The organism is Algivirga pacifica, assembly GCF_039543525.1.
GTDB lineage: Bacteria > Bacteroidota > Bacteroidia > Cytophagales > Flammeovirgaceae > Algivirga > Algivirga pacifica.
On sequence record NZ_BAABJX010000004.1, the window covers coordinates 1 to 112405 of the forward strand.

Annotated in this window: 64 protein-coding genes; 29 read left to right on the plus strand and 35 right to left on the minus strand. The window is 40.1% G+C overall.

The genetic code is table 11. The features are described from left to right. Positions 1-289: 289 nt before the first annotated feature. From ABD985_RS00685 to ABD985_RS00730, 10 genes are all read right to left on the minus strand, one after another. On the minus strand, positions 290-1540 hold the full coding sequence (locus ABD985_RS00685; RefSeq protein ID WP_345368486.1) for a glycoside hydrolase family 117 protein: 1251 nt from the start codon (positions 1538-1540) through the stop codon (positions 290-292). Between the two features lie 226 nt (positions 1541-1766). After that, positions 1767-2768, minus strand: a complete 1002-nt coding sequence (locus tag ABD985_RS00690; RefSeq protein ID WP_345368487.1) for an L-rhamnose/proton symporter RhaT — start codon at positions 2766-2768, stop codon at positions 1767-1769. A gap of 134 nt (positions 2769-2902) precedes the next feature. Next, positions 2903-4024 carry a mandelate racemase/muconate lactonizing enzyme family protein gene (locus ABD985_RS00695; protein ID WP_345368488.1) on the minus strand — a complete coding sequence of 374 codons (1122 nt, stop codon included), beginning with the start codon at positions 4022-4024 and terminating at the stop codon, positions 2903-2905. A gap of 24 nt (positions 4025-4048) precedes the next feature. After that, a complete protein-coding gene (aldA, locus tag ABD985_RS00700) occupies positions 4049-5515 on the minus strand; it encodes an aldehyde dehydrogenase (protein WP_345368489.1) in 1467 nt (488 codons plus the stop codon). Between the two features lie 45 nt (positions 5516-5560). Further along, a complete protein-coding gene (locus tag ABD985_RS00705; protein WP_425550428.1) occupies positions 5561-6331 on the minus strand; it encodes an SDR family NAD(P)-dependent oxidoreductase in 771 nt (256 codons plus the stop codon). Positions 6332-6478: 147 nt separating this feature from the next. Continuing rightward, positions 6479-7495, minus strand: coding sequence for a zinc-dependent alcohol dehydrogenase (locus tag ABD985_RS00710; protein WP_345368490.1), 1017 nt, complete (start codon positions 7493-7495; stop codon positions 6479-6481). A 226-nt stretch (positions 7496-7721) separates the two neighbouring features. Next, the gene (locus ABD985_RS00715) at positions 7722-10310 is read right to left on the minus strand and encodes a glycoside hydrolase family 2 TIM barrel-domain containing protein (protein WP_345368491.1); all 2589 of its coding nucleotides are present in this window, start codon (positions 10308-10310) and stop codon (positions 7722-7724) included. Positions 10311-10495: 185 nt separating this feature from the next. Next, positions 10496-12085, minus strand: a complete 1590-nt coding sequence (locus ABD985_RS00720) for a carbohydrate binding domain-containing protein (protein ID WP_345368492.1) — start codon at positions 12083-12085, stop codon at positions 10496-10498. A 27-nt stretch (positions 12086-12112) separates the two neighbouring features. Continuing rightward, complete coding sequence (locus ABD985_RS00725) at positions 12113-13825, minus strand: RagB/SusD family nutrient uptake outer membrane protein (protein WP_345368493.1); 1713 nt, start codon at positions 13823-13825, stop codon at positions 12113-12115. 20 nt (positions 13826-13845) lie between these two features. Continuing rightward, entirely contained in the window at positions 13846-16941 is a 3096-nt protein-coding gene (locus ABD985_RS00730) for a SusC/RagA family TonB-linked outer membrane protein (RefSeq protein ID WP_345368494.1), read from the minus strand. Between the two features lie 481 nt (positions 16942-17422). Between ABD985_RS00730 and ABD985_RS00735 the strand changes: the two genes are divergently transcribed. Then, entirely contained in the window at positions 17423-18889 is a 1467-nt protein-coding gene (locus ABD985_RS00735) for a helix-turn-helix transcriptional regulator (protein WP_345368495.1), read from the plus strand. A gap of 318 nt (positions 18890-19207) precedes the next feature. On the opposite strand, the gene ABD985_RS00740 is transcribed toward ABD985_RS00735, so the two are convergent. Beyond that, the gene (locus tag ABD985_RS00740) at positions 19208-20968 is read right to left on the minus strand and encodes a carbohydrate-binding protein (protein WP_345368496.1); all 1761 of its coding nucleotides are present in this window, start codon (positions 20966-20968) and stop codon (positions 19208-19210) included. A 529-nt stretch (positions 20969-21497) separates the two neighbouring features. On the opposite strand from ABD985_RS00740, the gene ABD985_RS00745 reads away from it, so the two are divergent. After that, the gene (locus ABD985_RS00745; RefSeq protein WP_345368497.1) at positions 21498-22865 is read left to right on the plus strand and encodes a T9SS type A sorting domain-containing protein; all 1368 of its coding nucleotides are present in this window, start codon (positions 21498-21500) and stop codon (positions 22863-22865) included. Between the two features lie 42 nt (positions 22866-22907). Here ABD985_RS00745 and ABD985_RS00750 read toward each other — a convergent pair whose 3' ends face one another. Further along, on the minus strand, positions 22908-23465 hold the full coding sequence (locus ABD985_RS00750) for a 1-acyl-sn-glycerol-3-phosphate acyltransferase (protein ID WP_345368498.1): 558 nt from the start codon (positions 23463-23465) through the stop codon (positions 22908-22910). Positions 23466-24078: 613 nt separating this feature from the next. Between ABD985_RS00750 and ABD985_RS00755 the strand changes: the two genes are divergently transcribed. After that, positions 24079-24720: a leucine-rich repeat domain-containing protein gene (locus tag ABD985_RS00755; protein ID WP_345368499.1), complete on the plus strand. Its 642-nt coding sequence runs from the start codon at positions 24079-24081 to the stop codon at positions 24718-24720. Between the two features lie 206 nt (positions 24721-24926). Continuing rightward, on the plus strand, positions 24927-26135 hold the full coding sequence (locus ABD985_RS00760) for an NAD(P)-dependent oxidoreductase (RefSeq protein ID WP_345368500.1): 1209 nt from the start codon (positions 24927-24929) through the stop codon (positions 26133-26135). 157 nt (positions 26136-26292) lie between these two features. Here ABD985_RS00760 and ABD985_RS00765 read toward each other — a convergent pair whose 3' ends face one another. After that, positions 26293-26724, minus strand: coding sequence for a hypothetical protein (locus tag ABD985_RS00765; protein ID WP_345368501.1), 432 nt, complete (start codon positions 26722-26724; stop codon positions 26293-26295). 190 nt (positions 26725-26914) lie between these two features. Here ABD985_RS00765 and ABD985_RS00770 point away from each other — a divergent pair, with 190 nt between their 5' ends. After that, positions 26915-28138 (plus strand): YncE family protein, encoded by a 1224-nt coding sequence (locus tag ABD985_RS00770; protein ID WP_345368502.1) that lies wholly within the window; start codon positions 26915-26917, stop codon positions 28136-28138. Between the two features lie 136 nt (positions 28139-28274). On the opposite strand, the gene lon is transcribed toward ABD985_RS00770, so the two are convergent. Beyond that, on the minus strand, positions 28275-30728 hold the full coding sequence (gene lon, locus ABD985_RS00775; RefSeq protein ID WP_345368548.1) for an endopeptidase La: 2454 nt from the start codon (positions 30726-30728) through the stop codon (positions 28275-28277). Positions 30729-31173: 445 nt separating this feature from the next. Here lon and ABD985_RS00780 point away from each other — a divergent pair, with 445 nt between their 5' ends. Then, positions 31174-33288 (plus strand): OmpA family protein, encoded by a 2115-nt coding sequence (locus ABD985_RS00780; RefSeq protein ID WP_345368503.1) that lies wholly within the window; start codon positions 31174-31176, stop codon positions 33286-33288. A gap of 298 nt (positions 33289-33586) precedes the next feature. Here the strand turns inward: ABD985_RS00780 and ABD985_RS00785 are convergent, their stop codons facing one another. The 6 genes from ABD985_RS00785 to ABD985_RS00810 all read right to left on the minus strand — a co-directional run bounded on the left by ABD985_RS00785 (position 33587) and on the right by ABD985_RS00810 (position 45889). Then, positions 33587-34138, minus strand: coding sequence for a DNA-3-methyladenine glycosylase I (locus ABD985_RS00785; RefSeq protein WP_345368504.1), 552 nt, complete (start codon positions 34136-34138; stop codon positions 33587-33589). Between the two features lie 282 nt (positions 34139-34420). Then, positions 34421-35845: an alanine/glycine:cation symporter family protein gene (locus tag ABD985_RS00790; protein ID WP_345368505.1), complete on the minus strand. Its 1425-nt coding sequence runs from the start codon at positions 35843-35845 to the stop codon at positions 34421-34423. A 66-nt stretch (positions 35846-35911) separates the two neighbouring features. Next, positions 35912-37585, minus strand: coding sequence for an ABC1 kinase family protein (locus tag ABD985_RS00795; protein WP_345368506.1), 1674 nt, complete (start codon positions 37583-37585; stop codon positions 35912-35914). Positions 37586-37813: 228 nt separating this feature from the next. Beyond that, positions 37814-40171, minus strand: a complete 2358-nt coding sequence (gene tamL, locus ABD985_RS00800; protein ID WP_345368507.1) for a translocation and assembly module lipoprotein TamL — start codon at positions 40169-40171, stop codon at positions 37814-37816. Next, positions 40171-45330 (minus strand): translocation/assembly module TamB domain-containing protein, encoded by a 5160-nt coding sequence (locus tag ABD985_RS00805; protein WP_345368508.1) that lies wholly within the window; start codon positions 45328-45330, stop codon positions 40171-40173. The genes tamL and ABD985_RS00805 overlap by 1 nt, the downstream gene beginning before the upstream one ends. A gap of 100 nt (positions 45331-45430) precedes the next feature. After that, positions 45431-45889, minus strand: a complete 459-nt coding sequence (locus ABD985_RS00810; RefSeq protein WP_345368509.1) for a DUF7832 domain-containing protein — start codon at positions 45887-45889, stop codon at positions 45431-45433. 249 nt (positions 45890-46138) lie between these two features. On the opposite strand from ABD985_RS00810, the gene ABD985_RS00815 reads away from it, so the two are divergent. The 3 genes from ABD985_RS00815 (at position 46139) to ABD985_RS00825 (ending at position 51179) form a co-directional block, all read left to right on the plus strand. Beyond that, on the plus strand, positions 46139-48538 hold the full coding sequence (locus ABD985_RS00815; protein ID WP_345368510.1) for a TonB-dependent receptor: 2400 nt from the start codon (positions 46139-46141) through the stop codon (positions 48536-48538). 266 nt (positions 48539-48804) lie between these two features. Beyond that, a complete protein-coding gene (locus tag ABD985_RS00820; protein ID WP_345368511.1) occupies positions 48805-49938 on the plus strand; it encodes a hypothetical protein in 1134 nt (377 codons plus the stop codon). Positions 49939-50558: 620 nt separating this feature from the next. Beyond that, positions 50559-51179, plus strand: a complete 621-nt coding sequence (locus ABD985_RS00825) for a bifunctional nuclease family protein (RefSeq protein WP_345368512.1) — start codon at positions 50559-50561, stop codon at positions 51177-51179. A 48-nt stretch (positions 51180-51227) separates the two neighbouring features. Here the strand turns inward: ABD985_RS00825 and ABD985_RS00830 are convergent, their stop codons facing one another. Continuing rightward, complete coding sequence (locus tag ABD985_RS00830; protein ID WP_345368513.1) at positions 51228-51716, minus strand: Fur family transcriptional regulator; 489 nt, start codon at positions 51714-51716, stop codon at positions 51228-51230. 579 nt (positions 51717-52295) lie between these two features. On the opposite strand from ABD985_RS00830, the gene ABD985_RS00835 reads away from it, so the two are divergent. Together ABD985_RS00835 and ABD985_RS00840 are read left to right on the plus strand one after the other, a co-directional pair. Further along, the gene (locus tag ABD985_RS00835; RefSeq protein WP_345368514.1) at positions 52296-52793 is read left to right on the plus strand and encodes a low molecular weight protein-tyrosine-phosphatase; all 498 of its coding nucleotides are present in this window, start codon (positions 52296-52298) and stop codon (positions 52791-52793) included. Between the two features lie 230 nt (positions 52794-53023). Continuing rightward, complete coding sequence (locus ABD985_RS00840) at positions 53024-55834, plus strand: FlgD immunoglobulin-like domain containing protein (protein WP_345368515.1); 2811 nt, start codon at positions 53024-53026, stop codon at positions 55832-55834. 356 nt (positions 55835-56190) lie between these two features. Here the strand turns inward: ABD985_RS00840 and ABD985_RS00845 are convergent, their stop codons facing one another. Together ABD985_RS00845 and ABD985_RS00850 are read right to left on the minus strand one after the other, a co-directional pair. Then, positions 56191-60882 (minus strand): choice-of-anchor Q domain-containing protein, encoded by a 4692-nt coding sequence (locus ABD985_RS00845; protein ID WP_345368516.1) that lies wholly within the window; start codon positions 60880-60882, stop codon positions 56191-56193. 51 nt (positions 60883-60933) lie between these two features. Continuing rightward, the gene (locus ABD985_RS00850; protein WP_345368517.1) at positions 60934-65646 is read right to left on the minus strand and encodes a choice-of-anchor Q domain-containing protein; all 4713 of its coding nucleotides are present in this window, start codon (positions 65644-65646) and stop codon (positions 60934-60936) included. Between the two features lie 265 nt (positions 65647-65911). Here ABD985_RS00850 and ABD985_RS00855 point away from each other — a divergent pair, with 265 nt between their 5' ends. Next, positions 65912-67015 (plus strand): SO2930 family diheme c-type cytochrome, encoded by a 1104-nt coding sequence (locus tag ABD985_RS00855; protein WP_345368518.1) that lies wholly within the window; start codon positions 65912-65914, stop codon positions 67013-67015. 180 nt (positions 67016-67195) lie between these two features. On the opposite strand, the gene ABD985_RS00860 is transcribed toward ABD985_RS00855, so the two are convergent. The 4 genes from ABD985_RS00860 to ABD985_RS00875 all read right to left on the minus strand — a co-directional run bounded on the left by ABD985_RS00860 (position 67196) and on the right by ABD985_RS00875 (position 80913). Then, positions 67196-70444, minus strand: coding sequence for a T9SS type A sorting domain-containing protein (locus ABD985_RS00860; protein ID WP_345368519.1), 3249 nt, complete (start codon positions 70442-70444; stop codon positions 67196-67198). A 939-nt stretch (positions 70445-71383) separates the two neighbouring features. After that, complete coding sequence (sov, locus tag ABD985_RS00865; RefSeq protein WP_345368520.1) at positions 71384-78766, minus strand: T9SS outer membrane translocon Sov/SprA; 7383 nt, start codon at positions 78764-78766, stop codon at positions 71384-71386. Between the two features lie 124 nt (positions 78767-78890). Beyond that, complete coding sequence (gene ruvA, locus ABD985_RS00870; protein WP_345368521.1) at positions 78891-79502, minus strand: Holliday junction branch migration protein RuvA; 612 nt, start codon at positions 79500-79502, stop codon at positions 78891-78893. A gap of 310 nt (positions 79503-79812) precedes the next feature. Continuing rightward, the gene (locus tag ABD985_RS00875) at positions 79813-80913 is read right to left on the minus strand and encodes a DUF4837 family protein (RefSeq protein ID WP_345368522.1); all 1101 of its coding nucleotides are present in this window, start codon (positions 80911-80913) and stop codon (positions 79813-79815) included. Between the two features lie 226 nt (positions 80914-81139). Here ABD985_RS00875 and ABD985_RS00880 point away from each other — a divergent pair, with 226 nt between their 5' ends. Then, positions 81140-85249 (plus strand): DUF445 family protein, encoded by a 4110-nt coding sequence (locus tag ABD985_RS00880; protein ID WP_345368523.1) that lies wholly within the window; start codon positions 81140-81142, stop codon positions 85247-85249. 249 nt (positions 85250-85498) lie between these two features. Then, a complete protein-coding gene (locus ABD985_RS00885) occupies positions 85499-85960 on the plus strand; it encodes a hypothetical protein (protein WP_345368524.1) in 462 nt (153 codons plus the stop codon). Between the two features lie 623 nt (positions 85961-86583). Here ABD985_RS00885 and ABD985_RS00890 read toward each other — a convergent pair. Further along, the gene (locus ABD985_RS00890) at positions 86584-87588 is read right to left on the minus strand and encodes a hypothetical protein (RefSeq protein WP_345368525.1); all 1005 of its coding nucleotides are present in this window, start codon (positions 87586-87588) and stop codon (positions 86584-86586) included. Positions 87589-87720: 132 nt separating this feature from the next. Between ABD985_RS00890 and ABD985_RS00895 the strand changes: the two genes are divergently transcribed. From ABD985_RS00895 to ABD985_RS00910, 4 genes are all read left to right on the plus strand, one after another. After that, positions 87721-88779, plus strand: coding sequence for a flavin monoamine oxidase family protein (locus tag ABD985_RS00895; RefSeq protein WP_345368526.1), 1059 nt, complete (start codon positions 87721-87723; stop codon positions 88777-88779). Between the two features lie 112 nt (positions 88780-88891). After that, entirely contained in the window at positions 88892-89245 is a 354-nt protein-coding gene (locus ABD985_RS00900) for an SCP2 sterol-binding domain-containing protein (RefSeq protein WP_345368527.1), read from the plus strand. Positions 89246-89463: 218 nt separating this feature from the next. After that, positions 89464-90444, plus strand: coding sequence for a YpdA family putative bacillithiol disulfide reductase (locus ABD985_RS00905; protein ID WP_345368549.1), 981 nt, complete (start codon positions 89464-89466; stop codon positions 90442-90444). Positions 90445-90534: 90 nt separating this feature from the next. Continuing rightward, positions 90535-91128 carry a porin family protein gene (locus tag ABD985_RS00910; protein WP_345368528.1) on the plus strand — a complete coding sequence of 198 codons (594 nt, stop codon included), beginning with the start codon at positions 90535-90537 and terminating at the stop codon, positions 91126-91128. 168 nt (positions 91129-91296) lie between these two features. Here the strand turns inward: ABD985_RS00910 and ABD985_RS00915 are convergent, their stop codons facing one another. From ABD985_RS00915 to ABD985_RS00930, 4 genes are all read right to left on the minus strand, one after another. After that, positions 91297-92160: a DUF4249 domain-containing protein gene (locus ABD985_RS00915; protein WP_345368529.1), complete on the minus strand. Its 864-nt coding sequence runs from the start codon at positions 92158-92160 to the stop codon at positions 91297-91299. A gap of 107 nt (positions 92161-92267) precedes the next feature. Next, positions 92268-94619, minus strand: coding sequence for a TonB-dependent receptor (locus ABD985_RS00920; protein WP_345368530.1), 2352 nt, complete (start codon positions 94617-94619; stop codon positions 92268-92270). Between the two features lie 41 nt (positions 94620-94660). Further along, the gene (locus ABD985_RS00925) at positions 94661-95095 is read right to left on the minus strand and encodes a hypothetical protein (protein WP_345368531.1); all 435 of its coding nucleotides are present in this window, start codon (positions 95093-95095) and stop codon (positions 94661-94663) included. 136 nt (positions 95096-95231) lie between these two features. Continuing rightward, a complete protein-coding gene (locus tag ABD985_RS00930) occupies positions 95232-95777 on the minus strand; it encodes a ferritin (protein ID WP_345368532.1) in 546 nt (181 codons plus the stop codon). A 297-nt stretch (positions 95778-96074) separates the two neighbouring features. Between ABD985_RS00930 and ABD985_RS00935 the strand changes: the two genes are divergently transcribed. The 6 genes from ABD985_RS00935 (at position 96075) to deoD (ending at position 101844) form a co-directional block, all read left to right on the plus strand. Next, complete coding sequence (locus ABD985_RS00935) at positions 96075-96563, plus strand: hypothetical protein (protein ID WP_345368533.1); 489 nt, start codon at positions 96075-96077, stop codon at positions 96561-96563. A gap of 53 nt (positions 96564-96616) precedes the next feature. After that, positions 96617-97303: a nitroreductase family protein gene (locus ABD985_RS00940; protein WP_345368534.1), complete on the plus strand. Its 687-nt coding sequence runs from the start codon at positions 96617-96619 to the stop codon at positions 97301-97303. A gap of 260 nt (positions 97304-97563) precedes the next feature. Then, positions 97564-98871, plus strand: a complete 1308-nt coding sequence (locus tag ABD985_RS00945) for a thymidine phosphorylase (RefSeq protein ID WP_345368535.1) — start codon at positions 97564-97566, stop codon at positions 98869-98871. 220 nt (positions 98872-99091) lie between these two features. Continuing rightward, complete coding sequence (deoC, locus tag ABD985_RS00950; RefSeq protein ID WP_345368536.1) at positions 99092-99757, plus strand: deoxyribose-phosphate aldolase; 666 nt, start codon at positions 99092-99094, stop codon at positions 99755-99757. Positions 99758-99952: 195 nt separating this feature from the next. Continuing rightward, positions 99953-101122: a phosphopentomutase gene (locus ABD985_RS00955; RefSeq protein WP_345368537.1), complete on the plus strand. Its 1170-nt coding sequence runs from the start codon at positions 99953-99955 to the stop codon at positions 101120-101122. Between the two features lie 11 nt (positions 101123-101133). Beyond that, the gene (gene deoD, locus ABD985_RS00960) at positions 101134-101844 is read left to right on the plus strand and encodes a purine-nucleoside phosphorylase (protein WP_345368538.1); all 711 of its coding nucleotides are present in this window, start codon (positions 101134-101136) and stop codon (positions 101842-101844) included. A 30-nt stretch (positions 101845-101874) separates the two neighbouring features. On the opposite strand, the gene ABD985_RS00965 is transcribed toward deoD, so the two are convergent. Together ABD985_RS00965 and ABD985_RS00970 are read right to left on the minus strand one after the other, a co-directional pair. Beyond that, entirely contained in the window at positions 101875-102096 is a 222-nt protein-coding gene (locus tag ABD985_RS00965) for a hypothetical protein (RefSeq protein ID WP_345368539.1), read from the minus strand. A gap of 266 nt (positions 102097-102362) precedes the next feature. Further along, positions 102363-103574: an acyl-CoA dehydrogenase family protein gene (locus ABD985_RS00970; protein WP_345368540.1), complete on the minus strand. Its 1212-nt coding sequence runs from the start codon at positions 103572-103574 to the stop codon at positions 102363-102365. 289 nt (positions 103575-103863) lie between these two features. Between ABD985_RS00970 and ABD985_RS00975 the strand changes: the two genes are divergently transcribed. Further along, a complete protein-coding gene (locus ABD985_RS00975; RefSeq protein ID WP_345368541.1) occupies positions 103864-104493 on the plus strand; it encodes a hypothetical protein in 630 nt (209 codons plus the stop codon). 69 nt (positions 104494-104562) lie between these two features. On the opposite strand, the gene ABD985_RS00980 is transcribed toward ABD985_RS00975, so the two are convergent. Beyond that, on the minus strand, positions 104563-106722 hold the full coding sequence (locus ABD985_RS00980) for a M3 family metallopeptidase (RefSeq protein ID WP_345368542.1): 2160 nt from the start codon (positions 106720-106722) through the stop codon (positions 104563-104565). A gap of 209 nt (positions 106723-106931) precedes the next feature. Between ABD985_RS00980 and ABD985_RS00985 the strand changes: the two genes are divergently transcribed. The 4 genes from ABD985_RS00985 to ABD985_RS01000 all read left to right on the plus strand — a co-directional run bounded on the left by ABD985_RS00985 (position 106932) and on the right by ABD985_RS01000 (position 112143). Then, positions 106932-108986 (plus strand): SpoIIE family protein phosphatase, encoded by a 2055-nt coding sequence (locus ABD985_RS00985; RefSeq protein ID WP_345368543.1) that lies wholly within the window; start codon positions 106932-106934, stop codon positions 108984-108986. A gap of 107 nt (positions 108987-109093) precedes the next feature. Further along, complete coding sequence (locus ABD985_RS00990; RefSeq protein ID WP_345368544.1) at positions 109094-110635, plus strand: ATP-binding protein; 1542 nt, start codon at positions 109094-109096, stop codon at positions 110633-110635. A 45-nt stretch (positions 110636-110680) separates the two neighbouring features. Next, a complete protein-coding gene (locus tag ABD985_RS00995; protein ID WP_345368545.1) occupies positions 110681-110860 on the plus strand; it encodes a transposase in 180 nt (59 codons plus the stop codon). 383 nt (positions 110861-111243) lie between these two features. Further along, the gene (locus ABD985_RS01000) at positions 111244-112143 is read left to right on the plus strand and encodes an RHS repeat domain-containing protein (protein ID WP_345368546.1); all 900 of its coding nucleotides are present in this window, start codon (positions 111244-111246) and stop codon (positions 112141-112143) included. Positions 112144-112405 lie beyond the last annotated feature (262 nt).

Here is a 112405-nt window from a genome sequence, read left to right on the forward strand (position 1 = left end):
GGAACTACCATCCCCCACAGTGGACTTGCACCACCTAGCCAAATACCATGCACGGCACACTAAGGGAAGCCAGCCATAAAATGGCTGGCTTCCGCTACTTTTTCCTTTTCCTTACTAGGATTTGGAGAAACTTGGAAACAGACACCCTTTTCCACATTTCTCCTTGAACCAATAAAACACCATAAATTATTCTATTACATCATAACCTAACTGAATTCCTATACGGTAGCCTTTAGCCTCCTTGATAAAATCTCTCTAGGAGGTATCAGTATTCAGTCAATCTATATCTTTACTCTTTACGCTTTTTACTAACGGCATCGCTTGCTTCCTTGGCTCCTGCCTCCCCTTTGGCTTTGTGGGTGGTTTTACGTTTCCCTTGAAATCTTCTAATATATTGCCAATCATAGCTCTGGTACTTATGCGTTAGTCCCCAGTCAAAAGCCCCAAATGGTCTGGAAGTATCCAGTTCCCTGTTCAAGCCAATAGCATGTGGCGCACCTGGAATCACCGTCTTAATTTCAAAGTTAATTCCATCAGGAGCCCACTGAATGGTATTTTTCTCTGGACCATCTGTGGTGATCAAAGAACCAATACCTCCATCCTGTGGCCATACACAAATCTCATGTCCACTATTGGAAATTGGGTTGTATTTTGATTTAATATAAGGTCCCTTAGGGTTGTCCGCAATCGCCACTCCATGACGTATCTGTCTCCCTCCAAAAGTAATCTCCTCTCCCATTTGCTCTCCTTTGTAATACAGATAGAATTTTCCTTTGAAAGGGATAATACATGGATCGTGCACCTTGTGGCTATCGAAATCACCTTTCTTCTCTACTATAAATCGGTTATCCTCATCGCCTTTCCATACGCCATTATCTGCAGGGCTCAAGATCGGTTCTTTACTCTTTGTCCAAGGACCATCAGGAGAGTTTGACCACGCCAATCCTACCTGGTTCTTTACTCTAACATTATAAGGTGATTTTACGGTTTGATATACCAAGTAGTACATCCCCTCATGCTCCATTATCTCTGTCGTAAATACAGAACGATCATCATAAGCCCCTTTTTCTCCTCTTGCTACGGCGATACCTTCCTCTTTCCAAGTCCATCCATCTTCTGAAGTCGCATACCAGATATCACATCGATCCCATGGGAAAACCTTATCATTTTCGATATCTCCTGCAAAGCCATCTACCTTACCCACACTTTTGGAATACCATACATAGTATTTACCATTGTGTTGGATCATTGCCGATGGGTCTCTTCTTACAACTCCCTCTTCATAGGCTAAATCACCTTTCAAATCATGCACCGTAAATTCACCAAACCACTCATTATTCAAATCATCGGACCATGCCAAGGCTCTTTTGGAAGCTGCACTTAGGTATTCCTTATTGGTAATACCCAAAAAGTCCATTTTCTCATCCGTGATTTCTATTGCTTGCTCTTCTGATTGCTTGTTCATAGGCTGTGTAGCACATCCTGATAGAACGGCTAAAACTGCCATTCCTAACACTATATTTTTGATATATTTTCTCATTGGTTTGAATGATTTTATTCTTTTAAAAAATTTCACTAGCAGATGAATAGTTATATTTTCAAACATGCCGAACATACATTACATACCGTCAACTTAAGGACATAGTGCATGTAAAAAGCATAGTGCAAATCCGCTGCAGGTCCTAGCGTGGACGCTACGACCAGTTTCTAGAGGACGTGTCTCTACGGCGTTTTCAAATTATCTATTCTTCATTCTTCATTCTTCATTAAAGACTATTTCCCATCGCAACAATCACAATCCCCACAATCATACTTGCCAGCCCAAAATACAAAGAACCTTTCGCTTTAGTCGAGGCGCTTACCCATTCTTTAGTCACCAGTCCGCTGACAATGGCTACCGCTACAGAAACCGTATTAAAAATTGCATACCCCACTGTCCCACCAGTGTTTCCTAAACGATAGGCAGCATAAGCAAAAGTTGCAGAAGCCGCAAAGTTAAAAATACCCATGATGCTGGTTAAAAGTGTATTTCTACCAAAACTTGGGGTCTGGAACTTACTCCAAAGACCTTTAGCGCTTAATTGCCATCCAAAGTACAAAGCGATTGCAATACCTCCTGACATATAGATAACGTACATCACGGCTATAGCACTCATCCAAGCTGGATTATTATTCGCAACCACAGCATCTTTAATTACTGGAAGCCCTACCGTATTGGCATAGCTAAAGCCTGTTGCCAGTAATCCGCCAATTACAGCAATAAAAATACCGGTGGTCATAGAGCCTTTTTTTGTACCTTCTTCTCCTTCCTCTCTTTGTCTCAGAATACCGGCACGTCCATTAAACAACACCCCTACTAACACTACCGAAATTCCTGCAAGAATCATCATGAGTACAGATGACTCTGGCAATCCATCTACCACAAATGGAATCAATGAACCTACTAAGATAATGGTTCCGATAAATAGAGAGAAACCTAAAGAAAGTCCTATATGATTGATGGCTTTTCCCCACATCATTACACCTATTCCCCAAAGGAAACTAGAGATAAACATTCCCGTCAGAATCCCTGCCGGGATTGCTGAAAGTACATCATTAAAATTATCGATCAGGCCAAAGGCAGCTATGTTGGGGATCAAAAAGGTATTGATTGCAAAATACAATCCCCAGGTATTTTCAAATGCAAAGTCCTTGGTATATTTTTCTGGTAAAGCATAGAGTCCGAGCATCAGGCCGGCCATCAGTGCCCATATGATTCCTTCTATCATGATTGTTATTGGTTTTTGTGTGTGATGAATATTGTGAATTTGGTTTAACACTAGTCGTAGAGAGAGTAGTATAAGCCCGCTGCAGGTCGTAGCGTGGACGCTACGACCAGTGACCTATTACCAATGTCTAGCATTTAGGATACTGTCTGTGGATGGAAAAGCCCCACCTCATACGGGCTAAGTTTTCCCCAATCAAACACAACGCCTATTCCCGGCTCATTGGATGCCACAGCCCGATAGTTTTCTACCACCAACGGACGTGTGGTATACTCATCAATCGGAAAGCTATGTACTTCTAACCAACCGGAATTCTCTTGGGAAGAAACCAGGCTGACATGCAATTCCTGCATACCATGCGAACACACAGGAATATTATTTTCTTTTGCCAGTTGAGCCGCTTTTAACCAACCTGTCACACCACCACAATTAGAGGCGTCCGGCTGAACAAAAGAAAGTTTGGATTGCTCCATCGCATACTCAAACTCATGGATGGTATGCAGGTTCTCTCCCATCGCTACTGGCATTCCTGTCTTTTCTGTGATTTCTGCATAGCCTTTATAATTATCTGGGATAATTGGCTCCTCAAACCAGGTGATATTATAAGGCTTAAATAATTCTGCCGCACGAATTGCCTTTTCTACGGTCATGGAGTAATTGGCATCTACCATAAAGGTGATATCCTCTCCTACATACTCTCTTACTGCCTTGATTCTTTCGATATCTTCTTCCAGGTTTTCTCTACCAATCTTAATCTTCACCGCATTGAATCCTCTATCCATATACGATTTCATATTTCCCAATAACTTTTCCAATGGGAACATCAAATCGATTCCGCCACAATATGCCTTGCAGGTGTTGTTCGCTCCTCCTGCCATTTTCCAAAGAGGTTCTTCTGCTATTTTACATTTGATATCCCATAGGGCAATATCGATCGCAGAGATGGCGAAAGAAGCAATACCACCTCTCCCCACATAATGGATATGCCATTCCATAAAATCATACAGCTCATCAATGGCTGTACCATCTTTTCCCTCCAGAACCGGAATAAGGTCATAGTCCAGCATGGTTTTAATCGCTTTTCCTCCTTTTCCTCCGGTATAAGTATAACCGGTCCCTTCCATACCATTTTCCAACGTCACCGTTACGGTTACCAACTCAAAATGGGTATGGTCTCCATGCTTGGCATCCGAAAGCACCTCGGGAAGAGGTACTTCGAATAACCTTGATGTTATTTGCTTGATGTTTGTTTGTTTCATGATTGCGTAATTCAAATCCCTGGTTTAGTATTTTACATAGAAGGTCTTTTTCTCCAAATACTGCTCAAAGCCATATTTTCCATCTTCTCCTCCTGTACCACTTAACTTATAGCCGTTATGGAACCCCTGATGCTGCTCTCCGTGCCCTCTGTTCACATAGATTTCTCCAAACTCCAGCTCATCGTTACACTTCATAATGGTATTGATGTCTTTAGTGAAGATCATCGCTGCCAAACCAAACTCACAGTCATTCGCATAGTCTATGACCTCATCAAACTCTTTAAACTTCAAGACTGGAAGAATTGGACCGAATGATTCTTCATGTACAATGGTCATCTCCTGTGTCACATCAGTAATGATGGTTGGCTCAAACCAGAAACCTTTTTCAAACTCGGCTCCCTCAGGTTTACCTCCTCCATAAGCAATTGTTGCTCCTTCTTCAATACTCTTGGCTACCAAATGCTCCATATTACGAATCTCAGAAGCATTGACCTTTGGTCCCATCGTGATTGATGGATCCATTGGGTCTCCCACCTTGATATCCTTCACTTTTGCCATAAACTTCTCCATGAACGCCTCATAGATATCCTCATGCACATACATACGCTCATTACACGTACATACCTGTCCACAGTTATCAAAACGAGAATGGAAGGCGCTATCTACCGCTACATCCAAATCAGCATCTGCAAAAACAATCGCTGGTGCTTTTCCACCTAGTTCCAACTGTACATGCGCCAGATTTTCTGAAGCGGTACGGAAAATCTGCTGTCCTGCCGGTGTACTACCCGTCATCGTTACCATTCGGGTGATAGGGTTCGCGACCAAAGCATTTCCCAATACACGTCCTTTACCGGTCACGATATTAAGCAAGCCTTTTGGCAAACCTACTTTCTCTGCCAGATAGCCTAGTTCCAATGTCGCCAAAGGTGTCTCTTGTGTCGGCTTTACCACGATTGCATTCCCTGCCACCAAGGCAGGACCGATCTTTCTACCGGCCAATGCCAATGGAAAGTTCCAGGCTGTAATCGCTACGACAACTCCTCTTGGGATCTTGTTGATCCAAATCTGCTCTCCCGGATTTTGGGAAGGCATAATATCTCCTTCGATATGTCTTGCCCAATCACAAGCATACTCAATAAATGTTGCTGTCACTTCTACTTCCATCTCTGCCACAGAAAGCAATTTTCCTTGCTCACATGTCAATAGCTTGGATAGATAGGATTTATTTGCTCTGATTTCTGCAGCAAATTTTCTCATCAAATTGGCACGCTCTATGGAAGGTACTTTCTTCCATTCCTTCTGGGCTGCCTCTGCTGCCAATAAAGCTTGTTCAGCCTCAGCTTCTTCGCCCATTTGTACCAGTCCGACCACTTCTTCATTGATAGGGCTCAGTACTTCAGCCGTTTCTCCGGAAGATGCTTTCACCCACTCACCATTAATGAACAGGTCATAGGTTTTTACGTCCGGGGTAGTGATTGTTTCAGTCATCGTATTAATTGGTTTGATTTTGAAAAGAATTACGAATTACAAAAACTAACGTCCCATCCAGCCGCCATCTACCAGCATAATGCTTCCATGCATATAGGCTGCAGCTTCAGAAGACAAGAACACTACCGGACCGGCAAAGTCTCTTGCTTCTCCCCATCGACCTGCCGGAATTCTTGAAAGAATCGACTGGGCTCTTTCCGGATCATTACGAAGCGCTTCCGTATTATCTGTACTGATATAACCCGGTGCAATCGCATTCACATTCACACCCTTACCGGCCCACTCATTAGCAAAAGCCATCGTCAACTGACCTATAGCGCCTTTACTTGCTGCATATCCCGGTACGGTAATTCCACCCTGAAAAGTTAAAAGAGACGCTGTAAAAACGATCTTACCTTCACCTCTATCGACCATTTCTTTTCCGATTTCTCTCGTCAGGATAAACTGAGCATTCTGGTTTACTTCTACCACTTTGTCCCACATCTCGTCCGGATGCTCGACTGCTGGTGCTCTTAGAATTGTCCCTGCATTATTGATCAGAATATCAATCTGAGGATGGTTGGCTTTTACTGTATGAATAAAACTGTATAGGGATTTACGATCTGAAAAATCACACTGGTATGCTTTAAATGTTCTTCCTCTTGCCTCTACTTCTTTCTGTACATCACTTCCTTCCAATTCCAACGATGCAGATACACCAATGATATCAGATCCTGCCTCTGCCAAGCCAATGGCCATGGCTTTGCCGATACCTCTTTTACAGCCTGTTACCAAAGCTACTTTTCCATTTAACTGAAAGCTATTAATGATATTCATGTCTTTTATAATTTAGTTTGTTGTTGTTCTTTTAAAATGCGATAAAGATGGGTACTACAAACCCGCTGCAGGTCGTAGGCAGGAGCCTACGATCAGTATCTACCTTTCACCTCTTCTCTCCTACCTTTTACCTTTTACCTTCTTCAATCAATTACACTGAATCAGGTATTTCATTCCTTCCGAATTCTGATCAATCTCATCGAATACCTGCTGGATATTATCCAACACATCTACCTTTGTGATTAATTTCTCGAAAGGAATTGTACCGGAATCCGCAATACGGATCGCCTCTTCATAATCATCTTCTTCATAAAGGCGTGCGCCCAACAATTCAATCTCAGACCAGAAGAACTTGAATAAGTCTACGGGCTTCTGCTCTCCTCCATGAATGGCTACCATCACGATACGTCCTCTTACGTTCACCACTTCTGTCATGGCTTGTACACCTGGAGCTGAACCTGAGACTTCAAACACACAATCAATCATTGCCTCATTCGTCAATTCCGAAATGCGCTCGCTAAGGTTTTCCTTCACTGGGTTGATGGTTGTAAAGCCTAAATCTCCCAACATCTTCAAGCGTGTTTCATTCACTTCCGAAATCACTACTTCGGCACCTTTCTCTTTTAGCACATAAGCGATCAGTGTTCCGATTGGTCCTCCACCAATCACTAAGCAATGCTCTCCGGCTTTTACCCTGCCGATTTTCACATCGTGACAAGCCACTGCCAACGGTTCTATAAATGCCCCGTGCATCAGACTTAACCCTTCCGGCAACTTGTGCAAGGTATAGGATGGTACAGTCCAGCTGCTTTGGAACGCTCCCTGAGAATCAATTCCAATAAACTTCAGGTTCTTCCCCACATGTTTATGTCCCTTGTCAAAAGGATGTGCTTCCCCAAATCGCAGTGGACGTACCGCTACTTTATCTCCTACTTGTACATTCGTTACACCCTCTCCCAGCTCTGCCACTACTGCAGAAGCCTCATGACCAATGGTCTGCGGAGGGTTTACCCTTGCATCCATCACGCCATGAAAAATGTGTACATCCGTACCACATACCCCACAGTACGCAACCTCTAATCTTACTTCTCCTTTACCTGGTTTAACGATGTTTCCCTGATCCACCGTTATTGTTCCTTTCGAATTATAAAATGCAGCTTTCATATTTTGTTGATTTGTTGAGGCGGCTTGCGCCGCTGGTTGAGTTTAATTGCTTGAACAACAGATGCTGTTCTCTTTATACAGGGACTGTTCATAAAACAAGCCTTAATCCTACTCGAACACTATTGTTTCGTGGCCCCTTCCCTGAGGGAAGGGGCTACATTGATATTCTATTATGAGAGCAGGTAATGATTTTTATGGGACAGTCCTATCACTTTATACTATGAATTCAAAGTCCTTTTGCCTCGGCATATACTTGTCCTTCGGGCTTAGGATCTTGCAATTGAATAAATACTCTGTCTTCCAATAGTTTCTCTACCTTCGCTGTTACATCTACTTTACCTTTTACGCCTTTGGACTGCAATGCCAATAATGCCTTTCCATTGGAGGTCGTAATACTTGTCGCCAAATGAGGTTGTACATTATCCACTGCTCCATTATCAACACCCAATACTCTCAGGCCTTCCGGTACCTGAAACTGAATTCTTCTCTCCTGATTTTTGACAGGGATACCTTGTGCATCTACCAATTGTGCTACGACATGGGCTACATCATAGTGATTTGCCTCCAATACTTCTCGATCAATCGATAGTTTCACTGCTACGGGTTCTCCTGCCGTTTGCAATACTGTTTCTGTGCGCACGCCATCTTTTACCCCTATAGCAGTTAACTTACCCGCTTCAAATGGCATGGCCCATTTGTAGATATGATCTTCAAAATCTGCTAATTGCTTCTTACCTAAACTACGGCCATTCAACATCAACTCCACCTCTTCACAATTGGAATATAACTCTACACTAATCATCTCTCCGTCTATGTAATTCCAATGATTATTTACGTCATGCCATTCCCAAAGTGCCTGCTTCCACGCTTCAGGATTCTTTGCGACAACCTCTCCCGTTCTAGGATCAATCTTATTGAGAGACTTCTCCAATAATTGAGTGGCGATATAAGTATGAGGCTCATCATTCCATAAAGTTTTCATCATATGGTATGAGGGTTTTGTGAAACCTGCAAAATCCAATAATCCCGCATTATTCCCTTTCACAGGCCATTCTCCACGAATTTCCCCCAAATAATTAATACCTGTCCACAAAAATGTCCCTGCAATAAAAGGGCGTTCCATAATGGCTTTCCATTCATGGTATTGCGCCAGGTTTTCTGTTCCCATAATGACCTTTTCGGGATAATTTTCATGGCCGTAATCGTATAGTACTCTACGATAACTGTAGCCTACAATATCCAATGATTTACCGTAAGCTGTTTCATGACTTGCAGAAGGTAGAATACAATTAGCCACCACTGGTCGGCTCGTATCCATTTCCTTAGTCCACTTTACCAGTTTCTCTGCTGTTGTTCCTATATCATAAATTCCTTTTGGCAGTATCTCCAACTGCTTTTGAATTTCTTCCCTGGAGAAAGGAGGCTCCGACCAGAAGTAATTTCCTTTCCAGTTCATATTATTAAAGAAGCCTGTAGCGGCTGAGGTTCTTGGATACGTCCACTCAATCTCATTACCAATACTCCATTGTATAATAGAAGGATGGTTACGGTGTGCCAGCATCACGGATTTCAAATCCTGCTCTGCATACTCCTGAAAATAATTCCCATATCCTTCCGTCTCAGAATGTGCCGACTTTTGTTTTTGATTCCAACGTTTATCCTTAGGGTTATCCCATTCATCAAAGAACTCATCCTGTACCAGAAAACCCATTTCATCACATAAATCCAAGAATTCCGAAGAACCTGGGTTGTGTGCAATTCTAATAGCATTACACCCCCCTTCTTTCAATATCTGTAGTCTTCTCCGCCACACATCCTTAGGCACTGCTGTCCCTACCAACCCTGCATCGTGATGTAAACACACTCCTTTAATCTTTCTATTTTCTCCATTCAAATAGAAGCCTGAATCTGGATCAAAGCGGAAACTTCTCACCCCAAAATTACCGGAATCATCACTAACACTATTACCATTAACGACTAATGATATACGATATTTATAAAGATGAGGAGCTTCTATTCCCCATAACCTTGGATTCTCCAAAGACAACTTTTGTGTAAAGCTCTTTTCCTTTCCTGCTGCAATATTCAATTGGTCTACGGTAACTGCTACCTCTTTTCCGTTCTGATCAAACAGCTGTGTTTTCAACCCAAAGGTCTTTTCCTCCTTATAATCATTACGAACGGTTGTTGCTACGGCAACCTGAACAAGTTCATCCGTAACTTCAGGTGTCTGTACAAAAGCACCCCAGATTGGGATATGTAGTTTATCCGTCACTTTCAAGGAGACGTTTCTGTAGATCCCTGCTCCTGTATACCATCGACTATCTGCATAACTACTATGGTCCACCTTAACCATCAATAGGTTTTCTTCTCCCTTTAATAGGTAAGGTGTTAGGTCATAATAAAATGGGGAATACCCATAAGGATGAAATCCCAATCGGTGACCGTTAAGGTATACTTCTGAATTGTTATATACTCCATCAAAAAGTATCGTTGCCTTTTGATGGTCTTCCAGATTAAGCGTAAAGGTTTTACGATACCATCCTATCCCACCGCCATAGATATACCCTGTAGCAGGGGCAAACTCTTTATTTGCCAAGTCGTATTCCCCACCAATAACCCAGTCATGTGGGAGGCGCACTTCTTCCCAGCCATTTGCTTCTTGCATCATGGTCAATACACCTGTACTATCATGAATCTCTTTTAACTGAAACTCCCAGTCAAAGTTAAAATCTTTAGGCTCCATGACTGTATAAGGTGTAGCGGTACACCCTATCATCAGCATTACACCTATGATATAAAATAAATTTTTCATCAGCTTACTAAAACATTACGGAGTATAGAGTTCTTCTCTGATTCCCTAACCATGGATATGAACTCTTCAATGTGTTTTTTGAAGTTGGGGAAGGTCTGCTGCAGGTCGTATCACTACATGACGTGGTGGAGCCTACGACCAGTGTTTCCTTTCAGCTAAGTATTCAAAACCTTCCCCTCAATTAATTATGGACGCAAAGCGACTTCCGAAATCGTGAAGTTGTCCATATAGAAAGTGATATCACCACTATTGGATTTATTCACCCCTCTCAGCCACATTGTATACTCTCCATTTGCCGGAAACTCTTCAAACGTCAATCTTGCGTATACCCACTCTCCAACAGGTGTTTGACTGGTAAAATCAAAACGTCCAGCACCCCAATTTGTAGAAGGGTCAAAGAAGAATATCAAGTTAGGTAACTCTCCTGCTCCATCGTCAATCGTACCGGTACTTTCTAATTTTATCCAAACACCTATTTCATATTGTTTACCTGCCTCTGCAGTAAACTTGATCGGAGTACCAGAAGCGTCCTGATGGCCAATAATCATTCCCTGATCTTGCAGGATAGTAATTTTGGCACTTTTACTTCCTGTATACGATTCTGTATCTACCACATCCAAAGTATAACCATCCCAAGGAGCCCCCCACCATAGGTATGGCCAATTACTTGCCGTAGAGTTCTCAAAACCATAATCAAAAATACCATTGGACAAAATATTTTCCGAGGGCTTGAATATTAATGGCTCTTCCTTGATCGCATCTACTGTGACAAAGTCTGTCGATCTCATAGTACCTGGCGTATAACTTACCTTGATAAGGTCGTCATTATAAATCGTTTCTCCCTCCAACTCCAGTAACACTATATTTCCTTCCTGTACATCAATAGATGCTTTTGCAATTGTTGGAGCAAGTACATTATCTCCATTTTCGATTGTCACCACAAATGCTCCTTGGTCCACACTCAAAGGATCAATTTCTCTACTGAAATCCAAGGCTATTTTTCCTTCTTTAGCGTATACTCCTGTCAATACAACCGGCTCTGTAGAAGGTACCACTTCAATAAAATTACTCACTTGAATCGTATCCGTTCCAAATGGACGATCACGTTGTGCTACTATAGCCATAGAATAAACTCCTAGTTTTTTATACTGCACATCTGTCTCGTCAGCCACTCCATTCACCAACTGGGCAAGGTCATAAACCACTTCCTCATTACCCGCCCCTTTCAGGGTATACACTACCTCTGCAGGCTCACCCGTTGCTGTATAAAAGAAACGAATAGATTCTCCAGCCATCAATGGATTTTTAGCATTATCGGTAAGGACTAATTCCTCTCCTACTATCCCGTCACCATTAACATATTTAGCCGTCAACTCAATTTGAATAGGCTCCAGTACTGTCACCGTAAAAGAAGTATCCACATTAGCCCCTACTTGAACGTCTCCAATGTAAGCAGAGGAAGCAAATGTTTGGGAAAGCTTTACTTCCTGCACACCCACCTGATGAAATACAGCATGAATAACATCTGCTGTTGAGGTCTGTTTTTCTGTCCCCTCCATAACAGCTCCCTCTGGTAATGTCCAGGTTCTGGAAACTACTCCTCTGGAAATATCTCCAAAAGAAATCTTGCCTCCTACTTCGACACGATTATCATAATCTGCCTCCGAAGACATTACCAGGTGATGTGCTGGCTCTGCTGTCGGGGCCTCCCATTCATTACAAGCCCAAAACAAGGACAAAAGGGAAATCAATAATATATGATTAACTTTTTTCATTTTAAATACATCAGCTAGATTAAACCATTAGTTACTTAGAGCTGTATTGATCTGCTTCTCATTGGTTGGTATCGGATAATAATCATGGGTCTGAGCGTCATAATTATCGGTCGCTACCGCAAAATCAGGGCGAATTCTTTCCTTAATTCTCAAAGGAGGTATTTCCTGTATTGCTTCAAAATTATCAAAGCGCCATACCTCATCTGCTCTCAAATCTGTCAATACTTCTTTTACAATTCCCCAACGTACAAGATCTTTCCAGCGATGTCCTTCAAAACAAAGCTCCAATGGTCGCTCCACTTTTCTCAAATGTGTACGCACCGTTTCTACTGTCGGAGAAACCCATTGATGAGCTCCATGTACCTGCACACTTCGATGCAATGCAGGGAATTGCCCACCATTATTCTCCATATAAGATTGGAGCGTGATCACTCCTGCACGGCTTCTTACCTGATCAATATACTGGATCGCTGTATTAACATCTCCTTTTCCTTCCAAAACAGCTTCAGCGTACATTAGCAATACGTCGGCATAACGGATATGCCTCCAGTTAATCCCAGAACGGAGCTGTGCATCTTCCAGCTTCTTGTCATACCAATTCGTATGCTTCTTGACATAGGATGACTGTCCATATGCCCATCCTGTTTTTGAACCTGCCGGCTCCTGGTAATAGTCATTGTCATAATCTACAGGTACTATAGAAGCATGCATACGCTGGGAGTAAGTAAAACCAATATTCACTGGGTTGGCCGGATCCATCTCATCATAAACCATCAATTCATGGAGATAATATGACGGAAGAACCGTATTGAAGCCACCTGCACTCAAAGGACTCAACTGAGAGATCAGGGATGTCGCTTCTCCTGCCGTTTCATATTGATGATCATCCACCGTAGCCCCTGGAGCCCCTGGTTTTAGAGCATCCGAGAACGTTACCTCAAATATTGATTCCTCATTGAACTCATTCTCTGCAGAGAAATTATCCTGAATATCTACTGTCAATCGATAAATTCCACTATCAATAATCTCTTTAAAATACGCTTCTGCAACTGCCCACTGCTGCTCATACAATGCAATCTTTCCTAACATAGCTGTTGCAGCACCCCATGTGACTCTTCCTTTATCCTGCGTAGTACTCCATAGGGTCGGAAGGTGCTCTTTTGCAAAAGCCAAATCGACAAGAATTACTTCCTCTAGCACTTGTGCTTTGGATGCGAAAGGTTTATTAAACTCCTGAGGGTCTTCTACCATAGTCGTATGAATCACGGCTCCATTGTAGGCATAGACTAACTCAAAGTAGAAAAATGCTCTTAAAAACCTGGCTTGAGCCTCTACCTGCGACACTTCCTCTGCTGACAAAGAATGTGTGTCCGTATGTTTGAGCTTATCCAATACCTGATTAGCCCTAAAAATTCCTACATAAGCCTCGTTCCATTTATTTTGGACATGTTCAGTCGCATCCGTTACGGTAAACTCTGTAAATGGATAATGTGGATACCATACTTCTGTACCTGCCAAGTCTCCCCTTACCATTTCATAAGCAATAAACTCTCCACTAATGGAATTAAATTGCAATGCACCATAAACCGTATTCAGGGCTGCATCAAAATCCTCAAATGTTTTCCAGTAAGTTGCTGGAGTAATACTATTTGGGTTATTCTGAGATAAGAAAGCGTCTTCACTACATCCCCAAGTACATAAGGACATCCAAAAAGCAACTATAAGATTTCTCATTTTCATGTGTCGTTCGGTTTTAATCCTTAAAAACTAAATTTCAATCCTCCCAGAAGCCTTCTGGTCACCGGATAATTCCCCATGTCTACTCCTCTGGTAAAGAGTCCATCTCCTCCTACCTCTGGCGTATACCCTGAATATTTTGTTAAGGTGAATGGATTTTGAGCCGTTACATATAACCTTAGACTATTGATTTTTTCTGCAAAAAGTGTTTTCGGGAAAGTATACCCCAGCGTAATATTTCTTACTCTCATATACGTTCCATCCTCCAGGTAATAGTCTGAGCGAGCCCTAGTATTTTCATGTTCCTGATTACCCCTAACGGTAGGAATATCAGAGTCGGTATTCTGCGGCGTCCACATATAATATTGATCCAGATGTCTCCCTGCTCCATAAGCAAACAGCTTAGCTCCATTAAACACTTTGGCACCATGAGAGTAATATAATTGCGCAGAAAGATCAATTCCTTTATATTCTACATTCAAACTACTACCAATATTGAATTTCGCTTGTCCAGAACCTTTGTAAACACGATCGTTATCATCAATCTTACCATCTTCATTTTGGTCTTTGTACATCATATCACCCAGCATTGCACTTGGGTTCAGGATACGATAAGCTTCTAATTCTTCTTGTGTCTTGATTACTCCTTGATGCTCCAATAAGAAAAATGCACCTGCTTCATATCCTTTGATCAAGAAAGTCGTGTAATCTGTACGCTCTCCACGAGAAGTAATTGGGCGCCCACCACTTAGAGCAAACCCCTCTAAGCCATTCAGATCCGTTACTAAATTGATATTCTTGGCATAAGTAGCAGAAATACTCCACTTTAACCCACTTTCATACTTCTCTCTATATTGGGCAGAAAATTCCAACCCTTTATTAACCATATCCCCTGCATTAACAACAATATAATTAAACTGACTTGCTGCTCGCGTTGGCCAAGTTCCTGAAGATGGAGGAATACGCTGATTCAATAACATATCCTTCTTATCATTCTGATAAATATCCGCAGTAAAACTCAAGCGGTCTTCCCATAAGCCTAGATCCAAACCAATGTTTTTGGAAATAGTCGTTTCCCACTTAATACCTTCGTTAGCATATTGCCTTTGAATGGAGCCTACCCCTAGTTCTTCTTTTCCTTCCGCTCCAAAAGGATAGTCTACCCCTGCCTCAATTACCGGCATATAGCGATATGGACCTATGTTCTGATTTCCCACTTCCCCATAACTTGCTCTCAACTTAAGATTCGAAATACTACCCAAGGCTGCGCTCTCCTTAAAGAATACTTCTTCACTAATATTCCACCCCACTGATCCTCCAAAGAAGGTCCCGTATCTATTTTCTGGAGCAAAATTAGAAGAGCCATCATTACGGATACTAAAAGATGCCAGGTAACGATCATCATAATCATACTGTACACGCGCCATCTTACCAATCAGGGATTGAGTATTCTGAGAGCCTGTTGGCTTTAAGCCTGTTTCTCCTGCCCCTAATACTGGAGTTTCATTACTCAGCAACCCTACCACTCCTATACCAAACTGCTTGCTGTGATATTCTTCCCAAGAATAAACTGCTGTCACTCCTAACTGATGCTTTCCAAACCTGTGATTATATTTTAATATATTCTCCAATGTCTGGCTATTGTTAGAGATATAATTTTGATCCAACATGGCATCCATCGTGGAGCCTGTAGGGACAATACCATTGTCGTTATAAACAATAAACTGTGGCCTAAAAAATACTCTTTCGTAATCCCATGTATTTTTACCCAGATTTACCTGATACTTTAATCCCTCCAAAATCTCATATTCCATGGTCAAAGCTAAATTAGTCGAATTGACCTCTCTCACATCGGTATTTTGTAATTGCCTCGCCAACCAACCAAACTGAATAGGATTTTGAGAAGGTACAAAAACACTATTACCACCGACAGACTCCAAGTTACCCAAAGCCACATTCCATGGCTTTTGAATAATCGCATACTCATACAATGCCCAAGGTTCTTGTTCTGTTGTCTCTTGTGTAATACCTACTGAAGCAAATGCCCTAAACTTTCCTTTTCTATACTCCCCATTCATACGAGTAGACAAGCGTTCAAAACCTGAGTTAATCATCACTCCTGCCTGATCAAAGTAGTTAGCTGACAGATTGAATGTCAAATTTTGAGAACCCCCAGAAACACCAAGATTATAGCTCTGCATACGAGCATTATCATTTAGTACATCTCCCACATAATCGGAGTCATTGTAGAGTGCATTAGGATTGAATAAAAACATAATAGGTTTTTGTCCAATGGCTGCTAATTGCATTTGCTCTACATAAAGCTGTTGTGTAGTATTCATCAAGGATGTAGAGGAAACAATATTCTGTATACCTGAATAACCATTAAAATCTACATTAAATGTTCCTTCTGTTCCTTTCTTGGTTGTTATTAAAATAACTCCTCCAGCTGCCCTTGTCCCATAAATAGAGGCCGCAGCACCATCTTTCAAAACATCAACACTTTCGATTTGCTCGGGAGCAATATTAGGATTCTCCCTAAAAGGAATTCCATCAACTATATATAATGGGCTTCCTGCAGATGTAGCAGATACAACTCCTCGAATCTGCACATTAGCTGAAGCTCCCGGTCTTCCTGAAGAAGACTGCACATCCACCCCAGCAATCATTCCTTGTAAGGACTCTCCCAGATCAGAAGTAGGAATATTAGCAATATCCTCCGATTGTACAGAGGCTACAGAACCTGTAATCTCCTTTTTGGTCTGTATACCATAACCTACCACAATTACTTCATCTAAGGACTTTACATCGACCTGTAAAGCGATTTCAAAAGTAGATTGATTTCCTAATTCTATGACTTGTGTTTTATAACCAATATAGGACAGAGATATCTCTGTTACTCCTTCGTTAATTGACAAGGAAAACTCTCCTTCATAATCTGTTGTTGTCCCAGTAGAGACCTCCCCAACCACCATAATGGTTACTCCTGGGAGTGACTCTCCTGTCTCTGCATCAGTCACTTTACCGTTAATGATTCTTTCCTGTCCAAAAGCTGTGAAAGCCAGCAATGGAATCAGTAAGAATGTCCACAGTATTCTGGATACATATGTGATGTCCATTCTCATTCTTTTTATAATTTTCAATTATTAAAAAAAACTTCTATCTGTATTATTTCCATAAAAGAAGTAGATGGAAGTCAATTACAAGTGTCTGCTAAACATTTATAAATATCCCAAAAAATAATCTTATCATTACATTATGATCACTAGATGAAAACTAGACAAGGGTAAAAAATACACCTAATAAAACTGAAATTTCACTAGACATTAAAAACTTACTATACTAATTAACAGATAATTACAAATAACAAACATGAAAATACGCAATAATTTAACTAGACATCTCCATGTCAATACCCAAGTCTTTTTATACTGCTCCTTACTCTTTATTTTCATTAGTAATAAGGGTATTTGTAATTATGACACTGTAAATAAGGGTACTTTTTTTGAAAAAAATATAAAAAACAAACCTATAGACCTTATAGAAATAATCCAACTTGCAGATCAAGTTAAGTTCAGTTCTCCTGATAGTGCCCTAAACTTGTATACGCAAGCCTACCAACAGGCCTATATCAGTAAGGATAGTACCTCATTGGTGAGCGCATTAGTAGGTAGGGCACAACTTCAAGCACACCATGGGCAATTTGGGGATGCTTATGACGATTATTGGAATGCACTTTTTATCGCTGATGCTACTAATAATAATTCCCTAAGAGTATTAGTATATCATGGTCTAGGATGGTTATATAGTTTTTATGAGCGGGAAGAACTCTCTAAGAATTACTTTAATCAGGCGATACAATTATTAAAAGCAGATGAAAGTATTCAACGGTTGTTGTTAGTAGACAATTACTATGCGTTAGCGACTTTAGCCAGGAAAAAACAAAATACGGCACTGGCTCGCACCTACTTAGACAGTTGTCTTCAAGTGAAGAAAAAGTACCCTAATATACAAAATGACAACTCCTTTATTAATGCAGAATTCGGATATAATGCCTATATCGATGGACATTATCAGCAAGCCTTGACCACTCTCATTCCACTAGAACAGTTTTTCACAGAAACCTCTCCCAGTTATCTGGTGATCTACCATTATTTTATGGGGTTAATACACCGCAAACTTGGTCAATCAAAAAGTGCAGAGATTTCTCTAAAAAAGGCTTTAAAAGAAAGTAAGCTCTACAAATCTCACGCCGACCTTATCCCATTGATTTACGAAGAACTTTCTCAGCTTTTTCTGGCTTCGAACAAAAATAAAGAAGCCTATGCCATGCTTATCCAAGCCAAGCAATTCAATGAAAGCTTTTACGGAAGCCGTAACTCCAAAAACCAAAAAATACTAGAGATTAAAGACTTGTATCGAAAAGAAAAACAAAGACAAAAAGAACTGATACAACAGCAGGAGTTAGAGCGACTGACACAGGAGAATCATCTCAATTATTTACGTGCTCTGATCCTGTATGTTGCCCTGGCCGCTATTATTCTTGTCTCTTTCTTTATCTATCGCAATATCCGTAATAAGCACAAGGCGAAACAGATGCTATTGATACAGAAGCAGAAACTGGAAGAAGAAAAAATGCAGGAAGTATTGGAAGTCAAAAACAAAGAACTGACTGCCTCCGTATTACAGATCATACAACACGAAGAAACATTGGCAGACATCAAAAAAAGTCTGGCTGAGCAAATCAAGAAACCCGATAGCCAAAAGCTTAACAAGCTTTCCAAAAGAATTAACCTGAATACCGATCTTAACTGGAAAGAATTCGAAGCTCGTTTTATTGAGGTGAATGGCAATTTCTATAAAGAACTCAACCAACGTTTCCCTGATCTTACCCAAGGAGATCAAAAAATCTGTGCCCTCATTAAACTCAACTTTGACAGCAAAGGCATGGCAAGACTTTTGGGCATTTCTACGGAGAGTGTACACACCACCCGTTACCGTATCCGAAAAAAATTAGGGTTGTCCAGAACAGATAATTTGGAAGAGTTTATTTCACAGATAGGCTAGTTGTGAATGATGAGTTATGAGTTAGTCTTGGAAAAAATTAAAACTCATAACTCACTATTAGACTTTATCACGGTTAATTTAGTGTAAGCAGAAAACTCTGAGCTCTTAAAATAGGTCAGTGATACGCTATAGCTTTTATAATTTTGAATGATCAATGATTAATTTTCAATAATTAACACACTCTAGGACTAGTTCAGCAGCCTTTTTGAGTGATTCATTTTAATTAAAAATTGATCATTGAAAATTACCCCACTCTAGAAGCAGTTCAGAGGCTTTTTTACTCACAGACAATTAACCGTGATAAACTCTATTAAATTACTATTGAATCAGTAGCCGCTCTACTACTCGATCATGTCCTGAGTTTACTTCTACCCAATACATCCCTTCCTTTAGTCCTTTCAAATTCAAAACATTACCATTGACAGGAATATTTACTTTAGCACCTAAGGCATTATAAACTTGTACGTGGTCGATAATAGGAAGTCCTATAATTTGGCAATGATCAGAAGCTGGGTTGGGAACGATCTTCAGGGTTTTCAGATGCATCTCCTGAGCTTTTCGTGCACTCCCATTCGTACTATTCAGTACAACTTTATCCAGATTCCATTGCCAATCGTTACTGCCAGAAGCAAAGACCCGAAGTGTATGTTGTCCAACGGAAAGCGTTTTCTTTCCATAAGCCTGCAGTGTCGTATAGGCATTCCAGTCACCTGTATTGGGAACATTATCCTGGGAAACACCCTGCCCGTCAATTACCAATTCAATTTGGGCGTTGGCCATAGGGGTAGCGATGGTATAGGAAAAAGCATATTCACCTGCCTGCGTAACATAAAACGTATAATCTGCCCAATCTTCCCTATTTACCCAATTAATACCAAACCCTGTGCTATTGACACCATAGGGTACATGCCCATCGTTGAAAGTTCCACTACTCTCTATAAAGTCTTCCGCTTCAATGGTAATGCTACTAGAGGTGTTTTCTTCTTGCGCTACAGGCTTATACACCCTGATCCAATCCACCTTCATTGTATTCTTTGCTGGATTACTCAAATCAGCATCACTTGGTGTTCGGTCATCTGCCACATGCCAGTCTTGAGACTCTACATTAATGATAATATCCAACTCCTTCGTGAAGCCATTTCCCCCTTGGAAATTATATGGATCAATCACACTGACAGAGGAAGCATTACTGGCCGATTGAAGCATTTGAAAATTATAATTACTACTACTAGCGTGATTGACCACAGCCTGATACCCTCCATCAAATACTAAATTTCCATTAGCCATAGTCGGATAAGTATAGTACCACGTACTGCCTTTCTTGGTTGCAAAAGCCTTATCATATAAAACCCTGACCAACTCTCCATCAATATAGTACTCAAAATGGGTTGGACTAATCCAATTCACCCCTATACGTACATATTTGCGGCTTCCATTATTCCAGCAATATGTCCCCCAACTACTCACACCATCCTTAGCCCACCAACTATTATAATCTCGAGGCTGATAATCAGTAAACGGATTACGAATAAAGGAATGATGGCTTAAGTGAATGAACTGAGAAAAAAACTCATTTCCACTGCCAGCACCACCATAACATTCAATAATATCAATTTCCTGGGTATCATCCGGGCTAAGCAACCACACATCCGAAGCCAACGCAATATCCGCAACACTCACACTGGCCTCTACAAAAACAGGGTACTTCACCTTAGTATTTGACGTTATACAACCTGCATTCACTCCCGGAACTCCCATCTTTGCTGTGCTTGGATTTCGGGATGAACGTAATACAAGGTTATCCCCATCCACTGACACGTGGTTGTGTTGCCAGTAGGTCGTCCCTGGACCATCCCATTGGTTATGATAAAAGTTATACCATTTGTTGGAGCCAAAGTTAGTTCGCTGTGTTGTTTCATTGAAGGTATAATTGAAATCATCGGACGGTACCGTTTGCAACTCCCATTGCTTTCCATTTCCGGCATCAGGAGCTATCGGTATACCACTCCACTCTTGCGCAAATGCTGTAGTCAACCATCCTATACTATAAAAAAGGATTACTAATAATCTAGTTCTCATTTAGTAAGTATTTGTTTTGGTAAATAATCATTCAGATAAATATGCCATTGCTTTGGAAGGAGCAATGGCATTTATGTGTTTGTTCATCTGTTATCTATTCATAGGCATGAATGTTTATACGTATAACATCCGTTAAAAGCAGTAAACGTCACTTATCAAAGAAGTTGTTTGCAGACACTTTCATCATAAATTTAATCAGGATGATTTCGATAAGTGTACCCTTTACAATTCAAACTTGGTAAGAAGTCGATGATATCCCAAGATTACCTACTAGACAAAAACTGTATCCTCCCTCATTTATCCTTCGTTGAGTAATTGTTGAGTCAATACTCACCTCATCTTCTATCCCAGTAGAAACTCAACACATAAGCACTAAAAAAGCTTTTGAGGTGCTTTTTAACTGAACTTTAACTGAACATACCATTTAAATGACTATTCTCTCTAAGTATAATTCAATTCTATACCGCATATTTGAGTTATGAGTTGCCTTAACACAAACGAAATACATACAGATCAACTAACCATGAGAATGAAAAAGATTCTATTACCAATACTACTTGTCTTTACTGTACACTGTGGCTACGCTCAAGACTGGAAAGACATTCCTGTTCCTGCGCCTGCGGGCGAGCAAATGATGTGGGAATTACAAGAAAAACCATCCGACGATTTCAACTATACGTTTTCTGCAACCAATGAGAAGGTCAACTTTGGAGGTGATAAATGGTATAACTTTTACCACAACCAATGGAATGGACCAGGAACCACTTATTGGCAATATGACCATGTTACGGTCGATGGCAATGATCTTGTATTGAGAGCCTCACGAAACGACAATACCGCTAAAATGGGGGTTCCTGGAGTGAATGCAGGCTGTATAACGTCAAATACTAAAGTGAAGTACCCTGTATTTGTAGAAGCGCGTGTGAGCGTTGCGGATATTGCGTTGGCTTCGGATGTGTGGTTACTCAGTGCAGATGACACCCAAGAAATTGATATGATTGAATGTTATGGTGGTGCTAATAATGGCAATGAATTCTTCGCACAATTCATTCACTTAAGCCATCATTCCTTTATTCGTAATCCATTTACGGATTATCAACCAAGGGATCGTAATAGCTGGTGGCGAAAAGAAGGAGTTAATAGCTGGGGAGAATACTCTTGGAACAATGGTGAACGACAATATGTACGCATAGGAGTAAACTGGATTAGCCCATTCCACTTTGAGTACTATATCGATGGAGAATTGGTCAGGGTTTTATATCATAAGGCTTTTGCCAATAAAATCAATGGACAATGGGAATACAGCCACCCTTCCATGACCAATGGCCAACTAGATTTTGACGGAGGGTACCAAGCTGTCACGATTCATTCCAATAGTTCCACTTATGATTTTAAGCGACTCCAATCGGCTAGCGATGCTTCCAGTGTCAGTGTGATTGACCCTTTTCAGTATCAGGAAGGAAATGGATTCACCAAAGAACTGGATATTATCATCAATATGGAGTCTCAGGATTGGCATGTAGAGGCTGGGCGCACACCCACCGATGAAGACTTGGCAGACCCTGCGAAAAATAGTATGAAAGTGGATTGGTTAAGGGTTTACAAGCCAGTGGAAGACCCTAACTGGGTAGATTCTACCATCACTTCTATCAAAAAAATTCCAACAGCTACTATCAAGGTATATCCCAATCCATCCAGCGAATTGATTCATATACAATCTGATAAATCAATAATTCATATTTCGCTTTATACTTTAGAAGGGCAATTGATCCAGTATGAAGCAAAAAAAGGTTTTCAGACAAACTTTTCTCTAAATAGGGTCAATAAAGGGTTGTATTTACTTCAAATAGAATTAGAAAATGGACAGAAAGTTCATCGAAAAATCCATAAGAAATAAATGATGGTAGAGGCAGCCTAATTAGGCTGCCTCTACCATCATTTATTCCACACCTTTCTCCGGATGCTTTCCTTGCAATGGACGATAAAAATCTTTTAATACAGTCATATCTTGTTCCATATCTCCAGATGGATAAAAAGGCTCATCGATAATCACTCTTTTGGTAGCGAAATCCAACCCTACGGGAATCATGGGAATGCCCGCCCTCATACAGATTCGATAAAACCCGGTTTTCCACTTAGATACTTTACTTCTGGTCCCTTCCGGAGTAATGGCCATACGAAACTCTTCATGAGTCTGAAACATTTCTACGACCTGATCCGTCAGGTTATTTTTTTTACTTCGATCTACTGGATGTCCTCCTGTTTTCTTCAGAAAACTCCCTAAAGGCCAAAAGAATAAGTCTTTTTTAATTAAGAAATCAATTTTAAGCCCAGTCAATGCTCTGGCAGGAACCCCCACATAGAAATCCCAAAAGCTTGTATGAGGGCCAAAAAGAACCACAAACTTTTTTTGGTCTTTGGGAAATTCTCCTTCTAGCTTCCATCCTGTAGCGTGAAACCAGCGAACCGCCAAGGACTCTATCCATGATGTTTTCATAATGTTAGTATTTGTAAAAAATGATGGTCATATAGATGCTGAAACTGCTACATATCTACCGTTTATCGGTTATTGCTTATCGTTTATAAGTCATTTACCAAATTACTACGATAACCCTGTAACAGAATTCATCTTAACACTATAGTCTTAAGAGCTTGTTTGGAACCACATCTTTTGGAATAAAACTCCTCTAATTTTAGCTGAAAAAGCCCTGATTATCTCCATAATAGAACCCCTATTAGGCTCAAATCAGGCCTTCTTCAGTCAATTTATAGAAGTTTTATTCTCAAAATCTGGATTTCAAACAAGCTCTAAAAAAATAGGGTAGCGTAGCAAGTCTCCTATAAAAAGAAATCTACCCCAATTCTGATAATTGTCTAACCACAAGTATAAAGAATTTTTCCTTGTCAAAAAACCTTCTAAAAACAGAATTGATTGCCTTACTTTGATCTATATGATATTCTCCATTAATTTGTCTTCGTTGGTAGTTAGTGGTTGGTGATTAGTGATTGGGCCTGTGGATATAGATTATTTAAAACAATCAACCACTAACTTTCAAACACCAATCACTAATTTCCAAACACTAATCACTCACCTCACTAACCAAATAAGCATGAAACCAACCGATTGGCGCAACCTTTCCGAAGAATGGAAAATCCTATTGACCGTTAGCCTTCGCTTTCAGGAAGCACAAACTCCTAAAGATGAGATCTTGACGGTATTTGCTAAAGGAAAAGAATGGACCGCAGCCAAGGTCTATGAGGAAATCCATGGACAAGCGGTGGATTATCCGCTATGGCCTGATAATATGTTTCTGAACCAATTGTTACAGTTGAAAGACCTTTATGCACAGCATAGCAGTATCGATAGCATCTATCCTTTAATGTATTTCCCACTTTTGGAAACATTGTACCTGAACCATACAGACATCAGTGAACTGGATGGCCTTATCCTTAATAATGGTTTAAAGCAAATCTACCTGGACCATACCTTGATTGACGATATTTCCTACCTTTCAGGAATGCAGCTAGAAGTTTTCTCTGCTCGAGATAGCAATATCACAGAGCTTGGTCCTTTACGTTCTCAATTTACATTAAAGCTTATCGATCTAAGAGATACTCCTGTGGATTCCCTGTTTATGCTGGAAGAGCTTCCTCATTTACAAGTATTGATGCTCAGTGAGAAGTACATAGACATGAAGCAGTTGGATAATTTCCGTGAGCGACACCCGAATTGTGATGTTCAACTCCACTAATCGATTATGTTTGTTCATGATGTTTAATTACAGTTGTTTTACAACTGTGTTCATAATGTTTAGTTGTTTATTCTAAAGGCGTAAGAAACTAAGCATTATGAATGGGCAAAACTCCATTAAACAATTTTGAGTTGACGTTAGTAAAACAACTAAACATCATGAACGAGCGAAGCACAATTAAACAACATCAACAAAACTAAATAAAAATGAAAATAGGTATCATTAGAGAAGGCAAGATGCCTCCAGACAAACGTGTTCCCTTTACACCGGAACAATGTAAAACCATAAAAGAACAATACCCTTCTATTGAATTGGTGATACAACCTAGCCCTATACGCTGTTTTCCTGACCAAGCTTATAGTAATGCTGGAATTTCTCTACAGGAAGACTTATCAGACTGCGATGTGTTATTCGGAGTAAAGGAGGTTCCTTTGGATGATTTAATTCCAGAAAAGCATTATTTCTTTTTCTCCCATACCCATAAGTTTCAACCTTATAATCGTCCCTTGATTCAAGCGATTATACAAAAAGAGATTCAGCTTACCGATTACGAGTGCCTGACCTACCCTAATGGCAATAGAGTGCTAGGCTTTGGCCGTTTTGCTGGCTTGGTAGGAGCTTATAATGGTTTGTTAACCTATGGGAAACGAGAAGGACTATACACTCTTAAACCTGCAAACTTATGCGATGATTTAAGGGAATTAAATAAAGAACTGCATAAGGTAAAGCTTCCTCCTATCAAGATTGTTTTGACAGGTAGTGGTCGAGTAGCTAAAGGTGCCAACGAAATTCTAGAAGCACTCTCTATTAAAAGGGTAAATGCTGATCGATTCTTGTCAGAAACTTTTGAGGAGCCCGTGTATACGTGGATTGATGCCGATGAGTACGTAGAGCATAAAGAGGGAAAACCTTTTGACTTTAAGCACTTCTACGCCCATGGAGAAGAGTATCAGTCAAACTTCAAGCGTTTCACTAAAGTAACCGATCTCTTTATCGCAGGACACTTCTGGGATAACCGTTCTCCTGTATTCTTCACAGAGGAAGATGTCAAATCAGCAGAGTTCAAGATCAAAACAATTGCCGATATTAGCTGTGATATTGCCTGTGCCATTCCTTCAACGGTAAGGCCTTCCACCATTGCCAATCCGGTATATGACTATAATCCTCAAACAGGAGAAGAAGCTACGGCCTATTCAAGTAAAGACCACATTACGGTCATGGCGGTAGACAACTTACCTTGCGAACTTCCCAAGGATGCCTCAGAAGATTTCGGACAACATTTGCTAGACCATATCTTGCCACTGTTACTAGTGGAAGATCCAGACCAAATTCTTCACAAGGCCACGATTACTAAAAAAGGTCAATTAAATGAGCCTTTCCAGTATATGCAGGATTTTGTAGAGGGTAAGGCGTAAATTGGGGTTATCGGTTATCGGTTATCGGTTATCGGTTATCGGTTATCGGTTATCGGTTATCGGTTATCGGTTAAGAAACTTATTTTAACCATAAACGATAAGCAATAACCGATAAACCTTTTTAAAGCAATAACCATGGCATGGCGGCCGCAAACCTTCACTCTTCATTCTTAAGTTTGTCTTTCAGCGCCTGTAAGCGAAGGGCTGCTTTAATTTTTTGGACTTCAGACATAATCTCCTTTAACGGAAGAAATAAAGCATTCAATTCTTCTAAATACTGCTTACCTTCCTCCAAGGCTTTTTCATTATCTTCCTCTTGTTTTGCTTTTTGTTTCATGCGTTCCAGCATGGCTTGGGTAGTCTCCCCTTCCTGATAAGGAGAAAATACGGGTAAATTATTTCCCCACTGTTCGACTTTCTTCCAACAGTTTATTTCACTTTGCTTTAAGTGATTTAATCTGTCGGTCAGTTTTTCTTGAAGTTCTGGATGCTCCATGAAGGTTTCCATCCACTCATCCATAACCTCTGCATATTGTTCCAAAAACAACTCCCTTGTCTTTTGAATTTCAATTATTAGTGCTTGTACCATACCATTTCAGTACGTAAAAACGTTAACATGGTTTAGTCAAAGCTCCCTATATATAAAAATAAGGCTAGCTTATCTTTGATTTATCCATATATGACTATTGATTTATAAATCTTCCCCTTCTATCTTTAACATTAACTGAATATGCTACAAGCGTACTAAAAACAATACCTTTAAACCTGTTAGCAATAACATGCCACACAAAATCATAAAGCGGTTGATTTTCTTTCTCACAGTCTTTGATCTGATAATGATTCTATTATTGGCCAATGGTATTGATGCCTCCTTTTTTCAAAAAAGGAGTAAAATCTCATCCAATGCACTTTTAGCTTCTGCTGAAAATCACAGTACTAGTTTTTCTCCTTATACCCACGCCAAAGTACAATTAACCCGTCAACAATTAATGAATGCCCAGGGAAGAGGAATTAAATCTGTTTTACTTTCTCCAGATAAAAGTAAAATCTACAGCCTCAACTTGGAAGGACTCAGTGTGTATGAATATGACCGTAAAAGTCGTAAACTAAACCGGGAGCTCCGCTTCAAGCCCACACAAGGAAAAGGGTATAACTACCAAACTCGTCAGTGGTACAGCTCCATGCAGGAAAAGCCTGTAGAAGGATGTTTTAGTCACGACGGAAAATACCTTTGGGTATCCCTACACAATGCCGGAGGAATCGTAGCATGGAACCTCCACATGGTTGAAAAGCAAATTAAACAACCTATCAAGGAGGGGTATGTCGTCTACAGCGATCAAACTCGACAACTGACCCAATTAAAATTTATTGAAACCGGCACCACGCCAAAATATATCAGCCTTGCCCCGGAAGGCGATCGGCTATTCGTTTCCAACTGGCACAGCAATACCATTAGTGTGATTGATATATCCTCCGATGACCCCAACGACTGGAAAAAAATCAAAGACCTAAAAACGAAAGCTGTTCCAAGGGGTATTGTCGCCTCACCTTCTGCCAAGAAGCTATTTAGTACCAATATGGCCAGTAATAGTATTATGGTCAGGGATATGGAAACTTATGCTGTAGACACTATCCTAACAGGCTACCGACAACCCCGACATTTACTAGAAGATGAATATTATCTGTACGCAACCTTAAGTAGTGCAGAGAAGCTCATCAAGATCAATAAAGAAAGCCTAGAACTATCCGCCTCTTGTCAAACTGCGGACGACCCTAGAACCATTGCTTTCTCAGAGGATAAAAGTTTAATTTTCTGTACTTGTTATGGAGACAATAAACTTGAAATCTATCGTGCTTACGATCTGGAAAAAGTGGGAGAAGTGAAATCCTATGGAGGTCCTGTGGGTGTAGCCACTTATCAGGAGGACAATCATGTAGAGGTATGGGTATGTAATTACAAATATGCCAGTATTAGCATCTTTGATTTTGATATTGTGTATTGATAAAGCTACACAGCACTTCAGTATGGAAGGATGAAGGATGAAGGATGAAGGATGAAGGATGAAGGAATTTAAAACCTTTTTAATAATTAATCCTTCATCCTTTCTCCTTTCTCTATATGTAATCTTAAGTTCTATTTTACTTCAACTCCAAAGACATCGGGTCCTTTACCTTCTGTTTCGTCAGAGCGATATCTAATACTTCGGCTACCATATCTACAAAGTGGATCTTGATTCCCTTCGTATATTGCTCATCAATCATCTCTACGTCTGGACGGTTACGTTCTGAGAAGATCACTTCCTTAATCCCTGCTCTTCTGGCAGCCAGAAATTTTTCTTTGATCCCTCCTACTGGCAATACTTTCCCTCTTAGGGTGATCTCACCAGTCATCGCCAAGTTCGCTTTCACTTTTCGCTGCGTATAGATAGATGCAATGGAAGTCAACATGGTGATACCTGCTGATGGTCCATCCTTAGGTACTGCACCTGCCGGTACGTGCAAATGCAAATCGTACTGCTCAAAGAGACGGTGATCAATACCCAACTTATCGGCATTGGCTTTCAAGTACGATAATGCAGTAGTTGCCGATTCTTTCATGACATCTCCAAGTTGTCCAGAAAGGGTTAATCTTCCTTTCCCTCTACTCAAACTTGACTCAATAAAGAGAATCTCTCCTCCTACCGAGGTCCATGCCAACCCTGTCACTACCCCTGCCGTTTCATTGTCCTGGTATACCTCTTTTTGGATAGAAGGAGTTTTCAGTAAACGCTCAATTTCTTTTGGCGTCATCTTCTTCTGATACTCCTCCTCCATGGCTACTGACTTGGCTACCTTACGGATGACTGTCCCTATGGTACGCTCCAGGCTACGGACACCCGACTCACGAGTATATCCTTCAATCAGCGCTCTAATCGATTTATTATCGAAAGAGATATCCTTAGCGGTCAAACCATGTAGTTTTCTTTGCTTAGGAATCAGGTGCTTCTTCGCAATTTCAATTTTCTCCTCTACAGAGTACCCCGTCACCTCAATCATCTCCATACGGTCCAATAAGGCTGGCTGTATGGTACTGATGTTATTGGCTGTTGCAATAAACAAGACGTTAGACAAATCATAATCTACCTCCAGGTAGTTGTCTGCGAAGGCACTGTTTTGCTCCGGATCCAATACCTCCAACAAAGCAGAAGAAGGATCTCCACGGAAGTCTGCGCTTACCTTATCGATCTCATCCAATACGAATACTGGATTAGAAGAATTCACCTTTTTAAGGTTCTGCAGTACTTTACCCGGCATAGCACCTACGTAAGTCTTGCGGTGTCCACGAATCTCCGACTCATCTTTTACACCACCTAAAGCCATACGTACATATTTTCTACCTAATGCCTTGGCAATGGACTTCCCTAAAGAGGTTTTACCTACCCCCGGAGGGCCGTATAAGCAAAGGATAGGACCTTTCATATCTTTCGTTAGCTTCAATACCGCCAAGTACTCGATAATTCTGTCCTTAACATGATCTAGTCCATAATGGTCGTTATCCAATATCTTTTGTGCCTGCTTTAGGTCAAACTTATCCTCTGTTGCCTCGTACCAAGGCAAGTCCAACAAGAACTCACAGTAAGACAATGCAATTGGATATTCTGCCGCTGCAGGATTCAGTCTTTTCAGCTTTTGAAGCTCCTTATCGAAATGCTCCGCAGCTGTTTCCGGCCAATCCTTTTTGGCAGCTCTCTTCTCCAGCTCCAAAGCATCGCGTTCAGGTCCTTCTACACCCAGCTCATCTTGCAAAACACGCATTTGCTGGCGAAGGAAGTAATCTCTTTGTTGTTGGTCGATGTCCTGATTTACCTTACTGGCAATCTCATTTTTAAGCTCCAGCATCTGAATTTCACGGAACATGTACTCCAATAAAGTCGTAACCTTTTCCCTTCCATTCTTAATTTCCAATAGCTTTTGCTTCACTTTCACTTCCACGTTCAAGTTGGAAGAAAGGAAGTTCACCAAGAAGCCAAGGCTATCAATATTGTCTAATGCAATACGTGCATCATCAGGAATATCTTTATTCAGTTCCAGGATTCTATAGGCCGCTTCTTTCAAGGAAGCCACCAATGCTTCTGACTCTTCATCCGTTGAGAAGGCGAAGTCATCATTAATCACAGAAGCCTTTACTACCATATATGGGTCTTCCGTAACTACCTCATCAATAGCAAACTTTCGTTTTCCTTGAATAATAATCGTTGTATTGCCGTCTGGTAGTTTTATCGTCTTAATGATTCTAGCAATTGTTCCGACCTTATATAGGTCTTTCACAGCCGGATCTTCTTTCTTGCTGCTTCTTTGAGCAACCACGCCTATTACTTTTGAAGAATCATAAGCCTCCTGCACCAATTTGACAGATTTCTCCCTTCCTACGGTAATTGGAATGACTACCCCTGGAAATAGAACTGCATTGCGCAATGGCAAAACAGGTAATTCGGTATGTTCCATTTCATCAAAAGCACTATCATCCTCATCTGCAGGAACGACTGAGATCAATTGCCCTTCAGTTTCCATTTCCGAAAATTCACTCATCATATCGTTAATATTATCCCTCATTAATAATCCATTCAAAACTGTATAAGGTTTAGTTGCTAGTCGTTGTTGCTATTGGTATAAGTTAAAATAGCACAGCAGCATGATACAGTTATATAATCAGTAAAGTTAATCAATAGGTTTGCCAATTTGAAGCAATCCCAATGTTTCATCCTATTACGGTATGTAAAAAACACCCTAAAAAGCCTCTTAAACCCTTATTTTATTCTAGTAATCAATATATTACCTCCCTAATCACTCAAAAACAATATTAATTCTATAAAAACACAAAACCTGACAAGGTGTCTGTTTAACAAAAAAAACCTGACAAGGTTTCATTAATCCAACAAAAAATGTCAGTAATAAAAGACATATTTTTGAGCTCTGACTGCCAAATCAGAGAATAACCACTAAATTTGTACTATACTTTTTTCTTGAAGAAGGCACTATCCCTGATGATATGAATCTTATGCGAACAACTTTCTGCTGGCTCCTTTGTATTAGTCTATCCATTATAAGTCACGCACAAGAACAAAATAACCTCCACGCACAAAACTTTTCTCCTGACTCTCTCAGTAAAGTGTTAGGCACTCCCTCTATTGTCTTTTCGAATATCAATAAGATCGCTTACTACAAAAACCATAAGGAACTTCAGCAGATTGAGCTATATGAAAATACCAAGCAATGGAATAAGTACTATCCTGCCTTATATCAATACGTCAGTAATTTTGGAATAGACAACTTCCTCAATCAAGGCGTTGCTGGCAAAACCCCAAAGTATGATATTGCCAACCAGAAAAAAGTAAATGAAGCCTTATCACGTTTGTATGATACCTCCCAGTTAAGTGACTTTGAAAAAGATTATTTCCTACTGGGAGATATGTCCCTTTTATGGAGACTGGCACGTACAGCGCACTACAATGGCGATAAGCAATTGGCAAAAGAAGTCTATCGATTAATCTTAAAACATTTCAGGGGAAATATAGAAGAAGCACTTTCCCGATATAACAACCTGATTCTATATGAACGTCCTCTTTATGCTGATTTGGAAGACTATTATCGATTAATTGAAAAAAGACTATTGGTCGACACCTTGATGTCTTCCAGAAAAGTACTGACAAAAATGGGCAGTAGTATCAATACATCAGCCGATGATTACGGGGTCTCCATAGGTGGAAAGAATGATCAGTATTTGATTTATACTTCTTTGAAAGCCCAAGAAGCCATTACACCTTCTATGGAAATGAGCGATGCTCCACTACCCAAACCTGTAGAAAATCTATACATTTCAGAGAAAGACCCTCAAGGAGAATGGATGGATGCCGCTCCACTGGACTCCATCAACTCTGAATATAATGAAGGGTCTTCATTTATAAGCAAAGACGGTCGTTCACTGTATTTTGTCCGCTGCCACGCACCAGAAGGAAAAGGAGATTGCGATATTTATGTCTCCAAGAAACAAAGAGATGGAAGTTGGGGAAAACCCAAGAACTTAGGTTCAGAAGTCAACAGTCCCTTATGGGACTCTCATCCAGCGCTTAATGCAACCGAAGACACGCTATTTTTCAGTTCATCTCGACCAGGAGGTTTCGGAGGTACTGATCTATGGTATTCTATTAAAGATCGGAAAGGGAAATGGAGTAAAGCCCAAAACCTTGGTCCATTGATCAATACCATGAAAAATGAGGTGAGCCCTTATCAGCACTCGGCCTATGATGTGCTCTATTTTAGTTCCGATGGACACCTTTTTAACTTTGGAGGATTCGATATTTTCAAAGTATACCGTCAGGAGGAACAATACCTTGAACCTAAAAATATTGGCCCTCTAGTTAACGGTAAAGGAGATGAATTTTACTTCGCCATAGATGCAGAGTCCAAGCTTCTTTACTTCGCCAAGTCTGACAACCCCGGCAAACCCAATATGGACATCTATTCTTTCCCGCTACCTATGGGCGCTAAACCCAACAGTACGGTACGCTTTTCAGGAAGAGTGGTAGAACCTACAACCGGGAAGGTATTTGAAGGGACGGTCACCGTTATTGACCTTCATGAAGGAGTTGAAGTAGCTCCCAAGAAGATTCGGGAAGATGGCTCTTTTGATTTCGAACTGATTGATCAAAGACAGTATCTTCTTATTGTAGAGGGAGACAATTTCTTCAAGATTGAAGAGCTTTTTTATATGGATGGGCCAATGGAAAAAGAATTAGAGGCCGTAGATACCAATAGAACAATCACCTTCAAGTCCATTGACTTTGAATCCAATAGTGCGGATCTCAAACCCGATATGGAAAACAACTTGCACCTTATCATTGAGTTCCTTCAGGCTAATCCACACTATCACCTGAAAGTAATTGGCCACACGGATTCTGATGGCAGCAGCTTCAACAACATGAGACTATCAGAGCAAAGAGCCTATGCTATCAGGGATTACCTACTAGCCTATGGCAACTTCTCTTCTGAGCGTGTGCTCGCAGAAGGAAAAGGGGATACGGAACCTATTATTGCTAACCCTCAAACCCCGGAAGATAAGCGAATTAACCGCAGGGTGGAGTTTAAGTTGTTTACGCTAGACTCTAAGCAGTGAGCAGTGAGCAATTGATGCTTTGTATATAATTGCTGATGTAGTGGGGTTAATTTTTAATGATTAATTTTCAGTTTTTAATTATTGGATTCTCTCTAAATACTAGTCCTAGCGTCCTCGCTAGGACTTTAAACATTATTTGAGCGTCCACGCTCAAGCACCATTCAATAAAACAGACACATCACTGCAAGCCTCTTGTACGGCCGCGCCAATGGCGCGGCCGTACAAGAGGCGGATGGCTATGGACTACCCTAATTTCACCACTCCATCTCAGTAGTTTTCCTTGTTCATTGAACACTGTTCACTGCTCACTGATAAAAGCCGGTTGATGCGCCAACACTTCCTGATAGATAGGACAATCCGGATGGTGTGCTCCCGGTAAATACCCCGTACTCATCAGAAACTCATTGGTAATTTCTCCACCTGTAAATTTGAAGGTCTTCTTGAACAACTTAACCCACTCCTCTTTTGTCTTGGGATGATGTGTATCTAGCCAAGCTTTAAAAGATCCATATTCTTGCTGAAGCTCCTGGATTCTCTGGGCATTATGGATGGCAGCGTTGACTTTAAGTTTATTTCGAATAATCCCTGCATCAGTAAGTAATCGTTCCCTGTCTTCTTCGGTAAAGTTGGCTACCTTTTCAATATCAAAATCGGCATAGGCTTTACGAAAATTCTCTTCTTTTTTTAGGATGAGATCCCAGGATAACCCTGCCTGATTAATTTCTAATATCAATCGCCCAAACAGTTCATTATCATCATCAATTGGGAAGCCGTATGCTGTATCGTGGTATTTGCGATGTAGATCTTCTGGACCTTTTGTAGAAACGAAGAGACAGTAAGTGTTTTCCATTGTTTAGTTTTTGATGTTGTATTCATGTGCATACAGGGCGATGCCTTGTGCAAGGGCGACCACATGGGATCGTCCCCAATGCTGTCAATTTAAGAAAAGGTAGACACTAGTCTTAGCCTCCAGGCTAAGACTTAAACATAGTGGGAGCGTCCTCGCTCCCGTTTTTAAGGCCTTGAGCGAGGACGCTCAAGTTATGATTTTAGTCGTAGCGAGGACGCTACGACCAGTTCTTAGTTCAAATTGACAGCACTGGAGTCGCCCCTACCTTTTACCTTTTACCTTTTATCTTTTACCTTTTATCTCATCCCCCCATTCTTCTTTCCAGGTTTCTGCTCCCTTCATCACTCCTATATGTTTAGGGTTGAATACAGGGTCAATTCCTTTCTTCTTTTGCTCCATATAATCCCTGAAAGCGTAAGCTACAATAGGCGATAATTTCAAGATGGCATATATATTGGTCATGGCCATTAATGCCATAAACAGGTCAGCCAGATTCCATACCAATTCTACCTTGGCTAAGGCTCCAAACACGACCATGCCCAATACCATTGCCCGGTAAATATAACGGTAAAGTTTCTTTTTGCTGATAAATTCTATATTCGATTCTCCATAGTAGTAGTTCCCTACTACCGAGCTAAAGGCAAAAAGCATGACACTAACAGCCAAAAATACATTTCCCCACTCTCCCACTTGAGAAGAGAGTGCTGATTGTGTCAAGGCGATTCCTTCTTTCCCTTCTCCATTCAAATGTTCTCCAGAAATTAAAATCAAAAATGCTGAGGCAGAACAAATTAATAGGGTATCCGTAAATACGCCCAAGGTTTGAATTAATCCTTGTTTTACGGGGTGCGATACGTTAGCTGTCGCTGCTGCATTGGGTGCCGAACCCATCCCTGCCTCATTAGAGAACAGTCCCCGTTTGATCCCATTCATCAAGGCTGCCCCAATAGCTCCTCCTGCGGCTTGCTGAAAGCCAAAGGCTCCTCCTATAATCTCGGCAATTACAGATGGTATTTTTGTAAAGTTTAAGACGAGTACATAGGATACGACCAGAATATAAGCCACGGCCATAATCGGTACAATGACCTCAGAAATCACGGCAATGCGACTTACTCCTCCAAAAATCACTAATCCAGTTACTACCGCCAAAGACACTCCTACCCATAATGGGTCAAACTGAAATGCCTCTGCCATAGCCCCCGCGATCGTATTGGATTGTACCGCATTAAACACAAACCCAAAACAGATTGTAATCAAAACGGAAAACACGACGCCCAACCCTCTATTCCCCAAGGCCTTTTCCATATAATAGGCGGGACCTCCGACAAACGCATCGGCATTCGGTGCTTTTTCCTTATAAATCTGGGCTAAGGTACTTTCCACAAAGGCTGATGCTGAACCTATCAAGGCAATAAGCCACATCCAGAATACTGCTCCTGGTCCCCCCATAATCACGGCAATAGCGACTCCAGCCATATTACCAGTTCCCACTCTGGAGGCTGTACTGATACAAAATGCTTGAAATGAAGATACACCATGCTTATGCCCAGAGCCCTCCAATAATAACTTGAACATATCTGGGACCATCCGAAACTGCACGAGTTTGTTACGGTAGGTAAAGAATACACCGGCACATAAAAGAAGAATAATAAGGATGTATGAAGCGATGCCATTAAGGCTATTGACAAGGTTTTCTAGTAATTCCATGGGTTATTTAAGTTGAGTGGTAATATTTTGTATAGAATCTAAACAAAATATGGTATTTATCTCAACCTAATCATTCTTTCTGAAATTCTTCAATATAGACAATAGGATTACCAATAAAATTGAGATAACATACCCCACCATACTGACATAGGGAATCCCCCAGGTATTACGGGCCAGATATTGGCTATCTGATGCTGTAACAATAGAAGATCCTAAAAATACAGCAAGCAAAATCAACGTGACATTCAACCTGGATACCACCTGATCAATGGTTGTTGTCAATTGCTCTAGCCCTTCTATATGATGGTTAAAAAATAACTTTCCTGTTCTGGCTTTCTTTAGGATAAAACGAAGCTCTAACGGAAGGTTATACAGTAGGGAAGAAAATTGTAAGAAAGAATAATAAAGATCAGAAGATATGTTTTTGGTTGTAAACTGCTCTCTTAGAAGCTTTGCCCCATAAGGCCTGATCACTGGAATGATCTCAAAGTCACTATATAGTTTACGTCCAATTCCATCTAGTATCGTTAATGCCCTGAGAATCAAGAACACTACCCCTGCCACTGACAATCGATGCCTATAAATCACTTTTTGAAGTCGGGAAACTATATCTCCAATTTCCGTATCATCCCCTCCGTAAACGATAAAATCATCCACCAGCTCGCTGAGATCGCTTTCCAGCTCACGGGCATTCTCTACTTCTCCATCATGGGATAACTTTCGTAAGTACACAGATACCCCCTTGGCATCTCCATTGGAAAGGCTCACCATAAAATTGGCAAAAGCATACCGCTGGTAACGGCTCATCTTGCCTATCATACCAAAATCCAATAGAATGATTTTCCCATCAGGGCGCACCAAGATATTTCCCGGATGTGGATCGGCATGAAAATATCCCATCTCAAAAATCTGTTTGAGATAGATTTGTAATCCATGCTTCACGACATGCTTAGGCTCCAACCCCCACTCCAACAGGCGCTCTTTATCTGTGATCTTACAACCACTGACAAACTCCATCGTCAGGATTTTACGGGTGGATAGTTCTTTATAGGCCTTGGGAACGTAAAGGTGAGGATCTTTCTCGTATGCTTTCTTGAAGTTGATCAGGTTACGGATTTCAATACGGTAGTCCAGCTCCTCATTCATACTCTTCTCAAAAGCCTGAACTACCTCTATAGGATTAAGAATTCCATTATTCTTGAAGAAATTCTCCATTAAGCGAATAATATCCATCAACAGCGCAAGATCGGTACGCATCTGTTTATCTGCCTCGGGGCGCTGTACCTTAATCACTACATCCTCTCCACTCAACAGCCTGGCACGGTGTACCTGCCCGATAGAAGCTGACCCCAGCGGCACCTCATCAAAATAAACGAACAACTCATCGATAGATCTTCCTGTTTCTGTCTCTACAATATGACGAGCCAGGTCCACATCTATCGGAGGAACGCTATCCTGTAATTTCTCAAACTCCCTGATCAGTCCTTTGGGCAAAAGGTCAGGACGGTTACTCAACAACTGGGCAAACTTAATGAAGGTAGGGCCTAACTCCTCGATGACCATACGCACACGTTCCCAGCGAGAATAAGCCGTGATTGGCCTATTCCTTCTTGTCCATCCTTCTTTCACAAAACGGTTGAGCTTGGTATTAGTCACCACATCCTCAAAACCGTATTCCAAAAGAATCACAATTACTTGCTGTATACGTTGTATGTTTCGTACAGTCCTATCAAAAAACATTTGTTTGTCGTTGCTTACAAATGAAAAATAGGAAATAAAAAGGGTAGTTAAAAGGGGAAATGAAAATCATTAAGGATGGAATATGATTTTGAGAATACGAAAGAAAGGATGAAGGAAATTAATTATTACTCTTCATGCTTCACCTTATTTATTTGTTGTAACTTTCACCTTCCTTCGTAGAACGCAATAAACTACGCCCCTCTTACCTCTTACCTCTTACCTCTTACCTTAGAAAGGATATCCTATAGCAATATGGAACACTGTATTATCCGCTAACCAAGGAAAATCTATATTCTTAATCACCCAAGGATCAGGTTCTGCTGGATTTCGAAGTGGAATGGCCATATCAAAACGTAGTACGAAAAATATGGCATCGATACGAAAACCCATTCCGGTTCCCATGGCAAGTTGCTTGTAAAATTCACTGAACTCAAAGGTGGTTCCTTCTCTTGCGGGAAGGCCGTCAATATTGATTTCGTCATTTTTCAGCCATATGTTTCCAGCATCAAAGAACCAGGCCCATTTTAAGTATTTACTTAAATCATAACGGTACTCTACATTCCCTTCTAGCTTGATATCCCCTGCCCTCAAGGCAAAGTCTGCATTAACATCATCGGTGGTCCACACCCCTGGTCCTACTCTTCGAGTCTTAAACGCTCTCACACTATTGGCACCTCCTACAAAATACTGTTTGGAAAAAGGTAATGCTTCCGTCTCTCCTATAGGAATTCCAATACCTGCGAAAACTCTGGAAGCTAAAAGTCCTTTCTTGCTTAGCGGAACAAAATAACGGGTATCAGCGCCTAATCGAACATACCTGGAGAAAGGGACTCCAAAGAGTTCATTTTGCTTCTCCCCCTCTTGTATCAATGACTTTACCCCGTATAATGCATTTCCAGAAGCATCAATAGACCCTCTGAAAAAGAAGCGGTTCGTATTTTCTACTCCTGGCGTAGAGTTATAGGTATAGGCATACTCCGAGCCAATAATAAACTGATTTCGGAATGTTTGACTGATAAATGGAAACTCCTCTATCAGATCATCCAATACATTATCTGGATCATTCTGTATCTGATAACTTATGGCTACAGGATATAAACTGTGACTGGACCTTTTATTGGATCGCCAATCAAACCCGTACCTCGTATTCACATAGGTCATCAAAAATCGGGGATCGTCACTATTTACACTACTCTCTGGAGGCAATTTAAAATTATATTGCTGCAAAGAAACCACGAAGTTGGTCGCAGGCATAGTATTCCCATGATATAACCGCAAAGGAATAGGGGTAACAATACGGGGAACTCTCATCCTCGTTTCCAAACCATAAATCAGCAAGCGCTCTACAGCACCTTGCTGGCTACCAAACTCCTTTTGCCAACCCACATTACCAGATACACTAAAGACCTCTGCACCTCCCAGAAAATTACGGTGTGTCCAAGAAGTATTGAACTCTGGCCCCACAAAACCATTATCCCACTGAGCTGCACCAATCTCGGCTCCAAACGATTTTGGTGTCATTTGTGACATCTTGAGCTCCACATCCAGAATCCCTTCAGAAGGATCTTCCAGAAGCGAATCCGGACGTTCCTTCAAACTCATATCTACGTAACGAAAAATACCTAGACTACTGAAGTATTTCAGTGTGGCCTGATGTTGTAACTTGGAATAATAGTCCCCTTCGCTAAATCGCATTCCCCTGGCTGCAATAGGTATACGGAAGTTCTTTGGGTCACCCTTATAAAGGAAATCATCCGTTTGAATGGTCTGATGTTTCTTGGATATATTCAATTGATCAATATCATAATCCGGCCGGATAACAATATCACCTATTCTATATTTCTTGAAGACTCTTTCTTGAATATCTGGTTTTAATTTCAGAAAGAGCATGACCTCCCTATCCCCTTCCGTGCTATCAGCCATAAAGTGAATATACTCTGGGTTAAAGTAATAGTAACCTCTATTTTTAAGGTTTTCATCCAATTTTTCCCGTTCATTCCTAAGTTGACTTAGCTGATAGCGTTCTCCTTCCCATAGGGTACTTCTTTCTTGAAGGATAGAAATATTCTTCTCTAAAGAATTTCGGGCACTATCCAAGGGAGGATAATAAATATCCTTGAGTGTATATGCGGGGTTATCGACCGTAATCGTATACGTCACTGCTACCTCTTTTTTTCGCAGGTTATGTACCGTATCCATACGGGCACGAGCCCCAAAATAGCCATTGTTATCCATTCGATTGAGAAGAACATCCGTTAGTTTACTGGCTATATTATCGTTATAAAACACTGGATCTGCTCCTAGCTTGTTTCCCAACCACCGTTTAAGGCCTTTCTTCTTAGCAGCCTCTCCCCTTAAACGATACCATACGCCTATTCTACTCCCAAACAGCTCATTATTGGGAGCCGGAGTCAATACACTTTCCAGTTCTGCTTGAACAGGTATTTCAATATCAATGCTATCAGGTGTTTCGTAAACAATTGTTGCCCCCGCATAAAATCGTTCCTCACCCTGTAAATATTTAGCGGCATTACAGGAGGTCAGGAACAGGAACAGTCCTGCGAAAAAGTATCTTATTATTCCCATTACTCTTCTTCCTGTATTATAGTTTCCTCGTTTTCCTTGTCAATTAATGGCTGATCGTCTGTCGGCTTGGTGTCATCTTCTTTTGGAGGGACCTTTTTCTTATCTTCCGTTTTAGCTGGCTCAGCCTTTTTTCTTCCTCCCATATCCGTACGTTTCATCCTTCCTTGCATACGTCTTCTCTCCTGCTTCTTTTCAAGGTTCTTTTCAAACAGCTCCTTGAACTTATTGTACTTTTTATCATACATCAAAGAGAAACCCGTCTTTTGAACATCTGGAGTAAAATATTCCTTATCACGCTCCCGGAACAATTTCCCTTGTAGCGTTCCATCTCTTAAGATTTTATACAATAGCTCAAAGTCTGCATAAAATGTCCCTTCATTAGACTGATTCGCATTGGCTGCCTCTTCGCTATTCATATAGGTTCCTCCAACACTTACGCTCAAACGATCATTGAACAAGGATTTTTTCACTTTCACACCCACATCAGTCTGTGTTCCCCCACCCGTTTTATCGTAGCTATCCAAATTGAAACTTAAATCTACTCCTTTGACATATTCACTGGAGAGCTTATTCAACTGATTACTAATCATGGAACTGATTGTTCCTCTTACAATCTCCTCTCCCGTATTGGCATCCCCACCGGAGACATTGATAAATGAACCTACCATCAACAAAGAGAATACTTGCTTATTCATTTGCCCTTCATCCTCTCTCATTTCTGTAAGTACCCTTTCAATATTGGAATCCTTTCCATTAACAGATTCCGGATAAGTAATATTAAAAGAGATATCAGGATTCATCACTTCCCCCTCCAGGTTCAAGTATACATCAAAAGCTTTTCTCGCCTTATAACGATCAGGATCTGAAACCCTATTCGCCAATAAGGGATAAGGTGGCGTTTTCGCACGATAAATGGCACTGATATCTGCTGTTGGAGCCATAGGATCCCCTGTCCAGAAGATCCTACTTCCCGGTCGCATATAAAACTCCTTTTTTGGAATCACCTTATAGAAGGTCATTCCATAGGTTCCTGACTCGATTTCATAAGCGCCAGTCATCACCATATCACCTCCTGATTGCATAGAGAAGTTGAGTTCTCCCCCTCCGGTTTGCTCCAAAGCATCCCCTGCCTCAGGATCAAGAATAACGGTTACCTTGGTTCCTTTCTGTATCGTAATCTTGGATTTCACATCCAATAGGTATGGATTGGTATCCTGGACAACCAAGGTGTCTATAGGACGAGAAATATCTATAAACTCCACCACACCTTCTCCTTGATCCAAGGCTGCTACACCGCCTTCCAAATAGACATAAAACAAATCTGTTTTACGGTCCACATTAATGGTAGAAGTGATAACCGGATGATCGAGTGTCCCTCTAATTTTTGTTGCATTATCCACCACCAGCAAACCATATAACTCCTGTCCTTCCAGTGGCTCTTTAGAGTTGACTACCTCAAAATCATCACATGTAATATCAATCTTGAAACGATAATCCAAGAAATCCTGAGTCTCCAATCGTCCATGTATGTCCAGGTCATTTCCCGAAGGGTCATGTACCTCAATATGATTTAGGGTAATTCCCTTTTCATCGAACCCTATAGTTCCTTTGGCCACATCAAATCGGCTTCCGGTCATAAAGAGCCTCATATACATTTGGTCCATTTCTAGTTGCCCCCTGACAAATAATGGAGCAGTTCCCAAGCCCTTCACCTGTATATCACCTTCAAACCCTCCTCCTAGTTCTGTCAGATACTCCTGTACAAAAGGCTCCAATGGTTCCAAACTAAGTTCCTCTACTGCTACCTCCAGATTCAATGGTACCTTTTCCTCAGACAGGTCATAACTACCTTGTAGCTGTATATCACCAATCAGTCCTTTTAAAGCGGTATTAAAAGCATATTTCTCTAACTTATCGTCGTTATTGGCCTCTAAAGTAAGTGTTCCTACCTCATGTCCTAAAGCTCCCAACTTGGTCCATTCTACCTTTGTCTGTAGTTGTCCATCATAACGGTAATCCACTTCCGTATCAAGCACCCCCATCAGCAAGGAGTTTTCTCTTTCCGAAGAATAAGTTATTGTACTGAAATCAACATCCTCCAAGTTTACTCTCAACGTAGAATCCACTCCTTGTACCACCGTCTGCAATTTCAAAGTTCCTTGCTTGCTTTGCATTTGAAACTGATCAATAAACGGAACCCCCTGTCCAAAACGGACCTCGTTATTTGGAGAAACCTTCCAGTCCGTCTTATTCAATCTCAAAGAGTCAAAAGACAATACGTATATTCCATCCCGATTTTCCATATCAGAGATGACTTTGAGCCAATAATCTGTTTTATCTTTATTCTCTCCGAATACGCCTATATCAACTATTTCATCTTTTGCGGTAATATCAATACTAAAGTTGTTCAATTCTATGGAATCTGATGGTGCTAGCTTACTCATAAAAAAGCTTGCCTCCAGATGGGAGGTATCTGCGATAACATCCATTCCTAAGGAATCCACTTGTATATCATTGTAGACAACATGTGGAACCATCATATGGAGCAATAAAGCGTCTTCTTCATTGTCATAGTACCCATTCATAGGTTCCAACGTAATTTCTGTAAGCCCTGGAATTAGTCCCTCTGTCAGGTAATAGGTATCTTTAGGAATCATCTTAAACTCAATGTGCGTATCTTCATACGCCACTCTTTTCTTCACCAAAGTTGTGTCCAAGCTAAAGTAAGAATTGAGTCGATGTGTCATCAAATCAGTTAAGCTATCCAAAGGTACATTTGAACTAAAAGAAAGGTCTAATATATCGGACGTAAATATCGCATTGGCGCTATCAGGTGTCAATGTACCACTTAGTGTCATACGATCAAATGCATAGGGCACAGTTCCTCTCTGGAAAACAAAATCTTCAATCACCACATCCAAAGCCATGTCTTCAGGATCTATTCCTATAATTCCACCGTACACTTGTCCTTCTACATACACCGTATCCTCCATTAGATTCAACTGTTGTAGGTAAGCTTTTTTCAGATTCACATGTAATCCTACGGTTGGCTCTTCTTTATTAAGATCAGCCTCCAGCCCTATATCAAAAGCAATTTCTGGTCGATCCATAAAAGCATGTACCTTCGCAGCCAAGCGCTCACTGCTCCCTGTTACGGTAAGGTCTCTATAGGTGTATCCTTCATAGGTAGCTTCCTCCAGCATCAAATCAAACTGGGTCGACAGTTCCTTTTCAATATCTAACCCCTTTCCTTCCAGGGTAAACGTTGCGGTAAGTGGACCAATTGTAGGGTCGTCCAATAGCTTCCCTACCTGAAGATCTCCCACCTTAACACTTCCCTCATATTGTTCCAGATCACTCATATGAAAGTCAGCATATACTGCTCCCATATCCATATTCAACTGCAATATCGTAGCAATATCAGTCAGGCTTCCTTCCACTTGTCCCTTCAATGAAGCCCAAGAAGGTAAATTAACTCCCTCCACCTGCATGCTATCCGGCAGTATTACCATTACTTCCTTCGGCTTCAATCCCAATGAATCTATAAATAGTAGATATTCCAGGGAATCAGCCTCTGGTAACCCTTCCAAGGTCATACGACTTTGGAAAGACAAACGATCTCGCTCAGCTAAAGCAAAATGCTTAAACTCCAGTTTATTCAAATACCCTTTTACTTCTAAAGATGAGGCTATTCTCAGGGAGTCCAATACTTCTAAATAAGGAATATCTTCCAGTGTTGCGGTAAAGGGTTGGGCATCCCTGCCATCAAAGGATAGCGTATCCATATGATAATCAATATACAGGGAGGTTAATTCATTCGGAATATTGTAGATATTCGGGAATTTAAGAAGTAAGTCCTGTTCCAAATAACTCTTCCCGAAGGCTATGATATTATTGTCGACCTTAAGATGATCTTCATAAACATCAATTACCCCGGATAAATTCTTGAGATAAAAACCCGATTTTTCTTTTAAAGAGGTCTTCCTTAAATCAAGGCGCACTTCCTTGTCCTTAGCCAGAATGTCCTTCACTTCCAAATGAACCTTGGAAAGGTTAATATGGCTAAAGTCCATTCCTTCCTCTAACGTCGGATAAAGTAAATCATCAAATTGCAATTGATTATCCGCTAGTGAAACCTGTGCAACCGAAACAGTCCAACCTGCTGTAAAACCCGTAAAAGCTGTTGTTCCTGAATCAGGAACCTGTTCCGTAGCCAAGGTGTCACTTTTCATGGTAAAACCCACCTTAGATTCAGTCAGCGCTACTTTATCAATCGCAATCACTTGGTTCTTGAGATCAATCGCCTCAGGCGATAATAAAAACTCTCCTATCTCTATTTGAGCATATTGGGCCGCCATGACATCCTCATATAGTAAGCTGGTATTGATGACCTGAATATCATTCAACAATACCCCTATATCCAACCCCAATGAGTCTGTTTCTTCCTCTACAGGTTTTTCTACAACTGTAGCTGTTCCGTAGCGAATATAAGAGGCTGTCGTATTCGATAGAATCATTTCTCCTACTCCATAGTAAGGTGCATTAAGATCTATCGTCGAAGCTCCTATCTGGAAAGAGCCTAACCTAAGTACAGCCTCCTCCCCTAACACACTATCTCCATACGTCAGGTATATGTCCTCCAAATTGGTTTCTCCTATACGGATAATTGGAATTACAGCAGTTGTATCCTCTTCTACCACAACCGTATCCTCTGAAGCAAAAGCCTCCACCAAGTAATCAAAGTTAAAGGTAGAATCTTCTCTCAAGGCTACATGTGCCGTCACACCTTGAAGGTTAATTTCACTAACCGATATTTTCTTCATCCACAAAGAACGGACTCCCATTGCGGCCTCCAGGCGATCTACCGCTAATAAGGTGTCTTGTTGTTGATCTTCCACATAAACCCCTTCCAATACTAAAGAGGTTGGAAAGTCCAACACTATTCTATCTAAGGAGACTTCCGTATTCACCTTACCTCTCACATACGTCAGTGCCATCTCAACGACCTTTTCTTGTACAAAAGGAAGTTTGAGTACTCCAAAAATCAAAATTAACAACAACAGCAAAAGGCTACCCAAACCTATGAGTAACCCTTTTATTCCCCTTCTTAATATCGATTGTTTTGTTGTCAGTTTTTCCTTTCCTGATTCTTCAGCCATTTTTTAATTCAATACGTCCCTTTGTTACCTCAAAAATAAAAGGATAACATAACCCCCATCTGTCATCAATTTCTTTTACTCAGACTTTTACTGTTGCTCATTATGCCCCAGCTTTCCAAGCTTCGTAACGTTCATTAATCTTGAGAATCATCTTTTCGTAGTTCTCCCAGGAATCCTCCACATCAAACATCGTAGCTTCATTACAATGAAAAACCTCCTTGTAATCCTGCAAGTACACTCCTCCAGCATAATAATAATCTGTAAAGTCGCAGCCCTCAGGCAAGCAGAATTGATCCATGGAGATGATCCCATCCCAAAGCTCTCCAATAATAATACAGCTCAAATCCCTTTTCTTGAACCTGAAGATTTGTACATCAAACTCTTCCTCAAAATCTTCACTATACAAGTCGTGTTCTATAATCCACCCCAAGTACATCCCAATGTGCAAATATGCTTGCTCTAGGTGCACCCCTTCAGGCCAATCTTTCAGGAAATAAGAGCGCACATCATCAATGATATGCTCCTTTTCAGTTGGTTTGTTTTCTTGTTGCTCTAACATGGTTTTAGATAGCTAAATAGTGGAACTGCCTGACAGGAACAACTCCCTTCCTATCAGCGATAGAATAACACAAAGTAGACATATTTATACAAAAGACCATAAATATACCCTTTTTCGCATATGATTTCTGTAATAAATACTTAAAGATATTAACAGAAAACATTAGATTGCCAATAAAAATTATATGAATACGATATGTTTCCTGTTGCATATCAGGGACCAATGGATGCTAAACCACCAGCCAATTTCATGAAACACGCTTTTTTTAGATATACCTTATTTTTTCTCTTTTTTCTATCTGCTCATTTTTCCAATGGACAGCAAGGAAAACTAAATGGTTACATTTATCAGGAAAATGGAATCCCATTAGAAGGCGCTACCATTACTGCCCCTTCACTTCCTATTCCTCCCGTCTATTCCAATAAAAATGGGCAATATGAATACCTACTTCCTTTAGGTACGCAAACGATTGTATTCTCCCACCCTGGCTATAGCAATGATACTTTGTATATCGAAATCGGTGATGAGATGGAAAGCGTACACAACGTCCGTCTCTTGTTAAAGTCAAAAGAACTTTCTGAAATTACGGTAGAAGGAAAAAATATTCCCGAGGCAAGGGAAAGTGCCGGTACGATCAAGGTAGATGCGGAAGCCTTACAAGAGGTGATCACTCCTTTCGGGGATTTCAATCAAAAATTAATTGCAGGAGGTGCGCTAGGGATTTATGGTAATAATGAGTTTTCTTCTGCATACTCTGTAAGAGGAGGAAACTTTGACGAGAACCTGGTCTATGTTAACAATATACAGGTTTATCGTCCTTTTCTGGCAAGAAGTGGGCAACAGGAAGGACTTAGCTTTATCAACCCTGATATGGTGGGTAGTGTTTCTTTCTCTTCAGGAGGATGGCAACCTCATTATGGTGATAAGCTTTCCTCTGTATTATCCATTGCGTATGCAGCCCCAAAAGAGTTTAAGGCATCTGTAACAGCATCCTTATTGGGAGGAGGAATCTTTGCAGGAGGAAAAGCTGGAGACCGTGTAAGTTATATGGCTGGCTTTCGTCATAAATCAGCAGAATACTTATTAGGGACCTTGGACACTGATGGAGAGTACCTTCCACGATTTTATGATTTACAATCCTATGTAGACATTGACTTATCTCCCGAAAAAGATGAGAAGACAACCTTAGGTATTCTTACCTCCTATGCCCGCAACCGTTATAAGGTCGTTCCTACTTTAAGGGAAACACGTTTTGGCACTTTCAATAATGCCAAGAAACTAACGGTAGACTTTGAAGGAAGGGAACAGCTCGATTATGACACCTTTCAGGGAGGCCTTAATCTGGGGCATTGGGTAAGTGAAAACCTTAAAACCAATTTGATTGCATCGGCACTCAAAACCCAAGAGAGAGAGTTTATTGACCTAGAAAGTGGCTACAGGATAGCTGATGTAAAAGAGCGCCCTGGAGAAGATATCAACGAAGAGGAGCTAATCACCGGTGTTGGTTCTGAGTACCAATATGCCCGCAATGCCATGGATGCTGAGATCTATGCTTTGGAGAGCCGTAACTTATGGAACTTAACTCCTTCCTTAAGTGTGGAGTTTGGCCTAAGATACGACCATGAAAAACTAGAGAATAGGCTTTATGAATACGGCTTCAAGGATTCCGTTGGTTATATTATCGAACGTACTCCTGTACTGGAATCACTCAATCAAATAGAGAATAACAAAGTAGCCTCTTATTTACAAGGAACATTTTTACTAGGACAAAAACAGACCTTAACGGCAGGTATTCGTACGCTATATACCTCCCTGAACGGACAATGGCTATACAGTCCACGATTGCAATATGCCATTCAACCCAACTGGAAAAAAGACATTGTTTTCAGCCTGTCAACTGGAATCTATCACCAACCTCCCTTCTACCGGGAAATGATTGATTTTCAAGGCAACCTGAATACCGACCTATTGGCGCAATCCTCCTGGCACCTGATTGGAGGAATGGACTTTAATTTTGAAAAATGGAAACGTCCATTCAAGTTTATTACAGAGATCTACTACAAGCAACTATGGAATGTGGTCGCTTATGATGTGGATAATGTTCGTATTCGATATTACGCCAACAACAATACCACCGCTTATGTGGCTGGTACGGACCTCCGTCTTAGTGGAGAGTTTATTGAAGGGATAGAATCTTGGTTTACCCTTAGCCTTATGAGTACCAGAGAGGATCTTGAAGAGGATAGCCGTGAGTACGTTCGACGCCCGACAGACCAACGGATGACGTTCAGTATGTTCTTCCGGGACCACTTACCGAACAACCCTAGTATGCAGGTACACCTACGTATGCTATACGGCTCAGGACTCCCATATGGACCTCCGGGGGATATTAATCAAAGAGCTTTGCTTAGTCAAGGAACGGATTATACCCGTGCAGATATTGGTTTTAGTAAAATCATTACTTTCAATAAGAGTAAGGGAAATATAGCCCATCATCTAACACTTGGACTTGAGATTCTCAATATGTTTGGCAATAACAATAATATATCCTTCACCTGGGTAGATGATTTTGTCAACCAACAAAAAATTGCGGTTCCCAATACATTATCTCAACGATTTTTAAATTTTAGCATGAAATTAGACTATTAAAAAAAGAAAGCACGATCGTAAGCATCGTGCTTTCTTTTGCCTTATACCTTGTTTTATACTAAAAAAAACACCATCTTTTATAAGAAATTTTATCATCATTAAACAAACCGAGAGTGTATCCTTATATTTTTTACTACCATAAAAGTCACCTATTTTCTAACAACGCATGCGCATTGCAAGTCATGATTAACTGACTCCCTAAAGAAGTTGGCAATCATATAGCATACTTTTTCTGGTAACATGCGTAATATGTAAACCTTATGCATATGAAAACAACCACATTAATCTCCAAACTTAAGAAACCCGATAATGGTCGTTTTGGGAAAAACGAATTTGCGATTATTGGGTCAACCTGTTACAACAATAAGCGATTAGCCTTTGAGTTAATCGAAGGCCTATCAGAGCAGTATCATATCGGATATCTAGGATCAGAGTCACAACCAGAAGACATCTACGCTGATATCAACAATGATACTTATTCAGCCCTCTCACATGGTGCTGAAACAGAAATTCTAGACAACAGCACACATACAAAAGCAATTTTCCGAAAAGCTTTTAGTGCTCATGGATTACGTCTTTTGATGATGGAAAAGGACTTAGTTTTTGTAGATGGCAACTATTACAGAGCCAGTCAACAAATCCTGCTTCTGGACCAAAGGCATTATTCTTCCCTAAAGCAACGATTGCACAAGATCAACAACGTCAAGTTGATTGTCTTAGAAGAAGGGACAAAAGAGGTGCCTGATTTCTTAAAAAGGCATATGGAAAACTGGGATAGAATTCCTATTTGTTCAATCACCAATACGGAAGGGGCTGTTCATGTCATCAGTAAGTTGATAAAAGAAAACACTCCTGAGATATGGGGGTTGATCGATCACCATGCCCAGGATCATCACTACATTCAAAGTATCAGACACTGTAGTCAAGCCTTAAAAGTATATTGTAAAAGGCGACTGGTTGTCAAGCCAGAGAAAGAGCGTATATTTTTTAATAGCAGCCAGTTTACTTTTATTCCTGAGACTTTTAAAAATCTAGGAGCAATGGGGAAGCTACTTTCTGCTTTTCGACAAAATCCAGACAAGGCTTATTGGGTATTAGACACTCGATACCAACGCTTCGATCAGGAGATTTTACAATTGCTCCATGAGGAACGAGATCCTGCCAATATTGCTACCGTTTTTGCACATCCAAAAACAGGTATGCCTATCCCTGGTGCGTGCATATGGGAACCTAAAGCTTATCCATTATTGCTTACTTACCTAGCGCAAGGAATTGACAACTTATCAAGCATCCTATTGAACAGCCAGGTAAAGCTATTGGAAATCCCCGATCACAACTCTTTAAATGATGATTTAAAGCAAAAAGAAACAGATGATAATTTTTTATTGTTCAATCTTTAAAGCTTGTTTAAAATATCTGAGCGTCTATTATTAAGGTTGTATCAATAACCGTCACGCAACCAACTAGCCGTGTTGAGTGGACTAATTGATAAGTTTTTTGATAGAAATAAAGGCACTACTTTCAAATGGATAAAGGAGGAAGGATAAAGGAATAGAAGCTTCTGGAGAATCATTATTAATCCTTTCGCCTTCTTCCTTAAACCGTTTAAAAGTAGTACTTAACTGTAAGTTTACTTAGTAATCAATCCACTAGTTGGTAGTATGACGGATAAATATTCAATCTTAGAGCTTACTTATCAAAAGGCCAAATAAACATTTGATAGACAATTATTTACAACATCCATTCATTTACCTTTAATAAAAGGCATTCTAAAAAGAATGATCTCTTCCATTTATGGAGATATATTTTTATGGTTTTAATTGTCGCTAATGATAGATTTTTGAGATAATTGTAGTATACTTAAACTTCAATATAGGACAATAACTATAAATTTATTTCATCTTTCACAGCAAGCTAATGATCCAATCTTTTGTGAATTGTGTCACTTTTATAGATTGTCTGTACTTTTGGAACGACGTTAACAAATTTCATTTGTAGGGGATTTAATAGTGAACAGAAATTGAATAAGGTTAAACTCGAAATACTAGGACTATCTGCCAGTCACTCCACACACGGATCTTTTGCTTTGGTACTTGGAGAAGTTTCAGGGAAAAGACGACTACCCATCATTATTGGCATGTTTGAGGCGCAGGCAATTGCATTGGAGATTGAGAAAATATCCTCCAACCGTCCAATGACACACGACTTGTTTAAATCTTTTGCGGGCTCATTCGGCATTACCGTTAAGGAAGTCATCATATCCAACCTCAAAGAAGGTATTTTTTATGCCACGATGATTTGTGAAGGAAAAGATGGTGAAATCATAGAATTAGATGCACGACCATCTGATGCGATCGCTGTAGGTATACGATTCAAGTCACCTATTTTTGCCGATGAAAGTGTGATGGAAGAAGCGGGAATTAAAGTAGACGACCTTTATGATGAAGACGATGAGGAAGAAGAAATCTCATTGGAATCGGAAGAAGATGCTGATCTAATTGAGCTACTACAGGATAAAGAAAATGAGTTGTCTGACATTCCTAGCAACAAGCTAGAGGAAATGATGAAACAGGCGATTGAAGCAGAAGATTATGAAAGAGCCGCCAAAATAAGGGATGAGCTTAACAATAGAAATTCTTGATAAAATAAGGGCTTGGTAGTTTCAACTACCAAGCCCTTACTTTTTATATTACGAATCTTGCTTCTTTCGCCCTTCACAGTCCTCATTTTTACATTGTCCATAAAAATGCAACGCATGATCTACAATCTCAAAGTTATAGATCTGTTCTACCATCTCCTTGATCTTGTGTATTCTAGGGTCACAAAACTCCAAGATCTTATTGCACTCTCGACAAATCAAATGGTCATGTTGTCTAAACCCATGAGAACGTTCGTACAACGCCAGGTTTTGTCCAAACTGATGCTTAACGATCAACCCACACTCCAATAATAAATCCAGTGTATTATATACTGTAGCACGGCTAACCCTATAGTTTTTATTCTTCATATTGATGTACAAAGACTCTACATCAAAATGTCCTCCCCTACCGTATATTTCCTCTATAATTGCAAAACGTTCAGGAGTTTTACGTAATTTTTTCTCCTCCAGATAATTTACAAATAACTGCTTAATCTCTTCGATTTTTTCCTTGTTACTACCTTCCGTATTTTGTTGCATATTGATTGCCATATCCTTGTATTCTCTTCTATAGTATCTTAGAGCTTGCTTGAACTACTTCAGAAAGATCTACCTAATCAGTATTCCAGACAAGCCCTTAGGTATAATCCTCCCTCAAAGCTCTAAACTAATATTTCCTTGACAAAGGTACATTTTTTCCTCTATTACTCCTTTCTAAATTTAGGGATAAATTATGGGATATTCATTGAATAAAAAACCATAAAATACAATATTCTTATCTTTTTTATAAGTGATCAGAGAAGATCGCTGTATCTTAGCAGTGAGCAGTGAGCAGTGAGCAGTGAGCAGTGAGCAGTGAGCAGTGAGCAGTGAGCAGTGAGCAGTGAGCAGTGAGCAGTGAGCAGTGAAGAAAGTTATTTTAGTCAGAAACAATAAGCTATAGTGTTTAAGATTAACCCTGTCGCTGTCTACGGGATAATATACAGTTTAGAGACTCCATGTAATGGGGTATAGCATATCGTTTATAAACAATAAGCGATAACCGATAAACTAACATCATGCGATAGCTTCAATCTTAACTACTATATAATCGATAAACCTTAATTGATAAACAAACCTATGAGTAAGATTAAAGTATTATTTGTATGTCTAGGTAATATTTGCCGTTCCCCTATGGCAGAAGGCATTTTCCAACACCTTGTACAAGAGCGACAACTAGAGCATCACTTCGAAATTGACTCTGCCGGCACCAGTGGATGGCACAATGGAGAACTTCCTGACCCTAATATGATGAAAACGGCTGCCTTGCATGGAATCAATTTAGAAAGTCGTTCCCGTAAGTTTATCAAAGAAGACTTTGAGAAGTTTGATTACATCATTCCGATGGACCAATCCAACCTTAGAAATATGAAAGCACTTCAGCCTACAGCAGCACAAGTGGAAAAGCTACATATGATGCGTGCTTATGACAAAACACGTTCCGGTGCCGATGTGGAAGACCCTTACGGCATGGCGATGGATGGATTTGAACGTTGCTATCAGGTGTTATTGGAGGCTAATAGTAACTTTTTGGAGGAGCTTGTAGAGAGGCATGAGTTGGAAAGTAGTAAAATTTAATTTCATTAAGACGAAGAGAGAATTTCTTTAAAAAAAGGTTCTCTCTTCGTTACTTATGACAATCTGTTTTTTTTGAATAAAACATTATATTTTTTTTAGCAATACTCTAGTTATAATTGTCTTTTTAAAAGAATTGAAAGTAATCTGTATCTGATTTACGATGATCATTTTTTCACAATGAATACAAGTTCAATCCATTACTTTTATAAAACTTTATTTTCTCCAATAACATGCTTTCTTCAATAATTAACGGTCAAACAAGAGCGTTCTATTTCTTTATTCATTCTCTCCGGTTTCAACAGTTATTTACTGTATTATTTATACTATTTATGGCGTTGAACGCTATTGGAAAAGCCTCTCATATAAATATTACAAAAAATAATGTGGAGTATAGTTCATTAACGAATACCCCTCCCACGGTTATAAATCCTATAAGTGATCTAAATACATTAACTTCTGGTTTCTCCGTTACTTCAATCCCTCTAGCGAACGTTTTTAATGATGTTGATGATGCTTCTTTGAGTTATAGTGTTGTGGTCACTGACAGTATGATCATCACTGCAACTGTGGATAATGACACCCTATACCTATACGAAGGAACATCTACTGGAAGCACAACCGTTACAATCACTGCATATGACTCCAATGGAGGGAGTATTTCAGATGCTTTTTCAGTTACAGTCAATCCGCCTCCAGCTGATCTAAATATGGAAAATGGATCCTTCATTGCTTGTGATCGTATTTTCAAAGATGCTGGCGGAGATGAGCATTACCCTAATGATGCTGACATAACCATGACGCTACTTCCTGCTGTAGATGGAGAATATATTCAAGTTACATTCACTTCGTTCGAGTTGGAAGATGGCTTTGACAAACTCTTCGTATACGATGCACTATCAAAAGATAACAGTCAGCTGATCGGTACTTTTTCAGGAGAAACTTTACCTGATGTATTGACAGCCTCCAACGCTGACGGAGCTCTTACTTTTCATTTTACTTCTGATTCAGACATCAATAAAGGAGGCTGGGTAGCTAATATTAGCTGTATTAATAATCAAGCAGCTAGCAATAATTCTCCTATAGTCAAGAATCCCATTCCCAATCAAGAAATATCTGATGATTTAACTAACAAGGTAATCTCCCTACAAGATGTTTTTTATGATGCTGATAATGATCCCTTAATCTACGAGGCTATTAGCTCCAATGAAGCCGTCATCACTTCAGAAATTGTTTCTAGCAATAAGGAATTGGTATTAACCTTAAAAGCCTCCACTGGTAATTCTACAATTACTGTTTATGCTGAAGACCCTTATGGAGCGTGGACAAGTACGGAGTTTTCTGTGAACATTACCGAAAGTGGCAATATTAGTCTTGAAGATATTATTGATGTTCAAGCCACTTTTAACTTGAATAAAACGATAGACCTTTCTGCGAATTCACAAATACAAATTAAAGTAAAAGAACCACAGCTGATCGAGAAAATAGAAACGGGAAGGGTATCTATTAATCAATGGTTTATAACTCCTAACGACAATTATGGTAACGCGCTCTACAATTTAATGAGCCTTGAAAATGATAACACTTATCGGGTAACGCTATCACCTTTTGAAGATCCTTTTGGTACTGCTTACTTTTTCAAGGTGACGGCAACAGATGGTCAAACAATGTATTTCCCTAAACACCCTAATCAATGGCTTGTAAGCTATAAGAGCTATACTTCTTCCGATATACCATTACAGCAAACTGTAGGAATAGGTGATAAAGCGGAAGATTACCGTATAATTTCCTTACCCTTGAGAACGCAAGACCGAGATATGAGCATTAATCATATTTTCTCATCATTAGGAACCTACGATAATACAAAATGGCGAGTTTTTAAATGGGTAAACAATAGCTACCAAGAACTCAATGGAAATGATATTCTTCAGCCGGGTAAGGCTTACTGGTTTATCAGTAAGGAGCAAGTGAATGCTTCCTTTCCAGCTATGACCTCTGAAGTGATTGATAATGTTGGGCAATACAATTCGGCAGACCAAAATATAACACTTTCAGAATTATCTTTTGAACAAGGGTGGAATATGATTAGTACCCCTTATAACCTGCCTATTGACTGGGTCGGCTTTAAAACATTCCACTCATTGAAAAATAATTTGGTCAATAACTTAAGTGAAGAGCTATACCATTGGGATGGGGCTGTGAATACTTCGTCCACTTTAGAACCTTTCAAAGGATATTTCGTGTACAATTCAGGTCCAAGTTTTAAGGTAAAGGTAATTCCTAGTGCACAAACATATCAAAATTCAGCCACAAGTAACTTAAGAACTACTGCTTCCCAAAATTGGCAAGTACCTTTGCAAATAAAGAGTAATGCAAAATGGCACCATATTTCTAAAATAGGGATGCATGCGCAAGCAAAAGTTGGAATAGACTCTTTTGACGGATTACGAGTTCCCCTTTTAATGGATATCCCTAAAGCTCAATTCTATCGTCCTGACTTCAAAACGTCAGAAGTTACCGGTGATATCATTCCAGCTACTGAACAAGCCACTTGGAATGCTTCATTTAGTAGTACTGAAAGCAATCATATCCACATTCAATGGGAACGTCCTTTACTACCATATGGTAAAAAACTACTCATCATGGATACTGAGACACGTGCGCTCTACGACATGCAAGCTGTTCAACAATTTCAGAAAAATGCTTCTCATGTAAACCTCAAGTTTATATACGGAAACAGTTCAGAGATTATGGAACTCCTCAATGACCAACTATTTTATGTCAATGTGTATCCAATTCCTTCGCATGAGCATACTAAATTTGACATTACCATCCCAGAAGGCGAACATCAACTATCCCTATCAATCATTAATATGACTGGAGAAATAGTAAAACAGGTCTACCAAGGAAAGATAAGTAAAGGTCAATACAGGTTTATTTGGAATACTACCAATAATCAGCACATTAATGTAAGCAAAGGGGTTTACCTCTATCAAATCCAAATGGATGATCAAATAACAACAGGAAAACTGCTTATCAAGTAGTCCCCCATTAATAAACATGAATCATCCCATATTAACAAATAGCTTAGCTTTCTGAGAATTCATCACTTTATAGCTATTTCACAAGCCCTTTATGAGCTTCTTCATTTTTTCCTTGATGAAAAAACGAAGCAAAAAAATCAAGGCTTTGAAGAATTTGCCTAATTTTTAATCGCAAAAGCTAAAAATTCCAAACTCGCTACGCTCAAACAATGGAATTTTCTTAACGCTTTGACGATTAAAAATCTTAACGGCAATTCTTCAAGGCCGGTTTTAAATAAAAAAATAGAGCCATCCCCTTAAATGTTAATATGGGATGACTCATATTTATTATACAGTCATTTAGCGTAATACTTCTATTAATTACCGTGACTAATCATCACCTTTTTAACTAAAGTACCTTTTTCTGTTTTGATAAATAATAAATACATCCCATCAGATAGATTTTCAACCGATACTTGAATAGTTCCAGAAGTATTCTTTGATTTCATCTCAGTGATCAAATTGCCACTTAGATCTTTTAAAGATACGACACAATCACCTGACACAACAGATCCTAACTTCACAGCAAACACTCCTTGGGAAGGGTTAGGGTAAATGATCACTTCTTCATACAATTCCTGTACATCATCTACTCCTGTCACGAATTGCCCTTCAACAACCCCTGGGTTAGACCTTGCCCCATTTAACGGTACCTGCTCTGATACTCTGGCATTACTACTTGTCTCAATGTAACAACCAGCGGAGTTTACTGCTTCAATTACGTAAACTGTTTCATTAGGGCTAGGATTGGTATCTGTAAATTGAGCATTACTCGCAGGACGGGTTGTCAATTCTTGTAATCGATCCAATGAAGGTCCTCTAAGAATCTTTACCTGATTCACCTCGAATCCTTCGTAAGAAGTCCAACTCAGGTTCACTGTTCCATTTACACCCATATTGGCCTGTAGATAAATCGTTTTATGAGGAACACTTTGTTTCGATTCAGCTCCACACTGATCTACCACGGTTAAACGATACTTCTCAGGGGCTGCCAATGGATCTGATTCAGCGTCTACAAAATAATTAGGCCCATCAAATGGTACTTTTCCTACCAATTGAAAATCGTTATCCCCTACTTCCTTATATACCCTATAAGTAGCGATTCCAAGTTCTTTTTGCTTATCCCAAACCACCATATTCTTCCCAGTAGCTGGATCAACCGACACCACACAGATCTGCTGTGTCAATGTGATAGCTGGACGGGCAGTGATACTTACGGCATCTACTCCACATTGTCCATCTTTGGTTACAATAACTTGATAATCTCCCACTACATTAACGGAATAAGTACTTTGCTCACCTATTAAGTTCCACTCTCCTATTTCTGATTTCTGGAACCATTTATAGGTATCGTAAGTACCATCAAGTTTGAGTAACGTATTAGGCACACCTTCTGCACAAACTTCCTGATCACCTTCAATGACGATAGCAAAATTTTCGATCGCACTATTGGCTTTCACCTCATACTCTTTTTCAATCGTACATCCTTTGGCTCCATCAGTTACAACTAACGTATAGAAGCCTGCAGATAACCCTGTTAAAGCTCGCTCGTAAAATTTACTACCATTGGCATTCCTCCAATAGAAACTAGCTTGTTCCGGTAAAGTAGAGAGTAATTCTAAAGCGCCAACACTCTCTCCACAAGCCACATTGGTTACGTCTACTTCTACCTTGATAAAGTCATCCACTAACTCAAAAGATGTTGTATACTTAATTCCTTCACTATCCGTCACTAAAACTTGATACCCCCCTAGATTCAGATCAGTCAACCACTCACTATTGGATGTAAAACCATTCGGTCCTGTGACTTGTATGGTATATGGAGCAGGAACATTTATCACTGCTATCTTAGCTTCATATAACTCTTCTACGGTACATCCCTGGGGAGTTACCGTTACCGAGACACTTCCTCCTGCTGCTCCATTCTCGTGCTCATAGGCTCCTAAGTCAGGTTGGAAACCTACAGGGTTAGGTCGTGGGTTACCTGCTAAATCATAAGGAATTACGTAATCCATGGAACCTGTCCCTATGGCTGGAGAGTTTTCAGTGAGGGTGTAATCTCCTTCTTCAGAGGCCTTAAATAGCGGGCTAGCAATGATAATATTATTTGCAGCAAAATCGCCTGTATACTGTTCCCATGTACCCAATAAACAATCTGAAACATTTACTTGTTTTTCTGAACCAATATCAAATGTATGTCCATAAATAATTGAATTATGGATTTTCCCTCCTGCGCCACCATCATCTAACATACCAATACCATATTTATAACTATTATTTGCAATCGTGGTATGTTTCATATTAGGAACAAACCAACCATATAAAACCCCCGATGTTGTTGGTGTTGCTGTATTGTTATCAACAATCAATGTGTTTGTTATTTCGAAACTCACCATTCCTAATGAGATTAAATCCCCATAAGAACTGTTTCCAGTAATTACTGCATCTCGTACTTTTAAATTCGGGAAACCACTACTCTTAATCAAATTTGCAAAGGATGTTGGTGTATCAGAGAAATTATAGTGATTACCTTTCAGTAATACTCGTTCAAGAGATACATCTTGACATGAACTGTACAATACCTGTGCTACCCCTGTAATCGTTATATTTCTTATGGTAGCATTTAAATATTTCTCCTGATCAAATACTTCCCCTGCTCGAAACATACAATTACTTTCACCTCCATTCAAAACTACACTATCTCGCTCTAATCCACTTATTATCACATCTTGCGATAATTTCAAACTATCCTCATAATATGTTCCATTGGTCAATACGATCTCCACGCATCCATCTTGTACCTCCAAAGCTCTCCCTAAGCTTGCTAAAGGTGTATCTTTCAGACCGTCATTAGCATCATTACCATTTTCCGACACATATAACTTCGGCAACTTTTTATAAGCCACATAATCGATAGTATCTACCAGTGTTTGGGTATCTGTTGTTACTTTCAAAACATACTGCCCATCTACAATATGCCCTTTCAATACAGAATCCAAAGAAGTAAAGTTATTTGGACCGCTCCATGAATAACCTTCTACCTTGCTAGAAGATACAACTTGTGTGTTCATCACAATAGTAGCATCTTCAATAACACATACAGTAGGCTGATTAAAAGACACAAAGAGATAAGGAGTTCCCTTTTCTTCTTCGGTCTCTATAGCTCCCAAATCCGGCTGAGTGCCTACCGGCATTGGACGCATATTTCCATTCATATCCAATACCAAAGAAGAGGTACTTCCCACCTCCAATGCTGGAGAATCTGGCAATAAACTATAATCTCCTTTGGAGGAAGCTCTAAACTTCGGATCTCCTGTCACGTTTGCAGTTCCGGACCAAACCCCTTCTTGCTTTACTCCATCAATATATCCTCCTCCTAGCAAGGAATAATTGGCATAAAACTGTGCCTGCTTAATCCAATCCAAATCTGACACTTCTCCGGATGCAACATTCCCGTAGACAATGGAGTTTTCTAAATTCACTTCGGTAAATACGTCGGAGTAATAAATTCCTCCACCCTTGGCTGAGGTATTATTTTCTGTAATTGTCACATGATTGAGATTCACGGCAGCTCCTTCACCCAAATAGACCCCTGCCCCATGATCACTACTCGTATTTTTAGCGATTATTGTATTCGATATATCAGCAGAACAATTGGATAGGTATAATCCGCCATAACCCATATTCTCCAAAACCTGGCAGTCTTCCATCGATAATGCCCAACCGTTAAGTACTAATGCTCTTCTGGCATTATTGGAGATACTTACATTTTTCAGTGTTAAGGTATCTGAAATAGTAGAACTTGAGTTATAAGCATTGATAACGGACTCTAATGAAGTAGCTCCCGCAATACTTTGTTGAATTCTTAGATTTTCCAACTGTACATTTCCACCATTCAATGTCAGCAAACTTTTATCCAAAATTACTCCTTCCCCTTCTCCCTGAATATGGATATTCTTGTCAATGCTCAACTCCTCTGTATAAGTCCCTTTCTTCACTACTATCTTTGCTGAGTCATCTACTGCTAAAGTCAACGCCAGCGCAATAGAATTGATTGGATCTGCTTCCGTTCCCAACCCTGAATCACTTCCATTATCATCCACATATAAAATAATGGGAACATCCGCTGCACTATCCAACTGATGTTCTATAGCTCCTACGTCAGCATTTTTGCCATCTGCATATGATCTTGGATTGCCATACAAGTCTGTTACAGCTCCTAAATCATAGTTATAGGCTGCTCCTATCGCTGGGGAATAATCATGTAATTCAAAAGAACTCAACACCAAAGGGTCTTCATAGTAACAAGGATCACACCCTTCATTCACCATAAAGCAATGATACATATTTGCTCCTAATGCCTGTGCCATACTCGGAATGATGGAATTATAAACGGATAAATGAGCATCATACAATCCTTGCCTGTCGTTAGCAACAAAAGTACAGTGTGCTAATGTCACGTCTCCTGAGTTTCCATTGTACTTAACCGCCTGTAGGTTATCAGCTAATACGGTATTAAAAACTTTTAAACTGGAAGTCCCTGCATTAAGAATAGATATTGCTCCATCCCCGAAATCCTGGATAATACAATTCCATACCTCCGGACTTGCATTCCCTGACACTTGAAGGGCAATACCTGTATCCTTTCCTCCCCCAATCATTGTGAAGCCCTTAATTGTCGCGGCATTCGTCTCATCAGTATTGAATTTCACTAAAGGCACATACACATTGGAAGGACGCAAGACGGTGGAGCTGACTCCATCTTTAGATTGCAACACAATGTCTTTCCCTTTGAAATCAATATTTTCGGTATACTCCCCAGCCAATACCCAAATGGTATCTGTTGCAGAGGAAAGATCAATAGCTTTTTGAATAGAAGCTAACGCACTTAAACTATCAGTACCGGCATTGGTATCCAAGCCATTAGGCGCTACATACCAGGGATTTTGTGCATACAATCCGATAGAACAGCAAAGTAAAAAGTTGGCTAGAAAAAGTTTTAGTTTCATCGTGAATGAATTTACTTGTGTAATGACTTAAAAAAGTCTTTTTATTTCTTATTAGTTATTATTGATTACAACCTTTTTAATTAAGGTATTCTGACTCACTTGGATAAATAAAAAGTAAACTCCATTTACCAAACCTGGTACTGAAAGTGAAACAAACTCAGATGTCTCATCTTCTTGCTTTATTGTTTCAATCACCTTACCATTAATATCTTTTAAGAGCATTGTATATTCTCCTTGTAAATAAGGGTGTTTAATCATGAAATTCCCTTGGGAAGGATTTGGGTAAACAATAATCTGCTCTTGTTTTACTTCAAAATCATCTATCTTCGTGATAACTTCTCCCTCTACAACACCAGGATTTGATCTTGCACCATTAATTGGGAGCTGTTCTGACACCCTTGCATTATTATTTGTTTCTATGTAACAACCTGCTGTATTTACAGCCTCTATCACATATATCCTCTCATTAGCACTTGGATTAACATCACTGTACTGAGAATTACTAGCTGGTCGTGTATCTAATACCTGAAGACGGTCTAAAGAAGGGCCTCTTAAAATCCTCACTTGACTTACTGTAAAACCTTCATAGGTAGTCCAACTTAAGTTCACAGATCCATTGACTCCTTGGTTGGCTTGTAAATAAATTGTCTTATGAGCAATACTTCTTGAAGACTCTACACCACATTCATCTACAACAGATAATGCATATCTTTCTGGAGCCACAAGAGGGTTTGACTCAGTATCCACAAAATAGTTAGGCCCATCAAATGGTACTTTTCCTACCAATTGAAAATCGTTGTCTCCTACTTCCTTATATACCCTATAAGTAGCGATTCCAAGTTCTTTTTGCTTATCCCAAACCACCATATTCTTCCCAGTAGCTGGATCAACCGACACCACACAGATCTGCTGTGTCAATGTGATAGCTGGACGGGCAGTGATACTTACGGCATCTACTCCACATTGTCCATCTTTGGTTACAATAACTTGATAATCTCCCACTGAATTAACAGAATAAGTACTTTGCTCACCTACTAAGTTCCACTCTCCTATTTCTGATTTCTGGAACCATTTATAGGTATCGTAAGTACCATCAAGTTTGAGTAACGTATTAGGCACACCTTCTGCACAAACTTCCTGATCACCTTCAATGACGATAGCAAAATTTTCGATCGCACTATTGGCTTTCACCTCATACTCTTTTTCAATCGTACATCCTTTGGCTCCATCAGTTACGACTAACGTATAGAAGCCTGCAGATAGGCCTGTTAAAGCTCGCTCGTAAAATTTACTACCATTGGCATTCCTCCAATAAAAACTAGCTTGCTCCGGTAAAGTAGAGAGTAATTCTAAAGCGCCAACACTCTCTCCACAAGCCACATTGGTTACGTCTACTTCTACCTTAATAAAGTCATCCACTAGCTCAAAAGATGTTGTATACTCAATTCCTTCACTATCCGTCACTAAAACTTGATACCCCCCTAGATTCAGATCAGTCAACCACTCACTATTGGATGTAAAACCATTCGGTCCTGTGACTTGTATGGTATATGGAGCAGGAACATTTCTCACTGCTATCTCAGCTTCATATAACTCTTCTACGGTACATCCCTGGGAAGTCACAGTTACCGAGACACTTCCTCCTGCTACTCCATCCTCGTGCTCATAGGCTCCTAAGTCAGGTTGGAAACCTGCAGGGTTAGGTCGTGGGTTACCTGCTAAATCATAAGGAATTACGTAATCCATGGAACCTGCCCCTATGGCTGGAGAGTTTTCGGAGAGTGTGTAATCTCCGTTGGTGGGGTCACTAAAACTTGGATTACCTATAATAGCTAACTGCTGCATTTCTTCTAATGTTCTAGAAGAAAACCATGTATTTAATAATACTTTTTGAAAGTCAACATTATATGTTTGAACATCATACTTGTGTCCAAACACAATAGAGTTTCTTAATTGTAACCCAACGTGAGAATTCTCACTAATCCCGTAAGGGTGAGTGTTTTTTGCAATAGTAGTATGTGTTATTTCATGTGGATTATTAGTATCTGAATATGGATCATTCTTTATATCAATCACTGAATAACCTTCTGAATAGTAACCATCCTTATTAATAATATTATTATCTACAATCAAGGTATTTCTTATAATTAATTGAGTGTTTTTTCCACTGCTGATCAAACTATATTCTGAGGTATTATTCTTTATTACTGAATTCGAAATAACCAACCTACTATCATTGAATGAAATAATACCATCACTACTCTGTTCAGAAAATCCTCCATCATGCTCAATAATATTTAATTTATTAAGACTTATTGCAGACTTTAAATTTGAACCTGTTGAAGGTACATTTATAGCAACTTCTGCATTCCTAATAGTAAAATTATTAAATGTAATACTCTTTGCTTCGCATGAAAATATAAGATAACTCCCACTACCATCAATTAATACTTCTTTTTGGTTAGCACCAGTAATGATCGAACTTTTATTCAAAACTAAACTATCTTCATGATACGTTCCATCAGCTAATACAAACTCTGTACACTCCTGCTGTAGCGCTACTGCTTTCTTCAAACTTGCTAAAGGAGCTTCTTTCGAACCAATATTTGTATCATCTCCTGCAGTGGAAATATATAGCTTTGGTACAGTAGCATAAGCCCCATAATCAATACTATCTGTCAACGACATTTCACTAGTTGTCAACGTCAACCTGTAAACACCATCCAAGATATGACCTCTCAATACCGAATCCTCTGAAGTAAATCCATCAGGACCACTCCATGCATAACTTAGTTGATTACCTGAATAAGAAACCTCTGTACGAACCACCACCGTTGCCTCATCGATCATACATTCCGCAGGTTGCTCAAAAGTTAGACTCAAATAAGCTGTACCCTTCGCTTCCTCAGTCTCTATAGCTCCCAAATCCGGCTGAGTGCCTACTGGCATTGGACGCGTATTTCCATTCATATCCAATACCAAAGAAGAGGTACTTCCCACTTCCAATGCTGGAGAATCTGGCAATAAGCTATAATCTCCTTTGGAGGAAGCTCTGAATTTCGGGTCTCCTGTCACGTTTGCAGTTCCGGACCAAACCCCTTCTTGCTTTACTCCATCAATATATCCGCCTCCTACCAAAGAGTAATTGGCATAGAACTGTGCCTGCTTAATCCAATCCAAATCTGACACTTCTCCGGATGCAATATTCCCGTAGACAATGGAGTTTTCTAGGTTCACTTCCGTAAATACGTCCGAATAATAAATTCCTCCACCCTTGGCTGAAGTATTATTTTCTGTAATTGTTACATGATTGAAATTCACGGTAGCTCCTTCACCCAAGTAGACCCCCGCTCCATGATCACTGCTCGTATTTTTAGCGATTATTGTATTCGATATATCAGCAGAACAATTGGATAGATATAGTCCACCATGACCTGTATTCTCCAAAACCTGGCAGTTTTCCATGGATAATGCCCAACCGTTAAGTACTAATGCTCTTCTGGCATTATTGGAAATACTTACATTTTTCAGCGTTAAGGTATCTGAAATAGTAGAACTTGAATTATAAGCATTGATAACGGACTCTAATGAAGTTGCTCCCGCAATACTTTGTTGAATTCTTAGATTTTCCAACTGTACATTTCCTCCATTCAATGTCAGCAAACTTTCCTCCAGAATAACCTCTTCCCCTTCTCCCTGAATATGAATGTTCTTGTCAATGCTCAACTCCTCTGTATAGGTTCCTTCCTTCACTACTATCTTTGCTGAGTCATCTACTGCTAAAGTCAAAGCCATCGCAATAGAATTGATTGGATCTGCTTCCGTTCCCAACCCTGAATCACTTCCATTATCATCCACATATAAAATAATGGGAATATCCGCTGCACTATCCAGCTCATGTTCTATAGCTCCTACGTCAGCATTTTTCCCATCAGCATATGATCTTGGATTGCCATACAAGTCTGTTACAACTCCTAAGTCATAGTTATAGGCTGCTCCAATGGCTGGGGAATAATCATGTAATTCAAAAGAACTCAACACCAAAGGGTCTTCATAGTAACAAGGGTCACATCCTTCATTCACCATAAAGCAATGATACATATTTGCTCCTAATGCCTGTGCCATACTCGGAATGATGGAATTATAAACGGATAAATGAGCATCATACAATCCTTGCCTATCGTTCGCAACAAAAGTACAGTGTGCTAATGTCACGTCTCCTGAGTTTCCATTGTACTTAACCGCCTGTAGGTTATCAGTTAATACGGTATTAAAGACTTTTAAACTGGAAGTCCCTGCATTAAGAATAGATATTGCTCCATCCCCGAAATCCTGGATAATACAATTCCATACCTCTGGACTTGCATTCCCTGATACCTGAAGTGCAATACCTGTATCCTTTCCTCCCCCAATCATTGTAAAACCCTTAATTACCGTGGCATTCGTCTCATCAGTATTGAATTTTACTAAAGGCACATACACATTGGAAGGACGCAAGATGGTGGAGCTGACTCCATCTTTAGATTGCAATACAATGTCTTTCCCTTTGAAATCAATATTTTCAGTATACTCCCCAGCCAATACCCAAATAGTATCTGTTGCAGAGGAAAGGTCAATAGTTTTTTGAATAGAGGCTAACGCACTTAAACTATCAGTACCTGCATTGGTATCCAAGCCATTAGGCGCTACATACCAAGAATTTTGGGCATACAATCCGATAGAACAGCAAAGTAAAAAGTTGGCTAGAAAAAGTTTTAGTTTCATTGTTTGTTATTTAAAAATAAAAATGATGAATGAACATCACCTTTCTAAAATAGTTTTTAGTGCTATTAGGTTAGCTCTAAATAATTCAGACGAATATTATTTAAGAAAGTTTCGAAAAGGTCTTGTCTTTGAAAAAGACAAATAAGAGACATTAGCTGTCACGAATTTAAATACTTATTTCTAATTATCTTTGGTAAAATAACCATGTAATATCCCCTCAAAAATAACTCCTTCACTTTCAATACATAAAACGTAAGTTCTCTCCATGAAAACTTACACTTTACCTCAAGCGCTTTACCTCTACGTCTTTGTACTTTTAGGTCTATCCTCCTGTAAAGAAGATAGTCCTCCTCCAATAGAGCGCCCCATACCTACGGTAATCCTTTCTGAAGTTCCTTATAATACACTATCAGCGTATGGTTTATTTGATGAGGACTCCTTGTCGAATATGTACCCTAATGCTCGTGTCTTCCCTTATACACTAAACACTGCTCTATTTACAGATTACGCCTATAAATCAAGGTTTATCTATTTGCCTGAGGAGACAAGCATCGTTTACCGTTCGTTGGAAGCCTTAGATTTTCCTGTGGGTACTATTTTGGTGAAGAACTTCTACTATTATCAGGATGAAAGGAGGCCTGATTTGGGAAAGCAGCTTATTGAAACACGATTGTTAGTCCATAAAGAGAATGGATGGGAAGCTTATCCCTACAAATGGAATTCAACACAAACAGATGCTGACTATTGGCCGGAGGGAAAACGATTGGATGCTTCATGGATTGATCAAGCAGGAAGCTTACAAACAATCTCTTACCAAATTCCAAAGAGATCAGAGTGTCAAAATTGTCACACCTTAAGTAATTCAATGAGCCCCATTGGTCCTAGTAGTCGAAATCTCAATATGGACTATAGCGATGGGGGTGAAACGTATAATCAATTGACGAAAATGGAAACCATGGGATGGCTGTCTAACTTACCTCCTATAGAAAGTATAGAAAAGGCAGCAAATTGGGAAGATACCACACAATCTTTGGAAGCTCGTGCTCGTGCCTATTTAGATATCAATTGTGGACATTGCCATCGTCCCAATGGTCCTGCACACGATTCTGGATTATTTCTCTATCATCAGGAAAATGATCGGTATAATTTGGGGATATGTCAAGTTTCTATCCCTGCCGTTAGTGGTTCGGGTGGGTACCTATACGACATCGTTCGTGGTAATCCTGAGTCATCCTTCCTTGTTCATCGTATGGAATCCAATGATGAAGCCCTAAAAATGCCAGAAATAGGTAGAAGTGTGGTTCATAAGGAAGGGGTTGCCTTGATTGCTGAGTGGATCAGAAGTATGAAGCCCAATGACTGTCCTTAAACAATGGGAGAAATAAAAGAAACTGCCTCTCATTCCATAAAAATTGAAGTTGATCAAAAGTATGTATGTATAAGGATTAAGGAGGAAGGATTAAGGAATACCTCTTATACAAAGTTTCTCCTTTCTCCTTTCTCCTTTCTCCTTTCTCCTCTAAAATGACTCTACCTAATCATTACAACATCATTGCTTCAGGAACTGATAACTATTCACTACCTGACCATTATTCGAGAATATTGCTCTATATACTCCAGCTGGTAAACTTTGTACATCAATGGAATGTAAGCCATTACTCAGCGCATCTACCGTATACATCATCTCTTGTCCGTTCACATTGATAATCTTCAGCGTCAAGTTATCATACTCTGATGGCGCTTGTAATAGGATATTCAAATGTGTGGAAGCTGGGTTTGGATATAGACTTGCAATACGTGCATTCATACTATATTCCGATGGCTTTATCTTGAATTTCACTTGTTTGTAGCATACTTCCCCACTACAAAGAAGGAGATAAACCTTCAGTACATAATAGCCGGCATCTGTCAAGGTTACTCCATCAGGATCCATAAATGCATAAGGTGGGTCGGTTTCCAAAATCTCTTCCTCGATCAAGGTTTCTGTTTGCCCTTCTAGCTTGAATAATTTAAAGGTCACTTTGTGAGGGTTTTCTACCCAATTCTCCAATACCAATGAAGGATATAACGTTACGCCTGATTCATAATGGAAATCAGGAAGGACTCCGTCTATACTCCAGATCAAGTCCTCACAAATTACTGGAACATCTTCTCCTACTTTGAACTCCAACTGCTCAAAACATACTGTCCCATCCGCAAAGTATGCGTAGAACTTCACTTTGTAATGACCTTCCTGTTCTGCTAGCCATTCTACGATATATGGAGGAGTATCCAATACTTCTACAAAGATTTCTTGCTCAGAGCCCAACCCTATTTCCTCAAAGATCCTTACAATAATCGTCTCTGGTTGCTGAGGCCAGTGAGACGTATTCACTTGAATCTGTACAGTCTCTCCTTCTTCTACTGCATGTCCCTGGTGAATCCCTCCAATTTTCCATTCCAAGTCTTCACATAGTGGAGGAACTGTTCCTTGCCCATCCTCATCCTCTACATTGAAACGCAATTGTTTAAAGCAAACTTCGCCATTTGGAAGATGCAGGTATACTTTTACTTTATAGATTCCTGCCTCTTCAGGAGTCCATCCCATACCATTATTGTACTCAAAAGGTAATGTATAATCTACATACTCGTCCACTAATACCTCTCCTCCATTCAGGTCCTGATAGATTCTGAAATAGACCTTCTCAGGAAGAGGTGTCCAATTATCAGATACCGCCTCAAAGAAGAATTCTTGTCCTAGGGGATAAGCCTGTCCATTTTGAGCACCTTCAATTCTCCAATCCAAAGAAGCACAATCTCCATTACCTTCTTCTATCTTAAAAGGAATCTCATAACAACACTCTACGGCCTCTGGAGTTACCGGTGGAGCAAAGTGCTGACACACCTTCAAGATATAATGCCCTGCTCCTTCTTGTGTGAAATTAATTCCTTGCTCATCATACCAATAAGGAGCAGTATCATCTTCTACTACTTCTATGAGTGTTCGGTTATTTTGATCATCCAACTTGTAAAGATAAAAAGTAACCTTTTCCATCTCTAACCCCATATCATTCTTATTCGTCAGTGAGATATACAACTGCTCGTCTTGCGCATAAGTCACACCATAAGAAATGCCATTCAGTTCCCAATATTGTTTTAGTTGATTGCATTTGAAGTCAATCACCTCTACTTCCACAGGAGTACGAGCGCTCTCGCAGCCATCAATCGTACAGCTTACATAATACACTGTGGTTTCTGATAGGTTTGGTGTCTGGAATGTCTCTCCATATCCAAGTACCACATCACCCTCCAAGGTCGCATACCAGGTATATAGACAATTCTCATCAGGATTAATAACACTTAAAATTGCTGAAGTCCCCACACAAATTCTTTCATCATCCACTTCTGGAGCATCTGGTGTGCCTTCTTCTCCCTCTACTACTATTTCCTTGCTTATTATGCATCCGTTATGATCCTCTATCGTTACGATATAAGCTCCTTTTGCTAACTCAATATCCCCAATACTCCCCTCTTGCGCTACTTCAAAGATATTCTCATACCCAGCATTTGTAATCGATACTTGATAAGGAGGCTTTCCTCCGCTAATCATTCCGCTGAATGTTGCAAATTCTTCTCCACAAGCTACCTCTCCAACCATATGTTCAAATTCGATTGGTGAGCTCACCTTTACACTAATCGCACACTCTTCCATTATCCCTGTATCACCTGTCACTTTAGCCACAATATCAAACCCTCCAGTGGTCATTCCAGGTTTCACGGTTACAGATAAGCCATCAGTATCTCCAATAATCATTGCTCCTGAAGTGTTATTTTCCAACGTCCACTCTATTTCATACAATTCAGGGTTTTCATAATCTGGGAAGACTAGATTAAACATCATATTTTCTCCATCACAACTCAATTCTTCTCCTTCAATCTGGCAGCTTGGCACAAAAAACACTGCCGCAGCTTGTAAATTTCTACTACGATTTCCGAGCACCATAAAATTCCCATCCTTCGTTACACTTTTCGTACGCATCTGGAACGGACTACCATTAATTGCTGAAGCTGATCGAGACTCCCCATTTTCATCCAGTCCCCAATCTACACGGCTAGAAATATGTCCCCCAAAAGCGATAATCGCATCCTCTGCCGTAGCTGTAAAGGTTACTTTAAACTGTGTAGATGCACCATTAGTCGTATAGTCACCTCCGGAAACATAAGAAACATCCGTAATTACTCCACCCCACATAGAAACTTGCTTTTCACTATTTGGTAGCGCATTGTAACTAGCCACTGGCTGTCCTGCAACAGGTGTATTGGTTACTAACGGTGCCGGGACAGTAAAAGAAGACGTCTCAGATTGCCCTAAAAAAGGAGTGCCCAACGTAGGATCTACTGTTTCTGCAGCATGGCCAAATACAGAATGTGGCTCCAAACGATCATAAGATGTGATATAGTCTAATCCTATCTTATCCATTACAGCTATATCAAACTCAAAAACGACCTCGTAAACTGATCCTATCATCGTATTGTCAATCAACAAGCGATAAGGAACAGAATATCCCTCTAGAAAATGTGATTGGTTAGGATTTAAGTTTCCATTCTGCCACCCTTCAGTTCCAGATAAGTCTGCCGAGTTGTTCCCGTATTGACTGAACTTATAATCCCCTCCTGTCTGTGCGAATAGGCTATTGGATAGTAGTAAAAGACTGAAAATATATCCCAATCGGCTTTTATAGATTTGCTTGATCAACGAGAACATAAAATCAGCATTTCGGCTTTCGATTAGGACTTTGGCGTAATAAGCGTTTTTCATAGTTGGTTGTAGGTTATTTGGGTAACGTTTTTTTATAGTCTTTCTAAACACATTCCTATAAGCTGCCCGAAAAATCATTTCCAGACAAAACATACATCTGTAATGCATTACCCAATTCTACACGATGAAAAGCTCGTAACAAAAAGTCATTAATATTCATTTTCTACTCAAGGAGACGTACGTAAGACTTCACGTGTAATCGCCTATTTTTTACACTAATTCACGACTATCCAAAGGAGATATTAACCCAATATTTGAAGAATATTTGCTCAAAATCCGACCGTAAGCAAGTCACTACACAACATATAGTCCTTTATTTGAGGTATTTCATAGAAATTCAAAAATTTGCAACATGTATGGTTCCTTCTATTCCAACCTTAATACAATAAGTGCTTTCTCATCCTCTTCGGTTAAAAAAATTAAATATTTACGTGTAATGGAACTTACTTAAACGCTTCAAAAGAGATCCTATATTCTAAAAATAGATGTAATAATTCACCGTTAATCAATAGGTATTGGACATAAAAGCATGAATCATCCCATATTAACAAATGGCTTAACTTTCTGAGAATTCATCACTTTACAGTTATCTCACAAGCCCTTTATGAGCTTCTTCATTTTTTCCTTGCCACCGTGGCCCGGATGAAAAACGAAGCAAAAAAATCAAGGCTTTGAAGAATTTGCCTAATTTTTAATCGCAAAAGCTAAACCCATTACATGGCGTATTCAACTCGCTACGCTCAAACAATGGAATTTTCTTAACGCTTTGACGATTAAAAATTTTAACGGCAATTCTTCAAGGCCATTTTTAGATATATAAAGGTACTTTCTAAAGAAAAAAATATGAGTCACCCCTTAAATGTTAATATGGAGTGACTCATGTCTAATATTTCTACTCAACCGTGTTAGGTGCGCTATAAGACACCTCTACGGAGCTAACTATTGTTGTGTCAGATCATATCTCAGCTGAAAACCAAAGGCCGTATTGGCCTGTCTAAAGGCCGTGGACACTCTTGGCTCATTCACTGCGCGCTCAAAATAAAACTGCAGGTTAGCTCGGTCATTCAATACATAATTGATGGTTGGCTTAAGTTGGAAGTTCCAGGTACCTGCCGTAACCACATCCTCTTCAGCAATCTTACGTTGATAAGTCAAAGACTCCCGAATAGTTAATCCCATACGGAAAGTGATATCGTTATCCAGAATCACCGTCCTACCCTGAGAGCGGAATGGTAAGCGCATCCCTGCCTTGGTATAGCCAATATCGATCACAAAGTCATTATTGTTCTGCTCGGCTAATTGAGCATTAGAAAGGTTCATGGATAAACGTCTTCCTTTCTTATAGTCCATTCTCAACTGGAAATCGTTCGTAAACTTCATGGATACCCCGATCAGTGGAGAGAACTGCTCATCAATATTGATTTGGTTCATCACATATACCGGAATCACTGCCCCATTCTGACTTTGTGATGCCAATGGTGCATCTCTTTCCGAGAGGTCCATTCCGATTTGTGCTACCCCATAAGACAAGGAAGAAGAATATGTTCCTACATCATATTTAGAGGAATAACGGTGGTTTAAAGAGAAAGACTGTAATACCCCATCAAACACTGACCATTTGGACAATCCATTATAAGTGACCTGCCAGTTCGGAATAGGAATCTCTGGGAAAGGGCTAAAGTCTACCTCTTCAGCACTTTTCCCGGTATAGGCTGCTACAAAAGATGGAATCAATACATCCTGATCATTTAACCCATACGGCACTCCCGGATTCTCTGACAACAATCTTTGTTGTATCACTTCCCTATTTCTCTCGAACTCCTCAAAAAGAGGAGAACGCTCATTCTCTACTTTTGTAAAAGAAGTCAATAGGGTAAAGTAAGAAGCTCCCCAGCTCCCCGATCTTTGAGGGGATTGAGAGTCAAATATATTGGTATCAGGGATATAACGTAAAATCTCCGTATAAGCACTATTCCTTGTACGGGTAGCCTCCAGGGCAATCCTGAAATCCTTGAAAGGCTCTACATTTGCCCTAAAACGCATTTCCTCTGATCTTCTCTGCTGGAAAGGAGTTGATTGGCTATTGCTTCTCGCCAAATAAGGTAAGATTTCATCCCTAATCCCAAAGTCCTGACTACCCAGTAGGAAATCTGCCCCTGGGGCATCCCAGTTCTCATCAAAACCAAATAACTTCGGAATAGGGGTATACCCCGGTATAATCGTTTGATTACTCTGAGAATAAGAACCATCTACATCCTTAACCATCGTCAGGAAACGGGCCGTTCCATCTGCAAGCTCTCTGCCTACCGATTTCTTTTGCTCTCCCTCTTTCTCCAGGGCACGGATTTCCTGCTTCAACGCTTTCAGTTCCTCCTCCAACTTGACTAGCTTACGATCAAGCTTCGTCGTATCAGAAGAAACCTTTTGCAAGGCCGCTAACTCTTCCTCTAAGCTAGAAGTATCCAAACTATCCGCTTGTCGGCTTGCGATCTTTTCTTGTATATTTTCTTCTTTTTTCTTTTGCTTACGCTCTGCTTTTTCCTTTCTTTTCCCTTGCTTTTTCTTCAAACGACTGATCTTCTTTTCCAGACGGCCCTCTTTCAGCTTCAATGGATGATCTGCATCTAAACGTGTTCTCCTTCTTCGAGCAGGAGAAACCTTACTTCTTCTACTATTACCTCTAGCAGGCTGATTAATGACTTTTAAGTAGTTGGACTGATCGTAGATACGCTTCAAGTCTATCTTACCATTCAAGGAGAATTGCTGAGAGTTCTGAATATTATTCCCCAAAGAATCTGCCAACCCCAAGGTACCCGCTGTCCAGGTAGATCCTCCCGTATAGCGCATATCTGCACTCATAAAAGACAATACAGGGATTTTATCCAATGGTAGTCGATAAGTCGCATTGATATTTTGATTGAACTGCTTCAATCGGCCAAAACGCTTCAGGTTACTCCAAATAGAATCTTGTGCAGCTTGATTATCTACATCCCCTATTGGCTCATCAATAATCGCATTGGCAGTAGCTGCATAATCCAACGTCAGGGACTTGGCCACATTCCAGTTTACATTATAGTTCCTATTAAAAAGGAAGCCTTTCTCAAAATAAAGCAACTGAGGATCTTCATTTAGTTCCCTATCCCTCAACTGTGTTCTCTTGAATCGACGATCCAACTTACCATTAATCGCGACTGAGTTAGGTAATGGATTAAAATTAAAATCCTTCAACAAGGCCAAATATGGACTATCCAATACTTTAGATGATCGGAATGGTTCAATAGGCTTCAAAGGACTTTGATAGGCGTAAATTGCGCCCAAACTCCATTGAACATCCTCCATGGAAGCCGTATTCTGATTACTCATAAATCGGCGTGTATAAGCTCCATTAAAGGTGAAGTTCTCAATATCCCAAGGGTAAGACTTAGCTCCTTCCCGCATCTTTTTCTTACGAATTCCTGAAGTATTGATACTGAAAGCATCCTGATAGTCCCTCACCTTTTCCCTGTAGCTCTCCGCCTTCAGCTCATCATCAAAAGTACTTAAAGCAACACCTAACGGGATATCCGGATCCAATGGATCAAAGAATGGATTGGAAGTTGATTTCTCATAACTGACAAATAACGGCAAGCTAATACCTACCCTATCCAGCCAGAACTTCTCCATATTCATATTGGCAGAGATATCATAGCTCAGGTTCTCGTTACGCTGGCGATCGCCCACCTTATCCTGTATACCTCCAAATCCTACCGTAGAATAACGAAGACCAGCCCTTACGTTACCCAAGTCAGCTAGATTTGCATTCAAGGTAGCATTGGTTGCCCATCCAGAGAATGCATTATATTCCGTCACCCTCAACTCATTGGCCCATATACAAATATCTTTATCAGCACCCGCAAATTCATTCTGAAGATTACGTACCCCTATCATCGCGGTTTGTACAGAACTAAGGTCCGGACGACCATAAAGTGTCACTCGGTAATCCCTTACAAAAGTAGTAAAAGGCTCTCCGACAGGAAGGTTAGCCCTATTTCTTTGGGCCTTGATTTCATACAACTCCTCCAGGGAAATATCTATTTCATTCTCTCTCGGCCAGATTGCTTCCGGAGCCGTCGATCCCCTAGGGGTAATCTTCAACGGCACTTCGATCTCATAATAGTTCTGTACAAAGTCTGTTCCCAATCGTAAGAAAGCGGCCACTTCTCCATCCGAGACATTATCTCCCTCTGCGTGCAGCTCCATCCGAATACGTTTATAGTTGACCAGATCAGCGACAAGGTTTTTATACACGGCCCGACTTTCTCCATCCGGCAGGTCCTCTACACATACCTTCAGTGATTGCTCATTGATTCTACGTGTCACAAAAGAGGTAATATCATAATCACGCTCAAAATCAGGAGGTAATACATAAGGAATCCCATTATCCTCTACGTTTCCATTCTCCTCGATATTCACTGTAGATATCGCAATAGTCGAGGTTGGAGCTGTTCCTTCCTCAGGATTATCAATATTCTCTTCATATGCTCTCCACTGCGCCTCTACCAATTGATAATTCAATAGTCTCAAAACGACAGGTTGCTCCCAATCTGTCATAAACATTCGCATAAAACGAATCGACTTATAGGACTGAATTCCTCCTACTGCCTCGGCATGATTTCCTCTGATCGGGATTCGGAACTGATACCAGCGAACAGTTTCATTATTAGTTTCCTGCGTATTCGACTCCACCACGTCCACAATAAACGGGTGACTTCTATTTAATTGCCCTGGTCGAAGATCTACCTCATACTGGAAATACTGATCCAACTGCGCCAGGGTATTATCCCTGTTCAAATCCTCATTATCAGGCTGATTGGTTGACGACTGAGCAAATGAGCTCCCTCCATCATTATTCTCTGGAGAGTTTCCTTCCGTACCGTTGAAACGCTTATAACGTTGCAAGATATCGACATCAGTACCACTATATTCCAGATAGTACCTGAAATCATCTGCAGAGGGGTCATTGATAATCTCATCCCTCACATCCGGAGATAATACTGCAGGTAAACTATTGATAAAGTCTGCAAAAAAGGCCCGTTCTTCCTCAGAAGACAATCCATCAAAACCAACATCTTGTGCTTCCCTCGGTACAGCATTATTAAAAGCATTGTTGAGGTATTGTGTATTCGGGGTCAACCCAAAGGCCTCATTCTCCACCATATCGCTTCGGTTGGTGGTTAGACCATTTTCAAAGAAGTGACGTCCATCCGGAATCAGGTCCTCCGAGATATTTCCAAGGTTAATATATAGTTTACCCCCCGTAGTATTGTTCTGACCTTCTACTCTGGCATTTTCCCCTTGCATAAAAGGGTCCATCATCCAGAACTCTATATATTGTATATTGAGATTATCAAAATCCACATCATGCGAAATCGCTTTGGTAATTGCTCCAAAGTTATCTTCCGGATTCTTTAAATGGCCATTTTGATCTAAATCTGGATTATAGTTAAACTGCCCTCTTTCAGAAGGGTAGTAAGCCAGGTCAAAGGTTACTTCAGGAACACGAATCTGTCCTTGTTCTTGTCCTTGAAATACCTCCCCAAACGGAATCTGACGTGCGTAATGATTTCGTTGCATCTCCTCAGTCACCCCCTCAGGCCTGCCATTCCCATTCAAGCCTCCGTCAAAATAAAAGGCATTATCAATATTATACCAGGCAAGTTTTGCTCTATTGTAGTTAATACTCTGGGGATTTGCGTTATCCACCAACTGTTCCTTAATCAGCTCAGGAGTGGCACCTAAAGACCATTGTACCACTGACCTTGTCAAGTCATGGGCCGATTCTGCCTGTTCAAAGTCATCAATATAAGCGACTCCCTCTGTCCCTAACAGCTTGGGAGCACTAGGAATCAACTGCGCTATTTCACCTTTAAACGTTACAGAAGAAGTGGCCTTGGTGGAAATTCCGGGTAAGGCATCAACCATCTTAGTCAACATTCGAGAATCCTTACGATAATCGATAGAGGCACCCCAAAGTGTGTTCTTAGTTGGTTCACTCCCTACGGAAACCCTACGGATATTAGGCTTCTCATTGAGGTGCATTAAGGTAGCCGTCAGCTTCAGGTCTGGATTGACAAAGTACTCTAAATCTACCCCGGCAAGGTTTCTGGTTTGGAAGTTGAAAGGGTCGGCACGCTCAAACTGAATCTTGATATCCTTTCCGGAGCTCATAATCCCCTCATTCAGAATACGAACCCTAGAGAACTGATAATCCACGGTATAGTCTGTTCCTTCTGTCAAAGGTACCCCTCCTACTGTCACAACCACGGAATTCTCTGCAATCATCATTCCTGGCAATGCAATTTCACCTGAACCTCCAGATTGATAACTTCCTTTAATAAAGTATTTATTTTGTGCCGTATTTAGCTTTGCATCGGCTTGTGTACCAGTATACAAGGTATCAAACACATACTTATCCACTAAGTTGCTCTCTGCTGGCAAGAAGTAGGATTGTAAATTATTACCAAATGGCTCCAGTACTGGGAATATCACTCGACCATTATTGGGTTGAATAGTGACTCCTTCTATATAGTCAAAGTTACCATCTGGTTGATACTCCAGGTTCTGGTTCAAGGTATCCAAACCCGACAAACGCAATAATGGAATATTCCTAGTGTTTTCTCCTTCGTGTAAACTCGGATTATCTACACCGGAATCATCATCCCTATAAATGATCCTCAACTGGAAGTTTTCCTTTTGAACCTGATTAGACTCCAAAGGATAAATATTCTTCATCATCAAATCCCAGGTCGGTAAATCTGTTCGTACCGTAGAAGGACTCAACAACTTAAAAAAGATAATATCATTTGCACCCAAGTTCGTATAATCCTCATTCAGTTCTCCGACCTTGAATGTTTGTCCATTGTAGGTATACTCAAAGGCTACCGCCAATACCTCATCATTTCTTAAAGGGGTATTCAAGGTGATATATCCCAATTGAGCATTAACCTGAAACTCTGAAGGTGTCAGTTCCCTGGCAGAGGCTAGTACCTCAAAGTCTACTCCATTTTCCATACCCAGGTTTTCAGATACCGTTTTCACCTGATCCTGACTACGGGCAGAAGTATTTCCCGTCAAGGTTTCATATAAGGTATTGGCATCATTATCGGTTGGAGAAGGCATTCCACCCCAAGACGGATTATATGGATCTCCTTCACCAAGGTCCATATAAGCCGCAATACTCCTCAATGATTGTGTATCATTACTTCTATTGGTAACATATACCTTTACCCTTGTAACAATGGCTCCGGAGTTGACGTTAGGGAGCTGTTGAAGAGAGCGCTCGTAGTTATCTCTAAAAAATTGAGAAAGGAAAAAATGTCGATTATTCTCGTACTCATCAGCCCGAATTTCAAATTCCTTGGACTGGGCACCGTTACGGATTGTCAAGGTTTCTATAGAACCTCTCTGGCTAGAAAAGACACTATTAATATAAAGGTTTCCAAAACGCAAACGAGAATACACTCCAAAAAGGTTTTGACCACCAGAGATCAATGAGTTACTTACTGGAAAACTCACATTACCGACCTGTATATCTTGTATAATATCATGGTCATAAGCCGTATAGGAAACATTGTAGCGTTGATCAAACTGAAAGACACTTTTGGTATCAAAATTACCTGAAATCGACAACTTCTCCCCGATCTTGCCTTCCAGAGCCATACCAATCTGCTGATCAAAATTAAATCCTCCCACACGTTGTTGTCTCACAGGAAGTTGAGGGTTATCAACCCTTTGCCAGCGCCCACCAAAATCGAGTAATACACTACCACTGGTATTAAACACCATCGTACTTCCTCCAAACAGACGATCTGCCAATTGTCCTAAGTAAATTGGCGGAATCAGGCGTTTGCCGTCTTTACCGGGAAGTACGTTTCCTCCATCCTGCTGAATGGACAAATCTCTCCAATAGTCTTTTTGCTGCTTGCGGTACAGATAGTTTCGGTATTCATCAAAACCAATCACCGAAGGAGGACGAAAGTCTATTCCCTTCAAGTCCTCATTAATCTGATAAAAATTACCGCTGGAATCGATTTCAATAGACAAGTCAGCACCGGGAACCTGATTCAATAGCAAGGGAGATGTACTCCTCGGATTGGAGATAGGATCTCCAAATCGATCATCCTCATAAGGGCGAAGATCTCGCTTAGTAGTATCTTGAATAGGCTCTTGTGGTATCTGTTCTACCTGAAAAAAAGTATGTAGACCTGCGCTGCGCTCTGCGGCCCCACTATATAGAGAAACCGAAAGCATCAGCAGCATCAGTAAAAATCCCGTACGCTGCAAAGCTCTAACGTTTAAATTGTCAATTCATTTCTCACCGGAGCTACCCCGTGACACTGTCGGATCAAAAGAAATACGTTCTTTTTTTTAAGTATTCAGTGTAGTAAAACTCTTCTCTATAGGCTTATTAGTTTTGCTTTAAAACTAGTTTAATCATCTCTTCTACCTTCAGTTGAGTTCCGTGTTTACGGATAACGACCTTAAGGCTTTTCTCGGCAATAGACTTTGAAAATCCTAATGCCATCAGCGCTTCCAAAGCCTGTTCCTTAGCCTCTGCAACTTCAGGAGACAGACTATTGACTAATGCTGGTTCTCCCGCTTCTTGCCCCTCTATTTGTAGTTTGACAACTTTATCTTTTAGCTCTATAATTACTCTCTGAGCAGTCTTTGCCCCTACTCCTTTTACAGATTGCACGGTCTTTACATCATCAGAAAGAATTGCCTGCTGTATCTCCAAAGGTGATAACGTCGACAAAAATGCTAATCCCGTGGAAGGTCCTACTCCAGAGATCCCTATCAGTAATAGGAAAAGTTCTTTTTCACTTTTATCTAAAAAACCATATAAGGCTTGATGATCCTCTTTTACATAAAAATGGGTAAACAACTGACACTGCTCCTCTCCTTTCAGCTTACTATATGTACTCAAAGGAATATTCACTTCGTACCCTATACCTCCAACATCGATCACAAGATAGGTTGGTGTCTTCAATGCCAGTTTTCCCTTTATATAATTGTACATAAAATTAATTAAAAAATATTAAATAATCTGTGTAAATAATTTTTCTATGATCAAATATCCATTTTCCAAGCCCACAAACCACTAATATGTTCATGATGTTTAATTGAGCTTCGCTCGTTCATAGTGTTTAGTTGTTTGTCTTTTTCTTTTATTTGAACCACTAAACACTATGAACGCAGTTGCAACGCAACTGCAATTAAACATTATGAACACTTCAGTATTGTTCATAATGTCTAATTGTCTCTTTTTCCTTCAAACAACTAAACATCATGAACGAGCGAAGCTCAATTAAACATCATGAACATACAGTCTAGTAAAGCGACTTCAGAGTCACTTCCAGCTCCCTCATGTATTCCCTTTTCTTTCTACTTGGAGCGTAGATAAAGCCTTCGATATAAAGCAAATCACTACCTTCCTTATCGGTAATTACATAACTCACAAAAGGACCACCCATGGTATTATTTTTGGTTTTCCATAATCCTTTCACTTCTACGGCATAGCGACCATCCAATGTAAGGCTTTTACTTTCTACAGGGATTTTATCTTCTGTCACCAGGTAAGTCTCATCTTTTCGCTCTGGATCTCCAAAAAGATGTGCTTTGGTAATTTCCTCTCTCCAAGCCAGGATACTGTCCAACGAGAATTGACTGGCATCTTTATATGGCTTTCGACCAACAAAGATACTGTAGTCTACATCCCTGCCTATGTGTCTCAACCAAATAAAGTCCTCTGTTTCTTCTGCTTTCTTGTAACCAGAAAATGATTTTATTTTGATCCCCACAGCATCATCCAAAAGGCGTGCCACAGAAGGGTCATTGGCTTTTTTCAGTTCACGATACACCCTATCATTTTCCTGCTCATTAAAGACTCTATTGATTTTTTGGCTATTCTCTTCCTCTCTCAAGAAGGCAATCATATCGGCTTCTGTAGGAGCAAAAACTAAGACTACTGCCTGCCCTTTGGCATAAACATTACGATTCAGCTGTATATGGGTCTTCCCCCCCTTCATGACTTTCTCAATCGCCTTATCAGAAAAATAACGCTTCATTCTTCTGGAATCATCGGAGTTAGAATCCAGGGTCGTAAACATCACAATATTACGATGCTTATTCATAAATCCATTCAACAAATCTGGACGAACCACATTCACCTTAAACATCGGTTCTGTTTGAGGCAAGGTATTGATCGGTTTTCCTACAACCTCCTCATAAACTACCTCTCCCAACTCTCCTGCCCATTGAGCAGAATCCATCACCAGTACAATTTCTCCCGCCCCACCGATGGAGCTTCCCAGGGATGACAATCGTTCTTTTTTCTTTTCCTCTTTGGTTGGTTCTTCACAGCTGTAGGCAAATAGAACAAGCGACAATACAAAAAAATACGTTACCTTTAATGTATGACTGATGCGCATAAATATATCCGTTTAAATGTTGATTCTTCAAACAATATTAACCAAGTTTCAAGAAAAGTTACAATTGATCAGGGAAATAATTAAGATTTCCTTTTGAGGCTCCATCCGATTACATGGACAGGAACAGGAATAAGTAACTGACAATTAAAACGCTAACCAAAACGAGTATTCCTTAAAGCACAATCAAGGAAAAGATGCCAATGAAAACGGCACGTAATAATCAATTATGCTATCTATACTTCTCAAAATATTTACAGGGGCCACAGTAGGCTATACCACTAATGATCTTGCACTCCGAATGCTCTTCGAAAGAGTACTAGGAATTCCTAGTGTGGTAGAGCAAACCAAGGAGGAGTTTATTGAGAATATCAGCAAACTGGTGGAGTCTGAGATTATCCATCATGACAATATTGGAAAAGAACTTCGCAAGCCAGCCTTCAAGCAAGCCATCACGGCATTATTCACAGAACTTGTACAAGAACGTATCGGGGAACAGCTTCCCGATTCCTTTAAGGTAGAGGATGTACCCGGAATAACTCCTTCATTTGAGGCGGTTACAAAACTATTATTAGAGGAAACAAAGGGACCTTTAGAAGAATGCATCTTCCTGCTATTGGAAGGGAACGTGGTCGAAGGATTTATTTCAGAAGAACAACTTCGTATTTTCAGTAGCCGATCTTTCGATATTCTATTCGAACATGCGCAAACGCAGCACCTCATCGATACGTTTGTGCAGGCCTTATGGGAAGAGGTACAACACAAACCCCTTACCTACTTCCTATCCACCACATTGACAGAAAACCTTCAAATCGGCGCACACCAACTATTTGAAGATTACCTGAACTATGTTAGCCGCAACTGGAAAGGACTAGCCCCCGAGTTTTTGGAAGTTGCAGAACTACAGCCATTACTTCGTCAGATGGCCCATACTTTCTCCCAGAAAAAACTAACAGAGCTATTAGGGAATGAACATGCAACCCAGTCGACTCGTCAGTTATCTCACATTATCTATAACCTAGTGCAAGACGACCGTCAGGAAGGACCCGTTAAAACGCTCATTGCGCAAGCACTGGATATTCTGGAGAAAGAAGATACTCCTTTATTAAAACTTTTCCCGGAAGACCTTCAAGACAAGCTGACTTCTTTTATCAGAAGTAAACTTCCTTCCGTTTTAAATGTATTAATACAATGGATCGGGGAGCATAAAGAGGAAATCGATCACATGATCAACCATGCGTTCTATGCCAATAGTAGCCGCATCGGGGGATGGGTCATGTATATCTTTGTAGAAAGTGTCAGTGAACGCTTCAAGATCGTAGATGAAATTATTCATATCACCAAGGAGCACACACAAGGTGACAAATCCATAAAGCTAGCCGAGAAAGGAACAGAAACAATCATCTCCTTTTTCCAGACCAATAGTATTGGCCATATCATTAAGTTCTTTGGGAAAGCATCCTTGACGGATCAACTCTACCTTACCATCCGAAAGGTGATTACACCGGAAATTGTTGCCGAAACGCTTTCCTCACAACAGTCTTTATTGGAGTCAAAAGTCAACGATCTATGGAATGAGCAATTACAGGAAAAGCATATTGCCCTGCTCCTTGACTTTGTAAAGCAATCCTCTGGTATGGAAACGCTAATCAAGCAAGACTTTATCAAGGAGTCTGGGGAGCGTTTCATCACGAACCAACTACTAAGGCTATTACATCGCCCAGTCGATAGTCTTTTCAGTAAAGCTTTGGTGCGCAAAAAATCCTCTCAACTAGAAAAGAACTTACTGGGTGCCTTGCAACAAAGAAGAAGTAAAGGTATACAAGCTATCCTTACGCTCATCAAAGAGAAGGTTACTCCAAAGAACTGGAGCTACTTTATTCAGGCAAAACAGTTACAAGGACGCAAAGAGCAATGGCTATTCACCCTTAAAAAATTTATTGACGACAAATGGCAAGCCTTTCGTTCTTCCCCCGTGATCGAACTGATACACCCTTTCACCCAACGTCCAGATTTACCAGAAACACTTGCTGATGGCATCATAGGGTATACCGACAGAAACCTCTATAAGTTGATGGAAGGGCAAGTGAGCGGTATGGTCAAGGAGAGCTTGCAACTCAAGCACCAGGAGCTTCCAGAAATGGTCAAGGGATTTATGGGAAGCAACATGAAGCCCATTACCTACTTTGGCGCTTTACTGGGAGCCATTGCTGGAGGACTGACCTGGCTTATCCCTCATCAAGGAGAACTTACCATGCAAATGATGGGGATAAGTGCTACCGTATTTGGCATCACGGGATTGGGCACTAACTGGTTGGCGATCCGAATGGTCTTTCGTCCCTATAATGCTAAATATTTTATGGGGATACGCATCCCTTTTACTCCTGGGATCATGGCCAAGAACAAGCAGAACTTCGCCGACCAGATGGGAAAATTCGTAGGCAAAGAACTACTCAATGAAGCGTCTGTAGGAGAAGGACTACAACGAAAATTACAAGAAGCCGCTCCTATTGTTAAGGAAAAGCTTTCTCAAAGGGACTTCTTCCTTACCAATAAACTAATTATCAGCGACAAGAAAGCTATTAGTCAAAAAGCAGGAGAGTTTCTTAGTGAATATCTTCAGGATTCCAGTGCACTAATCGCAAAAGAGGTGATTCGCCTACTACATCAGGAAGAGGATAAGATCGCGAAAGAAGATCTTCCTGCCATGAAAGAAAAATTACTGGAAATCACCCAGTACCAGCGCCTCAACAACAATATATCAGCTATTCTAGCAGAGCAACTGACCAAAGTGGCCAAATCAACGGACCCTATGACTTCTTGGATGCCTGAGGAAGTGGTAGAAGCACTAAGCAAGCAGCTGGAAAGAGGAATCGGTAAATACCTCAACAATAATCCTTTGACTACGGAGGGATGGCTTCAATATACTGAACGTACCATCATTCGCATTTTCCAGAAATATGAAAATGTACCTTTAAAAGAAACGCCATTTATCAAGCAAAATGAAACACTTATCTATGACACCTTCTGGAGTTTTATAGAAAAGCAAATACAGGAAGGAAGTATAGAGCAATACCTATTGCGTTATATCCATCAACAGATTCAACATTTTCTGGAAAGTGAGCAAAATATTGCCCAAACCTTGCAAGGCAAGATCTTCAAGCGTTTTCAGGAGGCACTCCCTAGTCTATTTGATTATGTACTGACCACCCTAAGTCGTACCGTAGCCAAAGAGATGCCTAAAATTCAGGAGGAAATTTACCGTACCGCCTATGAGAAAAGACGTTTAGTATTCTTATATGAAGGCACTATTAAACGCTCTACCAAAAGTCTTCTGGAAGATGAGGTTCCTTCTTTTATCCGCCTGCATCAAAAGGAAATCATTCAAATGTTGCAGGAGCAGGTACTCAAGATCAGTCAAGAAAGCAGATTGGAAGACCTAGGGGTTACACTGGAGCAAGAGGCCATACAGCAAACCCTCAAAAAGATCATGCACAACCCGAACGTATTAGAAGGGGCCAAGCGCTTCTATCAGGAAATGGTCTCCAAAATTTTGCTCCTTACGCCAAAAGATTTGGTCGCTGCCAGTCAAACCACCGAGAAGAGCGTTGCTTCTCATTTGGTACAACTCATGGAAGCAGAACTGCTTACCGTAGAGCAGCATTGGAAGTACTTGATTCATGAACAAAAAGAGCCTCGCTTCCATCAGTTTATACAAAAGCACGTTGGCGGTACGGTGAAAGAGCTTCTAGGACAGCATGAACTAAGGCATTACCTTAATTACATGTCTGATGAATCCTTGGAAACCAGTATTCGCTACACCTTGCAAAGGATGACACAGACCAAAGCCTTTGACAATAGTAAGATTGCTATTTTGGAACACTTACTGTTACAAATTCAACACCATGGGTTTGAAACGGTCATCGATAAAGTTCTACTAGAGAAAGACCTCCAAAAAGGCCTTACACAATTATTAAAGCTGCCCCACAACCAACAACTGATTCAACAAAAGGTTAGTGAGGTTATTCAAGCTATTTTGGAAAAGGCCAACAATGCCCTTACGCCAGACCTTAAACACTTCCTATTGGAAACCATGGTCAATGCAGGCGTATCTGCCGCTACTCCTAATATTGGTAAACTGGTAGGAAGTATTGACTTTAAGGGCATCGTTATCCAAGAAATCAACCAGATGGACAATGCTAAAATCGAGGAACTATTTTATGGGTTTGCAGGGGTATACTTCCAGCGCCTGATCCTGTATGGATTATTATTGGGATTACCTTTGGGACTATTATTGGATAGTGGACTGGAAGCTTTGTTGGAGAAGATGATGGATTGAGTGGTGAGCAGTGAGCAGTGAGCAGTGAGCAAATTTTCAAATGGTAAGTGATAAGCAACAATCTGAAATTGATGAAGTATACGTACAAAGGAAAAGGTGTCATAAAGCTTCTATTAATGTTGCCCCTTCAAAGTTGTTTGATCCTAGGAATATTGAGTTTATAGAGAGACGAGAGGAGTATTTAGATACTCATGGTGGAGATTAGAGAAACCTAATAATTGATGATTCTAAAACAATACGAGATTAACAATGGAAGATATAATTAAAAATACTATAAGTAATTACATAATAGATGAAGTAAAAGAAATCAATCTAAGTGAAAAAAGTGAGCTAATTTCTATTATATGTCAAGATTTCATCAATAGTAGGCAAGTAAAAAAAGCAATTAATAAAATCAAGAAAAATGAATTCTACCTTGAGAGTGAATTGCAATGTGATATTATTGAAGAGCTAGAAGAAGTTTTAGAAGATCTACAATGGAAGGAGTCAAAAAAAGGACTGTACGTTTTAACTATAAATAAATGGCTTGATTCTTTTCGAGATGAATTTAATACAATAGATAAATATCAATCTGTTTATTTAGGTGGACATTCATCAATAAATTGTATTTACGTAACAGGAAAATTACCAGATAAAGACAGAGGTGAACTAGTACAGTATCTGAAAGTGAAAAATCCACCTTTCAAAATAAAATTAGACTTGAAAGATTAGTTTAATATCCCTCGTACACAATATTTCCGAATAGGCGATACCAATGGAAGGCTAACTATATTTACTAGCCTTCCATTTTTCATATAAAGTACGTTGGTGCAAGGAGTACAGTCCTACAAAGTCTTTTCAATATAATACCAAATCCCATTTATGGACGCCATGTAATGGTATAAACAATTATAGCGGTGGGTGCGGACTGCAGGTCTTTCAACCCATCGTCTGCGTAGGAATAGTACTTATTAAAAGGTGAATAATGAATATCAAAAATTGGGATGATGATTGTTTTTATTGATTTGTAGACGCACCCGACGGGGATGCGTTCACTTACCGTGCCTCACGAACCTTACGGTTCATTTTTTATAATCACGATTGAAAATATGATTCGATTATTTCCAATAAACCGATAGATCGGTACACTCCTAGAGAAGATCACCCGTTACACGGCGTCCCCGTCGGATGATCCTACAATATTACCTATTCCTTTTGACCCAATCCTGTCTGTGTCTGTAGGGGCATTCCTGCAGGAATGCCCCTACAGACACAGACAGGATTGGGGTTTATATGGCCCCCTCCCCCATTCACGCAAAGCGTCTCCAAATAAGCAATCACCAATAAGCCTATAGCTATTCTTTAACAACCGCCTTTACAAACTCCTCTTTCTGATCAATATGCAGCATAAGAATATCGCATTGCTTTTGGATACCGTATGCTTTTTCTACGACCTGAGGGGTTTTAAAATGCAGAATCAAATTGTGACTCTCTAGCCCTGGTAATAAGGCAAACTGCTCAATAGATCGTTCTTCATCTTCCAATCTTTTGGAAGTAGTTTCGATTTTCTCGATCGCATCTAAAGGAATCCGCATATCTCCGAACAATCCCAATTTTAAAATAATCACATCTGAAGTAATTTCCGTATGTCTCATACGAAGGGCTTTTAAATGGGCAAACAACTGTACCGCAGTGTAGATGCTCAGTATAGAAAGCACCCAGGCAACGATCGTGCTCCATCTTGCGATTAGAAGGTGAAGGGCAAACGTTTCTACCAATAAGATTATGAACAAGATCACCAGCAAAGCCGTCACCCCATTCTTTTGGTAACTTGTGAAAGTATTGGATTTTTTTTCAGGAGAGCGCCAAGCCAATAAGGCATAATAAAAAGCACCTATTTCCATCGCCATCACTTTTCCGAGTTTGGTACTGCCGGTAATCTGAATCGTCGCTTGCTTAATGTTTTCATAGACGTCTGCGGTCTTATTTCCTTTGGCATGTATAATTCCCTTACGCACTTTGTAGGCAACCACAGCAACCACCAATAATTCAACCACCGGGAACAAATAGGTTTTGAAAAGGTTCAAGGGCCCTTGCTGCTGTACTGGAATCAATAACGTACCGATCACTAATCCAGCAATTAGAAAGGGCATAACGGATAGTTTAGAAATAGATTTTTTCCGAATCAAGAACAAATAAAGCAATGGAACGGTTAGTGTAAGATCATAAGTCACTCCAATCGCCATGGTTGGATGTGTTAGCATTAGCGAACTATAGGCTAACCCTGCAGAAACCAGCAGTAAGGTTAGTGGAATGATAAAATGCAACGGAAGTTTGTTGAGTATATAATTGTTTGTCATGGTGATAGTTGCTAAAGTGAAAAATCTTTTCAGTTAAAGGCAAGATAACAATTATTTATCAATGGACGGTGCCGTGAGCAGTGAGCAAATTATTTAAACGATAAGCGATAAAAGATAACCGGTCAACGGCATATGAAAACAATTATAGTTGGAGGAGGATTAACAGGACTAGTTACTGCCTATTCCTTAAAAAAAGCAGGTATAGAAGATTTCTTGATTTTGGAAGCTCAAGATCGTCTGGGAGGACGTGTAAAAACAATATTTCATGAGGGCCATCTCCCTGTAGAAATGGGACCTACTTGGGTACACCACAACCACTATGAATTACTGAATTTACTTAAAGAACTAGATATCCCTGCATTCCCACAATTTGACCAAGGAACTGCTCGCTACCAAATGATGGGGCAGGTACAATCTTTTGTTCCTCCTGCTGGACAGGCTCCTAGTTATCGTATAGGAGGAGGAAGTGAAATAGTCACCCAGAAATTAAGTGAATCTCTAACGAGCAAGCAATATCGTCTATCCACTCAAGTTACTTCCATTCGGGAAGAGGATGATCACCACTTGTTATTAATGGACAATAAAGGAAACGAGTACCGTGCGAATACCGTCATCTTCACAATCCCTCCAAAATTTGCGTTACAAACAGTCGCATTCACTCCTGCCCTTCCAGAGGATTTGCAATACCTGATGAAGTCTACGTACACATGGATGAGTTCCTACATCAAAAGTGCAGTAGTCTATAAAACACCTTTTTGGAAAGAAAAAGGATTCTCCGGTATGGCCTTTAGTCAGGAAGGCCCAATGGCTGAACTATATGACCATACCGATATCCAGGAAGAAGGATATGCCTTGCAGGGTTTTGTCAGCATGATCCCCAAGTACATGCAAATGACAAAAGAAGAAAGAGAGCAAGCAGTAATTCAACAATTGGTACAATTCTTTGGGAAAGAAGCAGAAGACTACCTCTCTTATTATGAAAAAGATTGGTCCAAGGACCCACATTCTGCTGTTCCTAACGATACACTTGCTCCATCCAAACATCTTTATGGACATCTCCTTTATCAAAAAAATTATTTAAATGGTAAATTGCGCTTTAGCTGTACAGAAACCTCTCCGGAAAATGGGGGTTTTATGGAAGGGGCTGTACTTGCAGGAAAAGAGGCCGCTAATTTTGTTCAAAATGTTTAGTTGAGCTTCGCTCGTTCATCATGTTTAGTTGATTTATATTAATCATCTATACGTCATTCAACTAAACATTTTGAACGAGCGAAGCTCAACTAAACAAATCAACAAGAATATTATGACAGACACGACACTACAAGATTTAATTAACTCTTTCCAAGTACGCTTTCTATCAGGAAAAGCGGAAGGCAAGAACTTTACGATGCAATTTGATATTACGGGAGAAGGAGGAAACCCCTTTACGGTAATGGTTAAGGATGGAACGCTATTCGTCACCGAAAGCTTAATTGGGGATCCGGACTGTATATTGACAGCTTCAGTAGAAGATTATATTGCTATTGAAACGGGAGCGCAAAATCCTATGATGGCGATCCTATCCGGTAAGGTAAAAGTAAGCAATGCCCTAAAGCTCCCTGAGTTTACCGGACTTTTCAGAGGGTATGTATCGGTGAAAAATGATGGCCTGTGTTAGGTTAAATCGGTTATCGGTTATCGGTTATCGGTTATCGGTTATCGGTTATCGGTTATCGGTTATCGGTTAAGAAAGTTATTTCTGCCTTGGACGGCATCCAATAATCAGTCAATGTTTTTAAACGATAAGCGATAAGCAATAACCGATAAACCAAATTAGCGTACCTTTGTAATTCACAAACTTCAGCAAACACCACTAAATAATTTACTTGTCTTATGATGCTTGATGTATTGATTGTAGGAGGCGGCCCTATTGGTATGGCTGCGGGAATAGAAGCAGAAAAAAAAGGACTAAGCTATGTCATCCTTGAAAAAGGGTGCCTGGTAAACTCTCTCTATAATTACCCTACCAATATGACGTTCTTCTCCACTTCTGAAAAACTAGAGATTGGAGATGTACCGTTCATTTCTCACAACCCTCGTCCCACCCGACAGGAAGCACTAGAGTATTACCGTAGAGTGCAAACCAAATGGAACCTTCAAATGAAATTATTTGAAGGAGTAACGGGGATTAAGAGGTTGGAAGAAGAAGATGCCTACCACGTACACACCTCTAAGGCTACTTATAAAGCACACAGTATAGTAATTGCTACAGGGTTCTTTGATTTCCCCAACATGATGAATGTAGAAGGTGAAGAGCTTCCTAAAGTCAAGCATTATTACGATGATCCCCACCTATATGCTTTCTCCAATGTTTGCGTGATCGGTGGTGCCAACTCTGCTATTGACGCCGCTTTACAAACCTACCGTAAAGGGGCTAATGTTACCCTGGTCCTCCGTGAAAACGAGATTAGTCCAAGAGTTAAGTACTGGGTAAAACCCGATATTGAAAACCGTATCGAAGAAGGAAGTATCAAGGCCTATTTCAATGCATCGGTAGAAGCGATCACGGAGAATACTATTTTGATCAATACCGAAAACGGAGAAACTGTCACTCTGGATAATGACTTTGTGTTAGCAATGACCGGCTATCAACCTGACTTTTCATTTCTGAAAAATATAGGCGTAACAATTAGTGATGATGAGTTCAAAACGCCTACACACGATACAGAAACATACGAAACCAACCTCTCCAATCTCTATTTGGCTGGTGTCGTTTGTGGTGGAATGAAAACGAGTACTTGGTTTATAGAAAACTCTCGGGTACACGCAGAAAAGGTGATTGAAAACATCTATCAAAAGCGAATGCAGCTTAGTTAATTGGATATTGGTACGGTAATCGTATAACAATTCATGAATAATGGTTACATTTACTTTTGAATTTCGATTAGCGAACCAAAACCAAATAACATGAGATTTCTTTTTTTGCTTTTAATTACCTCATGCATCACCTTTAGTAGTTATGGACAGGGAATTATGGTGGGAGGAAGAGCAGGTGTCAATTTTGGAACCATGACTCATCCTACACTCAACCTTACTCCTGATGTCGGCATAGAAGCCGGAATCATATTTGAAGCAGCGACTAGCAGAATCTTCTCCTTACAGCCGGAGGTCAATCTGGTACTGCACAGGACCATGACCGGAGGAGAAAAAATCAATATGACCTATGTGGATGTACCTATCCTATTTAAGTTTAGTACCGGCAATAAATGGCGTCTTTTTGCTAATGTAGGTCCTACGGTTTCTTTACTATTGAATGTAGACGGAAATGCCGCCTATACTCCATTTGGCGTAGCAGCATCGGAAGCAAATGCTGACCTCAACTGGTATGACTATTACCGTGAACGTAATATCGGTCTAACAGCTGGGTTGGGTTTTGCTGTAGATAATTTCCTGTTAGAAGGTAGATATATGCTAGGAGGAAGTAATCTTAGTGCTGTAGAAGATATTACCATTACCACTAGCCGATTTAATATGACGGCAGCTTACATATTGGTCTTCTAAAGAACTTGTTCATCTTGTTCAGATACTGGTCGTAGCGTCCACGCTACGACCTAAAGGCATTTTTACCGAGCGTCCACGCTCGGGTGCTATGAATTAAAGCTTCAATCTTATCGACTATAATATCAACTAACAAACGCCGTGTAGCGGTATGAACAATTATAACATCTATCAATTATTAAAGTTGTAAGCTGCAAAAATTCCCCCACCCCCTTGAATGTTGGTATACATTCTAGGCTTTTCTGCCACATAGATCATATCCTTTCTAAGCTCAGCCAATGCTTTATGGTAATTGATATAATGAGAGGAAGCACTTCCTACATAAAAATATTTCTGATCTGCTCGGCTAACTGCAAAATTCCCACCAGAAAAGTGTAAGGATAAGGTCTCTCCATCCATTCCTTTGTCTGAAATATACAGACGATAATCCAACTCAAAAGTATCCAAAATATCCTCCTCTAATAAGTTTGTATAATAGTTCTCATAATAAGAGTACTCACTACTATCCACTACTGAAATACCTGTAGAAAACGTTTCAAATAAGATGAAATAGTGATTCTCTTGCCCTTTTGGATCAATGATTTCTACGTGATACGCATCCACTTCATTACCATACTCATCAGTGATCTTAGTCTTCCCATGATACTCCATATCAGGAGGTAAAGGAACCTGATCCTCAGCTTCTATGGTACCAAAATCCTTGGTTTCTATTTTGAGACGATAAGTTTTACCGGGAGAAGGTTTCTTTGGACTTCTATAATACCCCTTTTCGCTATACTCCAATTGTGTATAGAATTCTCCATTCTCAAAAATATTCACTTCTGCATCTGTAATCCAATAACTGGAATCTATATCTACTATTCTCCTCGTGCTATTTGAAAGAGGTTCTGACAAAGATAGATGAAGTTTCCAGGTGCTATCCGGATGGAATAAACATCCTACTACTGGAGTAGGAACATAAGCATCTTCTTCAAAAAGGAGTGTTGTGATACAGCTTGTAAAAAATAGCAAGAAAGCAATAACTATAAATTTCATCGTGTGAATTTTGGGTAATATTATATAGAGATCGGTATTGTCAATAGGAAGAATATCGTTTCGATTAACGGGCTTCGGACGTGCCAATGGCACGTCCCTACAGTATTTTAAATTTTGAATTGATAACTAACAAAAGGCATCACTTGGAAGGCAGAAGTCATACGAATCCCATCATCTTGTATTTCATAGAGAAAGGCATTTTTTTGATTATAAGCATTATAAGCGCCAATACTCCAAACCCTTTTACGTCCCCTTGATTTGTTTTTGATAAACTGAATACTAATATCCAAACGATGATAAGCGGGTGCTTCAAAATTATTTTCAGAAGAAGGTACCACCGCCGGATCATATGGATGGGTATATTCAGAATCCGTCTCATTATATTGTGGGTATGAAGAAGTAGGGATTGTCAGCCAAATCCCTGAACGATATACCCAGCCTACATTAAGTTTAAATCGGTCGTTAGGATTATAGGTCGCTTGCAAAAACACATCGTGTTTTCTTCCATATTTAAAAGGATAAGGATTGCCTTGATTAACTTCTTCATAAGCTCTCTCCGAATGCAGATAAGTATACGCCAGACTCCCGGTTATTTTCCCGACAGTTTTCTTTATCGAAGACTCTATCCCATAGGCTTTACCTTCTCCAATAATCACTCCTTCTCTCCAATTCTCCTGCCCCTCCACTAAAAGTTCAGAGTCTGGCCCGTATGTTAGGAAAGCCCCCAGAAAATCAAAGGCTTGCTGAAAGCGAATCGTATTTTCCATTTGCTTATAAAATACTTCCGTACTCCATTGCCAACCTTTCCCCCAATGTGTAAAAACACCTCCACTCCACTGATCTGCTTTTTCTGGCAATAATGTTCGGTCCGATGGCACCCAAATATCGGTAGGCATTCCGGAAGCAGGACTAGTCAGTAAATGATCATATTGTACCATTCGGTTATAGCTGAACTTGGCAGACCATCTTTCAGCTAAAAGCAAACTCAAGGCGACACGAGGCTGTGTACTAAGAAACACCGTGTCCTGAGCAACATACATTGCCTGATGCAATCCCACATTCATAGATAACCACTTCGTTAGTTGTATTTGGTTTTCTATAAACAACGTATTTTCCATATTGGAAATCTTCTCCTGAAAGTTATTGTCTTTTGTGCTATCAGATATTATGAGCGCACTTGCATTAGGACGATAGGTTTTTCCTCCCACTTTAATTCCTCCTGTAATCTGATGATTGTTGCTGGGATAATAAGACAAGACTGATTTGATCCCATAATCTTGCAGGCCAGAGGCATATTTACTTATCCGTGTTATCTTTTGGAATTCATCATCTCCTATAGGTACTTGAATGACAGCTTCGTTGTCCGTACTCAACTTGAAATGACTAAAATATGCCGTGGTATTTTTAAATAATATGGGGGATAATTGAGAAGCCCATCGTAAAGAAGAAGTGATGTTTCCCCATTTCAAAGCAAATTCCTGTGCTTTACCCTGCCTTTCAACAGTCGTCCGAAATGCATTCGTATCCTGTCCGGTATAGACTGCTGCATACACTCGATTCTTTTTGGATAGATCGTAATTCATCTTGAAATTCAAATCATAAAAATGAAAATCTCCAGAAGCACCCCCTCCCAATGCCTGAACTCCCCTAATTAACAAAGGAATTGGAGTAGTTCTACCCGACAGTAAAAAAGAGCTCTTTTGACTTAAGGGACCATCAACAGTCAACTTAGTGGATAACAATCCAATATCTCCTTGATAGTGAACTCGCTCTTTATTGCCTTCCTTCAAGTGAATATCTACAACGGAAGATAGACGCCCCGCATATTGCGCAGAAAAACCTCCTTTCCATACCTGTACGTCCTTGATGGCATCAGGATTAAACGCAGATAGAAACCCCATCAGATGAGCAGTATTATAAACGGGGACATCATCCAATAAAATCAAGTTCTGCCCTGCATCTCCCCCTCTTACGAAAAAGGAGCCTGTGTTCTCCAACCCTCCTTGGATACCCGGCAAAAGTTGTATTGTCTTTAATACATCGACTTCCCCCAATAACTGTGGAGAAAGGTTTCTGATTTCCTCAACGCTGACTCTATCCACAGTACTTGGCGTGTATAAAAAATCCGACTGTGTTGCACTTACCTCTACTTCTTCAAGGGTCTTTACATAAGGACGCATATTGATATCCTTTTGTAAGTCTTCTTCCTTGCTTTTAATCTCTTCATGAAAGGATGCATAACCTATTGCAGTAACAGAAAGCTGAGAGAGACTGTCTTTCAGCTGTATAGAATAATATCCATAGCTATTGGAAAGGGTTATCAATTGTCCATTCAATAGAATATGTGCCCCGATAATAGGCTCTTCGCTACGATCTTTAATATATCCTGAAAGGGTGGTTTGGGCTATACTATTAGAAGAGAATGATAATAACAGAAACAGTAAAAAGTGGTATTTCATAAAATGGTATTGTCAAGATCTGGATTCCAAACAAGCTCTGATTAGTTTTTGGGAGTCAGCAACATTCGGTAAGAAGGCATATCATCATGCTCTACGACTATTTTAGTTCCTTCTTTATAAATAGGACCTTGAAAGCGTATAAATTTTTCTGTATCAATATCGAGATACATAGAAACTTGACGTACCCATTCATTTTCTTGATTCCAAAACACACTGACATTCGTGAGTGCTTCTTCTTCCCCATTCAAGGTAAAAGTCAGGTCCATTGCAGCATAATCTTCCCAAAAGTTATAAAAATGAAAAGAGCCATAATTATTGATAAGCGTATCGGCCATTTGAATAGAAGTCACTTCCCAATGAGAATCTTCGCCAAAAAAGGCTTGAACTTGTTCGGCTTCTTTTCTCAACTCTCTATGGAGTTGATAATCACAAGAAAAAAGAGAGAGAAGCAGTAGCAGGGAGAGTGTTTTTTTCATCGTTTTTGGTATACATAATTGGATTTTAAATTTTAAATATAAAAACATATTTAAACAAAAAAAACTGCTCTTCTGACATCAAATCAAAAGAGCAGTTATATTTCAAAAGCTTAACGCAACAAGCTTTCAGTATCAATTACATTATCGGAGCATCCGCTTCTCCTTCACTCATCTTACCGATCTCCTGATCGATCAACCACAGTCCTTGTGGGCTATTTTCACCGATGATATCGAAAATATCAATCACTCGTCTAGCGGTATCTTCCTCTTCTCTTTGCTCTTCCACAAACCATTGTAAGAACTGGAAAGTACCCCAATCCTTATTTTGAAAACAGAAGTCAACCAACTCATTGATCGCCTTGGTTACTTTTACCTCATGCTCCAATACCAACTCAAAAATCTCTCTCAAAGAAGAGAATGTATGTCTCACACCCGTAATATCAGGAGCTAATGCGTGTCCTCCTACATTATTAATATAACGGAAGAACTTCAACATATGTGTACGCTCTTCTTCAGAATGCGCATACAAGAACTCGGCAGCATGCTGATAGCCCTCTTTCTCACACCAAGAAGCACATGATAAATAAAATTGGGAAGAAGCATCCTCCATCAGCACTTGCTTATTCAACATCTCCTCTACTTCTGGAGTCAAAGAGGTCTTCAATCTCTTTACTTGATTCATAGGTATATTCTTTAAATTTAAAAATTCATGCCCAACCAAATATAGGGGTATTTCACCAATATATTTACTATTAATCAACTGTTGAGATACAATAATGTTATTATATTGCTTGGAATATTCCCTATAAGAAAGTTAGGATTATACAAAATAAACATAACTTTTAGGGCAATCACTGAACTTCAGATGCTGCATCAAATAGATATTTTACTAATTTTAGAGGATGAAGGATGAAGGATGAAGGATGAAGGATGAAGGAGTTTAAATAAACTGTAACTATTATACCCGAATATATTTTTTATGAAAATAAGACAATACGCTTCAACAATCTTAGCTGCTACTTGTTTCTCTTATTTCCTACCATCTTGTATGGAGGTCAATGAAAAAAATATCCCTATTGAATACAATTGTGCTTCTTGCAAGAAAATCCTGGAGGACTCTAGCCGTAATGTTGAAGGGGTATACTATGCCCGTTTTGATATTGAAAAAGGAAATTTACTCCTCAAGGTAAACCCTGAGCAATGGGACCAACAGCATCTATATAACTTTCTGGAAAGGTATAGTTTCATACAAACTGGAAACAAAAAAGACACACTACTTACCTATCCTTTCTGTTGTACCAATGAAGAACTAAAAGTTATTGAGAAAAGAATAGAGGAAGCAGAGAAAAAAGCTAAACAAGATAGCTTAAAAGCAGCAGAGCAAGAAGATAGCCTTAGTAGTTCGATCAATCAGATCGGAAGTGTAGAAGTTATTAATGATACATTAGAAACTGTATTGAATCATTGATTCAATCGACAAGTCAATCCGATTCAACAAACAGCATCAACCATTCTATAAATATGAAACATACAAACTCCCAAAAGGAAGCCTTTATTCCTTACACTCAACTAGACGTCGCTCCCACAGATATCCCACAAAGAGCTCTAGAGCATTATACACTAATGGACCAGCGAAGAAGTGTCAGAGAGTTCTCGGACCAACCTGTTCCCAAAGAGGTGATTGAAAATTTGATCATGACTGCCTCCACAGCACCCTCTGGAGCCCATAAACAACCGTGGACATTTTGCGCCATTTCTTCTGCTGAAATCAAACGTCAAATTCGGGAGATGGCCGAAAAAGAAGAATATGAAAGTTATCACGGGCGCATGTCAGACCGTTGGCTCAAAGACCTGGAGCCATTAGGAACTGACTGGCAAAAGCCTTTTCTGGAGATCGCCCCTTGGCTAATCGTCGTGTTCAAAAAGGTGTATGACCTAGACGATCAGCAAGAAAAAGTTAACAACTACTATGTCAATGAATCGGTAGGTATCGCTACAGGTATGCTTATCGGCGCAATCCATCAAGCAGGATTGGTCACCCTTACCCATACCCCAAGCCCTATGAACTTCCTTCAGAAAATACTGGAACGCCCTGCCAATGAGCGTCCTTATATGCTCTTACCCGTAGGATTTCCCGCAGAGGGAGTTCAAGTACCCAACCTTACCCGAAAGACTAAGGAAGAAGTGATGGTCTGCTTTGAGGATTAATGGTTTAAGGTAAAAAGTAAGAGGTATGAGGTAAGAGGTAAAGCTACAACCAATGAATTTTTACCTTTTACCTTTTACCTTTTACCTTTTACCTTTTACCTTAAATCATTTTTACTTTATTTGCCGTTTCGTAAACTCAACAACCAAGCAAAGATGTTCATTATACATACCTCTAAGGTGTGTAAATTAATTTTACTTCAAGATTTAGAAAAACGTCATTTACTTACCAGCAACTACTCTGGTCGAAGCAAGAACAATATATGAGAGCAGTCGACTTAATTCAGAAGAAAAGGGATGGTATCCCTTTATCTTCCATGGAAATCACCAATTTCCTTACCATGTACCTGGACGGAAAAGTCCCCGACTATCAAATGAGTGCCTTTATGATGGCCGTCTATTTTAACGGCATGACGGATGAGGAACTTTTTGCCTTTACAGAAAATATGATGAATTCCGGGGATACTATTCCATTAGGGGATAGTAAACACTTTATGATTGATAAGCATAGTACCGGAGGGGTAGGCGATAAAATCACCATTGCCCTGGCTCCTTTGTTAGCTTGCTTTGATATTGGAACAGCGAAATTATCTGGAAAAGGTCTTGGCCATACCGGTGGCACGATTGATAAACTAGAGTCCATCCCTGGATTTAGTTTCCCGGAGACACAAGCCGATCTAATGCAACTCATTGAGAAAACAGGAATTGGAATCATGGGCTACTCAGATTCCATTGTACCTTTGGACAAACAACTGTACTCTCTTAGAGATGTTACCGCTACTGTTCCCAGCATTCCGCTCATTGCCAGTAGTATTATGAGCAAAAAGCTAGCAATTGGTGCTGATGGTATCATTCTGGACATCAAAGTAGGTCATGGAGCCTTCATGAAAACAGAAGAAGAGGCTAAAACACTAGCCGCAACCATGATGCGTATTGGCAAGCACTTCAAAAGGAATATCACGGCCGTACTTTCGGGCATGGAGCAACCTTTGGGATTTTCCGTAGGTAACAGTCTTGAAATTGTCGAAGCTATAGAGACCTTGAAGGGATTTGGTCCCACTGACTTCAAAGAGCTTCTCCTTTTGATTGCCGGAAATGCTTTAATGATGAAAGGCATTGCCGATAATCTACCAGAAGCTATTTCTATGGTTTCTGAAAAAATCGCAACCGATGAACCCCTGAACAACCTGAAGTCATTTATTCAAGCTTGTGGTGGGAATCCGAATATCGTAGACGACTACAAACTACTACCCATAGCACAAAACACCCGTAGCCTTCACAGTGTCAACAGTGGGTATGTTCATGAAATCCTGGCAGAAGATATAGGGAAAGCCGCCATGATCTTAGGAGCCGGTAGAGCCACCAAAGACGATCAAATCGACCATGGTGTCGGCGTGGTGCTAAGAAAGAAAGTAGGCGACCATGTCAATGAAAATGAATTACTCGCTACCTTCTATTTCAATGATGATAAACAATTGAAGGAAGCCGAGAAACTAGTACTGAATGCTTACCGTATACAGCAGAATGAGACAGGTGCTCCTTCCACTATAAAAGATATTATCTATGAATAAGTAAACTGCTAGCAATAAAGGTACTACTTCCAAATAGTAGAAGGAGGAAAAATAATAGGTAAAAGGTAAAAGGGATAAGGTGGTTTTAATTTTATCCTTTATCCTTAAAAGTAGTACTGAACTATAAGTTTACTTAGCAATTAATCATAAAAAAGGTATACCTCCCATCCACTTACCGATGCCTTGCAAGGAGGTAAGACTAACCATAATTATACCATACATGGAACTACAAAAATATATTGACCACACCGTATTATTCGCTTATAGTACACCTGAAGATATCAAAACACTTTGTGAAGAAGCTAAGACACATCAGTTCTTCAGTGTTTGTGTGAACAGTGGATATGTAGAGGAGGCACGCACCCATCTTTTGGGTAGCTCTGTGCAAATCTGTTCTGTCGTTGGTTTTCCTTTGGGACAAATGGACACCGTTTCCAAGGTATTCGAAGCGAAACAAGCGATCGCCAATGGAGCCCAGGAAATTGATATGGTGATCAATGTGGGGCGTATGAAAGCTGGAGACCACGAATATGTTTTTGAGGAAATCAAGCAAATCAAAGAGGCTATCGGCGAACACGTCCTGAAAGTGATCATTGAAACTTGCTACCTAACCGATGAGGAAAAAGTAACTGCTTGCGAACTATCCGTTAAAGCCAATGCTGACTTTGTCAAAACTTCTACCGGTTTTGGAACAGGAGGTGCTACTCCTGAGGATGTACAACTTATGCTAGATACCGTAAAAGGAAAAGCTAAAGTAAAAGCCTCTGGTGGTGTAAGAGATGCTGAAACGGCTAAAAAATATATCGACATGGGCGTACAGCGTCTAGGAACCAGTAGCGGAATCAAGATTGTTGGTGGAGGTACTGCAGAAGAAGGAAGTTACTAGTGGATGGATTGCTAAGTAAAATTATAACTAAGTGCTACTTTCAAATGGTTTAAAGATAAAGGATAAAATTTAAATCACCTTATCCCTTTTACCTATTACTTTTTACCTTTTCTCCTTTATCCATCTGGAAGTAGTCCTTTATTTCTATCAGAAAACTTAGTATTTAGACCACCAGTTTTAATATTGCTTATATATATGAAAAAGATCAATCGAGTAGCACTGATTGTATTAGATAGTGTCGGCATAGGTTTCGCTGAAGATGCTGCAGATTATGGAGATCTGGGCGCCAATACCTTGGGACATATTTGTGATGCGGTAGGACTCCATGTTCCTCATATGGCTTCATTGGGACTAGGACATATTGCCATCTTAAAAGGCATCAATCCTCCTGGCATTGCCAAAGGAGCCTATGGTAAAGCCATTGAGGTTTCCAAAGGAAAGGATACTACTACAGGACACTGGGAGATTGCTGGACAAATCCTGCACAAGCCCTTCCCTACTTACCCGGATGGTTTTCCTGCAGAGATTCTGGAGCCATTTGAAAAAGCTACTGGCAGAGGTACGCTGGGTAATAAAGTTGCTTCCGGAACAGCCATCATCGATGAGTTGGGAGAAGAACATATGAAAACAGGTAAGCTGATTATCTATACGTCAGCTGATTCTGTTTTCCAGATCGCTGCACATGAAGAAGTTGTTCCTATTGAAGAACTTTATCGTTACTGCGAGATTGCCCGTAAGATGACAGATGTAGGTCGGGTGATCGCCAGACCGTTTGTAGGAACACCGGGTAACTTCAGCAGGACCTCTAATCGACATGATTACTCTCTATCGCCAGAACATACTATTCTGGATGACCTTAAAGATGCTGGACAAGATGTAATAGGTGTGGGGAAAATTTCCGATATTTTTAACGGAAAAGGAATTACCCATAGTACACGTACCAAAAGCAACGAAGAAGGTATTGATATTACTATCCAACGCCTGAAGGAAGATAGTAAAGGATTGATTTTCACCAATCTGGTAGATTTCGATATGCTGTTCGGTCATCGTAGAGATGTCGTAGGGTATAAAAATGCACTGGAGTATTTTGATCAGCGTTTACCGGAAATCCTTTCAGCCATGAAAGACGATGACTTATTACTGATCACTGCAGATCATGGCAATGATCCTATCTTCAAGGGGACAGATCATACGCGCGAACACGTGCCTATCCTTATCGCTGGAAAACACGTTAATCCTGTATCCATAGGGGTGCGTCGTTCTTTCAAGGACATTGCAGATACCATTGGCGAACTCCTTTTGGATAAAAAGGCGGAAGGTAGCTTTGCTAAGAAAATTATTAATAAAGAAGAATCCACTAATTAATTAACCAAAAAATGAGTGTACATATTGGCGCTAAAAAAGGTGACATCGCCCCTACCGTACTAATGCCGGGCGATCCATTAAGAGCAAAGTTCATTGCTGAAAACTTTCTATCGGATGTCGTTCAGTACAACCAAGTACGAGGGATGTACGGATTTACCGGTACCTATAAAGGTCATAAGGTTTCGGTACAAGGGTCTGGAATGGGGATGCCCTCTATCAGTATTTATGCCCATGAACTAATTACTGAATTTGAGGTAAGAAATGTCATGCGTGTAGGAAGCTGTGGTTCTATGCAGCCACACATCAAACTTAGAGATATCATTATTGCGATGGCTGCTTCTACTGACTCGGGAATCAACAGCCATGTGTTCAAAGGGATGAACTATGCTCCTACTGCCAACTTTGAGCTATTGCAAAAAGCATATGAAAATGCGTTAAAACATAATATTACCCCACAGGTTGGAAATATTCTCTCTTCTGACGTATTCTATGGAGATGATCCTGATGAATGGAAAAGATGGGCCAAATATGGGGTACTCGCAGTAGAAATGGAAGCTGCAGCCCTTTATTCTATTGCCGCCAAGTTCAGAGCCAAAGCCTTAACCATCCTTACCGTATCCGATAGCTTGGTGACCGGTGAAGAGCTTTCTTCTATCGATCGACAAGAATCTTTTACAGACATGATGACCATTGCGCTGGAAACAGCGATACAGATGGATTAATGATACGGGTCGTAGCACAAATGCTGCGACCTATTTTATTCCCTCTAATGTAGGGTTCAATACATAATGAATCCCCTGCCCTTTCAATTGTGTAATCACTTCCCAGTACACTGTTTCCAAAGCCTGTGCCGTCTTGGCAAAAAATACTACCTCTAAATAAGGAGACAAGTCGCTCGTTTCATGATTATATGCACTAATAATTCCTCTACTCGTGCTATTGTCTTCCATGGATAACGTAAAGCTCAACATCATATTCTTGTATTTTGGATTATACCTTTTACTAATTATACAATCACAAGAATACATTCCCTACTGATTCACAACCCCTTAACAACTGTTGAGGCAGCTTACGCTGCTTGTTGAATCGTTGAATTGAGCTTCGCTCGTTGATTCGAGTTGATATGTTGATTGAAAGTAGCGCTCTCTAAAAACGAACAACAGTTCAACTCGAATCAAGACGCCATGTAATGGAGCGAAGCTCAATTCAACTCAGCAGCTTGCTGCTGAAATTCAACGATTCAACTAAAAGCGGGGATTCCTGTAATCTCATTCCCCAAAATGAGCAGATGTATATCGTGGGTTCCTTCATAAGTCACCACGGATTCCAGGTTCATCATATGACGCATAATAGGATACTCCCCTGTAATTCCCATACCTCCCAACATCTGACGAGCTGTTCTGGCTACTTCCAAGGCCATAGCTACATTATTGCGTTTAGCCATAGAGATCTGTGCGCTACTTGCTTTTCCTTGCTCTTTTAATTGTCCTAATCGCCACACCAATAGCTGTGCTTGTGTAATAGCAGTAAGCATCTCAGCCAATTTCTTCTGCTGCAACTGGAATCCTGCAATCGGCTTTCCGAACTGTTCTCTTTCCAATGTATACTTACGAGCCGTTTCGTAACAGTCCATGGCTGCACCCAAAGCACCCCATGCAATCCCATAACGGGCTGAGTCCAAACACATCAAAGGGGCTCCTAATCCATCTTTTCCCGGCAATAGATTTTCTTTAGGTACCTTGACATTATCAAAAACCAACTCTCCCGTAATACTCGCTCTCAAAGACCATTTATTGTGAATTTCCGGAGCAGAGAAGCCTTCCATTCCCTTTTCCACAATCACCCCTTTTACTCTTCCTTCCTCATTCTTAGCCCATACCACAGCGATATCAGCCATTGGCGAATTGGTAATCCACATCTTGGCCCCATTCAACAAGTAATGATCTCCTTCGTCTGTAATCGACGTTCGCATTCCACTGGGATTAGACCCATGATCCGGTTCCGTAAGTCCAAAACACCCCAACATCTCTCCGGAAGCCAGCTTAGGCAAATACTTTCGTTTCTGCTCTTTAGAACCAAACTTATAGATAGGATACATCACCAAAGAACCTTGTACCGAGGCCATAGAACGCATTCCTGAGTCTACACGCTCAATTTCCTGCATCATAATACCATAAGTAGTATCATCGAAGCCATTCCCTCCATACTCCTCCGGTATTGTCGGACCAAACAATCCCATTTCCCCAAACCCTTGAATCAGGTGAGACGGAAATAAAGCTTGCTGTGCACAGTCTTCAATAATCGGGGACACCTCCTGCTTCATATAATCCCTAACCGCTTGACGAACCTGTAGCTGTTCCTCCGTGAGTAAATCATCGATCTGATAAAAATCTGGCGATTGATAATCATCTACTTTGGATGACCTTTTGATGTTTAGTTGTTCCTGTTCCATATATTTTAATTTTTAATTATCAATTTTTAATTATCAGGGCCATACTTCAACTATCACTCATAACTGCTCACTGCTCACTGCTCACTGCTCACTGCTCACTGCTCACTGCTCACTGCTCACTGCTCACTGCTCACTGCTCACTGCTCACTGCTCACTGTAATGATCTTTTTTTATCTCAAATGTCTCCCTCCTTTTGCAGAAAAAAATGCAATATTTGCAGAATATAATAATAGTCTGGGGTTTTACATACCCGATGGATGAAACCGCTTTAAAATTACAGATACCACCTATGAAGATTTACGTCTTTGTTGACCAGTATGCCGTTTATGATCTCAATCCCGATGGATTTATTGACGGGAGATGGAACTTCAATGTATTCTTATCAAAAGACTTTCGTGTAAACGAGGGGCTACGCAAGCTCAAAAAGCAGCTTCAAAAACAGTGTAAGTTCTATCAGGATATCAAGGCAGGACACGATTACCTTACTGACCAAATGATGTTTCGTATAGGGGAAAGTCATGCGCAGGCACACAAGGATGCAAAGTTTGTCATTATCAGTAAGCAGAATACTTATGACAACATCATTAAACTTCTGAAGAAAGAAGGAAGGGATTGTACCAAGCTAGTCAGTGCCAATTTCAAGAATATCTCCAATGCGATTGGTTTTGAGAAAAAAGAAGCCCTGATCGAAACGCTAGACCCAGAGGTGTTCAGTGATGAAGCTTGGGGAATTGTCAAAAATATACAAACAATACGTCCGGTACGTCGCCCTAAAACGGCGGAAAAGTTTCAGCAGTATATCCGTAATTTCTACAAGGATATGGAGTGGAAGGAAGAAATGACAGCTTTGGTTATTGAGGAACTAGTGAACCGAAAGATTATTGAGGTACAAAATGATCGGGTGAAATATTTTGTTTAAAGGTGAGTATATCGCTTATCGTTTGCAAAATAAACGATAAGCGATAAGCCATAACCGATAAATAGTATACTACATCTCCTTCGGCACCGGGAAACCTCTCTCTCTCATCAAGGCATCGATCTTCGCGTCTCTGCCTCTAAATTTTCTGTACGCTTCTGCCGGGTCCATGGCATTTCTTGGAGCAAACAAGTATTTCACTAGCTTGTCAGCCATCTCCTTATCATAGAATCCACCTTCGGCATCTCTGAATGCTTGTACGGCATCCGAAGTCAATACATCAGCCCACATATATCCATAATAAGCCGTCGCATATCCCTCACCTGAGAACACGTGTCCAAATTGCGTAGAACGGTGACGCATCACCAATTCTTTTGGCATCCCTAGTTTCGCCAATGTTTCTCTTTCGAAGGTATCTGGATCGATCGTCTCAGGATCAGTCGTATGATAATACATATCCATCAAGGCAGATGCCAAGTACTCTGTCGTTGCAAACCCTTGGTTGAACGTAGAAGCCTTCTTGATCTTTTGTACCAACTCCTTCGGCATAGGCTCTCCTGTCTTGTAATGTACCAGGTAGTTATTGATTACTTGATCTGTTGCCAACCAGTTCTCTAATAACTGCGACTGGAACTCCGTATAATCACGAACACCTCCATTTAGTGTAGGGTATTTCACATTAGACGAAAGGAAGTGCAATGCATGTCCAAACTCGTGGAAGAATGTCGTTGCATCATCCCAAGATACCAATACCGCTTCTCCTTCTGCTGGCTTGATGAAGTTTGAGTTGTTCGAGCTCAATACATTCTTTTTACCTTCAAAGGTTGTGTAAGAACGGTAAGTCGTTGCCCAAGCTCCTGAACGCTTGCCTGGTCTGGCAAATGGATCCAGGTACCAAAGACCGATATGCTCTCCGGATGTTTTATCCGTTACTTCCCATACTTTCACATCCTCATGGAATACCGGTACACTACCTTCCGGTACAGGCTGGAAATTGAAATTGAATAACTCCCCTGCTACGAAGAACATCGCCTCACGCAATTTATCCAATTGCAAGTACTGCTTCACCTCATCAGAGTCCAGGTCATACTTTGCCTTTCTTACTTTCTCCGCATAGTAACGGTAATCCCAAGGCTCGATAGTGATCTTGTCTCCTCTTTGGTCCGCTACCGTCTGCATATCAGCCACTTCCTCTTTTACTCTTGCCACTGCTGCAGGCCATACGGTTTCCATCATCTCCATGGCACGCTCTGGTGTCTTTGCCATACGATCTTGCAATCTCCATTGTGCATAGTTGTCAAAACCTAACAACCCTACACGCTCATCTCTTAGTTTAAGGATCTCCACAATCACCTGATTGTTATCGTGCTCATCCCCATTGTCTCCACGAGAATAGTAATTCTTCCATACTTTCTCTCTTAGCTCACGCTCATCAGAGTACGTCAAGAAAGGATCCATAGACGAACGAGTATTCGTAATGGCATACATTCCTTCTTTTCCACGGTCTGCCGCTGCTTTGGCTGAAGCCTTTACAAATGACTCTGGCAAGCCACCTAGCTGCTCTTTCGTGATATAAGTAACATACCCTTCCTCGTCAGCCAACACATTGTTGCCAAACTTTGTATAAAGGCTTGACAGCTCTTTATTGATTGCTGCATAACGTGCCTTTCCTGCCGAATCCAATTCAGCACCGTTCATTGCAAAACGTGTATACGTTAGGTCCAATACTCTTTGTGCTTCCGCTTCCAGAGGATTTTCTTTTGCTGCTTCATAAACCGTTCTGATACGGTCAAACAACTTCTCGTTCTGGCTAATTTTAGAGTAGAAATCTGACAACTTCGGAGCCATCTCTCCTTGTATCTTTCTAAACTCCGGAGAAGAAAGGTTACTGCTCCATAAGTAATAATACGTCGCTACACGGTCAAACGCCTTTCCAGCGCTCTCCATAGCTACAATTGTGTTCTCAAACGTTGGTTTTTCTGCGTTATTAGCGATAGCCTCAATCTCTTTAAGATTCAAGGCCATAGCCTCTTCCATGGCTGGCTTCAAATCTTCCAGCTTCATCTTATCGAAAGCTGGCACCCCTTGGTAAGCCCCTTCCCACTCCTGAATCAGTAAGTTATCCGATACTTCCAGCTGCTTTGCCGGCTCATTTACATTACAAGCAGTAAATGCAGTACCTAGTGTTATGGCCATTGCAACAGACCATCTTCTAGTAATTGATTTGCTCATGTTAATTTGACGTTTAAATAATAATTGGAAGCCTGAATATGATAAATATTCTTGGGAAAGGATAATCTTTTATTTGAAAAATCCCTAAAAGCTGTTTTATTGTAGAACTTTTAGGATAGGATCAGGACTCTGCAATCTTAAATTACCGATAACACACAGCACCTTGCTACATTTTTTAGCTGTGATACACAATAACAAACAATACATCCATGTATACTTTTTTTCATGCTAACCAGAGAAAGGTTTTCGCTATGTTCACCTCTTGGTTGACTTGCACCTTTTTACTGGTAAACACCAACAGTTTTGCACAAGAATTGGAAAATTCTTCTTCTAAAAGCATAGAAGATTCTATTACAGAATACAATGCACTAAGCTACCAATACTGGAGCTCCAACCCTGATAGCGGAGTCATTTTTGCCAAGAAGGCCGTAGAGATGGCCCATAAGCTGAAGAATGATTCCACTATAGCGGCTGCCTACATGGCTTTGGGAGCTTCTTATTACGGTAAAGGAGAGAATACTTTAATGCGACAGGCCTATTTTGATGCCCTCAATCACGCACAGGCAAGTGAGAGTAGACATATCATCGGTAAAAGCTATGCCAATATTGGCCTCTCTTACCTGACGAGCAAGGACAGTGTTAAAGCCCTTGAGTATATAAAGAAAGGGATCTCTTATGAAGACCCAGAATACCAATCAGAGGTTTTACGCCTAAATGTCGGTACCATTTATGCTAGCCAAAGAGAGTTTGATTCAGCATTAGTCTATATCAAAGATGGTATACAGCTGGCCGAAGCACATAAAAATGATCGTATTTATGCCATGCTACAATCCAGCCTTTCTGAGATTGCTTATAATAAAGGGCAATACCAAAAGTGTTTATCCATCATTCGAAACACTGAAAATCAATACAATATTAAAGATAAGTTTATTACGACATTATTTTTACTGACCAAAGGAAGGGCCTACACCAAGCTAAAAAATTACGATAAAGCGGAAGAAGCCCTACAAATGGCCAAAAAGCTTTCCATTGAGGGTGGATATACCAATTTAGAAGCGGAGGCTTGTGGGGAACAATACTTATTGTATAAAATCATAGGTAAGCACGAACAATCCCTACAGGCACTGGAAAGGCAAAATGAACTGGAGAAAAATGCCTTTGAAACAGAGCATGCCAAGCAAGTGGCAGAAATGGCCGCCAAATATGAGCAAGCGGTGATGAGTAGAGAAAATAAGCTACAAGAGCAAGAACTTGCCCTGCAAGCGAATGAGATTGAGCAACAGAAAATAATACAGGTCATTTTCCTTTTTATCATTGCGGCCGCTATCTATATCGCCATTTACCTGTATAGACATAACCTACAAAAGAAACGCTTGAACCTTGCGCTTAAAGAGCAAAAAAATGAAGTATTGGCACAAGCCGAAGAGTTGCAGCAACTCAATGAAGAGATTAGCGCTCAAAAGGAATACGTAGAAAAAAACAACCAGAAGTTAAGCCATAGCTATCAAAAAATTACTGATAGTATACAAGCTGCCAAAGCCATGCAAGAGGCCATGCTTCCAACCACCGCATTGACGCAGTTAAAAAAGCCTTCCTGTTTTGTTCTTTTCGAACCCAAGGATATCGTCTCAGGAGATGTCTACTGGGTAAGTAAAGATAAATCCATGATTGCCGTGATTGACTGTACCGGACACGGAGTGCCAGGAGCCTTTATGTCCATGCTCGCGCTCTCTTCCCTGGATGATTTGGTCAACTCCCTAAACATCAAAGAACCTGCAGAGGTATTGAATCGCCTACAACAACGAGTACATACCGCTTTTGAAAAAACGGGCAACACCTATGATGGAGGGATGGATATTATCCTTTGTAAATTCGATTATCTCAATAATCCACAAGTCAAAGTAACTTTTGCCGGTGCTAAACGACCGCTATACTACTTTAATGACGGTCAATTATACCGCCATAAAAACTGTAAGTCTTCCATCAACACCAAAGCTAAAAACAAGTTCAAGCATTTTGAGTTCAGGCAGCACGAGCTTACCCTTCAAGAGGGCGACTTGCTTTACCTGACTACTGATGGCTATATGGATGCCGCCAGCCCTGACCGCAAAAAACTAAGTACCAGAGTATTTGAGAGCATTGTTACTGTCAATGCCAACAAACCATTACAAGAGCAGCAACAAGAGCTTGTTCGTGTATTGGAGGCCCACAGAAAAGGAATGGAATTGAGGGATGACATTACTATTGTAGGGGTGAAGTTGTAAACTTCTTTTCGTTCCCCCTCCTAAAGATTATTCGACAATATCCTTCCTTTGTCCTATCTTTGTTTTATTCCACTAAATCTTCAATCAAACCTAACGAACAGATCAGTATGAAAGATTTACCTATTGGCATTCAAGATTTCCGTAAACTACGCTCAGAAGATTATCTGTATATCGATAAGACAGAGTTAATCTATTCGCTGGTACAAGGAAGTGGATATTACTTCCTTTCACGTCCTCGCCGATTTGGTAAATCACTATTGATTAGTACGATGATTGAGCTTTTTCAAGGAAACAAAGATCTATTCAAAGGGCTTTGGATTGAAAATAAGTGGGACTGGAGCAAAACTAACCCAATCATTCATTTACCTTTTTCTCTGCTGGACTACCAAAAAAAAGGGTTGGAACAAGCAATTTCAGACAGGCTTGATAAAATTGCTACGGAATATAATCTAACACTTGATAGCATTACCATTAAGGATAAATTTCAAGAGCTTATTATTTTACTGAATAATCACTATGGAAAAGTCGCTCTACTGGTTGACGAATATGATAAGCCTATCATTGACTATATAGGAAAGGATATCTCAACAGCAGTTGGTAACCAGCAAACCATGAAAACCTTCTATTCCATTGTTAAAGACATGGATGCTCATTTGAAAATGGTTTTTATCACTGGAGTTTCCAAGTTTTCGAAGGTGAGTATTTTCTCTGAGCTAAATAATCTCAATGACATTACCCAAAAAAGAAACTATGGCACACTACTCGGCTACACCGAAGATGAATTATGCCATTATTTCAAAGAACATATCGTAGCCTATAGCAAAGAAAATGATTGTACTTCCAAGCAAACTGTAGAGAAAATCAGGGAATGGTACAATGGCTACCTCTGGAGTGGAAAGGTGCGAGTATACAATCCTTTCAGTGTCCTCAATTTTTTCGATGGAATGGCCTTCAAAAACTATTGGTTTTCGACAGGCACCCCTACTTTTCTGATTGACCTGCTTCGGGAGGAAGTTCTTTATGATGTAGACAACACCAGAGTCGGCGAAACTACCTTCGACAGTTTTGATATTGAACATAAGATTGACCTGCTCTCCCTACTGTTCCAAACAGGATATCTCACGATCAAGGAGGTGGATGAAAGAGGTATCTATACGCTGGGATATCCCAACAAAGAAGTGAGAAATGCTTTCCTGGACTACCTGATTGAAGGGTTCTCCGGCCGAAGCAAAGGAAAAGTACAACCCCTGATGTTGGAGCTGGAAGATGCCTTCAGAGACCATAATCTGGAGCAGGTAAAAATTTGTCTACAGGTGATGTTGGCTAACCTCCCCTATCACTTGCATGAAAAAACCGAAAAGTTTTACCACGCCGTGGTGCATCTTACCTTTTACTATTTGGGTACCTATGTACAAAGTGAGGTAGTAACTTCCAGAGGACGAGCCGATGCCATCGTTCAAACAGACTCGCATATCTACTGCTTTGAATTTAAGTTCAATAAAAGCGCAGAAGAGGCATTGGAACAGATCAAAAGCAAAAATTATTTAGAAAAATTTCAACTGACCGGAAAGAAACTGGTCGGTATAGGCGTCAATTTTAGTACCGAGGCAAAGGGGATTGATGGATGGAAAGTTGAGGTTTTGGGGTAAAAAAGAGAAGTTCCCCTAGATGCACTCAAAACAGCTCTTAAAGATTTGGACAAGAAGCTAGAGGAAATGATTCGGAAGGACACATTCCTTAATAAGCAGCTACAATTAGCGACCTCCGTACCAGGTATCGGACGAACAACCGCTATGGCACTCCTCATTGCTACTGCCGGGTTTACGCGTTTTGATAATGCCAAACAAATTCACCGATCAACATTAAACAACTGATTATCAATTACAATCAAGAACTTTCCGAAATGACACAGAAACAAACACTAAAAAATCTCCTGTAGAGATATTTTAAAGCAGGCAGCTCCGACTACCAATATATTTTTCTCAAGAAACCTTAGTACTTTTTTTACATCCTTCGTAACTTAAAGAAAATTGCACCCTTCCACTGTAGATTACATTAACTATCCAGGAAATTGGGAATATCCCATAAAACCTATTTACGGATTTAATCGCAGGGAAGTACTTCTGGAGTAAGGTCACATAGGGCGTGGAGTCAATGGCGCATGGTAATGGCGTAAGCTAAACTCATTAATGGGCTTAATTATCTTCTGGAGGTAATTCTTATTCAAATCCAGTTGGAAGAAAGCAATTAAAACCCCTTGACAGAAAATCACTATTTTCCTGCCATGTTTTTTGTGTGCCTTGATGAAATGAGGCAGCTTTTTCGTTCTTTTTTTGGTGGATTTGGGGAGTTCATAGGGCGTCCATACGGAGGGAATATCACTTCTTTGAGTGCTGGAGCGGGTACGGGTTTCAAGTATACTTATAATGGGAAGGAGGAGCAATCTGAGTTGGGTTGGCTCGACTACGGCGCAAGAATGTATGATCCGGGTGTGGGTAAATGGTTCGGGGTGGATCCGTTGGCTGAGAAATATTTTTTATTGTCACCATACAATTACACAGCTAATAATCCAATAAAGTATATCGACCCAGACGGTAGAAAGATTGTCAATCCTAATAATTTAGTTTTAAATAATAAGAGCTTAATTAAAAAAATGGGGAAATTGAATGCTGCTTTGGCTAAAAGAGCAGGTGTTGACTCGAAAGCTTTTACATTAACCATTACTGGAGGAGATAGATATAAAAAGGATGGCAAAATATATTCATTATCAAATCATAGTCATATATCTAAATCAGCTAAATCTTCAAGGCATCTTGTTGAAGAGGGTGCTAGAGCAATTGATTTTGGACTAACCAATGATGCAGATGGTAAAATAACTAATGATATGATTATTGAAGAAGCTAAAAAGTTAGGAATTGAATATTCTAAGGTTTATAAAGATGATGGTCATATCCACTTGACATTTAGTGATAGTGAAGATCACGATAGTTCAGAAAGGAATATACCAAAAGAAAAAGATTTTGAAATTCTTTCAGAGAAGGAATTGCGTAAACAACAAAGAGCAGAAATACGTAAAAATTGGCAAGAATTAAAAAAGAGTTGGAAAAAATTGATGAATAATGTAAAGGCTACACAAGAAAATGAAAAAAATAATTAGCACATTAATTTTATTGATTCCTACTGTCCTGTATAGTCAATCAGTAACTGATGTCGAAACTAAAACACCCTCGTATATTAATTTATGTATTGTTAAAACAGGTGAAGCTTACTTTTATGAAAGCTTTAAATCATATGAAAATTCAGGGTATAAATATAGAGTCATGCTTACGTGTGAAGAAATCTATACAAACATCTATTGTTTCAGACCCCGTATTCCTAGAGTTTTTTCAAAAATTTGATTTTCGAAAAAAGGCATACCT

What these genes read in the sequence shown, in the direction of transcription:
- ABD985_RS00685 (WP_345368486.1), bottom strand. Translation starts at nt 1,540, where the DNA reads ATGAGAAAATATATCAAAAATATAGTGTTAGGAATGGCAGTTTTAGCC.
- ABD985_RS00690 (WP_345368487.1), bottom strand. Translation starts at nt 2,768, where the DNA reads ATGATAGAAGGAATCATATGGGCACTGATGGCCGGCCTGATGCTCGGA.
- ABD985_RS00695 (WP_345368488.1), bottom strand. Translation starts at nt 4,024, where the DNA reads ATGAAACAAACAAACATCAAGCAAATAACATCAAGGTTATTCGAAGTA.
- aldA (WP_345368489.1), bottom strand. Translation starts at nt 5,515, where the DNA reads ATGACTGAAACAATCACTACCCCGGACGTAAAAACCTATGACCTGTTC.
- ABD985_RS00705 (WP_425550428.1), bottom strand. Translation starts at nt 6,331, where the DNA reads ATGAATATCATTAATAGCTTTCAGTTAAATGGAAAAGTAGCTTTGGTA.
- ABD985_RS00710 (WP_345368490.1), bottom strand. Translation starts at nt 7,495, where the DNA reads ATGAAAGCTGCATTTTATAATTCGAAAGGAACAATAACGGTGGATCAG.
- ABD985_RS00715 (WP_345368491.1), bottom strand. Translation starts at nt 10,310, where the DNA reads ATGAAAAATTTATTTTATATCATAGGTGTAATGCTGATGATAGGGTGT.
- ABD985_RS00720 (WP_345368492.1), bottom strand. Translation starts at nt 12,085, where the DNA reads ATGAAAAAAGTTAATCATATATTATTGATTTCCCTTTTGTCCTTGTTT.
- ABD985_RS00725 (WP_345368493.1), bottom strand. Translation starts at nt 13,825, where the DNA reads ATGAAAATGAGAAATCTTATAGTTGCTTTTTGGATGTCCTTATGTACT.
- ABD985_RS00730 (WP_345368494.1), bottom strand. Translation starts at nt 16,941, where the DNA reads ATGGACATCACATATGTATCCAGAATACTGTGGACATTCTTACTGATT.
- ABD985_RS00740 (WP_345368496.1), bottom strand. Translation starts at nt 20,968, where the DNA reads ATGAGAACTAGATTATTAGTAATCCTTTTTTATAGTATAGGATGGTTG.
- ABD985_RS00745 (WP_345368497.1), top strand. Translation starts at nt 21,498, where the DNA reads ATGAAAAAGATTCTATTACCAATACTACTTGTCTTTACTGTACACTGT.
- ABD985_RS00750 (WP_345368498.1), bottom strand. Translation starts at nt 23,465, where the DNA reads ATGAAAACATCATGGATAGAGTCCTTGGCGGTTCGCTGGTTTCACGCT.
- ABD985_RS00755 (WP_345368499.1), top strand. Translation starts at nt 24,079, where the DNA reads ATGAAACCAACCGATTGGCGCAACCTTTCCGAAGAATGGAAAATCCTA.
- ABD985_RS00760 (WP_345368500.1), top strand. Translation starts at nt 24,927, where the DNA reads ATGAAAATAGGTATCATTAGAGAAGGCAAGATGCCTCCAGACAAACGT.
- ABD985_RS00765 (WP_345368501.1), bottom strand. Translation starts at nt 26,724, where the DNA reads ATGGTACAAGCACTAATAATTGAAATTCAAAAGACAAGGGAGTTGTTT.
- ABD985_RS00770 (WP_345368502.1), top strand. Translation starts at nt 26,915, where the DNA reads ATGCCACACAAAATCATAAAGCGGTTGATTTTCTTTCTCACAGTCTTT.
- lon (WP_345368548.1), bottom strand. Translation starts at nt 30,728, where the DNA reads ATGAGGGATAATATTAACGATATGATGAGTGAATTTTCGGAAATGGAA.
- ABD985_RS00780 (WP_345368503.1), top strand. Translation starts at nt 31,174, where the DNA reads ATGCGAACAACTTTCTGCTGGCTCCTTTGTATTAGTCTATCCATTATA.
- ABD985_RS00785 (WP_345368504.1), bottom strand. Translation starts at nt 34,138, where the DNA reads ATGGAAAACACTTACTGTCTCTTCGTTTCTACAAAAGGTCCAGAAGAT.
- ABD985_RS00790 (WP_345368505.1), bottom strand. Translation starts at nt 35,845, where the DNA reads ATGGAATTACTAGAAAACCTTGTCAATAGCCTTAATGGCATCGCTTCA.
- ABD985_RS00795 (WP_345368506.1), bottom strand. Translation starts at nt 37,585, where the DNA reads ATGTTTTTTGATAGGACTGTACGAAACATACAACGTATACAGCAAGTA.
- tamL (WP_345368507.1), bottom strand. Translation starts at nt 40,171, where the DNA reads ATGGGAATAATAAGATACTTTTTCGCAGGACTGTTCCTGTTCCTGACC.
- ABD985_RS00805 (WP_345368508.1), bottom strand. Translation starts at nt 45,330, where the DNA reads ATGGCTGAAGAATCAGGAAAGGAAAAACTGACAACAAAACAATCGATA.
- ABD985_RS00810 (WP_345368509.1), bottom strand. Translation starts at nt 45,889, where the DNA reads ATGTTAGAGCAACAAGAAAACAAACCAACTGAAAAGGAGCATATCATT.
- ABD985_RS00815 (WP_345368510.1), top strand. Translation starts at nt 46,139, where the DNA reads ATGAAACACGCTTTTTTTAGATATACCTTATTTTTTCTCTTTTTTCTA.
- ABD985_RS00820 (WP_345368511.1), top strand. Translation starts at nt 48,805, where the DNA reads ATGAAAACAACCACATTAATCTCCAAACTTAAGAAACCCGATAATGGT.
- ABD985_RS00830 (WP_345368513.1), bottom strand. Translation starts at nt 51,716, where the DNA reads ATGCAACAAAATACGGAAGGTAGTAACAAGGAAAAAATCGAAGAGATT.
- ABD985_RS00835 (WP_345368514.1), top strand. Translation starts at nt 52,296, where the DNA reads ATGAGTAAGATTAAAGTATTATTTGTATGTCTAGGTAATATTTGCCGT.
- ABD985_RS00840 (WP_345368515.1), top strand. Translation starts at nt 53,024, where the DNA reads ATGCTTTCTTCAATAATTAACGGTCAAACAAGAGCGTTCTATTTCTTT.
- ABD985_RS00845 (WP_345368516.1), bottom strand. Translation starts at nt 60,882, where the DNA reads ATGAAACTAAAACTTTTTCTAGCCAACTTTTTACTTTGCTGTTCTATC.
- ABD985_RS00850 (WP_345368517.1), bottom strand. Translation starts at nt 65,646, where the DNA reads ATGAAACTAAAACTTTTTCTAGCCAACTTTTTACTTTGCTGTTCTATC.
- ABD985_RS00855 (WP_345368518.1), top strand. Translation starts at nt 65,912, where the DNA reads ATGAAAACTTACACTTTACCTCAAGCGCTTTACCTCTACGTCTTTGTA.
- ABD985_RS00860 (WP_345368519.1), bottom strand. Translation starts at nt 70,444, where the DNA reads ATGAAAAACGCTTATTACGCCAAAGTCCTAATCGAAAGCCGAAATGCT.
- ruvA (WP_345368521.1), bottom strand. Translation starts at nt 79,502, where the DNA reads ATGTACAATTATATAAAGGGAAAACTGGCATTGAAGACACCAACCTAT.
- ABD985_RS00875 (WP_345368522.1), bottom strand. Translation starts at nt 80,913, where the DNA reads ATGCGCATCAGTCATACATTAAAGGTAACGTATTTTTTTGTATTGTCG.
- ABD985_RS00880 (WP_345368523.1), top strand. Translation starts at nt 81,140, where the DNA reads ATGCTATCTATACTTCTCAAAATATTTACAGGGGCCACAGTAGGCTAT.
- ABD985_RS00885 (WP_345368524.1), top strand. Translation starts at nt 85,499, where the DNA reads ATGGAAGATATAATTAAAAATACTATAAGTAATTACATAATAGATGAA.
- ABD985_RS00890 (WP_345368525.1), bottom strand. Translation starts at nt 87,588, where the DNA reads ATGACAAACAATTATATACTCAACAAACTTCCGTTGCATTTTATCATT.
- ABD985_RS00895 (WP_345368526.1), top strand. Translation starts at nt 87,721, where the DNA reads ATGAAAACAATTATAGTTGGAGGAGGATTAACAGGACTAGTTACTGCC.
- ABD985_RS00900 (WP_345368527.1), top strand. Translation starts at nt 88,892, where the DNA reads ATGACAGACACGACACTACAAGATTTAATTAACTCTTTCCAAGTACGC.
- ABD985_RS00905 (WP_345368549.1), top strand. Translation starts at nt 89,464, where the DNA reads ATGCTTGATGTATTGATTGTAGGAGGCGGCCCTATTGGTATGGCTGCG.
- ABD985_RS00910 (WP_345368528.1), top strand. Translation starts at nt 90,535, where the DNA reads ATGAGATTTCTTTTTTTGCTTTTAATTACCTCATGCATCACCTTTAGT.
- ABD985_RS00915 (WP_345368529.1), bottom strand. Translation starts at nt 92,160, where the DNA reads ATGAAATTTATAGTTATTGCTTTCTTGCTATTTTTTACAAGCTGTATC.
- ABD985_RS00920 (WP_345368530.1), bottom strand. Translation starts at nt 94,619, where the DNA reads ATGAAATACCACTTTTTACTGTTTCTGTTATTATCATTCTCTTCTAAT.
- ABD985_RS00925 (WP_345368531.1), bottom strand. Translation starts at nt 95,095, where the DNA reads ATGAAAAAAACACTCTCCCTGCTACTGCTTCTCTCTCTTTTTTCTTGT.
- ABD985_RS00930 (WP_345368532.1), bottom strand. Translation starts at nt 95,777, where the DNA reads ATGAATCAAGTAAAGAGATTGAAGACCTCTTTGACTCCAGAAGTAGAG.
- ABD985_RS00935 (WP_345368533.1), top strand. Translation starts at nt 96,075, where the DNA reads ATGAAAATAAGACAATACGCTTCAACAATCTTAGCTGCTACTTGTTTC.
- ABD985_RS00940 (WP_345368534.1), top strand. Translation starts at nt 96,617, where the DNA reads ATGAAACATACAAACTCCCAAAAGGAAGCCTTTATTCCTTACACTCAA.
- ABD985_RS00945 (WP_345368535.1), top strand. Translation starts at nt 97,564, where the DNA reads ATGAGAGCAGTCGACTTAATTCAGAAGAAAAGGGATGGTATCCCTTTA.
- deoC (WP_345368536.1), top strand. Translation starts at nt 99,092, where the DNA reads ATGGAACTACAAAAATATATTGACCACACCGTATTATTCGCTTATAGT.
- ABD985_RS00955 (WP_345368537.1), top strand. Translation starts at nt 99,953, where the DNA reads ATGAAAAAGATCAATCGAGTAGCACTGATTGTATTAGATAGTGTCGGC.
- deoD (WP_345368538.1), top strand. Translation starts at nt 101,134, where the DNA reads ATGAGTGTACATATTGGCGCTAAAAAAGGTGACATCGCCCCTACCGTA.
- ABD985_RS00965 (WP_345368539.1), bottom strand. Translation starts at nt 102,096, where the DNA reads ATGATGTTGAGCTTTACGTTATCCATGGAAGACAATAGCACGAGTAGA.
- ABD985_RS00970 (WP_345368540.1), bottom strand. Translation starts at nt 103,574, where the DNA reads ATGGAACAGGAACAACTAAACATCAAAAGGTCATCCAAAGTAGATGAT.
- ABD985_RS00975 (WP_345368541.1), top strand. Translation starts at nt 103,864, where the DNA reads ATGAAGATTTACGTCTTTGTTGACCAGTATGCCGTTTATGATCTCAAT.
- ABD985_RS00980 (WP_345368542.1), bottom strand. Translation starts at nt 106,722, where the DNA reads ATGAGCAAATCAATTACTAGAAGATGGTCTGTTGCAATGGCCATAACA.
- ABD985_RS00985 (WP_345368543.1), top strand. Translation starts at nt 106,932, where the DNA reads ATGTATACTTTTTTTCATGCTAACCAGAGAAAGGTTTTCGCTATGTTC.
- ABD985_RS00990 (WP_345368544.1), top strand. Translation starts at nt 109,094, where the DNA reads ATGAAAGATTTACCTATTGGCATTCAAGATTTCCGTAAACTACGCTCA.